Origin of the sequence: Spiroplasma floricola 23-6 (assembly GCF_002813555.1) — a bacterium.
Classification (GTDB): Bacteria; Bacillota_I; Bacilli_A; order Mycoplasmatales; family Mycoplasmataceae; genus Spiroplasma_A; species Spiroplasma_A floricola.
Map to the genome: position 1 here is coordinate 346,028 of NZ_CP025057.1, position 115,343 is coordinate 461,370.

Annotated in this window: 111 protein-coding genes, 2 tRNA genes, 1 other RNA gene, 2 pseudogenes and 1 riboswitch (2 of these 117 running past the window's edge); of the genes and pseudogenes, 104 read left to right on the plus strand and 12 right to left on the minus strand. The window is 25.0% G+C overall.

Annotated features, from left to right (window positions below; genetic code table 4):
• The 5 genes from scpB to SFLOR_RS01630 all read left to right on the plus strand — a co-directional run.
• Nucleotides 1-211, plus strand: the end of a protein-coding gene (scpB, locus tag SFLOR_RS01610) for an SMC-Scp complex subunit ScpB (protein WP_100916351.1). 347 nt of this gene lie to the left of the window's left edge; 211 of the gene's 558 nt are visible here — the last part of the coding sequence; the start codon falls outside the window, past its left edge; its stop codon occupies nt 209-211.
• Nucleotides 211-963, plus strand: coding sequence for a pseudouridine synthase (locus tag SFLOR_RS01615; protein ID WP_100916352.1), 753 nt, complete (start codon nt 211-213; stop codon nt 961-963). The genes scpB and SFLOR_RS01615 overlap by 1 nt, the downstream gene beginning before the upstream one ends.
• Nucleotides 964-1,581 carry a deoxynucleoside kinase gene (locus SFLOR_RS01620; protein WP_100916353.1) on the plus strand — a complete coding sequence of 206 codons (618 nt, stop codon included), beginning with the start codon at nt 964-966 and terminating at the stop codon, nt 1,579-1,581. It begins immediately after the preceding gene.
• Nucleotides 1,582-1,843: 262 nt separating this feature from the next.
• Complete coding sequence (locus SFLOR_RS01625; RefSeq protein ID WP_100916354.1) at nt 1,844-2,560, plus strand: YebC/PmpR family DNA-binding transcriptional regulator; 717 nt, start codon at nt 1,844-1,846, stop codon at nt 2,558-2,560.
• A 161-nt stretch (nt 2,561-2,721) separates the two neighbouring features.
• Nucleotides 2,722-2,943: a hypothetical protein gene (locus SFLOR_RS01630; protein WP_100916355.1), complete on the plus strand. Its 222-nt coding sequence runs from the start codon at nt 2,722-2,724 to the stop codon at nt 2,941-2,943.
• 176 nt (nt 2,944-3,119) lie between these two features.
• Here SFLOR_RS01630 and SFLOR_RS01635 read toward each other — a convergent pair whose 3' ends face one another.
• Nucleotides 3,120-5,021, minus strand: coding sequence for a M13 family metallopeptidase (locus SFLOR_RS01635; RefSeq protein ID WP_100916356.1), 1,902 nt, complete (start codon nt 5,019-5,021; stop codon nt 3,120-3,122).
• Between the two features lie 135 nt (nt 5,022-5,156).
• Here SFLOR_RS01635 and SFLOR_RS01640 point away from each other — a divergent pair, with 135 nt between their 5' ends.
• Both SFLOR_RS01640 and SFLOR_RS01645 read left to right on the plus strand, forming a co-directional pair.
• The gene (locus tag SFLOR_RS01640; protein WP_100916357.1) at nt 5,157-6,176 is read left to right on the plus strand and encodes a fructose-bisphosphatase class II family protein; all 1,020 of its coding nucleotides are present in this window, start codon (nt 5,157-5,159) and stop codon (nt 6,174-6,176) included.
• A gap of 41 nt (nt 6,177-6,217) precedes the next feature.
• Entirely contained in the window at nt 6,218-7,006 is a 789-nt protein-coding gene (locus SFLOR_RS01645) for a hypothetical protein (RefSeq protein WP_100916358.1), read from the plus strand.
• 112 nt (nt 7,007-7,118) lie between these two features.
• Here the strand turns inward: SFLOR_RS01645 and SFLOR_RS01650 are convergent, their stop codons facing one another.
• Nucleotides 7,119-7,682, minus strand: a complete 564-nt coding sequence (locus SFLOR_RS01650) for an inorganic diphosphatase (protein ID WP_100916359.1) — start codon at nt 7,680-7,682, stop codon at nt 7,119-7,121.
• A 61-nt stretch (nt 7,683-7,743) separates the two neighbouring features.
• Nucleotides 7,744-8,448 carry an ECF transporter S component gene (locus SFLOR_RS01655; RefSeq protein ID WP_100916360.1) on the minus strand — a complete coding sequence of 235 codons (705 nt, stop codon included), beginning with the start codon at nt 8,446-8,448 and terminating at the stop codon, nt 7,744-7,746.
• Between the two features lie 92 nt (nt 8,449-8,540).
• Nucleotides 8,541-8,661, minus strand: a riboswitch (FMN riboswitch).
• 126 nt (nt 8,662-8,787) lie between these two features.
• On the opposite strand from SFLOR_RS01655, the gene SFLOR_RS01660 reads away from it, so the two are divergent.
• Both SFLOR_RS01660 and mreB read left to right on the plus strand, forming a co-directional pair.
• Complete coding sequence (locus SFLOR_RS01660; RefSeq protein ID WP_100916361.1) at nt 8,788-9,630, plus strand: ECF transporter S component; 843 nt, start codon at nt 8,788-8,790, stop codon at nt 9,628-9,630.
• 90 nt (nt 9,631-9,720) lie between these two features.
• Nucleotides 9,721-10,743, plus strand: a complete 1,023-nt coding sequence (gene mreB, locus SFLOR_RS01665) for a rod shape-determining protein (protein WP_100916362.1) — start codon at nt 9,721-9,723, stop codon at nt 10,741-10,743.
• Between the two features lie 301 nt (nt 10,744-11,044).
• Here the strand turns inward: mreB and SFLOR_RS01670 are convergent, their stop codons facing one another.
• On the minus strand, nt 11,045-11,227 hold the full coding sequence (locus SFLOR_RS01670) for a ferredoxin (RefSeq protein WP_245858727.1): 183 nt from the start codon (nt 11,225-11,227) through the stop codon (nt 11,045-11,047).
• Between the two features lie 104 nt (nt 11,228-11,331).
• Here SFLOR_RS01670 and SFLOR_RS01675 point away from each other — a divergent pair, with 104 nt between their 5' ends.
• The 6 genes from SFLOR_RS01675 to SFLOR_RS01700 are packed head-to-tail and all read left to right on the plus strand — an operon-like array spanning nt 11,332 to nt 15,925.
• Complete coding sequence (locus tag SFLOR_RS01675) at nt 11,332-11,994, plus strand: hypothetical protein (RefSeq protein WP_100916364.1); 663 nt, start codon at nt 11,332-11,334, stop codon at nt 11,992-11,994.
• Between the two features lie 16 nt (nt 11,995-12,010).
• A complete protein-coding gene (cmk, locus tag SFLOR_RS01680; protein ID WP_100916365.1) occupies nt 12,011-12,673 on the plus strand; it encodes a (d)CMP kinase in 663 nt (220 codons plus the stop codon).
• Between the two features lie 28 nt (nt 12,674-12,701).
• Nucleotides 12,702-14,015, plus strand: a complete 1,314-nt coding sequence (der, locus tag SFLOR_RS01685; protein ID WP_100916366.1) for a ribosome biogenesis GTPase Der — start codon at nt 12,702-12,704, stop codon at nt 14,013-14,015.
• Nucleotides 14,016-14,019: 4 nt separating this feature from the next.
• Entirely contained in the window at nt 14,020-15,024 is a 1,005-nt protein-coding gene (locus SFLOR_RS01690) for an NAD(P)H-dependent glycerol-3-phosphate dehydrogenase (RefSeq protein ID WP_100916367.1), read from the plus strand.
• 19 nt (nt 15,025-15,043) lie between these two features.
• Complete coding sequence (locus tag SFLOR_RS01695) at nt 15,044-15,319, plus strand: HU family DNA-binding protein (RefSeq protein ID WP_100916368.1); 276 nt, start codon at nt 15,044-15,046, stop codon at nt 15,317-15,319.
• A gap of 54 nt (nt 15,320-15,373) precedes the next feature.
• On the plus strand, nt 15,374-15,925 hold the full coding sequence (locus SFLOR_RS01700) for a DnaD family protein (protein WP_100916369.1): 552 nt from the start codon (nt 15,374-15,376) through the stop codon (nt 15,923-15,925).
• Here the strand turns inward: SFLOR_RS01700 and SFLOR_RS01705 are convergent.
• Nucleotides 15,900-16,385: a Holliday junction resolvase RecU gene (locus SFLOR_RS01705; RefSeq protein WP_100916370.1), complete on the minus strand. Its 486-nt coding sequence runs from the start codon at nt 16,383-16,385 to the stop codon at nt 15,900-15,902. The two genes, SFLOR_RS01700 and SFLOR_RS01705, sit on opposite strands and share 26 nt — an antisense overlap.
• Before the next feature lie 84 nt (nt 16,386-16,469).
• Here SFLOR_RS01705 and SFLOR_RS01710 point away from each other — a divergent pair, with 84 nt between their 5' ends.
• The 4 genes from SFLOR_RS01710 to recA all read left to right on the plus strand — a co-directional run bounded on the left by SFLOR_RS01710 (nt 16,470) and on the right by recA (nt 18,752).
• Entirely contained in the window at nt 16,470-16,799 is a 330-nt protein-coding gene (locus SFLOR_RS01710; protein ID WP_100916371.1) for a DivIVA domain-containing protein, read from the plus strand.
• Nucleotides 16,800-16,826: 27 nt separating this feature from the next.
• Nucleotides 16,827-17,178: RNase P RNA component class B (gene rnpB / locus SFLOR_RS01715), an RNA gene on the plus strand.
• Nucleotides 17,179-17,212: 34 nt separating this feature from the next.
• Nucleotides 17,213-17,668 carry a CinA family protein gene (locus tag SFLOR_RS01720; protein WP_100916372.1) on the plus strand — a complete coding sequence of 152 codons (456 nt, stop codon included), beginning with the start codon at nt 17,213-17,215 and terminating at the stop codon, nt 17,666-17,668.
• A gap of 46 nt (nt 17,669-17,714) precedes the next feature.
• Nucleotides 17,715-18,752, plus strand: a complete 1,038-nt coding sequence (recA, locus tag SFLOR_RS01725; RefSeq protein ID WP_169919180.1) for a recombinase RecA — start codon at nt 17,715-17,717, stop codon at nt 18,750-18,752.
• A gap of 36 nt (nt 18,753-18,788) precedes the next feature.
• Here recA and SFLOR_RS01730 read toward each other — a convergent pair whose 3' ends face one another.
• A complete protein-coding gene (locus SFLOR_RS01730; protein WP_100916373.1) occupies nt 18,789-20,633 on the minus strand; it encodes an ABC-2 transporter permease in 1,845 nt (614 codons plus the stop codon).
• A gap of 147 nt (nt 20,634-20,780) precedes the next feature.
• Between SFLOR_RS01730 and rny the strand changes: the two genes are divergently transcribed.
• From rny to SFLOR_RS01745, 3 genes are all read left to right on the plus strand, one after another.
• A complete protein-coding gene (gene rny / locus SFLOR_RS01735) occupies nt 20,781-22,313 on the plus strand; it encodes a ribonuclease Y (protein ID WP_100916374.1) in 1,533 nt (510 codons plus the stop codon).
• A 56-nt stretch (nt 22,314-22,369) separates the two neighbouring features.
• Nucleotides 22,370-23,713 carry a signal recognition particle protein gene (gene ffh / locus SFLOR_RS01740; protein ID WP_100916375.1) on the plus strand — a complete coding sequence of 448 codons (1,344 nt, stop codon included), beginning with the start codon at nt 22,370-22,372 and terminating at the stop codon, nt 23,711-23,713.
• 65 nt (nt 23,714-23,778) lie between these two features.
• Entirely contained in the window at nt 23,779-24,501 is a 723-nt protein-coding gene (locus tag SFLOR_RS01745) for an SDR family oxidoreductase (RefSeq protein ID WP_100916376.1), read from the plus strand.
• 35 nt (nt 24,502-24,536) lie between these two features.
• On the opposite strand, the gene SFLOR_RS01750 is transcribed toward SFLOR_RS01745, so the two are convergent.
• Entirely contained in the window at nt 24,537-25,448 is a 912-nt protein-coding gene (locus tag SFLOR_RS01750; protein WP_100916377.1) for a hypothetical protein, read from the minus strand.
• 93 nt (nt 25,449-25,541) lie between these two features.
• Here SFLOR_RS01750 and SFLOR_RS01755 point away from each other — a divergent pair, with 93 nt between their 5' ends.
• The 57 genes and pseudogenes from SFLOR_RS01755 (at nt 25,542) to SFLOR_RS02030 (ending at nt 87,962) form a co-directional block, all read left to right on the plus strand.
• Nucleotides 25,542-26,006, plus strand: coding sequence for a 23S rRNA (pseudouridine(1915)-N(3))-methyltransferase RlmH (locus tag SFLOR_RS01755; RefSeq protein ID WP_100916378.1), 465 nt, complete (start codon nt 25,542-25,544; stop codon nt 26,004-26,006).
• Nucleotides 26,007-26,083: 77 nt separating this feature from the next.
• Nucleotides 26,084-27,043 carry a ribosome biogenesis GTPase YlqF gene (ylqF, locus tag SFLOR_RS01760; protein WP_100916379.1) on the plus strand — a complete coding sequence of 320 codons (960 nt, stop codon included), beginning with the start codon at nt 26,084-26,086 and terminating at the stop codon, nt 27,041-27,043.
• A complete protein-coding gene (locus tag SFLOR_RS01765) occupies nt 27,037-27,657 on the plus strand; it encodes a ribonuclease HII (protein WP_100916380.1) in 621 nt (206 codons plus the stop codon). The genes ylqF and SFLOR_RS01765 overlap by 7 nt, the downstream gene beginning before the upstream one ends.
• Nucleotide 27,658: 1 nt before the next feature.
• The gene (locus tag SFLOR_RS01770) at nt 27,659-29,338 is read left to right on the plus strand and encodes a phospho-sugar mutase (RefSeq protein WP_100916381.1); all 1,680 of its coding nucleotides are present in this window, start codon (nt 27,659-27,661) and stop codon (nt 29,336-29,338) included.
• A gap of 115 nt (nt 29,339-29,453) precedes the next feature.
• Nucleotides 29,454-30,785 (plus strand): CoA-disulfide reductase, encoded by a 1,332-nt coding sequence (locus SFLOR_RS01775; protein WP_100916382.1) that lies wholly within the window; start codon nt 29,454-29,456, stop codon nt 30,783-30,785.
• Nucleotides 30,786-30,805: 20 nt separating this feature from the next.
• A complete protein-coding gene (locus tag SFLOR_RS01780; RefSeq protein ID WP_100916383.1) occupies nt 30,806-32,497 on the plus strand; it encodes a dicarboxylate/amino acid:cation symporter in 1,692 nt (563 codons plus the stop codon).
• Nucleotides 32,497-33,141 carry a lipoprotein gene (locus SFLOR_RS01785; RefSeq protein WP_100916384.1) on the plus strand — a complete coding sequence of 215 codons (645 nt, stop codon included), beginning with the start codon at nt 32,497-32,499 and terminating at the stop codon, nt 33,139-33,141. The genes SFLOR_RS01780 and SFLOR_RS01785 overlap by 1 nt, the downstream gene beginning before the upstream one ends.
• A 72-nt stretch (nt 33,142-33,213) precedes the next feature.
• Nucleotides 33,214-33,519, plus strand: coding sequence for a single-stranded DNA-binding protein (locus tag SFLOR_RS01790; RefSeq protein ID WP_100916385.1), 306 nt, complete (start codon nt 33,214-33,216; stop codon nt 33,517-33,519).
• Nucleotides 33,519-34,274, plus strand: coding sequence for a DNA-processing protein DprA (locus tag SFLOR_RS01795; protein ID WP_100916386.1), 756 nt, complete (start codon nt 33,519-33,521; stop codon nt 34,272-34,274). Before SFLOR_RS01790 ends, SFLOR_RS01795 begins: the two co-directional genes overlap by 1 nt.
• 206 nt (nt 34,275-34,480) lie before the next feature.
• The gene (locus tag SFLOR_RS01800; protein ID WP_100916387.1) at nt 34,481-36,478 is read left to right on the plus strand and encodes an ABC transporter ATP-binding protein; all 1,998 of its coding nucleotides are present in this window, start codon (nt 34,481-34,483) and stop codon (nt 36,476-36,478) included.
• 132 nt (nt 36,479-36,610) lie between these two features.
• On the plus strand, nt 36,611-38,218 hold the full coding sequence (locus tag SFLOR_RS01805; protein WP_100916388.1) for an ABC transporter ATP-binding protein/permease: 1,608 nt from the start codon (nt 36,611-36,613) through the stop codon (nt 38,216-38,218).
• A gap of 80 nt (nt 38,219-38,298) precedes the next feature.
• Nucleotides 38,299-39,618, plus strand: a complete 1,320-nt coding sequence (trmFO, locus tag SFLOR_RS01810) for a methylenetetrahydrofolate--tRNA-(uracil(54)-C(5))-methyltransferase (FADH(2)-oxidizing) TrmFO (RefSeq protein WP_100916389.1) — start codon at nt 38,299-38,301, stop codon at nt 39,616-39,618.
• A 16-nt stretch (nt 39,619-39,634) separates the two neighbouring features.
• Nucleotides 39,635-41,233, plus strand: a complete 1,599-nt coding sequence (locus SFLOR_RS01815; protein ID WP_100916390.1) for a hypothetical protein — start codon at nt 39,635-39,637, stop codon at nt 41,231-41,233.
• A 52-nt stretch (nt 41,234-41,285) separates the two neighbouring features.
• Nucleotides 41,286-41,362: transfer RNA gene (locus SFLOR_RS01820), tRNA-Arg, on the plus strand.
• A 92-nt stretch (nt 41,363-41,454) separates the two neighbouring features.
• Nucleotides 41,455-42,222, plus strand: a complete 768-nt coding sequence (locus SFLOR_RS01825) for a GNAT family N-acetyltransferase (protein WP_100916391.1) — start codon at nt 41,455-41,457, stop codon at nt 42,220-42,222.
• A 29-nt stretch (nt 42,223-42,251) separates the two neighbouring features.
• The gene (locus SFLOR_RS01830; protein WP_100916392.1) at nt 42,252-43,502 is read left to right on the plus strand and encodes a hypothetical protein; all 1,251 of its coding nucleotides are present in this window, start codon (nt 42,252-42,254) and stop codon (nt 43,500-43,502) included.
• Nucleotides 43,503-43,819: 317 nt separating this feature from the next.
• Nucleotides 43,820-44,188, plus strand: coding sequence for a 30S ribosomal protein S16 (rpsP, locus tag SFLOR_RS06120; protein WP_100916393.1), 369 nt, complete (start codon nt 43,820-43,822; stop codon nt 44,186-44,188).
• Nucleotides 44,189-44,190: 2 nt separating this feature from the next.
• On the plus strand, nt 44,191-44,451 hold the full coding sequence (locus tag SFLOR_RS01840; protein ID WP_100916394.1) for a hypothetical protein: 261 nt from the start codon (nt 44,191-44,193) through the stop codon (nt 44,449-44,451).
• Nucleotides 44,444-44,938 (plus strand): ribosome maturation factor RimM, encoded by a 495-nt coding sequence (gene rimM, locus SFLOR_RS01845; RefSeq protein WP_100916395.1) that lies wholly within the window; start codon nt 44,444-44,446, stop codon nt 44,936-44,938. The genes SFLOR_RS01840 and rimM overlap by 8 nt, the downstream gene beginning before the upstream one ends.
• Nucleotides 44,938-45,669, plus strand: a complete 732-nt coding sequence (gene trmD / locus SFLOR_RS01850) for a tRNA (guanosine(37)-N1)-methyltransferase TrmD (RefSeq protein WP_100916396.1) — start codon at nt 44,938-44,940, stop codon at nt 45,667-45,669. The genes rimM and trmD overlap by 1 nt, the downstream gene beginning before the upstream one ends.
• 2 nt (nt 45,670-45,671) lie before the next feature.
• Complete coding sequence (rplS, locus tag SFLOR_RS01855) at nt 45,672-46,073, plus strand: 50S ribosomal protein L19 (RefSeq protein ID WP_169919181.1); 402 nt, start codon at nt 45,672-45,674, stop codon at nt 46,071-46,073.
• 201 nt (nt 46,074-46,274) lie between these two features.
• Nucleotides 46,275-47,018 (plus strand): DUF3196 family protein, encoded by a 744-nt coding sequence (locus SFLOR_RS01860; protein ID WP_100916398.1) that lies wholly within the window; start codon nt 46,275-46,277, stop codon nt 47,016-47,018.
• A 15-nt stretch (nt 47,019-47,033) separates the two neighbouring features.
• Entirely contained in the window at nt 47,034-47,381 is a 348-nt protein-coding gene (locus SFLOR_RS01865) for a hypothetical protein (RefSeq protein ID WP_100916399.1), read from the plus strand.
• Nucleotides 47,382-47,404: 23 nt separating this feature from the next.
• Entirely contained in the window at nt 47,405-48,697 is a 1,293-nt protein-coding gene (obgE, locus tag SFLOR_RS01870; protein ID WP_100916400.1) for a GTPase ObgE, read from the plus strand.
• Nucleotides 48,693-49,427 (plus strand): NAD(+) synthase, encoded by a 735-nt coding sequence (nadE, locus tag SFLOR_RS01875; RefSeq protein WP_342748159.1) that lies wholly within the window; start codon nt 48,693-48,695, stop codon nt 49,425-49,427. The genes obgE and nadE overlap by 5 nt, the downstream gene beginning before the upstream one ends.
• Nucleotides 49,428-49,505: 78 nt before the next feature.
• Nucleotides 49,506-49,997, plus strand: coding sequence for a hypothetical protein (locus SFLOR_RS01880; RefSeq protein ID WP_100916402.1), 492 nt, complete (start codon nt 49,506-49,508; stop codon nt 49,995-49,997).
• A gap of 114 nt (nt 49,998-50,111) precedes the next feature.
• On the plus strand, nt 50,112-50,384 hold the full coding sequence (locus SFLOR_RS01885) for a TIGR04561 family membrane protein (protein ID WP_100916403.1): 273 nt from the start codon (nt 50,112-50,114) through the stop codon (nt 50,382-50,384).
• 35 nt (nt 50,385-50,419) lie between these two features.
• Nucleotides 50,420-51,934: an MSC_0882 family membrane protein gene (locus tag SFLOR_RS01890; protein ID WP_100916404.1), complete on the plus strand. Its 1,515-nt coding sequence runs from the start codon at nt 50,420-50,422 to the stop codon at nt 51,932-51,934.
• Complete coding sequence (gene hemW / locus SFLOR_RS01895) at nt 51,927-53,021, plus strand: radical SAM family heme chaperone HemW (protein WP_100916405.1); 1,095 nt, start codon at nt 51,927-51,929, stop codon at nt 53,019-53,021. Before SFLOR_RS01890 ends, hemW begins: the two co-directional genes overlap by 8 nt.
• A gap of 1 nt (nt 53,022) precedes the next feature.
• Nucleotides 53,023-53,526 carry an isochorismatase family protein gene (locus SFLOR_RS01900; protein WP_100916406.1) on the plus strand — a complete coding sequence of 168 codons (504 nt, stop codon included), beginning with the start codon at nt 53,023-53,025 and terminating at the stop codon, nt 53,524-53,526.
• A gap of 62 nt (nt 53,527-53,588) precedes the next feature.
• Nucleotides 53,589-54,344: a hypothetical protein gene (locus tag SFLOR_RS01905; RefSeq protein ID WP_100916407.1), complete on the plus strand. Its 756-nt coding sequence runs from the start codon at nt 53,589-53,591 to the stop codon at nt 54,342-54,344.
• A 181-nt stretch (nt 54,345-54,525) separates the two neighbouring features.
• Complete coding sequence (locus SFLOR_RS01910) at nt 54,526-56,673, plus strand: ATP-dependent Clp protease ATP-binding subunit (protein ID WP_100916408.1); 2,148 nt, start codon at nt 54,526-54,528, stop codon at nt 56,671-56,673.
• A gap of 62 nt (nt 56,674-56,735) precedes the next feature.
• Nucleotides 56,736-57,755 carry a heat-inducible transcriptional repressor HrcA gene (gene hrcA / locus SFLOR_RS01915; RefSeq protein WP_100916409.1) on the plus strand — a complete coding sequence of 340 codons (1,020 nt, stop codon included), beginning with the start codon at nt 56,736-56,738 and terminating at the stop codon, nt 57,753-57,755.
• A 2-nt stretch (nt 57,756-57,757) separates the two neighbouring features.
• Nucleotides 57,758-58,342 carry a nucleotide exchange factor GrpE gene (locus SFLOR_RS01920; protein ID WP_100916410.1) on the plus strand — a complete coding sequence of 195 codons (585 nt, stop codon included), beginning with the start codon at nt 57,758-57,760 and terminating at the stop codon, nt 58,340-58,342.
• A 31-nt stretch (nt 58,343-58,373) separates the two neighbouring features.
• On the plus strand, nt 58,374-60,176 hold the full coding sequence (dnaK, locus tag SFLOR_RS01925; RefSeq protein WP_100916411.1) for a molecular chaperone DnaK: 1,803 nt from the start codon (nt 58,374-58,376) through the stop codon (nt 60,174-60,176).
• Nucleotides 60,177-60,230: 54 nt separating this feature from the next.
• Complete coding sequence (gene dnaJ / locus SFLOR_RS01930; RefSeq protein WP_100916412.1) at nt 60,231-61,358, plus strand: molecular chaperone DnaJ; 1,128 nt, start codon at nt 60,231-60,233, stop codon at nt 61,356-61,358.
• Nucleotides 61,359-61,436: 78 nt separating this feature from the next.
• Nucleotides 61,437-62,759, plus strand: a complete 1,323-nt coding sequence (locus SFLOR_RS01935) for a hypothetical protein (RefSeq protein WP_100916413.1) — start codon at nt 61,437-61,439, stop codon at nt 62,757-62,759.
• A 10-nt stretch (nt 62,760-62,769) separates the two neighbouring features.
• The gene (gene mnmA / locus SFLOR_RS01940) at nt 62,770-63,894 is read left to right on the plus strand and encodes a tRNA 2-thiouridine(34) synthase MnmA (RefSeq protein WP_100916414.1); all 1,125 of its coding nucleotides are present in this window, start codon (nt 62,770-62,772) and stop codon (nt 63,892-63,894) included.
• 52 nt (nt 63,895-63,946) lie between these two features.
• A complete protein-coding gene (locus tag SFLOR_RS01945) occupies nt 63,947-64,576 on the plus strand; it encodes a hypothetical protein (RefSeq protein WP_100916415.1) in 630 nt (209 codons plus the stop codon).
• Between the two features lie 41 nt (nt 64,577-64,617).
• The gene (locus SFLOR_RS01950; protein ID WP_100916416.1) at nt 64,618-66,705 is read left to right on the plus strand and encodes a DUF2779 domain-containing protein; all 2,088 of its coding nucleotides are present in this window, start codon (nt 64,618-64,620) and stop codon (nt 66,703-66,705) included.
• Nucleotides 66,698-67,645 carry a methionyl-tRNA formyltransferase gene (gene fmt, locus SFLOR_RS01955; protein WP_100916417.1) on the plus strand — a complete coding sequence of 316 codons (948 nt, stop codon included), beginning with the start codon at nt 66,698-66,700 and terminating at the stop codon, nt 67,643-67,645. The genes SFLOR_RS01950 and fmt overlap by 8 nt, the downstream gene beginning before the upstream one ends.
• A 706-nt stretch (nt 67,646-68,351) precedes the next feature.
• Nucleotides 68,352-69,749 (plus strand): type 1 periplasmic-binding domain-containing protein, encoded by a 1,398-nt coding sequence (locus SFLOR_RS01960; protein ID WP_157806923.1) that lies wholly within the window; start codon nt 68,352-68,354, stop codon nt 69,747-69,749.
• A gap of 126 nt (nt 69,750-69,875) precedes the next feature.
• Nucleotides 69,876-70,343: pseudogene (locus SFLOR_RS06145) on the plus strand (ATP-binding cassette domain-containing protein); the annotation flags it as partial.
• 339 nt (nt 70,344-70,682) lie between these two features.
• Nucleotides 70,683-71,369, plus strand: a pseudogene (locus SFLOR_RS06150) (ATP-binding cassette domain-containing protein); the annotation flags it as partial.
• A gap of 1 nt (nt 71,370) precedes the next feature.
• The gene (locus tag SFLOR_RS01970) at nt 71,371-73,473 is read left to right on the plus strand and encodes an ABC transporter permease (protein WP_100916420.1); all 2,103 of its coding nucleotides are present in this window, start codon (nt 71,371-71,373) and stop codon (nt 73,471-73,473) included.
• Entirely contained in the window at nt 73,463-74,365 is a 903-nt protein-coding gene (locus SFLOR_RS01975; RefSeq protein WP_100916421.1) for an ABC transporter permease, read from the plus strand. The genes SFLOR_RS01970 and SFLOR_RS01975 overlap by 11 nt, the downstream gene beginning before the upstream one ends.
• 265 nt (nt 74,366-74,630) lie before the next feature.
• On the plus strand, nt 74,631-75,188 hold the full coding sequence (efp, locus tag SFLOR_RS01980; protein ID WP_100916422.1) for an elongation factor P: 558 nt from the start codon (nt 74,631-74,633) through the stop codon (nt 75,186-75,188).
• Between the two features lie 24 nt (nt 75,189-75,212).
• On the plus strand, nt 75,213-75,503 hold the full coding sequence (locus SFLOR_RS01985; RefSeq protein WP_100916423.1) for an MMB_0454 family protein: 291 nt from the start codon (nt 75,213-75,215) through the stop codon (nt 75,501-75,503).
• Between the two features lie 108 nt (nt 75,504-75,611).
• Complete coding sequence (locus tag SFLOR_RS01990; protein ID WP_100916424.1) at nt 75,612-77,507, plus strand: hypothetical protein; 1,896 nt, start codon at nt 75,612-75,614, stop codon at nt 77,505-77,507.
• Between the two features lie 113 nt (nt 77,508-77,620).
• On the plus strand, nt 77,621-78,964 hold the full coding sequence (locus SFLOR_RS01995; protein WP_100916425.1) for a hypothetical protein: 1,344 nt from the start codon (nt 77,621-77,623) through the stop codon (nt 78,962-78,964).
• A 51-nt stretch (nt 78,965-79,015) separates the two neighbouring features.
• Nucleotides 79,016-79,963, plus strand: coding sequence for a hypothetical protein (locus SFLOR_RS02000; RefSeq protein WP_100916426.1), 948 nt, complete (start codon nt 79,016-79,018; stop codon nt 79,961-79,963).
• Nucleotides 79,964-80,136: 173 nt separating this feature from the next.
• Nucleotides 80,137-81,426, plus strand: a complete 1,290-nt coding sequence (gene tig / locus SFLOR_RS02005; protein ID WP_100916427.1) for a trigger factor — start codon at nt 80,137-80,139, stop codon at nt 81,424-81,426.
• Between the two features lie 98 nt (nt 81,427-81,524).
• A complete protein-coding gene (gene lon, locus SFLOR_RS02010; protein WP_100916428.1) occupies nt 81,525-83,900 on the plus strand; it encodes an endopeptidase La in 2,376 nt (791 codons plus the stop codon).
• A 90-nt stretch (nt 83,901-83,990) separates the two neighbouring features.
• Nucleotides 83,991-84,302, plus strand: coding sequence for a hypothetical protein (locus SFLOR_RS02015; protein ID WP_100916429.1), 312 nt, complete (start codon nt 83,991-83,993; stop codon nt 84,300-84,302).
• Nucleotides 84,293-85,849: an ABC transporter ATP-binding protein gene (locus tag SFLOR_RS02020; RefSeq protein WP_100916430.1), complete on the plus strand. Its 1,557-nt coding sequence runs from the start codon at nt 84,293-84,295 to the stop codon at nt 85,847-85,849. The genes SFLOR_RS02015 and SFLOR_RS02020 overlap by 10 nt, the downstream gene beginning before the upstream one ends.
• 58 nt (nt 85,850-85,907) lie before the next feature.
• Nucleotides 85,908-87,158: a replication-associated recombination protein A gene (locus tag SFLOR_RS02025; RefSeq protein WP_100916431.1), complete on the plus strand. Its 1,251-nt coding sequence runs from the start codon at nt 85,908-85,910 to the stop codon at nt 87,156-87,158.
• A 24-nt stretch (nt 87,159-87,182) separates the two neighbouring features.
• Entirely contained in the window at nt 87,183-87,962 is a 780-nt protein-coding gene (locus tag SFLOR_RS02030) for a hypothetical protein (protein ID WP_100916432.1), read from the plus strand.
• Between the two features lie 85 nt (nt 87,963-88,047).
• Here the strand turns inward: SFLOR_RS02030 and SFLOR_RS02035 are convergent, their stop codons facing one another.
• Nucleotides 88,048-90,480, minus strand: coding sequence for a hypothetical protein (locus SFLOR_RS02035; RefSeq protein WP_100916433.1), 2,433 nt, complete (start codon nt 90,478-90,480; stop codon nt 88,048-88,050).
• A 203-nt stretch (nt 90,481-90,683) separates the two neighbouring features.
• On the opposite strand from SFLOR_RS02035, the gene SFLOR_RS02040 reads away from it, so the two are divergent.
• From SFLOR_RS02040 to SFLOR_RS02055, 4 genes are all read left to right on the plus strand, one after another.
• Complete coding sequence (locus SFLOR_RS02040; protein WP_100916434.1) at nt 90,684-93,530, plus strand: ABC transporter permease; 2,847 nt, start codon at nt 90,684-90,686, stop codon at nt 93,528-93,530.
• Entirely contained in the window at nt 93,530-94,030 is a 501-nt protein-coding gene (locus SFLOR_RS02045) for a hypothetical protein (protein ID WP_100916435.1), read from the plus strand. The genes SFLOR_RS02040 and SFLOR_RS02045 overlap by 1 nt, the downstream gene beginning before the upstream one ends.
• 138 nt (nt 94,031-94,168) lie before the next feature.
• Nucleotides 94,169-96,010 (plus strand): ABC transporter permease, encoded by a 1,842-nt coding sequence (locus SFLOR_RS02050; protein ID WP_100916436.1) that lies wholly within the window; start codon nt 94,169-94,171, stop codon nt 96,008-96,010.
• Between the two features lie 51 nt (nt 96,011-96,061).
• Nucleotides 96,062-96,589: a hypothetical protein gene (locus tag SFLOR_RS02055; RefSeq protein ID WP_100916437.1), complete on the plus strand. Its 528-nt coding sequence runs from the start codon at nt 96,062-96,064 to the stop codon at nt 96,587-96,589.
• Between the two features lie 94 nt (nt 96,590-96,683).
• Here the strand turns inward: SFLOR_RS02055 and SFLOR_RS02060 are convergent, their stop codons facing one another.
• Nucleotides 96,684-97,106, minus strand: coding sequence for a hypothetical protein (locus tag SFLOR_RS02060; RefSeq protein WP_100916438.1), 423 nt, complete (start codon nt 97,104-97,106; stop codon nt 96,684-96,686).
• A 68-nt stretch (nt 97,107-97,174) separates the two neighbouring features.
• Between SFLOR_RS02060 and SFLOR_RS02065 the strand changes: the two genes are divergently transcribed.
• The 7 genes from SFLOR_RS02065 (at nt 97,175) to rbfA (ending at nt 103,328) form a co-directional block, all read left to right on the plus strand.
• The gene (locus SFLOR_RS02065; RefSeq protein WP_100916439.1) at nt 97,175-97,750 is read left to right on the plus strand and encodes a DJ-1 family glyoxalase III; all 576 of its coding nucleotides are present in this window, start codon (nt 97,175-97,177) and stop codon (nt 97,748-97,750) included.
• A 163-nt stretch (nt 97,751-97,913) separates the two neighbouring features.
• Entirely contained in the window at nt 97,914-98,972 is a 1,059-nt protein-coding gene (locus SFLOR_RS02070) for a glycosyl hydrolase family 18 protein (protein ID WP_245858733.1), read from the plus strand.
• Nucleotides 98,973-99,177: 205 nt separating this feature from the next.
• Nucleotides 99,178-100,518 (plus strand): transcription termination factor NusA, encoded by a 1,341-nt coding sequence (gene nusA, locus SFLOR_RS02075; protein ID WP_100916440.1) that lies wholly within the window; start codon nt 99,178-99,180, stop codon nt 100,516-100,518.
• A 9-nt stretch (nt 100,519-100,527) separates the two neighbouring features.
• Nucleotides 100,528-100,797, plus strand: a complete 270-nt coding sequence (gene rnpM, locus SFLOR_RS02080) for an RNase P modulator RnpM (RefSeq protein WP_100916441.1) — start codon at nt 100,528-100,530, stop codon at nt 100,795-100,797.
• A 2-nt stretch (nt 100,798-100,799) separates the two neighbouring features.
• Nucleotides 100,800-101,096 (plus strand): L7Ae/L30e/S12e/Gadd45 family ribosomal protein, encoded by a 297-nt coding sequence (locus tag SFLOR_RS02085; RefSeq protein WP_157806924.1) that lies wholly within the window; start codon nt 100,800-100,802, stop codon nt 101,094-101,096.
• A gap of 16 nt (nt 101,097-101,112) precedes the next feature.
• Complete coding sequence (infB, locus tag SFLOR_RS02090; RefSeq protein ID WP_100916443.1) at nt 101,113-102,981, plus strand: translation initiation factor IF-2; 1,869 nt, start codon at nt 101,113-101,115, stop codon at nt 102,979-102,981.
• A 2-nt stretch (nt 102,982-102,983) separates the two neighbouring features.
• A complete protein-coding gene (gene rbfA, locus SFLOR_RS02095) occupies nt 102,984-103,328 on the plus strand; it encodes a 30S ribosome-binding factor RbfA (RefSeq protein ID WP_100916444.1) in 345 nt (114 codons plus the stop codon).
• A 27-nt stretch (nt 103,329-103,355) separates the two neighbouring features.
• On the opposite strand, the gene SFLOR_RS02100 is transcribed toward rbfA, so the two are convergent.
• Nucleotides 103,356-103,874 carry a hypothetical protein gene (locus SFLOR_RS02100; protein ID WP_157806925.1) on the minus strand — a complete coding sequence of 173 codons (519 nt, stop codon included), beginning with the start codon at nt 103,872-103,874 and terminating at the stop codon, nt 103,356-103,358.
• A gap of 259 nt (nt 103,875-104,133) precedes the next feature.
• Between SFLOR_RS02100 and SFLOR_RS02105 the strand changes: the two genes are divergently transcribed.
• From SFLOR_RS02105 to SFLOR_RS02115, 3 genes are read left to right on the plus strand one after another with little or no spacing between them, the layout of a single operon-like run.
• Nucleotides 104,134-104,847, plus strand: coding sequence for an RsmE family RNA methyltransferase (locus SFLOR_RS02105; protein ID WP_100916446.1), 714 nt, complete (start codon nt 104,134-104,136; stop codon nt 104,845-104,847).
• A 3-nt stretch (nt 104,848-104,850) separates the two neighbouring features.
• The gene (locus tag SFLOR_RS02110; protein ID WP_100916447.1) at nt 104,851-106,026 is read left to right on the plus strand and encodes a hypothetical protein; all 1,176 of its coding nucleotides are present in this window, start codon (nt 104,851-104,853) and stop codon (nt 106,024-106,026) included.
• Between the two features lie 7 nt (nt 106,027-106,033).
• Nucleotides 106,034-107,368, plus strand: a complete 1,335-nt coding sequence (locus tag SFLOR_RS02115) for a hypothetical protein (RefSeq protein ID WP_100916448.1) — start codon at nt 106,034-106,036, stop codon at nt 107,366-107,368.
• Here the strand turns inward: SFLOR_RS02115 and SFLOR_RS02120 are convergent.
• Complete coding sequence (locus tag SFLOR_RS02120; RefSeq protein ID WP_100916449.1) at nt 107,365-107,898, minus strand: hypothetical protein; 534 nt, start codon at nt 107,896-107,898, stop codon at nt 107,365-107,367. The two genes, SFLOR_RS02115 and SFLOR_RS02120, sit on opposite strands and share 4 nt — an antisense overlap.
• A gap of 114 nt (nt 107,899-108,012) precedes the next feature.
• On the opposite strand from SFLOR_RS02120, the gene truB reads away from it, so the two are divergent.
• The 8 genes from truB to SFLOR_RS02160 all read left to right on the plus strand — a co-directional run bounded on the left by truB (nt 108,013) and on the right by SFLOR_RS02160 (nt 113,634).
• Nucleotides 108,013-108,936: a tRNA pseudouridine(55) synthase TruB gene (gene truB, locus SFLOR_RS02125; protein ID WP_211282857.1), complete on the plus strand. Its 924-nt coding sequence runs from the start codon at nt 108,013-108,015 to the stop codon at nt 108,934-108,936.
• Complete coding sequence (locus SFLOR_RS02130; protein WP_100916451.1) at nt 108,929-109,666, plus strand: nucleotidyl transferase family protein; 738 nt, start codon at nt 108,929-108,931, stop codon at nt 109,664-109,666. The genes truB and SFLOR_RS02130 overlap by 8 nt, the downstream gene beginning before the upstream one ends.
• Nucleotides 109,667-109,787: 121 nt before the next feature.
• Nucleotides 109,788-110,054, plus strand: a complete 267-nt coding sequence (rpsO, locus tag SFLOR_RS02135; protein ID WP_100916452.1) for a 30S ribosomal protein S15 — start codon at nt 109,788-109,790, stop codon at nt 110,052-110,054.
• A gap of 143 nt (nt 110,055-110,197) precedes the next feature.
• Nucleotides 110,198-110,782: a hypothetical protein gene (locus SFLOR_RS02140; RefSeq protein WP_100916453.1), complete on the plus strand. Its 585-nt coding sequence runs from the start codon at nt 110,198-110,200 to the stop codon at nt 110,780-110,782.
• Nucleotides 110,783-110,983: 201 nt separating this feature from the next.
• A complete protein-coding gene (gene miaA, locus SFLOR_RS02145) occupies nt 110,984-111,907 on the plus strand; it encodes a tRNA (adenosine(37)-N6)-dimethylallyltransferase MiaA (protein ID WP_100916454.1) in 924 nt (307 codons plus the stop codon).
• Between the two features lie 35 nt (nt 111,908-111,942).
• Nucleotides 111,943-112,695 carry a MurR/RpiR family transcriptional regulator gene (locus SFLOR_RS02150; protein WP_100916455.1) on the plus strand — a complete coding sequence of 251 codons (753 nt, stop codon included), beginning with the start codon at nt 111,943-111,945 and terminating at the stop codon, nt 112,693-112,695.
• An 88-nt stretch (nt 112,696-112,783) separates the two neighbouring features.
• Nucleotides 112,784-112,857 (plus strand) — tRNA-Gly (locus SFLOR_RS02155).
• Nucleotides 112,858-112,929: 72 nt separating this feature from the next.
• Nucleotides 112,930-113,634, plus strand: a complete 705-nt coding sequence (locus SFLOR_RS02160) for a DxFTY motif-containing membrane protein (RefSeq protein ID WP_100916456.1) — start codon at nt 112,930-112,932, stop codon at nt 113,632-113,634.
• Here the strand turns inward: SFLOR_RS02160 and SFLOR_RS02165 are convergent.
• A complete protein-coding gene (locus SFLOR_RS02165; RefSeq protein WP_100916457.1) occupies nt 113,631-114,422 on the minus strand; it encodes a phosphotransferase family protein in 792 nt (263 codons plus the stop codon). The genes SFLOR_RS02160 and SFLOR_RS02165 overlap by 4 nt on opposite strands.
• 63 nt (nt 114,423-114,485) lie before the next feature.
• Here SFLOR_RS02165 and SFLOR_RS02170 point away from each other — a divergent pair, with 63 nt between their 5' ends.
• The 3 genes in view from SFLOR_RS02170 to SFLOR_RS02180 are tightly spaced (at most 5 nt apart) and all read left to right on the plus strand, a layout consistent with a single transcriptional unit that may run on beyond the window.
• On the plus strand, nt 114,486-114,857 hold the full coding sequence (locus tag SFLOR_RS02170; protein ID WP_100916458.1) for a non-canonical purine NTP pyrophosphatase: 372 nt from the start codon (nt 114,486-114,488) through the stop codon (nt 114,855-114,857).
• The gene (locus SFLOR_RS06155; protein WP_157806926.1) at nt 114,764-115,090 is read left to right on the plus strand and encodes a non-canonical purine NTP pyrophosphatase; all 327 of its coding nucleotides are present in this window, start codon (nt 114,764-114,766) and stop codon (nt 115,088-115,090) included. The genes SFLOR_RS02170 and SFLOR_RS06155 overlap by 94 nt, the downstream gene beginning before the upstream one ends.
• Nucleotides 115,091-115,095: 5 nt before the next feature.
• On the plus strand, nt 115,096-115,343 hold the beginning of the coding sequence (locus SFLOR_RS02180) for a TrmH family RNA methyltransferase (RefSeq protein WP_169919217.1). The gene runs 277 nt beyond the window's last position; 248 of the gene's 525 nt are visible here — the first part of the coding sequence; its start codon is at nt 115,096-115,098; its stop codon lies beyond the right edge, outside the window.

Sequence of the window (115,343 nt, forward strand, 5' to 3'; positions counted from 1 at the left end):
AATTAGAGGAGTAAATTGTGAAGCAATTTTCTACAAACTTAAATTAAGAAATTTAATTAAAGAAGCTGGTAAGTCTGATGAAGTTGGAAAACCAATGTTATATAAAGTTACACAAGACTTTTTAAAGTATTTTAATTTAAATAGTTTAGATGAATTACCTAAACTAAAAGAAACAATAGAAGAAGAAAAAGAAATTTTCACTAGAGGTTAATAATGGAAGAAAGATTGCAAAAAATTATTGCCACTAGGGGATATTGCTCAAGAAGAAGAGCAGAAGAACTTATTGTGCAAGGTAAAGTAAAAGTTAATGGTAAAATTATAAAGGAGCTAGGTTCAAAATTTGATCCAAATGTTAAAATTGATATCAATAATAAAAGTGTAGAAGAAGTAAAAGAAAAAGTTTATTATTTATTTAATAAACCAAGATTAGTTTTAACAACAATGTATGATCCAAAAGATAGAAAAACTGTAGCAGAATTCTTTAAGGATTCAAAATTAAGAGTTTATCCTGTTGGAAGATTAGACTATGATGTTTCTGGAGCACTTATTATGACAAATGATGGTGAGTTTGCAAATTTTGTAATGCATCCAAAATATGAATTTAGAAAAACATATCAAGCTCTTTGTAAGGGTAAAGTACACAAATATCAAATTAAACAGCTTATTGATGGTGTTCTTATAGATGATAATTATAAGACAAAGGCAATTCAGTCAAGACTTTTAAAATATGATGAAGAATATGATGAGTCTGTAATAGAATTAACAATTGCTGAAGGTAGAAAACATCATGTTAAAAAAATGCTAATAGCAGCAGATATTTATTTGAAAAAATTAAAAAGAACTCAAATAGAGTTTTTAACAATAGAGGAACTACCAATTGGTAAATTTAGAGAATTAAAATCTCATGAAATTAAACAATTTTATGGAATTTACAATTCATTGAAAGTTAAAAGAGGTAAGTAAATGAGAATAGCTATTTTTGGTACAGTAGGTGCAGGTAAATCTACTGTAAGTGAAGAAATATCAAAAAAATTAGGATACAAGGTATTTCCAGAACCGATTGACAATAACCCATATTTTGATGATTATTATAAAGATAGAAAAGCAAATGTTTTTAAAATGCAAATATATATGCTAACAGCAAGAAGTCAACAATTAATGGAAGCTGAGGAACTAAAAAATGTAATTTTTGACAGAACAATATTGGAAGATCCAATTTTTGTGGCAACCAATCATGATACAGGTGCAATGAATGATATTGATTATAAAACATACACAGATTTTTATGAAAATGTTGTTGTTCCAAATTTATCTGATAGAGGAAAATTTGATTTAGTAATTTATTTAAAAGTTTCAACAGATAAAGCAATTCAAAGAATTAGAGAAAGAGGAAGATATCAAGAATTTGATTCTCCAAGAGAATATTGGGATGTTTTGAATAAAAATTATGATAATTTTTTTGAAAAAAGAAAACATATGTTTGATTTTTTAGTAGTTGATGCAGAAACTGATGATTTAGAAGAAAAAATGCAATTTATAATGAATAAAATTTATGAAAAAGATTCTACTTTAAAGAAATAATAATTAATGCAATAGCAAAATAAGACATTTAAATTATTAAAATTTTTTAATATAGTTTTTATTGATTAATTATTATAAATTATAGTTACTTTATAATTTGGTTATATATTTTTAGTGACTTTAATAATTTTGATAATTCTTGAAATAATTGGAAATATAAGTTAAAGGAATTTATCTTTTTTAAGATATTATTTTTTATGATTTTTATTTTTTATAAATAAAAAGTATAATATAAAAAGTTATTAAAATAGGAGAATTAAATATGGGAAGAGCACATGAAGTTAGAAAAGCAAGTATGGAAAAAACTGCTGCAATGAAATCAGCAATTTATGGAAGAGCTTCAAAAGAAATATATATGGCAGCAAAAGCTGGAAGTAAAGATCCAGAAGCAAATTTAGCACTTAGAAGTGCAATAGATAAAGCTAAATCAAAACAAGTACCAGCTGATGTTATTCAAAGAGCAATAAAAAAAGCTGAAGGTGGAGATGCAGATAACTATACTTCAAATAGATATGAAGGATATGGTCCTGGAAATTCAATGATAATAGTTGATTCACTTACAAATAATGTTAATAGAGCAATTGCAGAAATAAGAGATGCATTTAATAAAAATGGGGGAAAAATTGCAAATAGTGGTGCAGTTTCTCATTCATTTCAAGCAACAAGTATATTTGCATTTGAAAATAAAAGTGTTGAAGAAATCTTAGAGCTTTTAATGGAAACAGATTGTGAAGTAAATGATGTTCTTGAAGAAGAAGGTTTAACAGTTGTCTATGCACCATTTCAAGCATTTAATGCAATTAAAACAGCATTAGATAATGTAGGAATTAAAGATTATAAAATGGCTGAAACAACAATGTTAGCTGATGAAATGATTACAATTGTGAACTCTGAAGAAAAAGCAAAATTTGATAAATTAATGGATAAATTAAATGAGTTAGAAGATGTTCAAGATATTTATCATAACGTTGAAAATTAAATTATAGTAAAAAAAGAACTACAAATTTAAATTAAATAATAAAATAAATTAAAGAAAAATGGGCTTAAATAGGTCTATTTTTTATTTATATAGTTATTGTGCAATAAAAAAAGTTTTTTATTTTCTTATTTTATATTTAAAAAAACTATTTTGAGATTTTCTTGTTAAAAATCAACTTAGGAAAAACTCTATATACTAATGAGAAATTATTTAAAAATAGTAATTTATTAACTATCAAATTTTTCCCAAATACGAATAATATTCCTTTAAATATTACTTTAAAAACTTATTTGGAATATGTTGGATTTAGATTAGGAATAGAGTTAAAAACAATTGAAGATTCAAAGAAAAAATCCTGTAAAATGACTAAAATGAAAAAATAAGAAAAAATAAATTAAAGGAATTATCTGCTAGATTAAAGAAAAAGTAATTATGATAAACATTTTATTTAGAAGGTTCAAAAATAATAATTTTTGATGAGTCAAAAACAGATTTAAATAAGGTTTCAAAAAAAGAACTTAGAATATTTTTCTAAGCTCTTTTATTAATATATTTTTTACTATCAGATTTTAATTCTTTTTTCTTTTTCTAAATACATTTCATCACCAGGTTGAGTATTATAAACTTCGTGGAAATCATCAATGTTGATTAATACTCCATTACATCTAAATTCTTCTGGAGAATGTGGATCAATTAATAATCTAGTATTTTTCAATTCATCTGTAGATTTTCTCATTCAAATTTTTGCATAATTTTCAAAAAATAATTTAATATCTTCTTTACATTGTTCTTTGCAAATATCTAATGCTGCTGCAACTCCACTTAGATCCCCAATATTTTCTCCTAATGTTAATTTACCATTTACATTAGTTCCATTAATTTCATATTTATTGTATTGTTCTACTAATTTTTCTGTTCTCAAACTATATTGTTTATAATCTTCTTCTGTTCATCAATTTTCAAAGTTACCATTTTTATCAAATTTACTTCCTTCATCATCAAATCCATGGCTTACTTCATGACCAATTACTGCACCAATTCCACCAAGATTTCTAGCTTTTGGCTCTTTAATATCATAGAATGGTTTTTGCAATATTCCTGCAGGGAAACAAATTTCGTTTGAACTAGGGTTGTAATATGCGTTAACTGTTTGAGGATTCATATATCATTTTGTTTTATCTACTGGCAGATTAATTTCTTTTAATTCTTTTTCAAGAAAATGCTTTGATAGGTTTACTAGATTTTGATATAAACTTCCACCTTGTTCATAGCTTTTTATTTCAATTTTTGAATAATCTTCAAATTTATCTGGATAACCAATTTTTATTGTAAATGAATTTAATTTATCAATTGCTTTTTCTTTTGTTGTTTGACTCATTCATTCTAAATTATTAATTCTTTTTGAATAAACTTTAATTAGATCTTTTACTATTTTTAAAACATCTTCTTTTGCTTCTTCTGAGAAGTGCTTTTTAATGTATTCTTTTCCTAATAATTCTCCAAGAGTGGAACTTGTAAATTCTACAGCTCTATCTATTTCTGGTTTCATTTCTTTTACACCACTAAATACACTTGAGTATTTAAAATTTTCTTCATACAAGTCTAAACTTAATACTGAAGAAGAAGCCACTAGTGTTTTTATTTTCAAGAAATCTTTTAAATCTTCTAAACTTATATTATTTAGCATTTCATTTAATTTTTTCATAAATTTAGGTTCAAACAATATAAAGATTGCAGCTTTTGCATATCCTATTTCAGTTAAATATTCTTCTCAATTAATAAATGGACAATGATTAGTTAATTCTTTTAGTGTAACTACATTATAAATATTTTCAGGACTTCTAAGTTCTTCTTGTTTTAACATACTTTGTGATATTTCTTTTTCAAAGTTATAAATTAAATCAAAAATGCTTTTTGTATTGAATTTTAATTTTGAAATTTTTGCTACATTTTCTAAGTAAGTTTTATAACCAGCTTTAATGTCTTTATGTCTTGGATGATTTTCATCATAAAAATCTCTATCTGTCATTCCCAATCCCATTGATCCTATCATTAAAGCTCTCACATCACTGTTTTTAAAATCAGAATCTACTGATTTAGAATGAAAAAATGATATATTAAATTTTTTAAAACAATCTATTAAGAGACTAGTAAAATCTTCTTTTTTGTTTAATGAATCAATTTTAGAAATAATATCTTTAATTGGTTCAATTCCTTGTTTGTTTCTCATTTCTTGGTTTAAATAGTTTTTGAATAAATTGATAATTTTTTCTTGATCTGAGTTTAACTTTTTTTCATTATCTTTAAATTCTAGTATCATTTCTTTAATATCATCAATTGATTTTTTATGTAACATTTCAAAACTACCTCATGATGGATAACCACTTGGTAATTCTGTATTGTCAATTCATTCTTTGTTTATATGTTCAAAGAAATTATCTTGTTCTCTTATTTTTGACATAATTTTTCTCCTTTTATATATAAGATTATAAGACTAATATCAAAATAAACAATAGTAATGAAAATAATCTTATATTAACTATAATTAAGTGATTCAAATATTTTGCTATAATCATTATAAATAAGAGGTATTAAAATGAACAGAGATATAGTTTTGTTGAGAACTGTTGAAGTAGTTGCTATTGCTTCATATAAATATATTGGAAAAAAAGATAAAAATTTAGTTGATAAAGCTGCTGTTGAAGCATTTGAGGTTATGTTAAAAAATGAAAAAGGTTTTAGATTAAAAGTAGTCAATGGAGAAGGTGAATTAGATCAAGCTCCAATGTTATTTGTGGGACAACTACTTGGTGATTTAGAAGATCCAAGTGTTATGACCTATGATGTTAGTGTTGATCCAGTAGAAGGAACTCATCCTGCTGCTTACAATTTTGCAGGAAGTATTGCAACAATTGCATTTTCAAGAGAAAATACTATGTTACAACTACCAGAAATGTATATGGAAAAGTTATTTGTTAGTACAGAATTTATTAATGAAATTGATTTAAAAAAAGGAATAGTAGAATCAATTAAAAATATGCAAAAAAAAGTTAATCGAAAAGACTTAAAATGTATTATCTTAGATAAACCTCGACATAAAGAAATTATTAAAAAAATGAATGATCTAGGAATAATTATAAGACTTATTCAAGATGGAGATGTTCTAGCTGCAATTGATGTGGTAAATGGAGATGCTGATTTTGTTTATGGAATTGGGGGAGCTCCTGAAGGTTCTTTAATGGCAGCTCTTGCAATCTCTGCTGGATGTAAAATGCAATCAAAACTTGTAAAATATAAAGATATTTGACCAAATGAAAAAGAAAGTGAAGCAAGAATGAAAAAAGAAACAGCTTGACTTGAAAAACACAATTTAGATTTTGACTCAATTTTAGAAGATTTGGATTTAGTAGCAGATCATAGAACTAGATTTTTTGCAGCAGGTTTAACAGCTGGAGGAAGCTTAAAACCAGTTGATTATAAAAATGGTAAATTTTATGTAAATGCATTTATGTCTTCACATGGAATTGTAAGAAATTTTAATTCTGTTTATGATGTAAAAAAAGTAAATGATTTAAAACCTGAAATTAAATTTTTATTTGATAAATATAAAAGATAATTTTTAAAAAAATATAATATACTAAAAGAGAAGGTGAATTTATGGACTCTCTAACTAAAGTACTATTGATAGCTTTAGGATTGTCATTAATATCGTTAATAATAATAAGAATATTTAATACATTTAGTTTAAATAGAATAGCTATTCATGAAATTAATTCTGCAGATAGCAATATTTCAAGTAGTAAAATTGATTCAATCATTCAAAAATTTAAAGTATATTTAAAAATTGAAGAATTAAATATTAGTTATGGAGAAACAGAAAGTTATTATAGAATTAATCAAATGCTAAATAAAAGAAAGAAGCAAATTACAATTCCAAAATGAATTATGCCAAGTGTTGGTTATGAATTGGACTATATTTTAGCAAGTATTTGATTCAATGCTAAATTATTTCAAAAGGATAGAGATATAAAAAAAATGCAATTGATCTTAAAATGAATACCTTTATTTTTATATATAGTTTACTTCTCAACTTTTATATTATCTTTTGTAATTTATTTTTTAAATAAAGAAGCAATTATTCAAGCAACTTCTTCAAAATTTTTAATATTCATTTTTTCTAAACCTTTAATGGAGTTAATCTCTCTTACAGTTTTTTTATCTATAGTTATTTTAATTTTTAGCTCTAATATTTTAAAAATTAGATTAGAAGAAAAGTATGAAAATGAAATTATTGGTTTTGTAAAAAATGAATGTGAAAGTTATAAAATGGATATATCTGCAGCTAGAATATATGCAAAAGAATTTAATAAATTAGATTTTAAAATCTTTAGAATTAATGCAAAAACATCTAATTTAAAATTTGTAGGACCTTTCACATTGTTATAAAGATATCTATAATTCAAATTAAAAAATGCAAATAGAATCTTAATAAAAAAAGAAAGCCAATAAGAGCTTTCTTTTTTCTTTTTTTAGCAGTATTTTAAAAACCTACTTTTTATTATCCTTGACCAAGTCCTTTTTTCTTTCACTCAGCCATTATTTCTTCTTTACCATTTGGTTTAGAATATCTTTCTTTATATTCTTCATATCTTTCTTTACATTCTTTTAATTCATGCATTGCTTCTTCTGCAGTTCCTCAACCGTTAATTTTAACTTCTTTTTTTTGTAAAGATTTATATTGTAAAAAGAAATTTTCAATTTCATCTTTTAAATGTTGAGGTACATCTTCTAAAGTTTTATATGCATCAAATCTTCTATCATCTGCAAAAACACCAAATAGTTTTGTATCAATTTCTCCTGCATCAATCATTTTAATAGAACCTAAAATTCTTACATTGACTCCAACTCCTGGAAGAGTAGGGTAAGTTACAAGACTTATAACATCTAATGGATCTCCATCTCAATCAAGAGTGTTTGGTACAAAACCATATTCTCCTGGATAAAAATTAGCTCCATATAAAACTCTATCTAAGCTAATTTCATTAGTATTAATGTCATATTCATATTTATTTGAACTACCTTTTGGTATTTCAACTATCATTTTAATTACGTTATTTTCCATTATTAAAATCTCCTCTACAAAATTATTTTATATTAAAAAATAAAAACTATAAGATTTGTTTCTAAAATAAATGTTTATTTATAAGATTTACAAGAATTTTTACACTAATTACAAATAATAATAGATTACAAAAAAATTTAGCAATTGTAACTCCAAAACCCACAAACATTATTGAAAATCAAAGTGTACTATTTTTTTCTGGAATCAAAGCGGGATAGAGAGTTCTATATCATTCAAATATAAAAGTTTGATTGTATAGAAGTGATAAGCTAGCAGAAATTAAAGTAGCTAATATTCCACTAATTACTATCATTCATAAATAATATTTCATTTTATTGTTTTCTTTTACTCTAAATAATAGAGATCTTTTAAGAAAAAAGAATACAACAGCAAATGCTATTAAAAATGATAAATCTGATAATGTCATTGCAACAACTCCAATTGGATCACTTCCTAAGGGAAGAACAATTCTCATAGAGTTTACTAATATATTTATAATTGCTGAGTAAACAATATTTGAAGATAAGTATATAAACAAAATTCCAAAAAATGATACTTCTATTGAGTAAAAACCCATAATTAAAAGTCCACCTAGAACATATTTGCTAAAAATAGTTAACAAAACTTCAAATGCAAATAACATAGACAATAAAGTAATTTTTTTTATATTTAATTGAAAATTATCTTTTAAAACTAATCTTCAATTATATTTATTGATTTCTGCAAAATCATATTTGTGATTTCAAAAACCATATTCGTTTTCCATTTATAAACTCCTTTAATATAAAAAGCCCCTTTAAATATAAAATGGGGCTCTTATGTAAAACAAAAATCAATCCTTAGGATTTTAAATTTGTTAGGTACTTTCTCACATCCGGACTTTATACCGTCGGTTTCAGAATTTCACTGAATCATGCTTTTTAAAAGCTCATAGACTTTCACTATCGGTAAGGAATCACACCTTGCCCCGAAAGTACTCACAAAATTATTATAAACTAAAATTTATAGTTTTAATAAATTCTAATTTATAAAAATTATAATTTATATTTATAATTTTTATAAATTACTATATAATATTTAAGAACATATAAAAAGGAGAAAAAATATGGAAGATAAAAATCACAATATTCCAGAACATGATGATGTAAAAGAGGGTAAAAAAGATCATTATCATGATGAACACCATTTTGATGCTCTAGGTAACCATGATGATATCGATGAAGGAGATTTTCATTGAAAAAATAGTTTATATACAAGTAGAAGAAATCTAACTTTTAAAATAACTTTAACAGGAGTATTTCTAGCTTTGGCAATAGCAGTTTCTGCATTTGAAATGTCAATAGAAGCTGTTTTAGAGAAAATACAATTTCAAGGAGTTCCAATACCGTTTAGAATCTTTGACTTAATAGTTATAACACTATCATTGTCAGCTTTAGGACCAATATTTTCAGGTTTTATAGCTTTTGTGGCACCTTTTATTCACTTAGCAGATGGATTTCACAATCCTCTCTCTGTTGTTATAGATTGTGCTGGATACTTTGTGTCAGTTTGAGTAATATGATTTTTCTATTACTTTGTATTTAGAAATTCTAGTATACATAAACATCAAATAAAAAGTGTTGATAGATTTAAAAGGTGAACACCAATAGTTGCATATGTCTCTATTATGACAATAGTTTATACATTACTAGTTTTTGCAATTATGTATTTAAATACTTCATTTGCACATTCTCATGAAGAACATAAGGAAGTAATTGCAAATATCTCATCACTTCACTTAGAAGATGAACATAATCATGATCATGGACATTGAGAAGATATTGTAAAAAATTTAGGAGCATTTATTGGAATTATTTCAGCAATTGAGTTAGTTAGATTTTCAATTTGTTATTCATTATTTGCATTAATTGAACCACAAGTTAAAAAAATTAATCATTATTATAAGTAAAATAATTATTTGTTTAATAAAATACAGTCTTTTCATTAATATTTGATAAAATTAATATATCAGTTCAAATAGATTAGTGAGGAAAATAAAATGGCTGGAAAAAAACCAACATATGTTTCTATGGATTTAGGAACAGCTTATACTTTAGTATACATAGCAGGACAGGGAATAGTTTATAATGAACCATCAATAGTGGCTTATAAAATAAGAGAAAATAAAATAATCGCTGTTGGTTCTGAAGCATATAAAATGATAGGAAAAGGGAATAAAAATTTAAGAATTGTGAGACCTATGGTAGATGGTGTTATAACTGATATTAAAGCTACACAAGCACAACTAAATTATATTTTTGCAAGATTAAGATTGGAAAAAACTTTAAAGGGATGTGTAATGGTATTAGCTTGTCCATCAGTTATTACTGAATTAGAAAAATCAGCGCTTAAAAAAATAGCAATTAACTTAGGAGCTTCAAATGTATTTATTGAAGAAGAAGTTAAAATGGCTGCATTAGGCGGGGGAGTAAATATTTATGCTCCATCTGGAAACTTAATTATTGATATGGGTGGAGGAACAACTGATGTTGCTGTTATTGCATCAGGGGACATAGTTTTATCTAAATCAGTTAAAGTTGCTGGAAATTACTTAAATGAAGAGATCTTAAAATTTGTTAGAGCTCAATATGGAATGGAAATTGGAGTAAAAACAGCTGAAACAGTTAAAATTAATATTGGTTCATTAGCAAAACAAGCTGATGAAAAATCAATGAAAGTTTATGGAAGAGATGTTGTTTCTGGATTACCAAGAGAAATTACAATATCTCCTGAAGAATTAAGAGAAGTATTAAAAATTCCTTTGTCAAGAGTTATTGAATTAACAGTTCAAGTACTAGAATTAACTCCACCTGAATTAGCAGGGGATATCTTTAGAAATGGTATCACATTGTGTGGGGGAACAGCTTTAATTAAAGGTATAGCAAAATATTTTGGAGATACATTACAATTGCCAACTAAAGTAGGAGAATTCCCATTATTAGCAGTTATTAATGGAACAAAAAAATATGAAGCAGAAATTTATGCAAAATTAAGAGCTACAAAAACTGAATTAGATTATTAGAAAATGTCTTTGGACATTTTTTTTATATCTAAAATAATGGAAAAAATTCTAAAAAAAAATCTTTTTTCATAACTTTTTTTATTTGTATGCTATAATAAAAATGAAATTACAAGGAGTTGTAATTCTCATATTAATAATAAGGATATTAAAATTGTTCAAAAGAAATCTCTGATTATCTTTTTTAAAAAAAATTATTAATAAATTAAATAAATTTGCTTTTGAATGAGTGGCATTTTTATAATTTGAAAAGTTTTTAAAAAAGATAATAAAAAAATTCTTTAATAAGAATTTTTTTTGTTTTCTATTCGTCCCCAATTTTAACAGCACCAGTAGGACAAACCATTTGGCATTCAACTAATTCTAGATCATTTTCGTTTGCTTCTGCAAATCCATCATCATCCATGAAAAGAGTACCTGTTTCATCTATTTGTACACAAGCCATGCATCCAATACACATTGACTTATCTATCCAAGTTTTTTTCATAAAAAACATCTCCATTTCATTAATATAATAACAATAATTTACAATATTTCTATATTTAATTTATAATATAAATTAATGGGGTGAAAAAAGTGAACCTAACAAGAATGGAACGTAATAAACAAATTCACGATAAAGTTAGAAAAGAAATTTCATATAAGAAAAATATTCAAGATGAAAAATCAGTAATTCATTCTACTTTTGAAAAACTTAAAAAAATTGATATGGATTTTTTTAAGGAAAAACTAGCAATATTTGATGCTAAGCACGAATTTGAAAAACCATATCTTGACAGAGATAAGTCGTCTTGCTTATTTCCTGAAGAGATTAAATATGAAATGAAGTTAGAGATTTCAGAACTTAAAAAGCTTGGAAAAGCTGAAGTTGTAAATAACTCTAAAGTTGAAACAGAAGAAGAAACATTTACTTTAAAAAGTGAAAAATATATTAATTTATATAGAAGTTTACAAGCCAATGAAAAGAATTTTCAAAAGAATATAGATAAACTAAAAGAAAAACAAGCAGGGCTTAAAATTATTCCTCAAGATATCTCAATGACTACTGTACAACAAGTAAGAAGCAAAGATAATAGAAGTACTCAACAAATGATTCTTGAAGTTAATGATAAAAATGAAAAAGGTCAAAATAAGGTTATAAAAACTTGAAAACTTTATGAAAGAAAATATAGATTTAAATGATCATTACCTATTTTAATAATTTTAGCAATTTTAATGATTCTAACTATAATAATTCCAATTTTCATTGTTTAAAAGGGGTAAAATAAATATGAAAAATATCAATATTGCAGTAGATGGAACAGCAGGATCAGGAAAAAGTTCTGTAATGATTAAAGTGGCAGAAAAATTGAAAATGAATTTTATTGATACAGGAGTTATGTATCGTGCTTTTACAAAATTATGTATTAATAATGGTGTAAACTTTTCTTCTGACAATGAAATTCAAGCTCAAATAAAAAATTTTAATTTTAAGTATATAAATGAAAATTCAATAATAGTAAATGGTATTGATTTAGGAAAAAATATTTCTGATTATGATGTTGCAGAAAATATTAAATATGTTGCCAAAAACAATGATGTTAGAGCTTTTATGGTAGAAGCTCAAAGAAAAATGTCAGAAAGTAAAAATAATATAGTAATTGGAAGAGATATAACAACTGTTGTTTTACCTGATGCTGAGTTAAAAATTTATTTTGATTGTTCTATAGAATCAAGAGCAAAAAGAAGATACGAACAAAATAAAGCTAAAAATATTGTTCCAAATGTATACGAAGATATTTTGAGACAGATTGAACAAAGAGATGATTATGATAAAAATAGAGCAGTAGGAGCTTTAAAGATAACAAAAGATGCTTGATATATTGATACTAGTAATTTAAGTATTGAAGAAGTAATTAATATAGTTTTAAAAAAAATAGAAGAAATTAAATAATTTTTATAAATAAAAGAGGTGTAGAAATATGGCAAGAAAAGGAATTGTGGCAGTTGTTGGAAGACCAAATGTTGGTAAATCTACACTATTTAATAGAATAATAAGAGAAAAAAAAGCTATTGTTGAAGATAAACCTGGTGTAACAAGAGATAGAATGTATGGAAGAGCAGAGTGATTGACGATGCCTTTTATTGGTGTTGATACTGGAGGAATAACTTTACAAGATAGTCCTTTTTCAAAAGAAATAAGAATGCAAGCTGAAATAGCTATTAAAGAAGCTGATGTGATTGTTTTTGTAATTAATTTTAAAGATGGAATTACTCCAGAAGATGAAATGGTTGCAAAAATTCTTTATAAAACTCAAAAACCAATTATATTAGCTGTAAATAAATATGATAAAAAAGAGCAATTTGATGAGTCTTTTACTTTTATGACTTTAGGTTTTGGAGAACCTTGTTTAATTTCCTCAACACACGGTATTGGAGTTGGAGACTTATTAGATAAAGTAATTGAAAATATGCCTAAATTTAATGAAGATCACGAAAATGAAGAATTAAAATTAGCTATTGTTGGAAGACCAAATGTTGGTAAATCAAGTTTAGTAAATGCACTTGTTGGAGAAGAAAGAATGATAGTATCTGATGTAGCTGGAACAACAATTGATGCAGTTGACAGTAAAATTAAATATAATGGCAATGATTATATAATTATAGATACTGCTGGTATGAGAAAAAAAGGTAAAATTTATGAAAATCTTGAAAAATATAGTTATCTTAGATCTATTACCAGTATTAACAAAGCAGATATTGTTCTTTTAGTTCTAGATTCAAGTGAAAAAGTTGCAGATCATGACACAAATATTGGTGGTGTTGCTTTTGAAGAAAATAAACCTATAATAATTATTGGAAATAAGTGGGATTTAGTTTCAAATAAGGAAACTAATACAATGAAAAAGAAAGAAGAAGAAATAAAAGCTTATTTTAAATATTTAAATTATGCCAAAGTACTATTTTTGTCAGCAAAAGAAAATAAGAGAGTAAATAAAATTTTTGATGTTGTTGATTTAGTTCAAAAAAATATTAAAAAGAGAATTCGAACAAGTTTATTAAATGAAATTTTCAATAAAGCACAATTAATAAATCCAGCTCCAAATCATAATGGAGGTAGATTAAAAATATTTTATGCTTCACAAGTAGAAGCATATCTTCCAACTTTTGTTTTATTTGTAAATAATCCAGAATTTGTACATTTCTCATATAAAAGATTTTTGGAGAATCAAATTCGCTCACAATTTGATTTCAGTGGTGTGCCAATTACAATAATTTTTAGAGAAAGGAAATAATAAAATGATAAAAGAAAGAATATCAATAATAGGTACAGGAGCATATGGAACAGTATTGGCTAATGTTTTAGCTGATAATGGCCATGATGTATTAATGTATGGTATTGAAGAGTCACAAGTTGATGACATTAACAATAATCATTTAAACTCAATGTTTTTTAAAGATTTATTAATAAATTCAAACATAAAAGCAACAACAGATTTTGCAGTTGCTATGGAAAAAGCAAATATTGTAATTTTAAGTGTTCCCACATTTGCATTAGATAATGCAATTGAAAATATAATTAAATATGGTAAACATGAAATGCATATTATAAATGTTGCAAAAGGATTAGATGAAAAAAACTTGGATTTATTGAGTAAAAAAATCAAAAAGCAGTTTGAAGGTACAGGAATTATGAAATCTTATGGAGCAATTTATGGACCATCAGTAGCAATAGAAGTAATTATGAGAAAACCAACTTGCGTTATGAGTTGTAATGAAGATGAAGAAATAGCAACATATATGGCAAATATTTTTTCAAATGAATATTTTATTGTTAAAGTTTCAACAGATATTGTTGGATGTGAAATAGCAGCTGCTTTAAAAAATGCAGTAGCTATTGGAGTAGGAATTCTGCATGGTTTTTCAGCAGCAGATAATTCAAAAGCGTCATTAATTACTATTGGAAATGCAGAAATTTATAATGTTGCAAAACATTTTGGAGCTAAATTAGAAACATTTATGAATTTTGCTACACTTGGAGATCTTATTTTAACTGCTTCTTCTGTAAAATCAAGAAATTTTTCATTGGGTGTTCAAATTGCAGAAAACGATGACGCAAAAAAAATACTCACTTCACATAAACATACTGTTGAAGGGGTTTTATCTTGTAAATTAGCATATGAGATCTCTAAAAAATATCAAATTGATACTCCAATGTTTGAAATACTATACAAAATACTATACAATAATCATAAGCCTAGTGGGTTAGTTAATGATTTTTTCAAACACGCTAAGGTAGTATAGATATAAGGGGTCGAAAACCATGACAAAAAAAGAATTATCTGAAAAACTATCAACAGAATTTGGTAGCACAAGAGCTGAAGCTGAAAGAATGATTAATTTTGTATTTGATGAAATCTCAAATGCATTAGTTAAAAAAGAAGAAGTTGCTTTGGCAGGTTTTGGAAAATTTGTTACTTCTGAAAGAGCTGCACGTGAAGGTGTTAACCCAGCAACTGGAGCTAAAATCAAAATTGCAGCAACAACAGTTGCTAAATTTAAAGTAGCTAAACAATTAAAAGACGCAGTTGCTAAATAAAAAGGGTATTTTAAATAAAAAACTTGCTAAAAGCAAGTTTTAATTTTGAAGAAAATGTTTGAATTATTCAAAATAGGCTTAATAAGTAAAAAGGCTCTTTTAATATTAAATTACTCTAAAATTAAGATTAATGAAAACCAATTAGCTATTCTATTAATTATTATGGAGTTGTCAAACGATGATCAAAAAAACTTTACACCATCACAAATTGCACAGCACATGATGATATCTAAAGAAGAAATAGAAAAAGAAATATCAGAATTATTAAAGAATAGAATTATTAAACTTGAACAAAAAGGTAAAAAAACTATTCTTGATCTGACCCCATTATTTAATAGACTACTTGTGGAAGTGGAAGAAAAACACTCTAAACTAAGAAATGACAATACGTATAATTTTATTGAAAAAATTTTTAACTATGAACTTAATAAACAAGAAATAGAAAAAATAGAAAATTTCATTGAATTAGGTATTTCTAAACCAAAAATTATGTCAATAATTGATGAATATAAAATTAATAATATAAATGATTTATTCAAGAAATTAGAAGAACAAGCTAAAAAAACATCAGTAAAAATTACTATGTATAATTGATTAAATGATTAAAAATTTGATTAAAATCAAATTTAATACCTGAAAAACTTATTTCAAAGAAATTATCTTTGAAATAGTTATAGGGTATTTTTTTATTCTCCATTTTTTTTATTTCATTTATATGTAAAAAAAATAATTTTTCATATAAATGAAAATAAACTATGATAAAACCACTACCATTGTTTTTATTAACTAAATTCAATTTTTCTATTTGATGTTTTTTAATATTGTTCAAATTAAAAAAATCTTTTTCTGTTTCTTTTGCTTCAAATTCAATGTAAATTCCTTTTCAAAGCCCTATATAATCACAAAAATAGTTTTTGTTTAATCGTGCTGTTACTATATTGTTTTCAACAGAGATAATATTGTTATTTATAGGCATTTTATATATAAAACCTTTGGTTGGATCTAATGAATTAATACTGTTGTTTATAATCATTTCTAAGTACATTCCTTTATTTTTAATAATCACTTTTATCACCCAATTTATTAATCGCAATATATTTACAAAAAATTACAAAATAAGATACAATAAGACTAAATAGGGGGCTAAAAAATGGCAGATTATATTAAATTATCAAAGCAAGATATCTTAGATAAAGACTTCGAAGTAGAATATAAAGGTTATAAAGTAGAAGAAGTTGACTCTTTTTTAGATATGATTGCAGAAGATTACAAAACATTTACAGACAGAGAAATTAAAAAAGATGAAAAAATAGCTCTTTTAGAAGATGAAGTTAAGAGAGTAACCAATGACTTAAAACAAACAATTGCAAGTTTAAAACTTACAGAAAATCAAATTGATGAGTTAGCAAGAAAAGGACTTAACAGTTCAGATATTATTAAAAGAATCTCTAATTTAGAAAAAGATACATATAACAAATAATTTGGTATAAAATAAAGATTGAGATTAAATCTGAATCAACTGCTATATTTGAAAAATAATATAGAGGAAACTCCACGCTTGCACATTCTGAGATGAATGTAGTGATTGTGCTAGAGGAAAAAATAACTCTAGGTACCAATTTTATTTGGTAACGACTTAAGTATAGTCTAAGGGTATTTATACCTATGATAAGCTTTTTAAAGTGCCACAGAGACGATTAACTAGAAATAGTGAAATGGAACGGGTAAACTCCACAAGCAAGAAACTCAAATTTTGGTAGAGGAGCTTAAAGGTGAGGAATTCAACAAACCTTTAGGATTGCAGATGCAATAGATAGATAGTTGATGCACGAAAGTGTTACAAAACGTGGGTTATGATGATTTAATTTCACTATATTTTTTAAGGATTTGTATATGGAAAAATTATTTGAATATTTAAAATTGAATAATTTAACAATATCTAGTTGTGAGTCATTTACTGGTGGATATTTTGCAAATGAAATAACAAATTTATCAGGAGCTAGCAATTATTTTAAAGGAGGATTTGTTTGTTATACTGATGAATTTAAATCACAAATTTTGCAAATTGATATAGAAGTAATTAAAAAATATGGTGCAGTTTCTTTAGAAACTTTAAATTTAATGTTATCTAAAACACAAGAATTATTGAAAACAGATATAGTTTTTGCTTTTACAGGTTTTTCTACTCCAATTGATGATAATAATGTTTTATCAGGATTGAGTTATGTTGGTTTTAAAATGAAAGAAAAAATATATACATATGAATTTAAAGTTTTAGAAGATATTTCAAGAAAAGAATATAAAAAAAGAGCTTGTAATTTTGTTATAAATAAATTACTAGAATTGTAATTTTTTTTCTTATATTTGTCGATTATGACAAATGAGGAGGAAAATTATGATAGAAAAAACATTAGAAGAAAATAAAAATGAGGTGCTTTTAAATATGAATAATAACATTTATGATGATCCAGCTTTTAAAAGCGTCTTAAAAGATATTGAAAAAACTTTTGGAAAAGGTTCAATTATGAAACTTGGAGACTCTGTAAATTCAACAATTGATGTAATTCCAAGTGGAAGTTTTTTATTAGATAGAGCAATTGGAGTTGGAGGTTATCCAAAAGGTAGAATTATAGAAATATATGGTCCAGAATCAAGTGGTAAAACCACACTATCTTTGCATGCCATTTGTGAGGCACAAAAAAATAATGGAAGAGCTGCATTTATAGATGCAGAACATGCTTTAGATCCAAGATATGCCCAAAATATTGGTGTAGATATAAAAAATCTTGTTGTAGCCCAACCAGATTCAGGTGAACAAGCTTTAGATATTTTAGAAATGTTGGTTAAATCAAATACAATAGATATTGTAGTTATTGACTCAGTTGCAGCTCTTGTTCCAAAAGCAGAATTGGATGGAGAAATGTCAGATCAACAAATTGGTTTACAAGCAAGATTAATGTCTAAAGCTTTAAGAAAATTAAATGGAATTGTTTCAAAAACAAATACAACTGTTATATTTATTAATCAATTAAGAGAAAAAGTTGGAGTAATTTTTGGAAATCCAGAAACAACTCCTGGAGGTAGAGCTTTAAGATTTTATTCCTCATTAAGACTTGAAGTTAGAAAAGGTGAAACCATTTCTGTAAATGGAGAAGCAACTGCAAATAAAGTAAAAATTAAAATAGTTAAAAATAAAGTTTCTCCACCTTTTAAAACTTGTCAAATAACAATTGCTTATAATAAAGGTGTAGAAAAAGATATTGAAGTTATTGAAATGGCAACAATTTATAATGTTTTAACAAAAGCAGGAGTTTGATATTCTTATGGTGAAGAAAAAATAGGGCAGGGAAAAGAAGCTGTAAGAGAATGATTTACTAATAATCCTGATAAATATGAGGAAATTCAAAATAAATTAAAAGATTGTATAGAATAATAAAAAAATCGAAATTAGTTTCGATTTTTTTATTATTTAAACTTCTACTCGATCATTTCTACCAATTGTTTCTTCATCTGTAACACTTGGTTTTAAAACTTCATTTTTTTGCATTTTCTTATACCATTTAAATTGTCCTTCAAATGGATATAATTCTCTAACTTTTAAAATAACTTCGGGATAATAATTTTCCTGCATTTTATTTCAATTGTAGCCTTTTTTATTTTGTTTTTTAAATTGCTCTGCTTCTGTTTTCATGTTTAATTCTTCAAAAGCTCTTAAAACTTGTTTTCCTTTAAATGAACCAAATCTAATTTCTTTGTTTCTTTGAGTACTCAAGAATAAACCTAAACTAAACATAAATACTCCAAATATTGCTAAAATTCCAGCCTGTTTTAATAGATACAATGTATCTGAACTGTTAAATCCGTTTTCTCCAATTCCAAATATAATTGAGCCTATACCTTGAATTGAGAATCTATACTCTGATAAGAAACTTATTCCATAGAAAAAGTCAAATTGCATGAAACTTGGAAATGTCCCAGAACCTGCAGCAATATTTATAACTAGATAAATAATAACTAAAAATTTAGAAACCATTTCATCTGTGAATGCAAATCACAGAGCTTGAATTGTAACAGCAAATATTAACTCTATATAGAGTAATCATAATCATAGTGAGAATAAGGCAGCAGAACCAATTGCTGAATATCCAGTTAAAGATAAAACAGCAATAAGTAAACTAACTTGAATTATACCTGTTGTGTACATTAACATCGTCTTTGTAATAAATCATTTTTTGGCCGATAAGTTGTGATTTCGTTTTCCTCTATCATAGATAAAAGTTTGCATAAATGTTCCAACAAATAAACCTATACATATGAAAAATTCTCCAAGACCAATTCCATATATTCCATTTCTAGCACCTTGTTGGTCAAAATTAATCATATTTAGTTCTTCTTTTGAATTGCTATAAATATATTTAATAATTGCCAATATTAATTCTTCTCGTCATGTATTATCTAAGTAATTTCTTTGATCATTTTTTGTTTCTTTTATTTCATTTTTAATTGATTCAGCTGCTTTTTCATCAAATAATTTATCAATTATTTTTAAAACAATTGAAGCTCTATATTCATACATACTTTTCATATAGTAACCAAATATAAAGTTTCTTTCATAAGTTGTTCAAAGATCCATTTTTACTTTTGGAGAAGGTACTAAATCAGAATCAGATCTTAAAAAAGTTCCTATTTTATATACTAAATATTCTAATGTTCCAGTATTTAACTTTAAATCAACATAATATTTTTTTCCTTTTCATTGTTTATTAATCTCTTCTTTAGAAGAAATATAGTGAATATTTGTAAGTGACATTCCTTCTTTTATTTCATTTGAGCTAAATATATTTTTTTCATCTTCAACACCTTGTTTTTTAGCATTTAAATTTGATTTTAAAAGATCTCAAATATTTACTGGCATAATATAATTTTTAAGATCTTCACTAGGTTTTAAATAATTTCCTGTGTTTGTTCTTATTTTATTAGGTTCTCCAGATGGTTGTGCTTTTTGAATAGCTTCTTCTAAAGTAGAAGTATTGTCTGTAGTTAAAGCATCATTATTTTCATCTCTTAGAACACCAAGTTCATATTGTTTTACAATTGTTCCTGGCTTTTTATAAATTCAAACTGTATTATCTTCATTCATTATCGCAATAGGTGCTTTTCCTAGATTATCAATAGGATTTCAAAATCCTAAAATACAAGTAATAGCATAAATAATAGGTATTATTGCAATACCAAAAAATTTAATTAACCTTTTTTTTGATGAAAGAACTCTTGAAGATAACTCAATTCAATAACCTTTGAATATATCTTTCATGTTATTTACTTCTTTCTAATTTTATAAAATCTAAGTCAAGTTGTTACTAAGTTTATTTATAATAAATAGTATTTATAAATAAACCTAATTATTGTAAAATAATATTGTTGTAAATGCAACACCACGCTTTCTAGGATTGGAGAAACAATGCTAGTTACAAATTTAAAAGAAAACATATTTATTGCGTTTTTAACTATATTAATAGTATTTCTAAGTATTGCTATTGGATTTATAGTTTATTTAGTTAAATCTCGTCGACGCAAATATATTTTACAAAAAATAAAAGACGAAGCTAAAATAATTAAAATGAATATAATAGCAGAAGCAAAAGCAAAAGCGGATTTTATAAAATTAACTGCTGAAAATGAAACTAAGTATATTCAAGAAAAAATTCTTTTAGAAGAAAAAAATCTAAAATTAAAACAGGTAAAAATTGATGAAGAGTTAAGTTCTTTATCTAAAAAAGAAGAATTCATAATTGAAGATAGAATTAATCTTAATAAAAAAAGAAAAGAACTTGAAGTTGAATCAAAGAAAATCTTATTACTATTAGAAAATATTTCAAATTTAACTGAAGAGGAAGTCAAAAATGAAATATTTACTTTAATAGAAAACAAATATTTAAGTGATTTTACAAATAAAATTAAAAAACAGGAAGAAAATTTAGCTAGAAATGCTCAAAAAAAAGCTATTAAAATCTTAATAGAGGCAATGCAAAGTGTTCATATTGAAGTTACTTCAGAGAAAAATACAACTTTTTTTGAGTTAGAAAATGAGTCTTTAAAAGGAAAAATTATTGGTAAGGAAGGAAGAAATATTAAAACATTTCAATCTTATGGGGGTGTTGATATCATAATAGATGACACACCAAATAGAATAACTATTTCATCTTTTAATCCAATTAGAAGAGAAATTGCGTATTTAACATTACAAGAACTTTTGAAATCAGCAAGAATTCATCCTGCAGCAATTGAAGAACAATTAATTTTACAAGAAGAAAAATTAGAAAAACATTGTTATGATATTGGAATAAATATATTAGAAGATCTAAAAATTGATGATTTTCCATCTGAAATAGTTATAATGCTAGGTAAATTAAAATTTAGACATAGTTATGGTCAAAATGTTTTACAACATTCTATTGAAGTTGCTATTATTGCTAAAAATATTGCTAAACAATTAAATTTAGATGAAAAGATAGCGCTTAAATCAGGACTTTTACATGACATAGGGAAAGCTGTGGATTTCGAAAAAGAAGGAAGTCATGTTACATTGGGTGTAAATATACTTAGAAAGTATGATATGGATAATATAATTATTAATGCTGTAGAATCGCACCACAATGATGTAGAAAAAAATACCTATTATGCTGAAATTATAGCAATTGCTGATGCAATAAGTGCAGCAAGACCTGGAGCACGAAATAATGATTCAGAAGATTACTTTATAAGAATAAAAAATTTAGAAGATATTTGTTTAAAACAAAAAGGAGTATTAAAGGCCTATGTTTTAAAATCAGGAAGAGAAATAAGAGTAATGGTAAATCCAAATGCTGTAGATGATTACAATATGAAAAAACTATCTTTTAAAATAAAAGAAGAAATTCAAAAAATTAATAAAACTCCAGGGGATATCTATATTACAATTATTCGTGAAAAACGTGAAACTATTAAATTATAAAGCACCAAGAAAATGGTGTTTTTTGTTATAATAATTTGTGATTGGAGTGAAACAATATGGGATTTGGAGATTTTTTAGCTAATAAAATGAAAAAATCTATTGAAAAGAACTTGAAAAAAAGTACTTTAAATAGTGAAAATATAAAAGAAGTATTAAGAGAAATTAGATTAGCTCTTCTAGAAGCTGACGTTAACGTTGATGTTGCTAAAAGATTTATATCTAATGTAGAAAAAAAATCTGAAGGAGTTTTTATTGAACAAGGAGTTAGAGCAGATCAACAAATGATCAAAATAGTTCATGAAGAATTAGTTGACATTTTAGGAAAAACAAATAAGCCCTTAGAGATTGATAAAAAGCCTTCAATTATAATGATGGTTGGATTACAAGGTGCTGGTAAAACTACAACAGTAGGAAAACTATCTCATTTAATTACTAAAAAAAATAAAAAGAAAACTTTAATGGTTGGTTTAGATATTTACAGACCAGGAGCTATTGATCAATTAGTTGAATTGGGTCAAAAAAATAATTTAGATGTTTTTGAACAAGGAAAACAAGATCCAATTAAAACTGCAAAACAAGCAATTGATTATGGTCAAAAAAATGGTTATGAAGTAATAATTTTAGATACTGCTGGTCGTTTACAAATAGATAAAGAATTAATGAAAGAACTAAACAATATTAGAAAAGCTGTTTCTCCTCAAGAAATAATTCTTACAGTTGATGGTATGACAGGACAAGATATAATAAATGTTTCACAAGAATTTAATGATTTATTAAAATTAACTGGAGTAATTGTTACAAAACTTGATGGTGATGCTCGTGGGGGAGCAACTCTTTCAATTACAGATATAACAAAATTACCAATTAAATTTATTGGTGAAGGTGAGGGTATTTCTGCTCTTGCTGAATTTCATCCAAAAAGAATGGCAGATAGAATTCTTGGAATGGGTGATGTTGAGAGTCTATTTGAAAAAGCAGCAGATGTTATTGATCAAAGAACAATGGAAAAAACCATGAAAAGAATGTTTGCTGGTCAATTTGATTTAGAAGATTTAAAAAATCAAATGGAACAAGTTGCAAAAATGGGAAATCTTGGTGGAATAATGAAAATGATGCCAGGATTAAATGGAAAAGTAAGTGAAAATCAAATTAATCAAGCGCAACAAAAACTTTGAGTTGCAAATATTTTAATGAGTTCTATGACTTTAAAAGAAAGAAGAGAACCTAGACTTTTAAAAGCTATAACTAGAAAACAAAGAATTTTGAAAGGTTCAGGTAGAAGTGAAAAAGAATTTAATGAATTATTAAATCAATTTGATAAAGGAAAAAAACAAGTTCTTGAAATGTCAAAAGCATTAAAATCAGGAAAAATACCTAATATGGGTGGTTTAAAATTTTAAACTAGATATTATTCTAGTTTTTTTTATTTTTAAATATATAATTTTGATAAAGGACAATTGAAAAAATGAAAAAGAAATTAGTTGTAATAACAGGAGCATCAAGCGGAATAGGAAAAGAATTAGCTAAATTATTTATTAAAGATGGATATCCAGTTTTACTTTTAGCTAGAAGAGTAGAATTACTTAAAGAATTTGAATCAAAAAATGTAATTATTGCAAAAGTTGATGTTACAAATTTTGATCAATTTGAAAAAGCAGTTAGAAAAGCAGAAGATAAATTTGGATTAACAGATTTAATAATAAATAATGCTGGAGTTATGTATTTAGATAAAATCTACAACCTAGATTTAAAAATGCAAAATGAAATGTTTGATATAAATGTAAAAGGTGTGCTAAACGGAATGAACATTGTTATAAATGATATGAAAAATAGAAATGCAGGAACGATAATAAATGTTGGAAGTGTAGCAGGAAGATGAACAGGTGATGATAGAGCAATTTATAATGGTAGTAAATTTGCAATTAGAGCTATAACAGAACAAAGTAGAAAAGAGATGGCGAAATTTAATGTAAGAGTTCTTACAATTGAACCTGCATTAGTTGATACAAATCTTTCAACAGGAACTAGTAATTCAGAGGTAATTAAAAGTTATCAAGATTGAAAACAAAGTTTAGATAAAGGACTTGAAAGTTCACAAGTTGCTGAAGTTATTCTCTATATGTATAAAATGCCTCAAGAAATTTCTTTAAAAGAAATAGTAATTAGTAGTACAAAACAATCAATATAATAGTTTTGAATTTTAATATAAAAAAATGGATTTTCTTAAAAATCCATTTTTTTTGTTTCAATTTTTTTAATCTCTTTTTCTTGTTCAGAAATAGCTTGTAATTTTCTATTTGCCTCTTCAATAGTTTTTCTAGTAACTTCTTTTTCAATTCTTCTTTTTTCTGCTTCTTTAATTCTTTTTCAACATCCTTCTTTCATTGCATCTGACATTAGCAATATAGATAGGATAGAAATATCAAATATTTGTCCAATAACTTTTTCAACATGTTTTCTTTCTTTAGTAGATAAACTTTCAGATTTATATTTTTGTAATGTATTAATTTCTTTAAAATATCAATCAGTGAACTCTTTACCAAATCTTTCATAAATCACAGCACTACCTTCATTTACAAAGTAAGATATATTTTTAAATAAACTTAATCTTACTTCTGCATCTTTATATGATGTTGATCTGAATTGCTCAATAACATTATTTAACTTATCATCATGATATTGATTTCCTATATCTTCAACTATAACTCTTGTGGGTTGACTTACTAATTTTCAAAGCGGTTTTTTATTTGCAGATTCTGATTCCACAAATTTATAATTCATAGCCTTTGTATATTTTTTAATACGTAAAGGCAAGATATACATATCATATGAGATATATTCTGAATATCTTCACTTTCTTGCAACTATTTCTGAAATTATGTTATATACCATTTCTAAAATAGTTAAGTTTAATGTTCTTTCATTTAATTTAAATTCCAGTTTATTCATTCTTAATAATTGATAGTACTCATAACCGTAATGTTCAAGTGAAATCATATTAAAGTAAGTTTGAACTGTTGAATTATTCAAAATTGCAGAATATGAAAATTGAATATCGGGAACAAGAGCATCAACTATATTTTCAAATTGTGGTCTATAATCTAAAATAGATTGAAATTGTTTTTTTTCTGCCATAAAATCTTCTCCAAAATCTCATTTATATTTTATCATAAAATTATTTAAATAAATATTGTAAAGTATATAATAAGAGTGGCCTTAGGAGAAAAAATGAAGATAAAATTAATTTGTTTTAATAAAATAAATAAAGAATTTAAAGAACCTTATGAATTCTATATTAATAAAATACAAAAACACTGTGATTTAGAAATAATAGAAATTAATGAGTTTGATCATGGAGATATAAAATCTAATATGATTAAAAATGAACAAAATATACACTTAAGGCTTAAAGAACTAAAAAATTTTGAAATATTTTTATTAGATATTAATGCAAAACAATATAGTTCAAAGCAAATAGCTAAACTTTTAGAGGAAAATAAAAACTATAAAGGGGGCAATATTTGTTTGATAATCGGTCCAAGTGATGGATTTAGTAAAGAATTTAGAAATTTGTATCAAAATAAAATAAGTTTTGGTTTAATAACATTACCTTACAATTTAGTGAGAATAGTTTTGCTAGAACAAATTTATAGAGGTTTTAAAATATCAAAAAATCAAAAATATCATAAATAGATTATTTATTTTTTTTAAAAAAATAGACTTTTTTAGATTAATATATAAAATGATATTGTCACTAAGGAGGCAATCCTATGTTTAACGAAAAATCAACTTTTAATTGATTTCCAGGTCATATGAATAAGAGCATTAAAGAGATTGAAGAGAAAATCTCAATAGTTGACTTAGTTATGGAAATCGTAGATGCAAGAGCACCATTTTCTACACAAAATCCTTTGCTTAGAAAAATTCTAAATAAAAGGCCTAGATTAATTATTATGACAAAGTTTGATTTGTCAGATAATGAAATTACAAATCAATGAGCCGAATATTTTAAAAATTCTGGGCATAAAACATATATTGTAAAAGACAAACAAGCAAATATTTATAATGATGTATTAAAACTTATCAATGAGATGACAAGAGAAACTCAATTAAAACAAAAAAGTAGGGGTGTAGAAAACCCTCAATTAAACGTTCTTGTTGTAGGAATACCAAATGTTGGTAAATCAACAGTAATCTCAAAACTTTCAAAGGGAAAAAGTTTAAAAATAGGTAACAAACCTGGAGTAACTAGAGGTATGCAAAGAATTACTATGAATGATAATGTAACTTTAATTGATACTCCTGGAATTCTTCCAGCAAAATTTGAAAATGAAACTGTTGCTTGTAATTGTGCAGCAACAAATTCAATTCGCTTAGATATAGTTCCAAAAGAAAGAATGGCAACAAAATTAATGAGATATATTTATAACTCATATCCTTCATTAATTGAAAATACTTACAAAATCAATAAAAATGTATTAAGGCCAATAAATTATGATGACACATTTACTATTTTTGAAGAAATAGCTAAAAGAAGCAAATTTATAATTTTAGATGAAATACCAGATGTTGAAAGAGTTATTGAATTGTTTATTCATGATATTATCAACAATAATCTGGGAAAAATTTCTTTTGAAAAACCAATAGAAATAAAAGAAATATCAAAACAAGCAATTGATGAAAATGATCTGGATTCAACAGTAGTTAGTGATTTAACAGTAGAATGATAGAAAACATTAGATATTTATTTGATCAAAATATACGAGAGCAATACAAAGTTAGGTTAATAGCAGGAAGTGATGAAGTGGGAAGAGGTGCTATGGCAGGACCAATTGTTGTTGCGTCAGCTATTTTAAAACCAGATTATAATAATTCAAAAATAAAGGATTCAAAATTGCTAAATGAAAAACAAAGAGAAGAACTGTATGAGGAAATAAAAGAAAATTGCATCGCATATAGTATTTGTGAATATGATTCAAAATTTGTTGATCAATATAATCCAAAAAAAACAAGTCAAATAGGAATAATAGAATCTATTAAAAGTTTAAAAGTTAAACCAGACATTTGCTTAATTGATGGAGAAAGTATAGAATTAGCACGGTATAAATGCTTACAAATTATAAAAGGAGATAACTTGAGTATAAGTATAGGAGCTGCAAGTATTCTTGCAAAAGTGTACAGAGATAGAATAATGAATAATTTTCACTTAGAATATCCTCAGTATAATTTTATAAAAAATAAGGGTTATTGTACAAAAGAGCATCAAGAAAAAGTTAAAGAATATGGTGCCTTAAATATACACAGGTTTTCTTATAAACCAATTAAATTTCTAAAGGAGAAATAAAATGAGTTTTAATAAAAGTAATGAAATATATCAAGAATGAATTAATTCTACACACCTAGATGAAAGTTTAAAAGAAGAACTTTTAAATGCAACTGATGAAGAATTAAATGCTGCATTTAATATTCAATTAGAATTTGGTACTGCTGGAATAAGAGGTATACTTGGAGCAGGACCTGGAAGATTTAATTTATATACAATTAAAAAAGTAACTATGAGTTATGCAAAACTTTTAATATCAAAATATGGAGAAGAATTATCAAGAGGAGTTGTTATTGGTCATGACAATAGAAGATTTTCAAAAGAATTTTCACAATTGGCAGCTGAAATTTTAACAAGTTTTGGTATTAAAGCTTATCTATTTAAAAATAATACAATGAAACCAACTCCAGTTGTTTCTTATGCTACAAAAGATTTAAATGCAATAGGAGGAATTGTAATAACTGCAAGTCATAATCCAGCAATTTATAATGGTTATAAAATTTATGATGAGTTTGGATGCCAATTAATTGATGAAGATACAAAAATTATTGCTGAATATATGGAAGAAATTCAAGATATATTAAGTTGAAATTATAAAAGTGATGAAACACTTCTTAAAGTAGTTCCTCAAAAAGTTTTAAACAATTATAAGGATATGATTTCAAATTTACAATTTTATAAAGATAAGCCAAGAGATGGATTTAAAATGATTTACTCTGCTGTTAATGGAACAGGAACAGAATTTACACCTCCTTTATTAAGAAAATTTGGCTATGATGTAATTGAAGTAAAAGAACATGCATTTGAAGACTCTACATTTAAAAATGTTGGTAATCCAAATCCCGAATTTGAGCCAGCATGAAAAATACCATTTGAATATGGAACTAAAAATCAAGATGCATCAATTATTATAATTCAAGATCCAGATGCTGATAGAATTGGTTGTGCTGTTAATCACAATGGAAAGTGAATTAGAATTGATGGAAATCAAACAGGCCCTTTATTGATAGAGTGAAAATTAAGTCAAATGAAAAAATTTAACTTAACTCCATTAAATCCTGCAATGTATTCAAGTTTTGTTACAAGTGACTTAGGGGATAGAATTGCAAACGAAACTTATGGAGTAAAGGTAATTAAAACTTTAACAGGATTTAAATGAATGGGTTCAGAAATTTTAAAAGAGCCTGAAAGAGATTTAAATTTTGTATTTGCATATGAAGAAAGTTATGGTTATGTTTTAGATTCATCAACAAGAGATAAAGATGGTATTCAAGCAACAATAATGTTAGTTGAAGCTGCATGATATTATAAACAACAAGGTAAAACATTAATTGATGTTTTAAATGATCTATATACAAAATATGGTTATTATTACACATATACAGAAAATTTAAATTTTAAACCAGAAGAAATAAAATCTAAAGTAGAGCCAATTATGAAAAAGCTTAGAGAAGAGGAATTTACAACGCTAGGTGGATTAGAATTGAGTTATGTAGAAGATTATATTAATGGTCTGTTCAATATGCCAGGTCAAAACTTAATGAAATTTTACTTCAGTGATGGAAGTTGATTTGCAGTAAGACCTTCAGGAACTGAACCAAAAGTTAAGATCTATTTTATTTGTGTTGATAAAGATGAAAAAGTAGCTAAAAATAAATATGACTTAATATTTAAAGATTTAAAAGAGTTTTTAGAAATTTAATTTAAAAATAATACTTCTGTATTATTTTTTTTTACTTTTAAAATAAAAAAACTGTTTTACTGCAATATAATTATATTGGCAGTATATTTTTTGAAAATCAAATTAAGGAGTGGAAATGAAAACAATAATTATTGGAGGTAGTGCAACTGGAATGGGTGTAGCTGCTAAATTAAAAAGAAATGATCCTAATTGTGAAATAGTAGTTATACAAGATAAAAATTATGTATCTCTTGGAGCATGTGGACTTCCATATTTTGTAGTAAATAATTTTGATGATGAAAATAATTTAATTGCAAGAACAAAAGAACAATTTGAAAAACAAGGTATTAAAATAATTTCAAATTCAAAAGTAAAAACTGTAAATTTTAAAGAGAAAAAAGTTTTTTTCAATAATGAATTTGAAAACTATGACAATTTAGTTATAGCAGTTGGAGCAAAACCTATAGTGCCAAATATTAAGGGTGTTGAAGGAGAAAATGTCTTTACTCTTACAACATTAGAAGATGGAATAATGTTGAAGGAAAAGATGAATAAGGATGAAAAGATAAAGAAAGTTGCTATCATAGGAGCTGGTTTTATTGGTTTAGAAATGACAGAAACTCTTTATGAACTAAAAAAAGAAGTATATTTATTGGAAATGGAATCAAAAGTTATGAAAAGAACTTTTGATGAAGAAATATCTAATTTAATTCAAGAAAAGTTAGAAGAAAAAAAGATTAATAATTTATTTGGAGAACAATTAGTAGAAATTAAGCTAGAAAATAATAAAGTTAATTCAATTTTATTAAAAAGTGGTAAAGAAATTAAAGTGGATGCAGTTTTACTTTCTGTTGGATTTCAACCTAATACAGAATTTTTAAAAGATAGTGAATTAAAAATGAATGAAAGAGGAGCAATAATTGTAAACACAAAAGGTGAAACAAATATTGAAAACGTTTATTCTTCAGGAGACTGTGCTATTTCTAAAAATTTTATTAACAATCAAGATATTTATTCACCATTAGCAACAGTTGCTAGTAAGTTTGCAAAAATTATTGCAGATAATATTTCTGGAAAAGAAAAATATTATTTTGGTTCAATTCAAAGTGCAATTTTAAGATTATTTGATCTTGAAATTGCAAGAACAGGTTTAACTGAACAAATGGCAATAGCAAATAAAATAAATGTTAAATCAGTATTCATTAAAGATAAAGACCACACAAATTACACACCAAATCAAAAAGATTTATATCTGAAATTGATTATAAATGGTGATACAAAAGAAATCATAGGAGCTCAAATGGCGGGAAGTAATAACTCTATTTTAAGAATTTATGCTCTATCAGCTTTAATTTGACAAAAAGCTAAAGTAGATGATGCTTTAGAGCAAATTGATTTACCATATGCACCACCATTTTCAAGAAGTGTGGATATTATTCACATTGCTTTATCAAAATTAAATAAATAAAAAAAAAGGGGGAATTTAAAATGTTATTCTTGGCTGAAGATCAAGGACATAACTTGCTAAGAGATTTTTTGGCAATTAGTACATGACAATCACTTGTATCGATAACTTTGTTTATTTCATTACAAGTGGGTTTATGATTTTTTTTAAAAAAATATAAATTTGCTTTCATGTATAGAGTTATTTTAGGTATGGGAATTGGTTTATTATTCGGTATAATTTTACAATCTATTATAGGTTTTCCAAATTCAGATTCATTTGAAGAAATATCAAAACCTTGAAATGAACTATATTGAATATATGAACTAAATATTTGAGCATCATTCTTTAAAAATATATTTATTAATGGAGTTTACTTATTAACTGTACCTATTGTATTCATAGCAATTTTTAAAATTACTTCTAAACCTGGAGAAACAGGATTAGGAAGAATTACAGCAAAAGGAATTGCTTTATTATTATTTAATGTCGCTGTAATGTTTACAGTAACATTTTTTATTGGAATATTACTAAAAGTTGGGCAAGGATTTAATTTAGCTTCGGACAACTCAGTGTCTGGAAGAGATAATGTGCCATTACCTCAAATTATTTGAGAGTATATTCCAAACAATATTGTTGGAACATTAGCTAAAAACTCAATTATTCCTGTAATGGTTGTAGGTGCTTTAGCTGGTGGAAGTGTAAAAATTTTGTCAAAAAGAAAACAAGTTGAAATGGAAGCTATTAGAAAAGCTATGAATACAGGATGAGATGTAATGATGTCAATCCTAATGACATTTATGAAAATAATGCCATTGGCTGTAATGTCTATGATTACTGTTTCAATTACTTCAAGACCAATTGGTTCATTAGTTACAATTGGAAAAGTAATTGGTGTTGGATATTTAGGAGTAGTTATTGCTCTAGGTCTGTTAACACTAGAAGTTTTCTTAAGTGGAGTAAAAATAGGAGCTTGATGAAAAAAAGCATGAAGACCTTTAGTTCAAGGTTTTTCAACGCAGTCTTCAAATGCTTCATTGCCAATTGCGATGGAAACATTAACAGAAGATATGAAAATTAATGGAAAAGCAGCAAATACTATTCAACCAATATCTACAACAATGGGATTGATAGCTTGTGCTGGTGTACAATCTGGATTAGCAACAAGTATTTTATGAACTGGAGATACAGCTGGAGTAGTACAAGGAATGGGATTATTTACATTCTTTATTATTGCTTTATTTGTAACTGTTGTTGCTTCACTTGGAATTGCAGGAGTTCCTGGAACTGCTACTGTTGTTACAGTTGGAGTTTTAGGTGGAATGGGATTTGGAGGATTTGCAGGAAGTGTTCTTGCAGTTATTGCACCTTTAGATGGACTATTTGATATGGGAAGAACTGGTGCAAATGTTGTTGGAGGAGTTGCCACAGCAACAATTGTGGCTAAATCTGAAGGATTAATAGAAGAAGACTCTGATTTGTTAAATGAAAAGGGATTACAAACTCAAAGAAGAATTCTTGCAAAACATAAAGCAAAAGATGATTACATTCAATCAATTAATTCTATTAGATCTATTGCTTCAAAAGAACTCAAAAATAAGGAATTATCTTCTGACAATAAAAACAAAATATCTATCAAATTAAAAGAAGATATTAAAGAACAACAGGAAAAATATAAATTAGCAATAAAATCATTAAAAGAAGAAAAAAATAAATCTAAGGAGGCTAAAAAATAATGAAAAAAATATTATCTATTTTAGCAGCTGTTAGTATAACTGGAACAACTTCTAGTTTAGTTGTTGCTTGTTCTGAACCAGAAACTGTATTAAAAACTATTGAATTTGATAAAGAACAAGATAACGAAATAAAAGAATTTGATACTTTAACAATAAAAGTTAAAAATAGAAGTAAATTAACTGGTTTATCTATTACTACATCTGGAAATATTACAGCAACTCTTGGTGGAAAAAATAATGATGAAATTAGTGTTAAAGCTGGAAAATATCAAGAACCTTCAAAAAATGAAGGTAATAAAATTGATAATTCAAAAAATGAAGCGTCTTTAACATTAACAGCTAAAAATGCATATACAGAAATTATTAATTTTACAATTGCAAAAAATGATGAAGCTTATAAAGAAATTAAACTTTCTGAATATAACCCTGAATTCAAAGTTGGAGAAGAAAAAGAAATTATTATAGATAATTATTCAGAATTAGTAAATTTCAAAGTTACAGCTAATAGTACTAAAAACATTGCTTATAAACTAGTTAATAATAAGCTTAAGTTTAAAGCAAAGTCAGAGGGATCAATAAGCTTAATACTATCTGCAAATAATGCTAAGGAATCAAAAACCATTGAATTAAAATCAACAAAATAATTACTGAAAAGTAATTATTTTTTTATTTTTTTAAAACTATTAACGATATTAATATGTGGGAGGAATAAAAAAATGAATAATGTGACTATTATAGGACAAATTGAGGGAAATCCTCAAATTGTTTTTAACTCAAAAGATGGAGTAAAAAAACTGTATAAATTTATTTTGAAAGTACCAAGAAATTATAAAACTAAATCAGGAGAATTAATTGATGATTTTATTAATGTAAAAGTTTGGTCTAATGTATTGGGGGATGAATATGAATATTTTGATCAATCATATATTGGCATTGAGGGAAGATTAGTTTCATTTGGAAATACTGAAAATAACAATTATGGAAATGAATTAGTGGCAAGCAAAGTGATTCTTTTAAACTAATGGAAAATGTTTTATTATACTTTTCACTAAAATATAATGGTAATTGAGATAAAATTTATCATGCTTTAGATACTAAAGAAAAAATAACTCATAAGAATTTAGAAGATGTTAAAAATAAAATAGATAGTGACTTCATTACAATATTAAGTCCTTTATATCCAAATTATTTAAAAAATACTCATAAACCACCTTTTGTAATATTTTATAAAGGTGATATTTCATTACTTTCAAAATATCACAAAACTATTGCAATTGTGGGAGGCCAAGAAGTGGATGAATATGGTATTAAAAATATTGAATTTTTTATGCAAGATTTAAGTTTGGAAAATATAGTATTTTCAACTATTGAAAATGATGGAGTTAATAATGAAGTTTTAAATAACTCTTTTAAAAATAACTATAAAATAATTAAAATAATTGAAGAAAGTATGAAAGATTATCTTAAACGAACTGTTGATTTACCAGAAAAAAGTAATTTTTTAGCAATCACAGAAGTATATGAATCAGAATATTCAATTAATGATAAATTCATTGAATATTCTAATAGAATGCTTTGTGGAGTTTCCAAGGGAATTGTCTTTGTTCAATTTAAAAATAATGATCCAATAAATAAGCTATTTAATTTTGCAGTAAATGAGGGAAAAGATGTTTTTGCAATACCACATGCTCTTTTTTCTAAAGATGGAACTAACAAGTTGATAAAAAATGGAGCAAAATTAATAGAAAATGCAAAAGATATACTAAATGAAATTTAATAATGATATAATTTATTTGTGATAGAGATATCACGCTTGTAGGGCGAAAGCCTAAAAAACTAAGTATAAATTAACTAATCATTTTATTCCCGACACACAAATGATAAGAATAATTTTAATTTAAGAGATATTTTATATCTCTTTTTTTTGTTTTTTTAATGTATAATTTTTAAGATATTTATAAGAAAAAAGGTGAAAAAATATAAATGGCTAAAACAAAACAAAAGGATAATTTTCAAGAAGTGATTCCTCAAAATAAAGGTTCTATGCCTGAATTTAAAACAAAAAGAAGTGGTAAATCATTTTTTGCAATTATCTCTCATTACATAAAAAGACATCCAATGATAGGTGTATTTTTAGTAATACTTACTTTGGCTTCTTCAATTACTAGTGTACTAAGTCCGAAAATAATTGAAAATATAATGACTGTTTTAACAGCTCCAACTGGTTTAAATAAGGATTGACCAGGTCTAGAAAATGGATGAGAAAATGCAAATATTTCATCAATTCAAGAGGCACTTAATAGTATTCATAATGCTAGAAATACTCTTTTAGTAACTGTTAAAGGTGAACCAGGTAGTTACTTCTTTACAACAGGGCTTTTTGGTCTTGATTTGCGTTGACAAGATTGAATTTATGTTCAATTAGGTCTATTTGGTTCATTGGCAATATTTACATTTGCTTCAAACTTCCTTGCAGGAATTATGGGTAAAAATATTGAAATTGAATTAAGAAACAAAGCACTTGAAAAATTAGTTAAACAAGATATGAGTTATTACTCAGATAAAAAAATTGGTGAAATTTTAACAAAAATTGTATCTGATACACAAATTATTGGTGATCAAGCACAGCAAGTACCAGTTACAATGATGAGTGCAGCATTTACATTCTTTGGAGCATTAATTATGATGTTTACAATTAATGTTTATTTAACAGTAGTTGTAATAGTTACTATGGCAATTATTGTTACTTCAATTTTCTCTACATTTGGAGTGGTTAAAAAAGCTGCTTTAAAAACAAGAGATTCAATTACAAACATTAACGGAGATGTAACTGACAGAATTGCAACAGTTAGATTGATTAAAGCTTCAGGAACAGAAAACTATGAAACTGAAAGATTTAAAGAAATTCACAAAGATTACTTTAAAAAATCAAGTAGTTTAATAAAATTACAATCAACAGTTATTACAGTTTTAGTAGCAGGGGTAAGTTCAATTCAGATGATTATTGTTATAGCAGCAGCTATAAAATGACATAATGAACCAGGAACTCTTTCAATAGTTTTAACAGCATTTATTTCTTCAGTTGGGACAATGGTAGGTCCAATTATGCAAGTTGCTAGATTACAAGCTGGATTAATAATGGCATCAACTTCTGCTGTTAGAATAGAAGAAATTCTTGGAGCAAAATCAAGAATTGATCCTCACTATGATCCTAGTGAAGGAATTCATATTGAAAATATTGACAAAGATATTATTTTTAAAGATGTTGAATTTAGATATCCTGAAAAACCAGAAAAAGTAATTATTCCTAAATTTTCATTTACATTTGAACATGGTAAATCATATGCATTTGTTGGAGAAACTGGAGCAGGGAAATCAACAATTGCAAAACTTTTATTAAGATTTTATGACCCATATAAAGGTAATGTTTTAATTAATGAAAAATATGATTTAAAAGAAGTTAATTTGGCAAGTTACTTAGATAAAGTTGGTTATGTTGAACAAGAACCTCAAATTCTATTTGGAGATGTTTTAGATAACATTAAATATGGGAGATTTGATGCAACAGATGAAGAAGCAATTGAAGCTGCTAAGTTGGCTGAATTACATGATTTAGTTATGACTTGACCTGAAGGATATAAAACAATTCTTGGTGAAAGAGGATTTATGTTATCAGGGGGTCAAAAACAAAGACTTGTTATTGCAAGAATGTTCTTGAAAGATCCACAATTATTAATTTTAGATGAAGCAACAAGTGCTTTAGATAATATTGTAGAAAAAGAAATTCAAGCAAAATTAGATAGTTTAATGAAAGGTAGAACAACTGTTACTATCGCTCATAGATTAAGTACTATTAAAAATGTTGATCAAATTATTGTTCTTGCACCAGAAAAAGGTATTGCTCAGGTGGGAACTTTTAGTGAATTAAAAAATAAAGATGGACATTTTAAAAAACTATATGATGCAGGTCTTATGGGATAAAAAGTAAAGCTTTTAAAGTTTTACTTTTTTTATTAAAATATTTTTAACTTTTCTTTTATAGATTTACTAAAATTTTTTTAGTATATTATAGAAAAGTAGACAATTTTTAAAGTCATAGAAAGTGTAAATAAAATGATAAATGATGAAAAAATAATAGATAATAAAAAACCACAAATCGATGAAAATAGAGCATTAGTTGAAATTATAAATGTATCAAAAGTTTATAAAAATAAAAAAGCTCTAGATGATGTTAGCTTAATTATTAATCCAGGAGATAGAATTGGAGTAATTGGACCTAATGGTGGGGGTAAATCTACATTAAGTGAAATTATTGGTGGAATTAGAAAACCAACAACAGGGAAAGTTACTAGACAAGAAAATATGACTCTGGGTTTACAATTTCAAGAATCAAAATATCCAATTGGTATAACAGTTTTAGATATGATTAAGTATTATTTAGAGACTTTTAATATTCCAATGACAGAAGAAAATTTAAATGAAATTTTAAAAAAATTTCAAATAGATAGTTTTAAAAAGAAATTTTTAGAAGGATTAAGTGGAGGACAACAACAAAGAGTAAATATTCTTTTAAGTTTAATTCATAATCCCGATTTAGTTATTTTTGATGAAATTTCAACTGGTCTTGATATTGAAGTTAGAAGTGAAATCTTTGATGCAATTAAAGAGAATGTTATAAATAAAAATAAAGCAATGATTTTAGTTACTCATATGATGAGCGAAATTGAAGAACTTTGTGAGAAATATATTTATATTCATAATGGTGTGATTAAAGAAAGAGGTCTTGTAAAAGATTTAGTAGCAAAATACGGATCAGTTCATAATTTCACATGAAAAAAATTTAAAGAAGAAAAAGCCCATGATATGGAATCTATATCAGAGGTACCTAATAAAAAAAGTAAAAATAGACTTGATAGAATAATAAACAGTGAAAAAGATAAAGGTAAAAATATACCTTTAATAAAATTATTATTGAAATATTACTATAAAGGTTTTGCAGTTCCTTTTTTCTTATTTTTCTTTCCACTAATTTTATTATTCTTAGAGGGATTTGTCTTTAAAATGATGCCAGTGGTTGAAGGTCAAGCAAAATGAACTTTATTACATAATTTAATAGGTTCTCTAGCACTTATGCAAATAATATCAGTTGGTATTTTTATAGTTCCACAAACGATTTTAGAATTTAAAAATAGTGTTCTTATGAAAAGGATAGGAGCTACAAATATAAAACCAATTTTCTTTATATTGACTGTTGTTCTTATGGGGATATTCTTTATGATAATTGGTTTCTTATGAACTTTACTTTGAGCTGGAATAATGTTTGGAAATGAATTTGGTTGAGCTAATGTTGCTTTACCATATCAAATTGGTGAATCTTTACCTTTCTTATTGTTAACTTTAGTTCAATCAGTATCATTAGGAATGTTACTAGCAAGTATTTTTAAATCAACAACAACTTATATTGCTGTTTCAAATGTTCTTTATATGCCTATAGCATTTTTAAGTGGATCATTTATTCCAATTGATTTAATTATGGCAAGTAGTGTTTTAAAATATGCCACTTATTTGAATATATTTAAATATTGTATGGATCCATTTATAAGTGCTTGAGCAGGAAGATTTGTCTTCAATGTAACTACAGGAGTTTATCTTGGTGTTTCTCTTGCTATGGTTACTGCATTCACACTAGGAGCTTCATTCAAACTTAAATGAGAGTCATAATAGAGATAAATTTTTAAAATTAAATGAACTTAACAGTTCTTATTTAATTTTTTAAATTTATTTTTTGTTATAATCAATAAATGGAAAAAATAGTTAATATAATTGGAGCAGGTCTTTCAGGATGTGAAGCAGCTTATCAATTATCAAAAAGAAATATAAAAGTAAAATTATATGAAAAAAAATCTATTGAAAGGAATCCTGTTCAAAAATTAGATTATTTTGCAGAATTAGTTTGTTCAAATACTTTAAGATCTACAGATTTAAAAAATGCTGTAGGTACTCTTAAAGATGAAATGAGAATGTTTGATTCATTAATAATAAAGGCAGCAGAATTTGCTCAAATTCCAGCTGGAGGAAGTCTAGCAGTTGATAGAGATAAATTTTCAAAATATATTACTGATACAATGAAAAATGACAATAATATTGAAGTTATTGAAAAAGAATATACAAAAATTAATAAAAATGAAATAACTTTAATTGCATCAGGACCACTAACAAGTGAGAATTTGCAACTTGAAATTGCTTCGTTAATTGGTGAAGATTATTTTTATTTTTTTGACGCAGTGGCACCAATTATTACAAAAGATTCTATTGATATGAGTATTGCTTTTAGAAAAAACAGATATGAAAAAGGAGAGACACAAGATTATATAAATTGTCCTATGAATAAAGAACAATATGAGTTATTTTATAATGAACTTGTAAATGCACAATTAGCTCCAGTTCATTTAGAATCAGAAAAAAATTTAAAATATTTTGAAGGATGTATGCCTATTGAAGTTATGGCTAAAAGAGGTTTTGATACATTAACTTTTGGTCCTTTAAAACCTGCTGGACTTAGAAATTTAGATGGAAGCAATAATTTTGCAGTAGTTCAATTAAGACAAGATAATGCAGCAGATAATTTATATAACTTTGTTGGTTTTCAAACAAATTTAACATGATCTGAACAAAAAAGAGTATTTAGATTAATTCCTGGATTAGAAAAAGCTAATTTTGTAAGATATGGAGTTATGCATCAAAATAACTTTATTAATTCACCAAAACTTTTAAATGAATTTAATCAATTAAAATCAAATCCAAATATTTTCTTTGCGGGACAAATAACAGGAGTTGAAGGCTATGTTGAATCAACTTCTTCAGGAATAATTGCAGCAATTAATATAGCAAGAATGTTAAAAAATAAAGAACTTAAAAAATTTCCAAAAGATAGTGTAATGGGAGCATTACAAAATTATATAATTTCAACTGACTCTAAAAATTTTCAACCTATGAAAGCAAATTGAAGTATTGTTGAAAATTTAGAAATTAAGTTTAAAATTAAAAAAGAAGAAAAGAAAGAACTTTATTCAAATAGAGCAATAAATTCAATGAAAGAATTTATTAAAACTTTATTTTAACAAATGAAAGGCGAAAATGAAAGAAATTGATAAGCAAAGCATTTTTTGATTTGGATTACACAATTTAGTTCAAGAAAATGCTCAATTAAAATATTATATTACTACTCAAAAAGAACTTATTTATAACTTATATCCAGTAGTTTATTTAGGTGTTATTCAATATTCTCTATATAGAGGAATTGTTTTAGAAGAAATACCTCTAGAAGATAGTAATTCTTATACTGACTATATTTTAGAAAGATATGAAGAAATTTATAAAATAAGATATAGATTTGTTAAAGATAAACCTAAAAAGGCTAATTTGAAGGATATAGAAACATATCAACTATGTGAAGAAATAATTTCAGATTTATTGCTCCCTTATATAAATGAATATTGCTTTAGAACATATGATATGTGAAAAAACTTAGTTCAAGCATATATAAGAGAATGTACAATAAATTATGAATATGATATAAACCATAAATCAGATGATGGAAAAACAAAAACCTCAATGCTTTATCCTTTTTTCTTCACTTTAAGTTTAATTGCTATAGAAGAGAAACAAGGTTTATATCAAAGAATTGAAAAATGTTATAAAAAGGAAGTTCTTTTAAGAAAATTTAATTCAGGAAGAGAATGAAAAGAAAAGGAATTAGATTATTTATCTGAGACATATGAATTAATAAAAAATGATGAAGAGTGACTATTATTTTTAAGTAACTTTTCATCATCAAAATGAGATAATTTTGATTTAAAAGAGAGATTTAAAGCTTTATTTCAATTGACAAAACTAACAACAATACTAATGAAAGATGAAATTAGTGCAGTTACTATGCTTGATGATGGAGAAGAGTTATTTGATCAAGTTAAAAATTATTTACCATTGTTTATTTTTGAAGATAAGATATTCAAAAAGGAAAATGAGCTTAAAAGAGATTTAAAAAACTCAGAAATAAAAGTATTGTCACCTTTTGCAAATCAAAACATAAATATAGAGGTTTTAATTCCATATATTGAAACAAAAGGAGAAAGATTTGTAAATTATAATAAAGCTACTTTAGTAAGAACTTCAGAAATTATATATACTGTTCTTGCAAAATTAAGATTGATATTATTAATTCACGAATATTTACCTAGTTTGATTGATTCTAGAATATGGCCAAAGAAAAAATTATTTGTGGATGTTCTTAATTTATTTGAAGAGCAAAAAGAGGGTAAATTTAAAAGAATTTTGGATGTTGAAAATTTATTAGTATCAGATTTTTTGATTACAGAAGATAATATTAATGAAGTTTTGGAGTTGAAGTATACAAATATTGAAGATTTTTATAATAAAGCTTTTTTTTATAAAATAGGAAAGATTATGAGTTTAATGTTGGGTGTTGAAAGTACAACAGCATCTAAAATGAACTATGATTTAGGTGAACTATTTAAAAATATAATAATTTTAATGGGACCTCATCCTCTTGATCATACAGTTCAAACCAATGAAGTTATTGAAAAATTATACTCAAATTTTAAAAATATGTGTTTTGATTATGAAAAAATGTTTGAAAATAATATACAAAAATCAAAAAACTATATCTCTAATCTAGAATTACCTTTAAAATTATTAAGATGAAAAAAAGATTAAAAATAAATAGTATTATTTAAAAAAATTTGCTATTATTATTTTGTCTTATTTTGCCCACGTAGCTCAGTAGGATAGAGCATGCGCCTTCTAAGCGTAGGGTCAGAAGTTCGAATCTTCTCGTGGGCGCCATTAAGAAAAATAGATACTAGTTTGTGAACTAGTATTTTTTTTATAATTTTGTAATATAATAGAGAGTAGAATGAAAATCTAGGAGCAAAAATATGAAATTAAAATACAATCATAAAATTTCAAATAATAATAAATATGATTTGATAGCAACAACCTACTTAAGCTATTTTGTAGATCCAGTTTACAATCATTTCAACAGAATAAAATTAGATAATTTTGAAATATTAGAGTGTGATAATCATTCAAATGCAATTGTTACAAGTAATTGAAATTATAAAGAAAATTTTTCACGGGAACTAAAAAAATATGAACCAAAGTATTTAATTAATTTCACTGAAAAAGCTTATAACAATCAACCTCTAGAAAATATTAAATTTAAAGGTAATTACAAGTTTATGGAATTAAATTTAAATAAGATTAAAAGATTTAGTAATTATGAAATTAAAAATACTGAATTTCTAAAATTAGAAAATAAAAAAGAATTAGACTCGTTTGTAAAAATAATAGCAGAAGTATTTAGTGATGAAGTAAGTGACTCTAATAAGTTTTATGGAATTTTTGATGAATATCAGCAAATTAGTGAATTATTTGTTGTCAAATATAACAATGAAATTGTTGGTACAGGGCATTTAACTCATTTTGATAACAAGTGTACAATTGTTGATGATATTGCAATTAGTGAAAAAGCAAGAGGAAAAGGTATTGCAACATTTTTAATGAAATCGCTTATAAATTGGTCAATGGAAAAAAACCAAAATGAGCTTTATTTATTTGGAAGTGATGATGCTTTTAATATTTACAAAAAGTTGGGTTTCAAAGAAGATAAGTTTTGACTTGAACAATTTCAATTTAATTATTAATCCATAAAAGAAAAGTTAGGAATGAAGATATGAAAAAGTTTAGTATACAATTAGTATTTATATGTGTGTTATTTTTTATGTATTACTTTTATAATGCATGAGTAAATAGTTTGGATAAAACAGATTTGATGTTTCAATTATTTGATCCATTTAAGTTAATATTACTAGGTATGATTTTTACTGTAATTTATGGTGCTATTAAAAATCTATTATTTTCTAGATTTGTTAATTTAAAAAGTTATAGAAAAAATTTAAGAAATAATATATTGTTTGAATTTGAAAACACAATAACTTACATTCAAGGTTTGAAAAAAATTATTGATCATAATGATGTTTTAGAAGCAAAAAAAGCTTTAAAACATTTTAAAACAATTAGTTATAAACCCATTTATCTTTCAGATTTTATGGAGGTTTTAGCAAATGCACTATTAATGGAAAAAGATATTTCCGTATATAGTAATTCTGTTGAAGTAATTCTGGAAAATATTAATACCAATTTTAAATTGGAGAGAGAAAGAACTCTTAAAAATCAAAAGGGAATGATGGAAATCAAAATGTCTGAATCTTATTTTACAAATAGTAGTTGAGATTCAATCAAATATAATTTAGCTTTAAATAATCTGGACAATAGTAAATCAAGTAGATGAAAAATCTCAAGTTTATATATTTCTAAATTTAAAAACTCATTGTTTATATCATTTATGATAAATACTTTAATTTTTGCTTTTGTAGGAATTGGAATGTATTTAAATAAAACAGCTGTTAATAATTATGTATTTGTAGGTTTTATTGCCTCATTACTTATAATTGCTATGGTTCATTATAATGTTTCAATATTTATGTCTTCTAAAAAAATGGATATAAATATCTATTGAAGTCATTTACTTGTTTATTATTTAATAATTACAATAATATTTGCAAATATTATTTTAAATATAGTATTTTTCCCAAAAGTTTCACCTGATCAAGAAAGTAAAGAGGCTCCATGATATAATTCTGAATTACTTAATTTTTTAAAAAATTTACTTTATATTGTATTTTCAACAATGTTATTAACATATGTTTTTGGTGGTCTTTTAGAGTTACTTGAAAATAGTAAATTTAATTGAAAAAACTCTATTGAAGCTTTTATATTACCATTAGTTATATTTATAACTACTTTAGTTATAAATATATTGTCAATTAAAAGTGATGATAACAGCTTATATATTATAAATTTTGCTATATTAATATTATTTTGAGTTTTTATAGGTATATGAAATAAATTTTTCTCAAAATAATTAAAACTTAAAAATATTTTTAAAAAACTAAAATTTTATATTAAATAAAATCATTTAGCATAAAGTCTATAAAGACTTTAATATTAAAAGGTTATGAAAAGAAGTATACATACTAAAATTTGTTATAAGTGTAAATTAAAAATTGAAGAAAGAGAGGAATATAAATATTTTGAAGAGGAAGATATTTTTTCTAATAGAGTAATATTTTATGCTCACGAAGAATGTTTAAAATAAGTTTGTTAAGTAATTTAACTTGACAAACTTATTTTTTAATTTATTATTATTAATGTTATTAAATAGAAATAAAAGGAGGAAACATGGTTAAATTAAGATTAAAAAGAGCTGGTAAAAAAAGAGCCGCATTTTATAGAATTGTTGCTTCTGACGCTCGTGTTAAACGTGATGGAGAATATATAGAATTAATTGGAACTTATAATCCAATTAATGGTGAAGTAAATGTTCAAAAAGAAATAGCATTAAAATGATTGCAACAAGGTGCTCAACCAACAGATACTGTAAGAAATATTCTTTCAAAAGAAGGTGTTATGACTGATTTACACAATGTTAAATTAGCAAATAAAAACTCACAACCTAAAAAAGAAAAAGTTGCTAAAAAACCTGCAGCTAAAAAAGCAACTAGTGCAGCTAAAAAACCTGCAGCTAAAAAAGCGGTTTCTGCAGAATAATTATGAAAGATATTTTTAAAATATTAGATGAATTGTTAAAAAATATTATTCCTGTTGAAATTAAATATGTTTTCAAGGAAAAATATGAAACTGATCAAAAGTACGAATTCATATTATTAATTGAGAAAAGAGATTCTATTCTTTTTAAAGATAAAAAAACAGAAAATCTTGCTGAATCTATTACTAATATTTGCAATTCGCAAGCGTCAACTTTTTCTAAAAAGATAGCTATAGATTTAGAGGTATTAGAATCATATGCTTAATAATCTAAAAAAAATAGGAAAAATTGTTGGAACACATGGTTTAAAAGGTGAAATAAAATTTAAATTAGAAAATAATTTTATTCTTACTGGTGATTTTCTAAATCAACAAATATTTCTAGAAAATAGTTTGAAAAATTTAGATGTGTTTGAAGTTAAGAAATCTTATTTCTTAAATAAAAAGCATATAATTGCTCTTGAAAATATAACAAGTATTGATAGTGCTCAAAAATTAGTAAATAATATTGTTTATGTTAAAAAAGATTCTGAATTTATTGAAGAGGCATTTAGCTATATAGATTTTAAATGCTTTTACAATAATAAACTTTATGGAAAAGTTATTGATGAAATGTTTAATGGAGCACAAGATTTAATTAAATTAAAAACTGAAAATAAAGAATTTTGAATTCCTTGCGTTGATTTTTATCTGGAAAAAATTGATGTAGTCAATAAAGAAATATATTTAAAAGAAATTGAGGTTTTACTATAATTAAATTTTCAATTATTACTTTATTTCCAAATTTAATTAATTCATATATATCAGAGTCAATTATTAAAAAGGCAATTGAAAAAAATAGTATTGAAGTTGAAATTATCAATATTAGAGATTATACAAATTTTAAACACAATCAAGTTGATGACTATCAATTTGGTGGGGGCAAAGGTATGGTTCTAATGGTTGAACCAGTTGTAAATGCAATTGAAAGTTGTAAAAAAGAAAACAGTTTAGTTATTTTAACAAGTCCCCAAGGAAAAACTTGGAATCAAAATCTTGCAAGAGAGTATGCTTTAAACAAAGAACATATAATACTGATTTGTGGTCATTATGAAGGCTTTGATGAAAGAATTCTTGAATATGTAGATTTAGAATTATCAATTGGAGATTACGTTTTAACAGGGGGAGAAATTGCAAGTATAGTAATTTTAGATTCAATAACAAGACTAATTGATGGAGTTATTGCAAAAGATTCTCATTTAAATGACAGTTTTGAAAATAATTTATTGGACCATCCAGTTTATACTAAGCCTATTGAATTTAGAGGAAAAATTGTTCCAGAAGTTTTAACAAGTGGCCATCATGCAAATATTGAAAAATATCGTCAAGAAGGTAGATTAAAAAATACTTTAATAAAAAGACCAGATCTTTTAAAAAAAAGTAAATTATCAAAAGCAGACTTAGAATTTATTGAAAAATTAAGAAAAGTGAAAGGAGAAAATTAATTATGAATATGTTAACAAAGAACACAAAAGCTTTAATTGATGAACAATTAAATAATAATCTTCCAAATTTTACATCAGGAGATACTATTAAAGTTAATGTAAAAATTAAAGAGGGAGAAAAATATCGTATCCAAGCATTTGAAGGTGTAGTTATTAAAACTCAAGGAAGTGGAATTTCATACTCAGTATGTGTAAGAAAAAACTCAAATGGTGTTTTTGTTGAAAGAACATTTCCAGTTCATTCACCAATTATTGAATCAATTGAAATTATTAAACGTGGACGTGTAAGAAGAGCAAGAATTTATTATATAAGAAAATTATCAGGTAAAGCTGCACGTATTAAAGAAGTTATTAATAATAAAACAAAAGATACTAGTTCAATGAAAAAAGCAGTTAAAAAATAAGCAATAGCTTATTTTTTTTTATGCTTCTTAAAAAACTTATATGCTATAATTTTTTAGTTGTATAAGTTTTTTTGTTTTTTAATAATAATGGATTATCAATTATCTTCAATAAAATATTAAAAAACTTAATCGTAGTTTCCATCTTATTTAATGTAAAGGCTAATTAAAAAAGGTAAAATATAATATATCAAGAGGTGAAATATGAAAAATTATTATGATGAAACATTAGAAAAAATTGAAGAAGCTGAAGAGCAAAATAATTTGCAAGAAGCTTTTAGAATAATTTCAGAAGAATTAAATGCACCATATATACCTCAAGATTTTTTAGAAAAACTACAAAAAATAGAAATTAGATTAATAGAAAAAGCAAATCTAAATAAAAGTAATTCATTTAATTGAAACATTGATAAAGTTTTAGAAGCAATGTCTAAAAAACTGAATCAAGATGTTCAATTAATGGCTTTTGATGCTCTCAGAGGATTAAATGCAAGACTTATTATTAATGATATAAAAGAGTATTTGCAAAATACCGAAATCAAACCAGAATATAAAAGTTTTTTAATATTAGTTTTAATTGAACAAGCAATAGATGAAGAATTAATTGTGAAAAAAAACAATCAAAGTATTTTAATTAACCCTTTAAAATATGACTTATTAAAAGCGCAACAAGTTTTTAAAGATTTAGAATTAAAAATGGAACAAGTTGTATATTATAGTAATCCAAGTTTATTTAATATTTGCGAAAATATAGCAAATACTTATTTTTATCATGTTTTTCCAATATTTAATTTGGAAGAGAGTAATTTAAATGATTTAGCAATGGCTATAATTATGAAAGCATCAAATTCACTTGGTTTAGAATGAAATGAAAAACTAGAATTAAAATTAAATTTTAATAAAGAAAATACAATGTTATTATTAAATGAGTTGAATGAAATTATTTAAAAGAGGAAAATAACTATGAAAAAAACAGCTTTTACAGAAGAAGATTTTATAAAATATGAAGATCCAAAAAATGTTATGATGCAATTATTTGGAGTAACTTGCTCAGTTTGTGGAATTGATGAAATTGATTTTATTGATGAAAAGGCACCTAAAACTTTAGGCCAAATTGCACAAGAAATATTAGAGGAAAATCCCGAAATAGATGATGATGATTTAAATGAAATGATAGAACCTCAAATTGAAGCTTGACAAGAATTAGATGATTATAATGCTTCAATTGGTATGCCAACATTTTTATGTTACAACTGTCATGATCAGTTAATTAATGGAGAAATTTCAATTTCAATTAGCAATGAAGAATAATATTTTTTAAGGAGAGTTAGTTCATGAAATTTGTAGATTTAGCACATTTTAATATTAAATCAGGTAAAGGTGGAGATGGAGCTGTCTCTTTTCGTCATGAACTTTATGTAGCAAATGGAGGTCCAAACGGTGGAGATGGTGGTAAAGGTGGAGATGTTATCTTTATTGCAGATGAAGGAAAATCTTCACTATTAGACTTAAAATTACAAAAATTTTATAGTGCAGAAGATGGTCACAAAGGTGATATTAAAAATATGCACGGTAAAAATGGTAAAGATATTTATATCAAAGTTCCTGTAGGAACTATAATATACAATGCAGATAACAATGAATTATTGTATGACTTTATAAGTGATGGTCAAGAAGAAATAATTGCTTTTGGTGGTAAAGGTGGAAGAGGAAATGCAAGATTTGCAAATTCAAGAAATAAGGCACCAACTATCTTTGAAGCAGGAGATCCAGGACAAGAAATAAATATTAAAGCTGAATTAAAAGTTTTAGCAGATGTTGGTTTTGTGGGATTACCAAATGCGGGAAAATCTACATTATTAAGAACTATTTCAAACTCAAAACCACAAGTTGCAGATTATCCTTTTACAACTTTAAATCCACAATTAGGAGTTTCAAGAGATAAACAAGGAAGAACTTTTACTGTTGCAGATTTACCAGGATTAATTGAAGGAGCAAGTTTAGGAAAAGGATTAGGACATGAATTTTTAAGACATATTGAAAGATGCAAAATTATTTGTCATGTAATTGATATGTCAGGAAACTATGCAACAGAAGATGTTATAAAGAATTATGAATTGATTAGAAAAGAACTTATTGAATATAATTATAATTTAGAAAAAAGAGTAGAAATAATAGTTGCCAATAAAATGGATATTGATGAAGCTCAAATAAATGTTTTGTATTTTAAAGAAAAATATAAAGACAAAAAAATTATCGAAGTTTCAGGATTAAATAGAATGAACATAGATCAATTGCTATTAGAAATTGGCTCAACTTTAGAAAAAGTTAAAGATATTCCTCTTTGAGAAATCAAAGAAGAAACTGATCAAGATTACAAACTTTACACATTTGAATCTGATTTAAAAGATATACAAGTAAAAAATCTTGGTAATGGTAGATGAAAAATTGATGGAGAAGATGTTTATAAAATTTATCAAAAAACTCCAATTTCAACTTATGATAATTTATTACTATTTAATGAGAAATTAAAAAATTTAGGAGTTTATAATATTTTAAGAGAAAAAGGTGCACAACAAGGTGATATTGTTAAAATATTTGATATAGAATTGGAATGAATGGATTAATATGAAATTAAAAGATTATTTAGAATATTTAGTTGAATGAATAAGAGAAGAAGTAATAAAAGCAAATCAAAAAGGAGTTATTGTTGGAATAAGTGGAGGAATTGACTCTGCAGTTGTAGCTGCACTTGCAAAAAAAGCATTTCCAAATGATTACATTACATTATGAATGCCTTGCAAATCAAGTGAGTTAGATGAAAAATGCAAAGAAGAGTTAATTAGAGACTTAGATTTAAAAAATGTTACAGTTGATTTATCTAAGCCATTTGAAGCTATATCAGAATCATTAAATAATTCAGGTATCAATCAATCAAAATTAGCTCTTGCAAATACTAAAGCAAGATTAAGAATGTCTTCATTATATTCAATGGCTCAGACTCATAATTATTTAGTATTAGGAACAGATAATGCTGATGAATGACATATTGGTTATTTTACAAAATTTGGTGATGGAGGTGTAGATTTATTGCCAATAATTAAACTTTTAAAAAGAGAAGTGAAAGAAGCTGCAAAACTTTTAGGAGTTCCAGATTCTATTATAAATAGAGCACCAACTGCAAGTTTATGAGAAGATCAAACTGATGAATCAGAAATAGGATTTAGTTATGATTTAATTGACGATTATATAAGTGGAAAAGAGGTAAATAATTTAGTAAAAGAAAGAGTAGATTATTTGCATAAAATCTCAGAACATAAAAGAACTAGTGCACCAATGCCAAAAAATATAAGATAAAAATAAGGAAGTTATTTAAAATTTTATCAACTAATATCTTTTTTTAGTAGATAATTAAGTAAATAAGGAGAAATAATAATGACAGAAGTACAAGCAAATAAAATAAGTGAATTTATTGATAATTTACCAGAAGAAATAGCAGATAAAATGTTTGAAGAATTTGTAGCAAATATAAGCTTATATTTTGCAATAGTTTTATTTGGAGAAGAAATTGATAAAAACTATGAGGCTTTAAAATTAGATGGAAAATCATTAGAAGAAATAGCAAAAGTAGTTAAAGAATCAGAAATTGGAGAGGAAGAAATTTACTCTGCATTAATGGCATCTTTGCAAGAAGAATCTGATGCTGAATTATTTGCTGAAGACTGTGTTCAATCAATAGCATTTAGTCCAGAATTACCTGAGGAATTATTGGCTAAATTAAAGGAATTAGATATTGATATTAATGATTTTGCAATGAATTTAATTATTACATTAAAAGATGAATTTATAGATTTCTTTGTAAATGATCTTGATGTTGAAGAATGAAAAAATGATATTATTGAAGCTTTAGTAGCGAGTTGAGATTAAAAAATAAGAAAATCTAGATTAAAATTTAGATTTTTTTTATTAAATATTATGTTATTATAATTATAATTGTAGATAGGGTAATTTACAGTTGGGCTAAAATTAAAGGTGATTTTTATGAAAACATTATTATTCAGTAGAACACTTTTTAAAGTATTAGATTTTGAACTTTCTTTAACTGTTGTTTTGATTATTTTTACTATCATTGCTGCAGTTGCGTTAGGAATTTATTTGTTAATTCTTTTTCAAAAAAATAGAAAATTCTATTTTGAAAAGGAAGAAGTTTCAGGTGATGAATTCAAAAGACTTGAAAAATTTGAAGAACAAAGAAATTATTTTGAATTAGAGATTGCTAAAATCAAAAAAATTCAAAGAGAAAGAAAAAAATAATACATTTTAAGCTTATAAAAAAGGGGGCTTTTTTTATGAGTGGATTATTTAATCCTTTTAAAAAAGATAATTTAAATCAAAACGATCACCAACAAAATGTTGGAAATTTTGATTTTAATCAAAATCCTCATCAAAATCCAATTTATCAAAATGAAACAGCAATGTATCAAAAAAATCTGATTGAATCAAAAAATGAAGGTTATATAAGACCAAGACAAAGAAACTTTGAAAATAGCTATCATGAACAAGCACAAAATATTCCTCAGTATAGTAGAAGTGAAAATAATGGTAGAAATAGACCTGAATTAGTCAATAACCAATATTTGCAAAATAATCAAATGCAATATCAAAATCAACAGATGTATCAAAAACCCCAGCAATATCAACCAATGAACAATTACAATAATTACCCAAATCAATATAATAATAGTTTAAAACAAGAATATTTAGATTTTGATAATAATGCAAGAATCGATTATGGAAACTTTAGAGATGAAAATCAATATAATAGAATGGTTTATTCTCCAAATAATAATATGAACAGTATTCAAAGAAATGAAAATTATAATAATAGACCTTTATATGAAAATTATAATGTACCTAATAATAATATGTATTATGGTTATAATGATTTTTCAAATAACAATCAATTTTATAATCAAAATTCTCCATATGGTTATAATCCAGAAATAGATTATGCACCAGTAAGTTCAAACAATTATAATCCATATGATAAAAGCACTTATACTCAAAGATACAAATCAGCAAGAATGATGCCAAAAGAAATTGGAAAAGAAGTAAGAAGTGAAAAATTAAGAATCTTTTTAATATTTTTAATTGGTGTAGTTGGAATAATTACTTCATCAATAATGCTATCTATTTTTTATAAAGCAGGAAATGATGGAACTTATATGGGAGTTAAACGTGATCAAGTAATGTATCCATTTTTCTCAATTACATTATTAATATTTTCATTAGGTTTTTTTGCTATAAGTCTTACAGATTTTGGATTTATTTATTCAAATGTCAAAAAATATGAAAGAGATTTATATTATGGAAAAGAATCAGTTCCTTATTTTATAACAAGAAACTATAGAAGTTTAATATCAAGAACAGTATATTTAAATTGAATTGCATTTTGTATATACATTTTTGGAGCCATTTCTCTTGGTATTATGTATGGGCTTCAAAGTCAAGTTGAAACAGGAAATACTTCTTTTTATTTTCTATTTTGAAAAATTGGACAATTAAAACCATTAAATTCAGAAATTCAAACTAATATAATAGTCTTATTTGTGACTTTAATAATTCATATCTTAAATATTGTTACAACAAGAACTAGAAAAAATAATATTATAGGTTATTATGGTTATGAAATAATTCCTCAGCAAGAAATTAAAGAGATTAGAAAAAGAGCAAATAAAATATGTATGATTATTTTCTTTACAACATTGGCAATCATATTATTTTTAATTGTTATTCCTTGATTAATTATTAGAAAAAAAAGAGGTCTTTCACTTAAACCATGAGGAACAGTAGCCAATGGATAGAAAAATTAATAGTTTATATGTTCACATTCCTTTTTGTGAACATATTTGTTTTTATTGTGATTTTGTTAAAGTTAAAAAACCCCAAGATCCAAAAATTATTGAAAAGTATCTTGACAGAATTCAAGAGGAATTAAATTCCTATGAAAATAGATTAGATGATATTCAAAGTATTTATATTGGTGGTGGAACTCCAAGCTGTTTAAATAGTGAGCAAACTATTAGAATGTGTGTAATTTTATCAAAATACACTAATAAAGAAAATTTTGAATATTCAATAGAGTTGAATCCTGAATCAGTAACTGAAGAAAAGTTAGAGATTTATAAAAAATATAATATAAATAGAGTTAGTATGGGAGTTCAGACTTTTGATAATGAATTATTGAAAAAAATTGGAAGAATTCATGATAACTCAATTGCAATTGAAGCATATAAATTAATAAGAAAAGTAGGCTTTAAAAATGTAAGTATTGATTTAATGTATAACTTATATGATCAAACAAGAAAAAATATTTACACTGATTTAGATTATATTGATAAATTGAAACCAGATCATATTTCTTGATATTCATTAATAATGAAAGAAAACTCAGTTTGAGGTAGAAAAAAAATGAAAGTTCCAGAAAATGATGAATTATTTGATGAAATAGTAAATAAAGGATTAGAAAAGTTAGGCTATATTAGATATGAAATATCTAATTATGCTTTAAAACAAAAAAATAAATCTTTTCATAATATGACTTATTGAAATAATTCTATTTTTGCAGGTGTTGGAATTGGAGCAACTGGTTTTGAACAAAAAGATGAGAAATATTATTTAACTAAAAATGAAGGAAATATTCTGAATTATGAAAAACAATTTGAACTTTTAACAAAAGAAGATTATTATTTTCAAGTAATCATGATGGGATTAAGGTTAGTTGAAGGAATAGATTTAACATTAGATATTAATAAAGAAGTTTATAAATTTTATGAACAAAAAATTACAGAAAAAATTAATAGTAATTTATTAGAAATATCTAATAATAGAGTAAAGTGTACAGAAAGGGGATTTAATATCTTGAATGAGATATTAATAGATTTTTTATAATATGAAAAAAGCTTTAATAGTAGTAGATTATCAATATGATTTTGCAGATCCCAAAGGAAAATTATATGTTCCAGAAGGAGAAGATATTAAAAAAAATATTGAAAAAAGAATTAAAGAATATAAAAAGAATAATGATTTAGTAATTTTTTCAGGAGATTTTCACCCACAAAATCATGTTTCTTTTTCTAAGTGAGGAGAACATTGTCTTGTTAATTCAAAGGGAACAGAATTTTATGTAGATGATTCAGAAGTTGACTTGTTTATTAAAAAAGGTACTGAACTAAAATATGATAGCTTATCAGCATTTTATATTGCCAAGGATGTAGATAGAAATATTGAGTTAGAATCTGAACTTGATCAATGACTAAAGAAAAATAATATAAGCGAATTAGAAATTTGTGGACTTGCATTAGATATATGTGTTCAAGCAACTTATGATGATGCAATAAAAAAAGGATATAGAGCATTTATTAACTTAAATCTTTCAAAAAGACTAAATTTTTAGTTTTTTTTTTTTTTTTTATTAAAAAAAAAAAAAAAACGATTAATTATTATGGAGGAGAATTTATGCTTAAAGAAATAATTAATAAAGATGAGAATAATCTAGTTTTCTCAAAAATTGTAAATGAAAAGGAGATAGTGAACTTTAAAGATATAATTTATAATTTTTTAAATCAACCTCAAATAAAAATTGAACAGAAATATGACTTACTATTTTCTAAAGCAATTAAAAAAAACTGTTTTAAAGATTTAGTAAAAGAGCTTGAATCTGATTTTAAAACAAATTTTGTTTTATGAAAATTAACAGAAAAAATATCTTATTGAACAACAATGTTTTTTTCTAGTAAGTTTAAAAATGGAAATGGTTTCAAATTACTTCAAAAAATATTTATTTTAAAACAGGTTTTTTTAGCTCAGTTAAGATATAACTCAAATATTTGATTAAAATTGAGCCCTAATCAAACTTTAAAAATAAAATCAAAAAAGAAAGAAACAGAAATAAACTATAAACTTTTACTTCTAATGTATGATTTTAATGAATCTGAAGAAGATTTCTTTATATTATTAAATGAAAATCAAAAAGAAATTTTAAATTTAGTTTTGAAATCTAATAATATAGAGGATTTTCTTAAATTAAGAACAAAAATTGAAATAGATTTATTTAAGTATTTACCAATAAATATGATGCTTTTACAAGCACAACTTATTAAAAATAGCTCAAAGTTAAATTTAAAAGAAAAAGCCAAATTATCATATTCAACATTTATGCAATTATTTTGTATATTTGTTGAAGAAAATTTATCTAGAAATAAAATGAATTAATAAAAAAATATTATTCTCTAAAACATAGAAAAGAAATTCTACACTATTAAAAAGGTGTAGTTTTTATTATATTTTTTTATTAAATTAGCACTTTAATATTGACATTGCTAAAACAAAATGTATTATATTATTGATTAGCAAATAAGGTTATAGAGTGCTAATAAAAAAAGGAGGAAATTTTATGGATTTTACACAAAAACCAGATCCTTTAAATGATCCAGAAATATTAAGTAAATATACAAGAGATTTAACTAAGGATGCAAAAGAAGGAAAAATAGATCCAATCATTGGTAGAGATGATGAAATTATGAGAGTAATTAGAATTTTAAGTAGAAAAACAAAAAATAATCCAGTTCTTATAGGTGAACCTGGAGTTGGTAAGACAGCTATAGCTGAAGGTTTAGCTCAACGAATAAATAAAGGAGATGTTCCTAGTGTATTGAAAGATAAAAAAATTCTTGAACTTGATATGGGAAGTGTTATGGCAGGTGCAAGTTTTTTAGGAGATTATGAGGCAAGAATTAAAGGCATTGTAAATGCAATTCAAAAGCAAGAAGGTCAAGTAATTTTATTTATTGATGAACTTCATTTGATAGTTGGAGCAGGAAAAACTGGAAATGGTGGGGGAATGGACGTTTCTAACTTGTTAAAACCTTCCCTTGCTAGAGGTGGAATTAAAGTTATTGGAGCTACAACTTTAAAAGAATATAGAGAATATATTGAAAAAGATGCAGCTCTTGAAAGAAGATTTCAAAAAGTTATTGTTAGAGAACCAACAATTGAAGAGACTATATCAATTTTAAGAGGTTTAAAGGAAAGATTTGAAACTTATCATGGAGTTAGAATTCATGATAATGCATTAGTTGCTGCTGCACAATTGAGTGATAGATATATTTCAGATAGATTTTTACCTGATAAAGCAATTGACTTAGTTGATGAAGCAAGTGCGACAATAAAAACAGAACTTGCATCAGTTCCTACAGAGTTATATCAAATTGATAGAAAAGTTATGCAATTAGAAATTGAAAAAGCTGCTCTTTCAAAAGAAAAAGATGAAAAATCTCATGAAAGATTAGAACAAGCACAAAAAGAATTAAGTTTATTAAAAGAAAAGCAAACAGAATTCAATGATAAATGAAATGCTGAAAAAAAATCTTTAGAGAAAATTAATCAATTTAGGTCAACAATAGATTCTTTAAAAATTGAATTAGAACAAGCGCAAAGTGAAGCAAATTATCAAAGAGCTGGAGAAATACAATATTCTTTACTTCCAGCTTTAGAAAAACAGTTAGAAGCTGCTTTAGATACTAATAAAGAAAAATTAATTTCAGAAGAGGTAAATGAAAGTGAAATTGCATCAATTGTATCTAGATGAACTGGAATTGAAATGGAAAATTTAATAGAGAGCGAAAAACAAAAGCTTTTAGGATTGAATACACAATTAAAGAAAATGGTTAAAGGTCAAAATCAAGCAATTGAATTAGTATCTGATGCAATTATTAGAAGCAGAAGTGGTATTAAAGATCCAAATAAACCAATTGGTAGTTTCTTATTTTTAGGTCCAACAGGAGTTGGTAAAACTGAAGTTGCAAAATCACTTGCAAGAAATTTATTTGGAAGTGAAAAGAAAATGTTGCGTTTTGATATGTCTGAATACATGGAAAAACATTCAGTTTCTAAATTACTAGGATCTCCTCCAGGATATGTGGGATATGAAGAAGGAGGTAAATTAACTGAAGCAGTTAGAAGAGCACCTTATTCAATATTACTATTTGATGAAGTAGAAAAAGCTCATCCTGATGTATTTAATATATTTTTACAAATTTTAGATGATGGTAGAGTTACTGATTCACTTGGAAAAACAATAGACTTTAAAAATACAATTATTATTATGACTTCAAATATTGGTTCTGATTATTTAATTTCTACTCCTTCAGAATTAATTGATCAAGATGTTTTAAACGAGAAATTAAAGCAATTTTTCAGACCTGAATTCTTAAATAGAATTGACAATATTGTAAACTTTAATCCATTATCAAAAGAAGTAGTTAAAGAAATAATTTTAAAAACACTTGATGAGTTAAAAGAAAGAGTTTTTTTAACTCATGAATATATTTTAAATTTTACAGAACAAACAATTCAAAAAATTTTAGATGAAGGATATGATCAACTTTATGGTGCGCGACCAATTAAGAGATATATTGAAAGAAATATAGAAACTTTAATTGCAAGAGCAATTGTTGGTGGAGAAATTGAAGAAAAAAGAAATTATGTAATTGATGTAAATGAAGGAAAGTTTATTATAACAACTTCAAATAAATTAAATTAGCACTTGATTATTAAGAGTGCTATTGATAAACTAGATATGTATTGTTATGGAGGTGTTTTTAAGTGTTAACAGAACGTCAAGAATTGATATTAAAATCAATTATTGAAGAGTATATTAAAATGGCTTTGCCAGTTGGATCTAAAAGAATTCAAGAGGTGTTAACAATTGAAGTTTCTTCTGCAACAATTAGAAATGAATCAGCATTTTTGGAAGAAAAGGGATTTTTGGAAAAAGCTCATACTTCTTCAGGAAGAGTTCCATCAACAAAAGGTTATAGATATTATGTTGATAATTTAATGGAATCAAATAATATTGATGATATTAAACTACAAATTGATGAAATTTTTAAAAAAAGAGGATCAACAATTGATGAAATTTTAGAACAAACTTCATTAATTCTAAGTGAAATGACAAAGTTAGCAACTGTTGTGGCAACCTCTGAACAAAATGATGAGTTGCTATTGTCAAAAGTTGAACTTGTACCCATTTCTTCTAAAACTGCTATAGTAATCTTTATTATTTCTAATGGAACAATTCAAAATAAAACAATAAATTTAGAATCAGTTTCATTAGAAGAATTAAAGTTATCAATTGATTTATTTAATGAAAGATTAATTAATTCAAAAATATCTGAAATTCAAACGAAATCACAAGCAATTATACCTGTATTGAAACAACAAGTTAAAAAATATGAATTTATTTTACAAACATTAGTAGGTGCTTTGATTCATACAGACTCTAATAAATCAAAAACAAGGGGAGTTAAATATTTATTGGAAAATCCAGAGTTTAATGATCCAAACAAAATTAAAAATATTATTGAATTTATTGAAAATGCTTCTCCTTTTGCTTGATTTAATTATCAAAGCAAAACAAATAAACCTGTTGTAGCTATAGGTTTAGAAACAGGCAATGAAAATGATGATATAGCTGTTATTGGTACTAACTTCCCCACTAAAGGTGGGGGAAAAGGTGCGTTGGCACTAGTTGGTCCTAAAAGAATTGAATACGATAAGGTATCAAAACTTTTAGAATGAATCAGCAATAAAATTGAAGAAAAATTTTTATTGGAAGGAGAATAATAATGGAAAAACAAAAGCAAAAAGAAATTTTGAATTTATTTGAAAATGTTAAAAAAGAACTTAAAATAAAATCAAAACATACAAAAGAAAGTAAAGAAGAAAAAGAAGAAGAACTTTCTGCAATCGAAAAATTGGAATTAGAATTTGTTGCTTTAAATGAAGAAATTGAACAATTAAAAGAAGCAAAATTAATAGCAATTGCTGATAATCAAAATACAGTTAGAAGATTTCAAAATGAAAGTATTTTAGTTAGAAAATATGGTGGAGAAAAATTAGCTTCAGAGTTAATACCAGCTATTGATATGTTTAGAGGAGTTTTAAAATCAACTCCAGATAATCCTGAAATTAAAAATTATTTAATGGGATTTGAAATGATCATTAATCAAATAGATCAAGGTTTAACAAATGCTGGTGTTTCAATGATTAATGTAAAATCAGGAGATGATTTTAATCCAGAATTGCATTCAGCAATTGAACAAATAAAATCAGAAGAATTTGAAACAGGAAAAATTGTAACTGTTGTTTCAAATGGATATAAATTACATGATAGAGTTATAAAACATGCTGCTGTTAAAGTAGCAGAATAATTAAAACAAAATAAAAAAAGGAGAGAAAATTATGGCAAAAGAAAGAATTATAGGAATAGATTTAGGAACTACAAACTCATGTGTAGCTATTATGGAGGGTGGTCAACCAATGGTTCTTGAAAATCCAGAAGGACAAAGAACTACACCATCTGTTGTTGCTTTTAAAAATAGCGATATTATTGTTGGAGGGGCTGCTAAAAGACAATCAGTTACTAATCCAAATACTGCAATATCAATAAAAAGAGATATGGGAACAACTAAAAAAAGAAATTTAGAGGGAAAAGATTATACTCCTGAACAAATTTCTGCTGAAATTTTAAGATATTTAAAAAAATACGCTGAAGATAAAATAGGATCAAAAATTACAAAAGCTGTAATTACTGTTCCTGCTTATTTTAACGATGCTCAAAGAAAAGCTACAAAAGATGCTGGTAAAATTGCTGGTTTAGAAGTGGAAAGAATTATTAATGAACCTACAGCAGCAGCATTAGCATATGGAATTGATAAACAAGATAAAGAAATGAAAGTTTTAGTTTATGATTTGGGTGGAGGAACATTTGACGTTTCATTACTAGAATTAGCTGATGGAACTTATGATGTATTAGCAACATCAGGAGATAATGAATTAGGTGGAGATGATTTTGACCAAAAAATTATGGACTGAATAAGTGCAGAAATTAAAAAAGAGCACAATATAGATCTATCTAAAGATAAAATGGCTTTACAAAGATTTAAAGAAGAAGCTGAAAAAGCAAAAATAAATTTATCAAGTCAAGTTGAAACTGAAATTAATTTACCATTTATTGCAATGAATCAAAATGGACCTGTTAACTTCTCAACTAAGTTATCAAGAGCTGAATTTGAAAAAATGTCTAAAGACTTAGTTGAAAGAACAAGAAAACCAGTTGAAGATGCTTTAAAAGAAGCAAAATTAAAAGCAACTGAAATTGATCAAGTTCTTTTAGTTGGAGGATCAACTAGAATTCCAGCCGTTCAAGAATTAGTTAAATCATTATTAGGAAAAGAACCAAATAGAACTATTAATCCAGATGAAGTTGTTGCTATGGGTGCAGCAATTCAAGGTGGAGTTTTAGCAGGAGATGTAACAGATGTTTTATTATTAGATGTTACACCATTAACTTTAGGTATTGAAACAATGGGTGGAGTTATGACACCATTAATTCAAAGAAATACAACAATTCCAACAGAAAAATCTCAAATTTTCTCAACAGCAGTTGATAATCAACCAGCAGTTGATATTAATGTTTTACAAGGTGAAAGACCAATGGCAGCTGATAATAAATCATTAGGACAATTTCAATTAACAGGAATTAAACCAGCTCCTAAAGGAACACCACAAATTGAAGTTACTTTTAAAATTGACGTTAATGGAATTGTGTCTGTTACTGCAAAAGATAAAGCAACTAACGAAGAAAAAACTATTACAATTTCAAATTCAGGAAGCTTATCAGATGCAGAAATTGAAAAAATGGTAAAAGAAGCTGAAGAAAATCAAGAAGCAGATAATAAAAAACGCAAAAATATAGAACTAAAAAATAAAGCTGAAAGTTACTTAAATATTATTGAATCTTCAACTACTGAAGCAGGTGCTTCAATGAATGAAGAACAAAAAAAACAATCAGAAGACATGGCAAAAGAAATTCGTGAACTAATTGCTAAAGAAGATTATGAAACTTTAGAGAAGAAAATGAATGAATTAGAACAAGCAATGAAAATGGCTTCAGAGATGGCAGCACAACAAGCACAACAAGCGCAATCTGAACCTAAAAAAGAAGATTCAATAGAAGAAAACAAAGATAAAGAATCTAAATAATTTTAAAAAACAACTGTTAATAGTTGTTTTTTAAAGATAGAAATGAGGTACGTTATGGCTAAAAAAGATTATTATGAAATCTTAGGTATTGCAAAATCAGCATCAGAAGATGAAATAAAAAAAGCCTATCGTAAATTAGCTAAAAAATACCACCCCGATATTTGCAAAGAACCAAACGCTGAAGAAAAATTTAAAGAAGCTACTGAAGCAGCTGAAGTACTATTAGATGCAAATAAACGTCAAGCATATGATCAATTTGGTCATGAAGGTTTAAGTGGTATGGGTTCTGGTTTTGGTGGTTTTAATGGTGGAGGATTTGGAGACTTTTTCTCAAATATGGGGGGAGCAAGCGACTTTTTCTCAGATATTTTCTCTAATTTTTTTGGAGGAAGAGGGGGAAATTCTTCTAGAAAACGATCATCAAGAGGTAAAGATATTGTAATAAATGTTAGTCTATCACTTAAAGAGTTATTGTTTGGAGTAGATAAAGAAATCACCTTAGATTTAATCTCTAAATGTGACGATTGTGATGGAGTGGGAGCAAAAAACAAATCTGATATAGTAGATTGTGAAGTATGTAATGGTCATGGAGTAGTTACAATATTACAGGATATGGGTATTGCTAAATTTCAAACTCAACAACCTTGCCCAAAATGTAAAGGACATGGAAAAGAAAATAAAAATCCATGTAAGAGTTGTAGAGGTGAAGGAACTGTAATAAAAAAAGAAAAAGTTACAATGCCAATACCAAAAGGTTTAACACCAGATCAACAAATTGTTTTAAGAAATGCTGGTAATTATTCTGTTGAAGGAGGAGAACGTGGTCATTTATATGCAGACGTTCATTTAAAAGCTTCAAAAAATGTTACTATAGTTAATGACTTTGATATTAAATTTAAATTTGATATAAGTTATTTAGATGCTCTTCTAGCAAATGAAATTTCAATTAAAACATTAGATGGAGATATTAGTATAAAAATACCAAAAGGAATTAAGAACGGTGAAATTATTAATGTCAAAAATCATGGTCTGTACAAAGGTATTAAATCATCACATAGAGGTAATTTATTATTAGAAGTAAATATAGTTATTCCAAAAGAACTTGATAAAAATGAAAAACAAAAAATAGAAAGTATTTTAAAGTCAACTGATTTTAAAGTTACAAATAATTTAGAAGAATAACCTTAGGGTTATTTTTTTGTCAAAAGTATTTATTTTGATTTAAATTAATTATTGTATAATCAATTAGTGGGGGTTTCTATGTCTGAAAAAATTAAAGTTTTAAAAATTAAAAAAAGTTTACAAGATGAAATTGAAGAAACTACATTAGATTTTCCTTCTAAGGGTATTTGATATGAAGAAAACTCAAATGAATCTATATCTTTAGACTTTGATAAAACAATCTCATTTAAAGAAAATAAAACCTCAAAAATTGATCTAGTTCAAAATGCTAATTCTCATTTCTTTACTCCAAATAATCAAACTAACTTAAATTTTAATAAAAGTGATATTGAAAATAAAACATTTGAATCAATTAATTTAGTTGATAAAATGATTAAACCCAAAAATTCAAATATAAGAAAAGAAATTATAAATATGAGAATATTAAGCTATGAAAAAGAGCAAAAGGATAAGGAATTTTTACTTAATAAACTTAATGTAGATTTAAAACCCCATAATAATTTTAAAAATTATAATCTTGCTAAAAAGGAAAATAATTTTAAATATATAGATTCAAAAATAGTGAATAACTCTCTTGAAGCAAAAATAAATAATCTTGAAAAACAAATATTTTCTATTAATAAACAATTATTAAAAAATTCAGAAAATAAAAATGAATTTGAAGTATCAAAAATTTTAAAGCAATTAAAAAATCAAAGTTCAACAAACTCAAATTTAAACTCAAGTTCAGATTCTAAGGAAAAATTTGAAAAAAAAGGTTTTAACAAATCAGTTTTAGAACCAGTAATTAAAATAGGATCTCAAAAAACTAATGAGCCTAGATTTAATAGCAACTATGTAAAAACTTTTGAGAAAGTCAAAGAAATAAAAAGTAATGATAAAAATCTAATTAATGCAAAAGAAAAAAATCAAAATAAAGAATTGGAGAATAAAGAAAAAAACATTAATATGGAAAAAAATATTACAGTAAAATTTAATGATAAGAGTCATAAGCAAAATAATGATAAATCATTAATGAATCAAATTAATAAAAAAACTTTATATAATGAAATGAATACAGAAGAACTTAAAACATTCATTAAAAAAGAAAATAATAATTACTCAATTCCTGTAGTAAATAATTTGGATTATACTTTAGCAAATACTATAGATGATCTTGAAAAAGCTATAAGAAATCTAGAATTAGAAAAGAAAAAAATAAAAGAAATATTCTTTGATGAAACTGGAGAAACAACAGAGTTATTGGAAAGCTTACAAAGAAATGCAAAAAGGAATAAAAAATCTTCTTCACTAAATACTTCTATTGATTTTGACTCTTTTGAAAATTGATATGACAATTCTAATGATGTTAAAAAGTTAGCAAAATTAGCAAAAAAAGAAAACAAGAAAATGAAGAAATAAGGCGAAAATTATGAAAAAGCAAAAGGTTATTGTTGGTCTTAGTGGAGGAGTAGATTCTTCTGTTACTGCAGCTATATTATTAGAACAAGGTTATGAAGTCGAAGGACTATTTATGAGAAATTGAGATAGTAATCTGAATAATGATATTCTTGGAAATAATTTACAAGGAAATATTTGCCCTCAGGAACAAGATTATTTAGATGCTAAAAAAGTAGCAGAAAAGTTAAAAATAAAAATTCATAGAATAGATTTTATTAAAGAATATTGAGACTCTGTTTTTGAATATTTTGTTAAAGAATATAAAAAAGGCAGAACACCAAATCCTGATATTTTATGTAATAAATATATTAAATTTGATAAATTCTTAGATTATGCAATTAATGAATTAAATGCAAATTATATAGCAATGGGTCATTATGCAGGAGTTAGATTAAATGAAGAAACAAAAGAATTTGAACTAATAAGAGGTATTGATGAAAATAAAGATCAAAGCTATTTTTTGTCTGAATTAAATCAAAATCAACTTTCTAAAACTTTATTTCCTTTACAAACTTATGAAAAAAGTCAAATAAGAGAAATAGCTAAAAAGTATAAATTAATTACAGCTGAAAAAAAAGACTCTACAGGAATTTGTTTTATTGGTGAAAGAAATTTTACAAAATTTTTACAAAATTATATTCCAAATCAACCTGGAGATATTCTTGATATAAAAACGAATAAGAAAATATCAGAACATATTGGTGTAATGTATTATACAATAGGCCAAAGAAAAGGTTTAAATCTGGGTGGTCAAAAAGAACCATACTATGTAGCTGAAAAAGACATAGAAAATAAAATACTGTATGTAGCACCTTTAAGCGATGAAAGTTATTTAGAATCTAAAAGTTGCATAATTGAAAATTTTAATTTTATATCAAATTATAAGAATTATTTTAAAGAGGATAAATTTGAATGCACTGCTAAATTTAGATATAGACAAAGAGATATAAAAGTTGAAGTAGAAGTATTAAAAGAAGATAAAATATTAATAACTTATAAAGAACCAGTAAGAGCTGTAACAGAAGGACAACAAGCTGTTCTTTATTTAAATGAATTATGTCTTGGTGGTGGAGTTATTGGTAAAATTTTTAAATAATTAGTAAAAAATAAGTTAAAATTAATATTGTTTGAAGAAAGAGGAGTTTTGCATGTTATTAAGTAGTAGTATAAGTACAATAGTTATTGGAGTTGTGGTACTAGTTGTTTTAGTATTTGTTATTGTTTCATCAATAACAAGTAAAAAAGCACAAAAAGTTGAGCAACAAAAAAGAAAAAAAGTTGTTAAAGAAGAAATTAAAAATTATCTTGCAAAAACTCAAAATATTAAAAATATTAAAGTTGAATATGAAAAGGTTTATGCAAGAAAAGGACCAGAATATAAATATAGAGATGTGTTTGACGTTGTAGTTCAAATGTATGAACCAAAAACAAATAAATTAATCTCTACTAATGCATATGAAGTAGAAGGTATAACTACAAAATCTGGAAAAAATAATTATGTGACTGCATGACAAGTAAATGGTGAAATAGATCTTGAAAATACAAAACGAAGAATAGCTATAGCTGAAAAAAAAGTAAAACTTACAAAACAAGAAAAAGTTGTACTAAAAAAAGAAGAAAAAGAAAAGGCTATTGAACATAAGATTCAAATTAAAGAAGAAATGAAAAATATTAAAGAAGAGAAGAAAAATCAAAAAGAAAATAAGGATGCTAATCTTCAAATGGATAAAGCAATCAAAGCAACAGCAGTTAAATTCATACCAAGAAGAAATAAATAACATATTTTTAATATGTTTTTTTCTTTAAAAGAGGTGAAAATATGGCAAATAATATAAAAGTCTCAAAAGAAGACTTTAAAAGATATATGAACGAGTGTCCCAAAATTGCTTGAATTTTTCATAGTATTAATAATTTTAAACATGTAATTGAATTAAAAAATAAAAAAATAATAGAAACTCATTATAAAGTATCACTTGATAATGAAGAAGATTGAGATACCTCGTCTGGTTTTAATGCTATTGATTTATATTCAGATCTTTTGGAAAAAAGTGATAATGAATTAACAAAATCAGAACTTGCTCAAAAAGAAATACTTATAAAGCAAATGGAAGATATAAATGGTTTTGAAATTTCTGGACTTCCAGCAGAAACTATTGTTGATGGTAATGCTGTTGGAGAGGCTGCAAGAGAATATTTTATAGAAGAACTTTATAAAGAAAATATAAAAAATAAAACTAATTATGAATATTTAGACTTTCAAGAAAAAAGTTATCAGGAAAGTATTGAAGAAACTAAAGAAGCATTAAGAGACAATAAGATTAAATATTTATTTGAACCTTCATTTGAGTATATGAATGAAATGTTAAAAGTAAGATGTGATATTCTTATTAATCATGGAAATAGACATGTTACAATAGTAGAATTCAAAGCTTCAACTACTTCTAAAGCAGTTCATTTTTTTGATGTAATGTATCAAAAAAAAGTTCTTGAAAAAAATGGATATATCATTGATGATGTAAAAATTGGTTTAATAAATAAAAATTATGTAAGAGGAATTGGCATAGATGAAAATAGATCAAATTTCTCTATAATTTGAAGAAAACTGGATTTTGAAAAAGATATAAAACCATTTTTAAATAATTTATTTATTCCAAAAAGTGATGAGTCAGATTTAAATTATAAACAATTAATAAGAATCACAACAAAATTGGAAACTTCTAAAAAAGATGTAGGTATTAATGAAATGATAATTGGTATGGAAGAAAACGGTTTTGATTTCGATGAAAAAATCTTAGAAATTTCAAAGTATTTTCAAAACTCAGAAAATATTTTTAGTAAAGAATGTGAAAAAGTGGCTTTTGAATATGCCAAAAAATCTTATAAAATGAAAAAAGCAATCTGTCATCATGTTGTTCCTTACTATGATAAAGAAAAATTTAATTTATATGAATTAACAAGTTTTAAACCAAAGGCAGCAATTATTCATTCTAGAAAATCAGATAATGTTTACATTGAAAATATTTCTAATTTTAAAGATGAATTATTCTTTGACAAGAATAAGCTTTTATTTGGTCAAGATGAATTAAGAATTTTACAGAATGTTAAAAGTTATTTAAAAAATGGATCACTTTCCCCTGCAGAAATTATTAAGGAAAACTCTTATGATACATTGATTAATTTATTAAAAGATTATTATAAATATCCCGTTTATATGTATGATTTTGAAACAGTTAAATGAGCTGTTCCTAAATATGATAATTCATGATCTTATGAACAAATACCTTTTCAATACTCTATTCATGTAATAAATAATCCAGATTATGATTTTAATGATCCTAAAAATACAATGGAGCATTTAAATTTTATTGCAAATAAACAAGAGGATCCAAGACCAGAATTTTTATTTAATTTTGTAAAGAATTGTTTTGCTTACGGCCCTGGAATATATGTTGCTTATAATAAATCATTTGAGAGAAGTGTTATAAAAAATTTGATCTATTCTTATCCCGAGTTTTCAGCACCTTTAGAATTTATTTACAATAATACGATAGATTTGATGGAATTTTTTAAGAAAGCAAAAAATAATTGAATTATTTATCATCCTAATTTTAGAGGTTCATATTCAATTAAAAAAACTCAACCAGCTCTAGATCACTCATTGAGTTATAAAGACTTAAAAATAAATAAAGGAGATAAAGCAAGTCAAACTTTTAGGCAATTTTTAGATAATGTAATCGATCAACAAGAATATGAAATTATTTTAAAAGAAGATATGCTTAAATATTGTGATAGGGATACTCTAGCTATGATTGTAGTGCTACAAAGAGTTGTAGATATTGTAAAACAATATAATCCTGACTTTATTAAAGATATTAATAGACTATTGGAGGAAGAAAAAAATGTATAAAGTAGTATTTTGTGGAACGCCTCAAATCTCTGTTGAAATTTTAAAGGCTTTAGAAAAACTAAATGTAGAAATTGTTGGTGTAATTACTCAACCAGATAAGCAAGTTGGAAGGAAAAAAGAAATAAAATTTTCAGAGGTTAAAGAGTATTGTTTAATAAAAAAATATAAATTATTTCAGCCTTATAAAATATCTGATATTGAAGAAGAACTGAAAATTTTAAAACCTGATTTCATGTTAACTTGTGCGTATGGACAAATTATTAGTGATTCAATTTTAAAATTATTTAAAAATTGTATAAACACTCATGCAAGCATTTTGCCAAAATATCGTGGAGGAAGCCCAATTCAATTTGCAATTATGAATGGAGAAAAAAAGACTGGTATTTCTCTAATGAAAATGGTTAAAAAAATGGATGCTGGAGAAGTTTATTATCAAGAAGAAATAGATATTGATGAAACTGACGATTCAGCTACTTTATTTGCAAAAATGGCAGTTCTTGGTAAAAAAATGATTAAAGAAAAATTAATGGATATATTTGATGGTAAAATAGTTGGACAAAAACAAGATGAAAGTAAAGTTACTTTTGCATATAATTTAAAAAATGAAGAAGAAAAAATAAATTGAAATAAATCTGCAAATGAAATTAATAATTTTATAAGAGCTTTAAGTCCAAAACCAATAGCTTTTACTTTCTTCAATAGGGAAAGAATAAAAATTAAAAAGGCTAGAGTTATTAAGAATGAAGAAAATTTAGTAACAATTGATAAAATATTTTTAAATGGTGAAGTTATTTTAATAGACAAAGAAGGTATTGTAGTAAATACAGGAAATGGCTATTTAAAAATTTTAGAGTTACAAAGACAAGGAAAAAATATGGTTAAAGCTTCTACTTTTTATGATCCTAATTCAGCAATAAAAATAGGAACAAAATTTGAATAATTAAATAAAAATATTAGAATCTTTTTATTTAAAATTAATCTATTATTAGTAACATATTATACGTTGAAAAACGAAACAAAAATAAGTAAGAATACTTAAAAACTAAGGAGAATAAATTAATAATTTAATTTATTTTTTTATATTCTTTTATTGTTGTATTCATTTATATAGGATTCAGTCTTTTATGCATTTAAGAAAAGTAATGTAATTTTCTAAATTCTTTATTTTTTCTTCAATTTCTGTTAATTTATCAATAATATTATTTCTCTCAGTCAATAACATTAATTATATGATATTCAAAAGATTTATATTTGATATTATTAATTGCAGTTTTTATTATATTTAAAAATATTTTTCTCATAATTGGACTGTATTTAGTTTTTATAAAAAAAGATATAATTATTTATTTTTAATAAATTCTTATTAAAAATAATAAAAAAGTATCTTTTTTTTATTAATATACCTTATAATAAATTTGTAAATAAAGTAAGTGCTTTTATAAATCAACATATTGGGTTGATGTTTCTACAATGTACCTATACATTTCTAAAGGCAAAAAAATGAAAGGAGTAAATTTTTTAATAGGAATTTTAAAAAATTTACTCCTTTTTTTAACAAATATAATAGCAAGTAGCTTATTTACACATAATCATTATGAAATATGTTCAAAAAAAACTTAAAGGAAGTTTTGAAAGGAAAAACAAAAATGAAAAAATTATTATCAGGATTAATGGCAGCAGCAGTTGTAGCATCAAGCTCATCAACTGTTATTGCATGTGGAAGTGGATCAAAAACTTGAAACGATATTTATTTAGTAACAGATGCAGGAAAAATAAATGATAAATCATTTAATGAATCTGGATTTGAAGCAGGAAATAAAATTATGGAAATGCTTAAAATAAATGAGGCTCGTGAAGCTGAAGGAAAATCTAAATATGATAGTATTGGTTATTATCAACCACCAACTGTAGATGATATTAGTAAAGGTTACAAAAATGCTAAAAAAGTTGGAGCTAAAACTTTAATTTTACCAGGATTTCACCATGCAGGTGATAATTTAGATCAAGCGTCAAAATTAATTAAAGAAAACAATGGAAATGCAATATTTTTAGATGGATCTCCAGTTGATTCAAAGGGACAAAAAATTTCAAACTCAGTTGGTTTCTTATTTAGAGCAGATATATCTGCATTTTATGCAGGAATGTCTTCAATTATTTGATCAATAGCAAATGATAATTATAACTCAGATAATAACTTAATTCTTGCAACATTTGGAGGTACTCCAAATGGGTTAGCTGTTCAAAGTTTTATGCATGGTTATTTAGCTTCTATTCAAGTATATAATCAGTTAAAAAGTGAAGATGCTGGTAAAACAACAATCAAAAATCTCTTGAGAATTGCTAATTCAAAATTAACTGATGAAGAAGCTACAAATAAAATGGATGCTGTAAATGTAAAAAGAGCAAATTCACAATCAAATGTAAATAGTGGATCAGCTCAAACTGACTATTTTACAGGAACATTTAATGCTGGAGAAGGTAAAGACATTTCAACAAAATTGATAAATACTGATAAAGCAAATGTAGTAATGGGTGTTGCTGGTCCTCAAACAGGAGATTTACTTGGTGTAATAAAAGCAAATCCATCACAAAAAACAATGGTTGTTGGTGTTGATTCAGATCAAGTGAACGCTTACACAGACAGTAGTGATAAATTTATTACCTCTGCTGAAAAAGATTTAGTTGCTGCAACTATTGCTGGAGCTGCAAAAACAACATATCTAAATAATACTGATTTTGGAAAAAGTGCAAAAGATTATATTGATAAAGCTATTATAAATGATGACCAACAAAAAGAAATTGAAGCAAACAATGGTAGTTGAGCTGGTCAAGAAATTTACTTAAATGGAAAATTCTCATATAGTGAAAAAAATAAAGTAAACAAAAACTTACATGATGCTATTGAAGCAGCATTTAATGGAAATAATTTAATTGAAGCTTCAACTCATTATTTCACAAAATTAGCAAGCTCAGCAGATTGAAAAGTTACACTTGCAGATGCTGAAATTACTAAATATGTAAATACTGTTTTGAAAACAAATTAGTTACTTTATAAAATAAAATAATTTAATATTAATTAAAATGTACAGGATTAATTTTAAATTAGTCTTGTGCATTTTTAAGGAGTAGATAATATGAATAAATATGCTGTGGAAATGGAAAATATATCAATGATTTTTAATAATACAATCATTGCAAATAAAGATGTTAATTTCAGAGTTAAAAAAAATGAAATTCATGCCCTTGTTGGTGAAAATGGAGCGGGAAAATCAACTTTAATGTCAATATTGTTTGGTATTTATGAACCAACAGCTGGTCAAATAAAAATTAATGGAAAAGTGGAAATGATTTCAAATCCAATTAAAGCTTCCAAATTAGGAATAGGTATGGTACATCAACATTTTAAACTTGTTGATATTTTTCCTTTATGAAAAAATATTTCTTTGGGTTCAGAAGAATTATTAGCAAAAACTATAATAAATTCAAAAAAAATTAAAGAAGATATAAAAGAAATAATGGAGAAATATAACTTTAATGTAGATTTAAATCAAAAAGCAAGCTCAGCAACTGTTGGTGCTCAACAAAGAACAGAGATTTTAAAAATACTTTATAGGAATGCAGATATATTAGTTTTTGATGAACCAACTGCTGTTTTAACACCAGATGAAATTGATGGTCTATTACAAGTTATGAAAGAATTTCAAGCTGCAGGTAAAACTATTATTTTTATAACTCATAAAATGGCAGAAATTTGAAAAGTTGCAGACTCTGCTACAGTAATTAGAAAAGGGCAAGTTATTGATACTTTTGATATATCAAAAACCTCTCCTGAAGAATTAGCAGAAGCAATGGTTGGAAGAAAATTGGTGGACATAAAAAATGATTATTCTCAACCAAAAGAGGAAGTTGTTTTAAAAGTTGATAATATAAGTGTAAAAAAATCAAGTAATCATAAAATTATGGGGTTAAAAAATTTTAGTTTAAAAATTAGAGCTGGGGAAATTGTGGCTATAGCTGGTGTTGAAGGAAATGGTCAACAAGAGTTAGTTAATGCAATTACAGGTTTATCAAAATTAGAAGAGGGAAACATTTTTATAAAAGATAATAATATCTCAAAAGAGTCAATTGCAAATAGATATAAAAAATATAAAATGAGTCATATACCAGAAGATAGACATAAACATGGATTAGTTTTAGATCAAAACCTTTTAGAAAATATGGTTTTGCAAGATATCTCTACTAAAAAATTTAGTAAATATGGAATATTAAACTTTTCTGCAATTCAAACATATGGACAAAAAATTTTACTAAATTATGATGTAAGAAATGCACAATCAGGTTTTGCAATTGCAAGACAACTTTCAGGAGGAAATCAACAAAAAGCTATTGTAGGAAGAGAAATGACTCGTGAAAGTGATTTAATAATTATTTTTCAACCTACAAGAGGTTTAGATGTAGGATCAATAGAGTTTATTCATTCACAAATTTTAGAAGCTAAAAAAGAAGGTAAAGCAATTCTATTAGTCTCGTATGAATTATCTGAAGTAATGGCACTTGCAGATAGAATATTGGTAATTAACTCAGGTGAATTAGTGGGAGAATTACCTGGTAAAAATGTTAAAAAAGAAGAAATAGGTAAATTAATGTTAGGAAAGGGAGGTTAATATGGATTTTAAATTAAATAGATGATTAAGAAATCAGAAAATTAAAAGTAATTTAATAAATGAAAAAAATTTAGTAAAACTTAATTACTTTAAATCCTCTGTTATTGCTATTTTAATAGGTTTATTTATGGGAGCAATTATTGTTTTTGCTCAAAATTTTAATGGATTAAGTTTCATATTTACTTCTTTTGGTTATTCATTTGATTCAGATACAATTGATGAGACATTAAATTATTTTACAGTATTTATTTTTATGGGTCTTGGTCTTGCACTTGGTTTTAAAGTTGGACTATTTAATATGGGAGGTTCTGGACAAGCAATTTTGGGAATGGCTTTGGCTATAGCAATTATAGGTGCAAAAGCAAAAGCAGAAGGTCTAACTGATATTAAATATATTGATAAAAACTTTATAATAGTAATATTTTTAGTATTTATACTAAGTGGTGTTCTTATATCAACAATGGCTGGTCTATTTAAAGTATTTTTCAATATTCATGAAGTTGTAACTACTGTTATGCTAAATTGAATTGTTTGATATTTAGCAAGATGAATGTTGTTGGATACAAAATTAGGATGACCTGAATATTCCAAAGAACCAAATCATGCTTCACCTTCATTAAATCCAGACTGATTATCAATTGGTGATAATAATTGAATTCTTGGAATTATTTTGTCCTTATTATCAGTATCTATAATTTATTTATTACTTAAATTTACTACATTTGGTTATAAATTTAAAGTAGTTGGTAAACAACCTCAAGCAGCAATGTATGCAGGAATTAAAAATAGACAATATTTAATTTTAACAACTGCTTTACAAGGTTTATTTATTGGTTTAGGAGCTGTTTTTTATTGAGTTAATATAAAAAAAAGAATGACAGTTAACACAACTGATTTACCATCAATAGGTTTTGACGCAATACCAGTGGCTTTGGTTGCTTTTAACAATGTGCTTGCAATTGTTCCAATAGCATTAATTTGAGCAACATTAAAAGCAGGTTCAGATAGAGCAATTGGAGTTGACTTTATTGGATTATCTACTGAAACACCAAGTCTTATTTTTGGAATAATTATTTATTCATCAGCAATTTATATTTTATTTTTAAAATTTAGTCCTATAGAAAAAATAAAAACATATTTATTTGAACTTAAATGTTCTATATATCAAGATTTAAAATTGGAATCTAATATAAAAATAAGTGCTATTAAAAAAGAGATGAGAACTATTTTTAGTAGAAATGACATATTAGAAATTAAAGAACAAATTGAAAAACAAAAATCTGAGTTAAGATCTCTTAAAGAAAAAAATAAAAAATCCTTAAAAAATGAAACTGAAATAAATTCTAATAGTAAAGAACAAATTTTAGTTAAAGAAGAGTTTATTAAGAAATTAGAACTTCAACTAAAAGAAGAAATAAATAATTATGTTGGTATTTATAAGTCAAAAACTAAAATGATAAAAGGAGAACTTCTTTTAAATAGAAAATCTTTATTAGAAGAGTATGAAAATAATTCATATAAAGGTTTAAATAAAAAAGTTAAAAATGAATTGAGTTTAAAATATTTCTCTATTATGGATCAATTTGTTTTAATGCAAATTGAAAGAAATGAATTAGTTAAAAATTTAAAAAGAGAACTTAAATTAACTAAGGAACTTGATTCAAGAAATAATATAAAAGAACAAATTAAAGAGACTAGAGTTAGTTATGATAAAAAAGCTAAAGATATTATTAATGAATATAATAAATTAAAAAAATCTAAATTTGAAAAGTTAAAAGAAGCACAAAGAGAGGCTAAATTATATTTAAATGAAATTAATATTAAATTTGAAGATGTATTAAAAAATTCAAAATTAGATAACAAAACTGAATCATTAGAAATTAGTAAAATAAAAGATAATATAAATATTGTGGAAAATAAACTAAAATCTATAAACTTAGATAAAGAACAAAAAGAAACTCTAAACTCTGAACTGAGTCATTTAAAATTAGATTTAAAATCAGAAGTTTACAAAAACTCTATGAACAATAAAAGAAATAATCTAAAATTAAAAATAGAAAAATATAAACAAGAACTGGAGGTAGTTGATAAGTATGGCTGCTAGTTTGATGGAAAATTTCTCACTATATTTTGCAGTATTTGCATTAGCCGCAACGTCTGGTTTAATTGCTGAAAGATCTGGTGTTGTTAATGTTGGTATTGAAGGTTTTATGATTATTGGTGGATTATTAGCAAGTTTAGTTGGTTCTTCATTAGAGCCAATAGCAGGTAATGGATCACAAATAATTGCATTATTAGTTGGAGCATTATTCGGAGGATTATTATCTCTATTACATTCATTTGCTTCTATAAAATTAAAAGCAGATCAAATTGTTTCTGGTACAGCTATAAATCTACTTGCTCAAGGATTTGGATTATATATAGCAACTACTGGTTCAACATTTATTAATGGAAAATACACAATAATAGCGTTGGATTCATTAAATATTATTTCAATATATCTAATAATTACAATAATAATTACATTAAGTGCAGGTTTATATTTTACATTTACTAAGCCAGGAATGAGACATATAGCTGCTGGAGAAAATCCAAATGCTTTGGAAGCAGCAGGGGTTAATGTTATTAAGTATAGAGTACTAGCTGTATTTGTATCAGGTTGTATTGCAGCATTAGCTGGTGGAATTTATATAATAACAGTAAAAGGATCATACTTCCGTGGAACAGCTGATGGCTTTGGTTTCTTAGCATTAGCAATTATGATTGTTGGTCAATGAAGAATTAAATTTGTTGCAATTGCATCAGCAGCATTTGCTTTCTTCTTTGCTTTATCAAAGGTTTTACCATTATATACAAATTCTGGTTGACTAACACAAAATAAAAATTTATTTTTAGTTCTTCCTTTTGTATTATCTCTGGGGACAATGATTGTACTTTCTAAATGATCAAAACCACCAGCAGCAGTTGGTATACCATATGATAAATCGAAAAGATAACCTAAATTTAAATGGAGAAAATAAATCTTATATTTTTATAAATTAAAAGCACTAGTAAAAACTAGTGTTTTTAATTTATTATTTTTTTACTTTTTTAATGTTATGTCATTATAGTTCATCAATTTCACAATATATTTTTATTTAATTTTAATTTATATCAAAAAATAATTACTTTCATATAACTTAAAATTAATTAAGTTAATATCTACTAAATATTTACTTTTTTAGATATAATTTATTTATAAATACTAAAAGGAGATTAATAATGTCAGTAAACGATTTAAGACCTGGAAGCACATTCTTATATGATGGAAATATTTTTGTAGTTTTAGAAAACTCATTTTCTAAAACAGGAAGACAACAAGGAAAAGTAACAGTTAAAGTTAAAAATCTTAGAACTGGTGCTCGAGTTGAAATTACATTCACTGGTGGAGAAAAAGTAGAAAAAGCCTTAATTGAAAAAAAAGATATGCAATTTTTGTATAATGATGGAACAAATTGTGTATTAATGAATATTGAAACTTATGAACAAGTTGAAATTGCATCATCAAAATTAGACTGAGAACTTAAGTTTATTACTGATGGAATTATGGTTAAAATGACAGAATATAATGGTGAAATTTTAGGTATTACAATTCCTGAAAAAATTGAACTTACAATAGTTGAAGCAGAACCTGCAGTAAAAGGTGATACAACTAGTGGTGCTCAAAAAAAAGCAAAAGTTGAAACAGGATTAGAAATTACAGTTCCTTTATTTATTAAAGAGGGAGAAAAAGTTCTAATTAATACAACAGATGGTAAATATTCTGGAAGAGCAAATTAAAAATAGAATGGGAGAGATAATTAAATGTACATTTCTATAGAAAGAAACTCTAGAGGTTCTTTAGAGATTGATGAAAAATTACTAAGCAAAATAATTGAATTTGATGTTCGCTCAAATGCTAAGGGATTTAAAGATATCCAAGCCTCAGTAAGTATTCATCAAGAAACTAGTTTATTTATTGTTGTGAGAATTTATACTATGGAAAAGGGGTTATTTTTAATGGATGGTGTAAAAGTAACTTCAATAATTAATGATTCTATTCATAAAACTTTAGGAATTAAACCAAAAAATATAGCATTTGCATTTATAAAATAGGTCTAAAATGAGCCTATTTTTTTAGTACTATCTATTATAGTCTCTTATGCTATTAAAACGTTTAAAAATAGTGTATAATCATTTTGTATTTAAATGGAGGTACTTGGTATGGCGGCAGCTAAAAAAAATACTACAGGTAAAGAAACAATTAATAATAAAAAGCCTGCTACTAGTGAATATAAAAACCAAAAGTTTGGTCCAAAAGCATTAGCATTAATTAATAAATATAATTTACAAACAGATGATAATTATAAAAAATTAATTTCTTCATATGAAAGAATTAATTTATTACCAAAAAATGATCCAAGAAGACCTAATTTAGTTAGTTTATGAGAAGGAGAATTTAACAGAATTTTTAAAAATTTTTGAAATAATTTTGCAAATGGTCAAAAAAAGCAAGATGTTGGTGTTGCAGGTTGAAAAGATAGATTAAATATTAGAACAGTTGCAATGTCTCCAGATGAAAAAAGAAAAGATTTATTGTTAAAATTATCTCCTGGTGTTATTTCTACAAATAGAAATACTAAAGAAGATATTCTTTCAAGAGCAGGATATGTTAATCAAAATAGAACAGATCAATTTAATTTTACAGCAGTATCAAAAAGTGGACAAAATATTTATGAAATTGAAAACTTATTAAGTAGTACTGTAGAAGAAAAAACTATAAGTCAACCTACAAGCATTTTACAAAATGCTTTTACTGTTCCTCCAAAAAAAGAGATAATAGAAGAAGAAATTTCAAATTCTGCTTCTATTTCAACACCTTTTGTTGATGAAGAAACTGAAATAATGACTTCAAAAGTTGTACCAGATCCAAATTTATTAGAATTCATTAATGAAGGAAAAGCTTCATCTAAAATAAGTACAGAAGAAATAAAAAATTTGAAATTAGAAGAACAACAAAAAGAAGAAAAAAGCTTAAATTTAAAAAATGATTCTAAAGATGATAGCATGGAAGAATATGTTGCAAGAGAAAATATGACAAGAGAAGAGTTTAATAGAGAAAATAATATTCAAATAGATGAAAAACAAATTGAAATGGAGAATCAAAATTTAGCACCTATTGAATTAGGAAGCGATTTTTTTGAAAAACATTTAGTACAAAATCTAAACTCAAAAAAATATACTAAAGCTGATAAAGTACTTGCAAAAAGAGAATATACTATTAAAGATGAAGGAATTGATCCAGAAAAAAGAAATATTCTTTCAAAAGAAGGTTTTGAAATTAATATTGATGAAGATAAAACAGATTTATCAGGAAATAGATCATATGAATATAAAAACAATGTCTCTAGATCAAAACCATATCATGAAGAAAATCCAATAGGTTATTATCCAATGACTTATGATTTGACAAAAAGACCTATAATGCAAGAGTTAATTGATTCTCATGAAAGAGAAGGTCAAGTCTTCGATGAAATGAAAGAAAAAATTGAATTTTTAAGAGAATTAAGAAACGAACGTCGTCATAGAATTAATATGATGAAAATTGAACGTGCAAACAGTTATATTGTTGTGCGAGCAAGAAGGTTAGCAGAAGCTAGAGAATTAAGAAGATTAAAAAGACGTGAAGACTTTAATCTAAAATCAATGGAAAAAGCAGAAAGATTAAGAAGATTACAAGAACGTCAAAAATTAATTGAATTAATGAAAGAAAGACAGTTAAAAAGGTCTGAAGAAAAACGCGTAGCTGCAGTTTTAAAATTAGAACGTGAAAGACGTCTTGAAAGAGATGCGAAATATAGAACAGAAATTGCATCAATTGATGCTCAAATTAGATATGAACAAGAAATGATAAAGCGCACTGAATTAAAAATGAAAGCTTACTTCACAAAAGTTCATGATGACGAATTATTTGATAAATCATTAAAAGTTGCAAAATCAACTACTCCAAATTACAAGTCAATTGAAGATAAAGCAGAAATTATTCATCAATTAGAAGAGAAAAAACGTAAAGAAAGAGTAGAAAAAATAACTAAAAAATTTATAAAAAATATTAAATAGTTAAAATCATGGACAAGAATTTATTTAAACTTGTCCATTTTTTGCATAATCTCAATTAAATTTATATAAATAAAATGCAATTGATAGCATTTGAAAAGAAAGGAAGATAAATAATGACAAAAAAAAATCAGATAAAATCAGAGCAAGATTTTCAATTGTTATCACCAAAAGTAAAAAATAGAATTAAAAGCTTAATTGAAAAAAGATTAAATAGTCAAACTATAATGCTATTTGCAAAGGAATACGAAGGTTACGATTTTGAATTTAGAGAAACTTTAATTGAATACATTAATTATTTGATGAAAATTGAAAGAGAAAAATGATTAATTGAATCAAATTATTTATATGGGAAACATACTGGAAATGCGCTGCCAAATCCAAAACAAATTCACTTTAATGAAACTCAAGAAAATCTTAAGAAATTTCAAAATTATCTAAAAACTGATATAAATTCTGCTTTAAAAAAAGCAAATGATTTGGAAAAGCAAAAAAAAGTTATTCAGAGATCTGAAATTCTTAAATCATTTGAAGTTTCAAATTTAAATAAAGCTGAAACTCAGGAACCAAAAATACAACAAAAAAAAGAAGTTAAAAAAGAAAAAATAATTAATAAAGAATTAAAATCTGAAAATATAGCAAAAAAAGAAAAGAAAAATCAGAAAAAAGAATTAAGTTTATTAGATAAAATGCTTTTAGAAGCTAAAGCAAGAGAAGAAAAAGAGGCAAAAGAAGCAAAGGAATTAATAGAAAAGGAATTAAAAGCCAAAAAGCTTGAAGAAGAGAAAAAACTTGCAGAAGAAAGAAGGCTTGCTGAAGAGAAAAAACAAGAAGCTATTCGTAAAGCGGAATTAAAAAAGCAAAAGCTTTTGGAAAAAGAACAAAAAATTAAAGAACAAAAAATTAAGCAAAAAGATGAAAACTCTAAACAAATGAAATCAAAAACTATTAATCTAGCTGATATAAAACCAACTAATATAAAAAGAGATTATGAAAAAGAACAAGCTGAAAAAGAAAAACTATGAAGAGAATTATATGGAAAAGCGAGAAGCGAGTCATTAAAAAATAGGGAAAATGATAGTTTAAAAACAGAAAAATTTGTTGAATTTGATAAAAAACCAAATTTTGATCCGGAATTAGATATGCAAGAAACTTTTACAATCTTAGGTAATACTTTTTCAATGCAAGAAATTACAGATCCTAAAAATAAGTATTTTAATTTTTGATATAATTTGAAAAAAAGAACAGGAACATCAAATATAACTGTTTGATTGAATACTTATCCAAATAAACAAAAATTTATTCTTAGAAAAAGATTGAAATATCAAGAAAATAAGGGATTATGAGAAAAAATTAAATTAATTTTTGGTAATAATTCATCAAAATTAAAAGTAGCACAAAAACAAAGAACATTAAAAGAAGAAGCAAAAAAGAAAACCGAAATTAATAAAACTAAATAACTAAAACTTAAATATAGATAATATTTCTATAAATAAAAAAAGGGGTAAAATATGTATTATATATTTACAGTTTTAGGTTCTTTATTTTTGCTTTGATTAATAATAGTTTTAGTGATTCTTAAATTTTTAAAAATTAATAAAACAAAAAAAATTAGAGAAGATAAAAATCATTTTTTTTATATAAGTAAATCACATATTAAAGGAAAGTGATGAGCTTCAAATGATGGTAAATTGGAAAAAAAATGAATGGAAATTCAAGAATGTGATTTTGAAATTACTAATTTTGATTATAAGGAGAATTTCTCTAAAAGTTTTTTAAACTCTAATTTTAAAAAAACGAGACTTTTTTTATATAAAAAAATATCAAAAAAATTAGAGAATAAAGTTATAAAGAAAATTAAGTTCTATACAAATTGTCTTGAAAATATATGATTCAAAAAATACAAAATTATGTTCACAAATTTATTTAATGAAATATCTGGAATTACTGAAGCTCCAGAATATTTCTTTTATAAATATTATTTTAGATTTATTTCAGAAATTAGAAATAAAATGATTGAGAAACTTTGTCAAATAATAATACCTAGTATAATTGCAAATAATTTAACTGATGAGAATATAAAAAAAGAGCCAACATCAAATGAGTATGAGAAAAATATTTTTATTACTTTAGAAAAAATTTCATTATTTGCAGAAGAATTTTGAAATTTAATGAATAAAAAAAGAAAAGAAGAAATCAAAGAAAAAGGTCATGACTGAAAAGTTAATTATTCCTCTAAAAATGATTTTTTAAACTCTTTTTTACCAAAAGAAATGATAAAAAAGAAGATGCTAAGAGAAAATATAATTATTTTAGCAAAAAAATATAAAATTCCATTTGATGGTAATGTAATAGAAACTATTAAATTGTTAGAAAAGTATTCTAATAGTGTTGAAAAAGATGTAATTAATTCAATCAAATTATTGATATTTGCATATATAGATGAAATTAATTTTTAAAAGCACTTCACAAAAGTGTTTTTTTAATTTTTTTAAAGAATAATAGAGATTTCTAGTTTTGAATAAAATAATCTAATAATAAAATTAAGTAGTGTAATAAGCACTAAAATACTTAACAATATATAAATATTTGTTATAATTAAAAAGTTATATATAAAAGAGGAGAAATTTATATGAAATTTAGTGCAAAAAAGATTGCTGATAAAGGGCAAGGAATATGAATAGTTACAATAGAGGGAAAAGAATGGGAAGAAGCAATTAAAAAGGGAAAAAACAAAGTGTCTGCAAATATGGAAATACCAGGTTTTAGAAAAGGTAAAATACCAAAAGAAAAAATTGAGCAATATTTAACTCCTGTTAAATATTTAAATGCAGCTGTTCAATCAGTAATTGAAAAAGCTTGAAGCTTTGCAAAAGAGCAAAAAACTGATGTTGAACCATTTAACTCACCAGTACCCACACCAGCTAAAGTTAGTGAAAAAGAATGTGAATTGCATTTTGTATTTGATTTAAAGCCTGAAATCAAAATAGGAAATTATAAAGGAATAAAATCTAAGGATTTAGTTAAAGAAGAAATTAAAGTAGAAAAAGAAGATTTAGATAAAGCAATTGACCAATACAGAGAAAGATTTGTAATGGAGAAAGAAAAAGAAAAGGATCAAAAAATAGCAAAAGGTGACTCTGTTATTTTTGATTTTGAAGGATTTATTGATAATGTTGCTTTTAAGGGTGGAAAAGGTATTGACTTTAAATTAGTTATTGGAAGTGGACAAATGATTCCTGGCTTTGAAGATAAAATGATTGGTAAAACATTAGGAAAATCTTCAATTAATGTTACTTTTCCAGAAGATTACACTCCTGAATTAAGTGGAAAAAAAGCAGAATTTAAATTAGATATAAAAGAAATTAAAGAGAGAGTTTTACCTGCAAAAGATGATGAATTAGTAAAAGATTTAAATTTACCAGGAATTAAAACTTTTAAAGAGTTAGAAGCTAGTCTAAAAAAACAAATTCTTGAACAAAAATTAAGTCAAACTAAAAATATTTTTGTAAATAATGTAATAGATATAATAAGAAATGATTCAAAAATTGAAATTCCAAAATCTGCAATTAATAAGGAAATTGATAATTTATATAAAGAATTTGAAGCAAAAGTACAAAGCCAAAAACTTACTATAAAAGAATATAAAAAACAAACAGGTCTAAGCGATCAAGATATCAGAAATGAATTATTTCAAGATGCAAAAAAACGAATTGAAAGTTATTTAATTACAGATAAAGTAAGAAATACAGAAAAATTCGAAGTTTCAAAAGAGGATATGGAAGAAAAATATAACTCTCTAGCTAAAACTTTTGGAGTAGAACCAGATTTTATTAAAAACTCTTTAATACCTGAAGTACAAATTAAAGAAGAAATAATTAGAGAAAAAATAGTTGACTTTTTATATTCAAATAATGGTTAAAAAATACAAAGAATTGTATTTTTTTATTTTTTTAGCACTTAACATTTGCAAGTGCTAATAATTGTGTTATCATATTTTTGTACCTAAGGAGGAATAATATGAATAAAAAATTACCAATGCTAATAACACGTGGGAGTTATATTTATCCAACATTTGATCAAGTATTAGAAATTGGAAGAGATAAAACAACACTTGCTGTTAAAGAATCTGTGGAAAAATATGAAGGGAAAATTCTGATGGTTTCACAAAAAAAACCATTAGAAGATGAACCTAAAATTGAAGATTTATTTAAATTTGGAGTATTAGCAGAAATAAAAATAAAAAAAGAATGAAAAGATGGTACATTAACTGTAAATATAAAATCAATTTCACGTGCTGAAATCAGTGACATTGAATTAAAGGATTTTTATATTGCAAATTATAAAGTAAAAGATAGCTTAAAAAGCTCAAATAAAGAGGCATTAGATAAAATTACAAAATATATAAAAGCAATGATAAGTTCACAAGATGAATTTCCATCAGAAGTTGAAGAAATTATTAATTCAGCTCCAAAAGAAGTTGATCCAAACTTTATTGTTGATAGTGCAGCGAATTTAATGCCATTTATGCCTATTGAAAAAAAACAAGCAGTTCTTGAAGAATTAGATCCTGTTAAAAGAATTGAAATAATTAATGACTTTTTAGATGAAAAACGTCAATCAGCTGATATTGAATCATCAATTAGTAAAAAAATTAAATCAAGAGTTGATGAACAACAAAGAGAATTCTATTTAAGAGAAAAATTAAAAGCTATTAAAGAAGAATTAGGAGACATGGATGGTGAAGGAGATGACTTGGCAAAATACAAGAAACGCCTTGAAACAGAACCATTCCCAGAAAATATTAAAAAAAGAATATTATCAGAAATAGATAAATGTGAAGGTATGCCAGCAGCTTCATCAGAAGCAAATATTACAAGAACATATATTGATTGAATGATGCAAACTCCTTGATGACAAAAAACTGAAGAAAAAACTGATTTGAAGTTTGCAAAAAATATTTTAGACAAACATCATTATGGTTTGGAAAAAGTTAAAGAAAGAATAATTGAATATTTAGCTGTTAAACAAAATACTAACAAGGTTAAAGGACAAATAATTACTCTAGTAGGTCCTCCAGGAGTTGGTAAAACAAGTTTAGCAAAATCAATAGCTGAGTCAATGGGAAGAGAATTTATAAAAATGGCTCTTGGTGGAGTTAAAGATGAATCAGAAATTAGAGGTCACAGAAAAACTTATATAGGAGCTATGCCAGGTAGAGTAATACAAGGAATGAAAAAAGCAGGAGTTAAAAATCCAGTTTTCCTACTTGATGAAATTGATAAAATGGCAAGTGATTATAGAGGAGATCCGGCTTCAGCAATGTTAGAAGTATTAGATCCAGAACAAAACTCAAAATTTTCAGATCACTATTTAGAAGAAGAATATGATTTAAGTGATGTTGTATTTATTGCAACAGCAAACTATCCAGAAAATATTCCTGAAGCATTATATGATAGAATGGAAATTATTGAGCTTTCAAGTTATACTGAAATTGAAAAAATGAAAATTGCAGAAGAATATTTAATTCCAAAAGTATTAGATGATCATGCAGTTTCAAAAGATCAAGTAATTTTCACAAAAGACTCAATTAATGAAATTATTAAACATTATACTAGAGAAGCTGGGGTAAGGCAATTAGAAAGATGAATTGCATCAATTGTTAGAAAATTTGTTGTAAAAATGTTAAACAAGGAAATTGAAACTTTAAAAGTAACTCCAAAAGTAGTTAATGAATTATTGAAAAAACGTATTTTTGAACATACTGAAAAAGAAAATGAAGCACAAGTTGGAGTGGTTACAGGTCTTGCATATACTCAATTTGGTGGAGACATTTTACCAATAGAGGTTAATCATTTTCCAGGAAAAGGTGGTTTAGTACTAACTGGTAAACTTGGAGATGTTATGAAAGAATCTGCAACTATTGCTTATGACTTTGTTAAATCAAATTACAAAGCGTTTGGAATACCTAAAGAAGTATTCAATGAAAATGATATACATATTCACGTTCCTGAAGGAGCTGTTCCAAAAGATGGACCAAGTGCTGGAGTAACAATTACTACTGCAATTGTATCTGCTCTAACAAATAAACCAGTTCCAAAAGAAATTGGTATGACAGGTGAAATTACACTAAGAGGTTTAGTGTTTCCAATTGGGGGATTAAGAGAAAAATCAATATCAGCTCATAGAAGTGGATTGAAAAAAATCTTAATACCATTTAAAAATACAAAAGATATAGAAGATATTCCTGAAGAAGTTAGAAAAGAACTAGAAGTTGTTCCTGTTCAAAAATATTCAGAAGTATATAAAAATGTATTTGGAATAAAATTAAATGATTTAGTAAGAGAATTGCCTATATCAACTTCTTCAAAAGAAGAAACAAAAAAAACTCATTAATAATTTAAAAACAACTCTTTTTTAGGAGTTGTTTTTAAATTATTTGTGATAATATTTCAATATCAAAAAAATATGAAAGGAAAAAATAATATGGATCAATCGTTTAGTACAACAAATATGCCACTAAGTGATGCTAACATAACAAATCCCAAAGAAGATTCAAACGAATATATTCCAGATGATAAAGTTTATAAACTTGTTAAAGAAAAAAATAAACTTAAGTTTTCTTGAATTGTATTAATTTATGGATGAAAGTATAAAGCATTATTTCTAAGCGTTGTATTTGTAGTTACATTTAGTGCCTTTTTGGTAAGTTTAAATACTTTATTTTTAAGTTTGTACTTCAAGCAACAAGACAAGACAAAGTACATGGTCTTACTTGATACTGATGAATGGCTATAACAGCATCAGATCTTGTTTTACTTTATATATGTACTTATATTAGGAACTCTTGTTCAATTATGTTAGCTGTAAGAATAGAAGTTGAATTAAGAAATTTAACAATTAAAAGACTATTAGAACAAGATATTAGTTATTATTCAGATAAAAAAATTGGTAAATTAATGACAAAACTTGTTGGAGATACTAATGTAATAGGAAATGAAATTTCAGGTATGATAGCTTGAGTTATACAAGCACCTCTTGTAATTATAATGGGAACTGCAACTTTATTTATATTGCATTGACAAATGGCTTTAATTGCAAGTTTATGTGTTTATTCATTAGCTCTTTTAGTTATACTATTTTCATTAAGATACCAAAAAAAAGTTAAAACCGTAAGAGAAATAATTTCAGATGTTAATGGAGATGTTATTGACAGAATTGGAGCAATTAAATTAGTAAAAGCAACAGGAACTAGAAGATATGAAGAATCAAGACTTAATGCTTTGCATGAACCTTATATAAAAGCTTTTAAACCAATTTCAAGAATTGATGGAACCTTATTAGCTATGTTAATTGCATCTGATGTTCTTATAAATTTAATAATGATAACAGTTGCAATTTCATTTTTTAATAATTCAGATATGATGAATGTGACTTTACCAGCATTTATTTCCGCAATGGTTGGATTAACTCGTCCGTTATGACAAATATCTGCTATTATTCCTGGTCTTTCAAGAGTTGCTGCTTCTTCAAGACAAATCTATGAAGTAATTGAAAAGGAACCAATTTTAGATGACAAAGATAAAACAGGAATATTGTTCGATGAAAATATTGTAAAAATAGAGTTTAGACAAGTAAAATTTAATTATCCTGAAAAACCAGAAGTAAATATTGTTCCAGAATTAAATATTACTCTCGAAAAGGGAAAATCTTATGCTTTTGTTGGAGAAACTGGAAGTGGTAAATCAACTATTTCTAAACTGCTTTTAAGATTTTATGATCCAACAGAAGGATGCGTATTGGTAAATGACAAAAATATTAAAGATTTTAATTTAAAAAGTTATTTAAGTCATGTGGGTTATGTTGAACAAGAACCTTCAATAATTTTTGGAGATGTTTATGATAATGTAAGATATGGTCATTTTCAAGCAACAGATGAAGAAGTTCATGAAGCGTGTAAGAAAGCTCAAATAGATCAAATAATCAATAGTTGACCTTATGGATATCAAACAATTTTAGGAGAACGTGGATTGTTGTTGAGTGGTGGACAAAAACAAAGACTTGTTATTGCAAGAATTCTATTAAGAAATCCTGAATTGCTAATTTTGGATGAAGCAACAAGTGCTTTAGACAATATTGTTGAAAAAGAAATTCAAGCTCAATTAAATGAACTAATGAAAGAAAAAACATCAGTTATTATTGCTCACAGATTGAGTACAATTAAAGATGTAGATCAAATATTTGTTTTAGCTCCTGGTAAAGAAATTGTACAACAAGGAACTTACAAAGAGCTAATTAAAACAGCAGGTAAATTTAAAGATTTACACGATGCAGGAAATGCATAAAAAAACTAATCAAAATGATTAGTTTTTTTATGCTATTATTCAATTAGGAGTTGAAAAAATGAATAAACCTTTAAGTTTTCTATTAAGACCAAACTCTTTAAAAGATATAGTTGGACAATCTCATTTAATTAATAATAAATATGGAATAATCTCAAAAATGGTAGAAAAAAAATTCCTTACAAATTTAATTTTTTATGGCGCTCCTGGTGTGGGCAAAACTTCAATGGCAATATCAATTGCAAATGATTTAAATACTAAATATGAATTGTTTAATGCATCAAATGATAAAAAAGAAAAACTTCAAAAGTTGATTGATTCTTCAAATCATGAAGAACAATTAATATTAATAATTGATGAAATTCATAGAATGAATAGAAATATTCAAGATTATTTACTTGAATATATTGAATCTAAAAAAGTAATAGTTTTTTTAACAACCACTGAAAATCCTTATTTTGTAATAAATCCTGCTATTAGAAGTAGATGTACTATTTTAAAATTAAAAGAGATTAACTCAATAGAAATGAATGAAGGAATTAAAAGAATTTTAAAAAATAATAATATTTCTCTAAATATAGAAGAAAATGCATTTGAAAATCTTTGTGAACTTGCTAATGGAGATTTAAGAGTTGCTTTAAATGCTGTTGAGATTTTAACTACTCTTTATTCAGAACAAATAATAAATAGAGAGATTATATCTTCAATTTTTGATCAAGCAGTTACAAAAGGAACTGGAGAAGGAGATGAATATCATGATCTTAAATCTGCTCTTCAAAAATCAATAAGAGGAAGTGATGTTGATGCAGCACTTCATTATTGAGCTAGATTAATGCAAATAGGAGATTATGAAGTATTAATGAGAAGAATGACTATAATGGCCTATGAAGATATTGGATTGGCAAATCCAACGATTCCATTAAGAGTTTTTCAAGCCTGTCAAATTTTTAGACAAATTGGAATGCCTGAAGGAAGAATTATATTAGGATTGGCAATTATTGAAATGGCCTTAAGTGAGAAGTCTAATTCTTCATATATGGCGTTAGAAAAAGCTTTAGAAGATGTTCAACAGGGATTGGCACCTCCAATTCCTATGTATTTGAGAGATAATCACTATAAAAATGCTCATAAGCTTGGTAGTGGAATAGGGTATAAATATCCTCATAATTATGAAAATGATTGAGTAAATCAACAATATTTACCTGATGAAATAAAAGACATTAAATATTTCAACTTTAAACCACATAGTGCTTATGAAAAAAAATTAATGGAGATATACACAAGATTTACAAATAAAAATAAGTTAAAATAGTAAAAAGAAAGTGGGTTTTTAAATATGAAAACAAGTACACAATTAAGAGAAGAACTTGCAAGTCAAGGCTATATTTGAATGCCCAATTACAAAGATATATTAGAAAAAGTTTGATCCCAAACAGAAACTTATTTTGATGAAGATGAACAAGTTTTATCAGCACTTTGAGCCAGTTTTAAAAGATACGATGATGAAATGGTTGGAATTGTTTTTATTACAACAAAAAGAACATTTACTTTAGAAATTTTGGACAATGACACAAGTACACAAATAAGATATTTACCATTTGATTCATATTCACTTCAAAAAATTCAATTACAATTTTCTAAAAACTCTGGAGGATTACATTATGTTTCACTTCAAAATGACAGTTTTGGAAATGGAGTAACTTTTGCAACTCCAAGTAGGGAAGTTGCTCAACATTTTGTTGATACTTTATCTGGAAGAACAAATGGTGAAATTGAAATTCTTCCAGAATCAGATAATCCATTATTAGCAGAAAATGAAAAAAAACAAGTAATAGATGAAGATTTAAATAAGGCAAAAGAAAAAGTTCCTCATAAATTTGAAGAAAAACATGAAGAAATTAAACCTATGAAAGAACAAGATGGTTGAAAAAAAGCACCACCTGAAGCTAAAGATAAGATTGTTGAAATAAAAGTAGTTCCTCCTAAGAAAATTAAGCCGAAAAAAAATAAAAAAGGAGATTATGGATCAAAATGAAATTCTAATGTATGATTATTGTGATTTCTACTTCCTATATCTATTTTAGGATCCACTCTTGCTATTATTTTCTTAATTTAATAAAATAGATAATAATTTAGTGATATTTAAATATCATTTTTTTTTTTTTTTTTAAAAAAAAAAAAAAAACTAAACTATTAGTTTTTTAAAGTCTTCTAATGGAATTAATTTGTCATGAGTCTTGATTAATTTTTAAAATTAAATTAATTTCATAGCTAGTTTTTGTTTCATTAAAAGGATTAGTATAAACTGTTTTATAAGTTATCGATTGTTCTTTATCTGTATCAATATTTGAACTGCTTATTATTTTAGTTTCAAAGTTTGCATTTTCAATTAATTTTTTATAAATACTGTTAGATATATTATTATTTATTTTTATAATTTCTTGAAAGCCTCTTGTAAGGTCATCTAAAATCCCAATAGTTACTTGATCATCAAATATATTTTCCAATCCTAGTAATAAACTTTTATCTCTAAATAATGGTTTTTGATTTCCTTTTTCATCATAGTCTGTTCCTAAAGCATACATAGCTGCTTTTGTTCCCTTAATATTTTCATTAATGGGAGTAGAATTATCTAATTTTAAATACATTCCATTTTTAGAAGAAGAGATTATCATAGCCTGTAAAGCATTATAATTTCCTTGTTTATTTATACTACTTTCTTTATATTGAACAAAGTTATTTGAATTCTTATATCAAAGTGTATAATTATCTTTAACTAATTCATTAGATAAAATATTTAATCCATTTTTTAATTTATCTGTATTTATTTTTTGTTCATTTCCATTTGAAGCAATGTTTTTATATATTAAATCAATAATATCTGAAATTTTCATAGAGAGAACAATATTTTGATTAAAAATAGAGTATAAACTCATTTGCTTTCCAATTAAATCTTTAAAAATAGTTGAGTCTTCATCGTAAATTGCATTAAATAAATGCTTTAATTGTAATGTTGTTTTTTCACTTACTTTTAAATTAATTTCAATTCCTAAACTTTTTAAAATATTTAATACATTGTTTAATCCACTAAAATCTGAATTATATCCTAATCCATCTCCAATTACTCATCTAATTAAATTTCCTACTTGATCTGCTCCAAGACCTACAAAAGATCAACCTTGTCAAATGGCAATTCCTTTTCCTATACCATATAATAAAGAAGAATAATTATTTTTTGAGTTTGAACCAAATATAGGTGAACTTAATTTGTTTATTAAAGTCAATAAGTTAATATTTTCATCAATTTCAGTGACTTTTTTCCCAGAATTAAATAACATATAAAATAATTTCTGAAGTTGTTTTCCATTTGCATTAGTTTTTACGTTTGTTATCAATGACAGATTTTTAAAAAGCATTTTAATTTTAAACGAGTTATCTTTTAAAGTTTTGTTATTTAATTCTTTTAAAAAATTATCATTTGACTTAGTATAGTCAAATAATTTATCATCATTTTCTGGAATAAAATCTGAAAAATCTAAGGAAGATACATATTTTAAAAGTCCTGAGATTATAAATAAAATATCGCTAATATTTTCAGGAGACTTTATTATAGATAATAATAATGCTTTAAAATCAAAAGCTTTTAAATTTAGATTTAAACCCTTTAGAAAATCTCCCATTAAATCTCCTAAATCTTTATCAAAATTTTTACTTAAAGTATCATAAAGCTTTGAAGAATTAATAACTTTATTCTCTTGTTTTGTAACTCTTGCTAAAATATTATGAAAGCGATTTAATGAAGAGTTAATAATCATCTGTCCTGTTAAAACATCTTCACTTTTATCTTGTGTAAGTATTTTATTAACGAGTTCTTCCAATAATGTATCTAAACCGTTTAACTTTACTTCACTTATAAATTGTTTAACTCATTTTTCAATATTTTCTGTATCATTTTCTTTTCTTGAATTTTCAAAGTCAGAATTAAAGAAATTTTTTAATACTGCATAGAAAATATTTGATTGTTGTAGAAAACCAAGAGTTTCTGATAACGGTTCATTAGTTTTTTGAATTAAATTTGCAATTGATTTTAATGATTCACTATTTAGTGTTTCTGCTAGAGTATTTTTTAGATTTAATGTAGGCAATAAACCTTGTATTAAACCTGAAATACTTGGATGAATTCCACCATTTGTTTTCAACACACTAGAAAATAATATAAAATTGGAAGAGAAACTATCTAATGAACTTGTAGGTGATTTAACATTATTTGTTAAAAAATCTTTATTTAAATTATTTATTGAATCTCTATTTAAATCTTGGCTTCCAAAATATGTCTCATTTAAATTTTTCATTGTTGTTTGAGCATCTGTTTTGAAATTCGGTATAAGGTTATTAGATTTTGAATTAAGAATAAGTGAGTTTAAGTAATTTGAATCATAAGCAAGACCACTATTTGAATTTTGACTTGCATTTTGTATTATACTTCCTCTTAAAAGAGTTGAAGAAACTTGAACTAAATTATTAACCTTATTTTTTATTGATTGAACTTTATAATTTACCATACTACAAGATGCAACAGTAAAAGTTGATCCTGTTATACTCAAAATTGAAAATAGACTTAATAATTTTTTCATTTTATCCCCCAATATAACTATTATATTCTTATTTTTAATAAAAACTTTTTTAGACACTAAAATGTTTTTACTTTTCTAGTTTACTAAAATGTTTTTACTTTTCTAGGTTACTAAAATGTTTTTACTTTTCTTTTCAAAAAGATTTAGTCTTGAAAAAAAAAAAAAAAACAATAATATATTTAAATTAGTTGGTGGATAAAATAATGAAAAAATCTATATTTTTATATTTAAAACAAGGAATAAAAGGTATTATGAAAGTTAAAATACAATTCATTGTTATTATTATTTTAACTTTTTTAGCTACTTTTATTTTAAGTGCTACTTTATCATCAACAAAAAGAATTAGTGATGACTATAATAATACCATGTCAAAAATGGAGTCATTTAATTATGTTAATCAAAAAGTAGTGGATATTAATTCATCAGATGATATGACAACAGATATCATTGCTCCTATGGATATAATGAATAGTCAATTTATATACTCAATAGATTCAAATGATTTATCTAGTTTAAATAATAGAGCTCTTGAAATAAATTATAATTTAAGTTTCTTTCCAGAAAGTAATTTAAGTAATTATAATCAAGAGACTTTTTTAACCAAAACTTTTAAAGATCCTAAAGTTCAAGAAGCATTTCTTCTAATGATTTTAGACTCTGAATATTGATTTAGCATTTTTGAATACAACTATGATCCAATAAAAGATTTAATTCTTTGAGATCCTTATAGTGATATTAACTTTTTATCAGATGCTACTTCTTCTTCCTATTTAAAAAACAGTGTGGCTAATCAAAATAAAAAGGTTATTAGTACTTTTTATACTTATACTATTGAGACACTGAAACAAAATTATTTGGAAGATTTATTTTTAGATAACGAAAAAACTCCAAATTATATTAAAAATACTTTATTTTATGAACTTAAAAATAAAGGTTTTATAACTAGAGAAAATTTTAAAATGAATATGGCAAAATATGAATATGATCAAAATAATGAAAATATAATAAATATATCTGATAATGGAGACAATGATATTTATAATAGATATTTATATTTTTCTCTTGAATCATATTTGAGACAAATAATTAGAGCTACAACAGAATATCCAGCATATTGAATTAATCAAGCAATTATTGAATCAAATAAGTCAGAAAGAAAAGAAAGAGAAGATGTAGTTAAATCTTTTAATGAATTAAATAAGGATAATAAGATAGGTTTTAATTTTATCGAAAAAGAAAATATTGAACCAGGACCAAATGGAAAACCAAAATTAACTCAGAATTTAAAAAGTTTTGGAGTTACTATTTTTACATGAATATTTGGTTTTAACCCTGAAGTTGAAGAATTTGGAGATATCGAAACTAAAAAAGAATTTATAGTAAATAAAAATAATACACCTTGAAATAATAGTATTGATTTTTCTTTAAAATATAGTGATAATGAATATTTAAAAACTAAAAATGAAGTTTATGAAAAAGGAATGAGAGGAAGTCTTACTCAACTTGTTGTTACTAAAAAAAATAATAAAGTCATTAATGTGGACAAAACTTTTAGTACAAATTATTTAAAACATGTTGAATTTACAAGTATTGAAAAAGAACTTGGTGATTCATCTAATTTTGATGATCTAGATTATTATGAAAACTATACTTATGATCAAATAAATAGGATAAAAGGGTACTTTATAAAAAAAGAATTACTTGCAAAAATAACAAGTTTTGATTACAAAGTTAGAGCTGAAATTGAATATACTGATAATATCTCTGAAATTACTTACAGAATTGTTGATGTAGAAAATCAATGAAAAGATTTAATTACTTTATATGAAGGTAATTTACCTAGAACCACAAGTGAGATTCTTATCAATACACAATTTGCAAAGGCAAATAAATACAAAATAGGGGAAAATATAAAAATTGGGGGAAGTGACTTTGTTATTTCTGGTTTTGCATCAGATCCACTAACATATTATCCAATTGCAAATATTACAAACCCACTTCCAAATAGTAAAAAAAATGCGATTGTTTATGCCAATCAAAATAACTTAGCTAAAATAGTAACATCAAATTTAAACAAATCTACAACAAAAACTGTTTATTCTTTTTTGACTTATGAAAATCAATGAGATATACAAAATATGGAAAATGATCTTAATAAGTTTAAAGCATATTCATTTTCAAATACCATTGAAGTATATAATTCTTACTCATTTTTATCTGGAAAAACTAAATTCAATGATATTAATATAATAGATAATTACAAAGTTTTTTCTTCAAGTAATTTAAAATTGAATTGACTTATAGCACCTCAGATAATTTATGGTTTTAAAATTTTTTCTATAATTTTTTGTATTGTAATTTGTTTAATAGTAATATCAGCTACAGTTATTGCTATTAAAAAAACTGTAGAGCTAAATTCTGGAGAAATTGGTATACTAAAGGCAATGGGAGCAAGAACTTCAGATATTTCTTGATCATACTTATCATATGGAATAATTGTTACTTTATTTGTAATTCCTTTTGCTTGAATTATGGGTTCAATTGTTCAAGAAGTTATAGCAAAAGTATTTATAGAATTTGTTGGTGGTCGCTCCAGTATAGTCTTTTTTAGTCCAATAGCAATTGTTATTTCTATTTTAATTTTTGGAATACTATTATGTGTAGTTTCTTTTTTAACAGCTTTTATATTAATAAAAAAACCAACATTAGAGATAATTAATAAGTTAGAAAAAAATAAAAAGAATAATTGATTAAATCAATTAAAAAACTCAGCTGTTAAAAATAGATCTTTTTCAACAAGATTTAGTCTTGAACTTGCAGTTTCAGGATTTTCCAAAACTATTCTTTCAGCAACAACTGTGTATGTAGCTGGATTCTTAGTTTCTTTTGGTTTAACTATTCCAGGGCTTGTTCAAAATATTGTAGGTAGTTATTATAAAAATGTTCTTTATTCAAATTATTATGAAAATAGGGAGTTAATTGGTAATGCACCTTTGGCAAAAACTTCTTTATCTCCTACTAAGAAATTGGAGAATATGAAAAAAACTTAATGGATAGTAAATCTATTTTTGGCTCTGGAATTAACAGTATATCTAAAAATATAACAGATTTTGCACCTATACCAGATGCTTCAGCTATTCCTCAAATTCTACTTTCAGAAAATTCTAATCAACAATTAAGTGCAAAATGAGTTTATGATTCAATTTATGATTCAACAGAAGAACAATATAATGATTTATATCAAGAACAAAATTCAGTAATTTCAATTATTGCAAGTATACTTGGAAATAATATAAATCAATTAGTTGGTAAAGGAATTTCAATTGCAGACATACAGAAAATATTGGAGTGATTAATTCATTCTAATTTACCTGAATTTAAGGATCCAATAGGAAGTAATGAAGGAACTTTAAAGAGAATTAAAAAAATTGATAATCTATCAGAACTTTTAACAAATGGATTACCTCAATTATTGTCTAGTTTTATTAATGGCTCTGCAACAACTGAGGGTGAGTGAAAAGAACAAATTATAGAGATTATTATTTCTTAAACTCCAGCTTATATTAAACAATATGTTACAAAATCAGAAAATAGACTTAATAATTTTTTATTTGGATGACAGATAAATAAATATATACCAGGTGTTGATAATTTATTTACAAATCTCCAACTATTAACAAAAGATAATTTGGAATTAAATATTACAGGCTTACAAAAAACCCAAAATGCATATAAGATTTCTGATAAAATAAATGACAAATTATTTATTGATGATTATCAAGCTGAAATTTTAGAAAAAGTTTTAAATGATAAGCATATTTCAAGTGAAGAAGAATTAGATATTAAAACAATTTATAATTCGCAAAATAAAGAAATTACTATACCAGTTGTAGCAAATGATCAAACTGATTTCATTTTAAAAAATAATTGAGATAATTTATCAAATCCTTTAATTAATAAAACTAGATTAGTTTTAAGAAATGGTATGTTAAATATACCAAACCAAGCGTGAATGTACGATGATGGTGATTGAATGAGATACAATAAAATTCAAAAAAAAGATAGTGAAAATAGAGGTTATATAGAAATTGATTCTTTATCAACAAGTAAATTTACGTATGCTCCAATATTTGATCAAACTGGATTTAATTTAATCAATGAGCAAGAATATGGAGATAATATAAAACTTATGGATAATTCCTATGGTTTTTATAATTTAACTTCAGTTATTAGAGAAAATAAAGAAGAGTTAAATTTAGAAATAAGACCATATTATTCTTTTGACAATATTGTAATGTTTATTCCTAATTTCTATAAAAGTGATTTTGAAAATTTAAAACAAAATGGTAATGTAGATTCATCTAAGTGATGAAAAGATAATATTGCAGAAAAAGACGTTCCAAAAGTTACTAAAGAAGCTTGAAAAAAAGTAAATCCAAATATAACAGATGAGTATTTTGCAATAAAACCTTATTCTCTTTACTTTGATAATTCTGGGAAATATGAAAGAGAGTTAAGAAATTTATCTGGCTCTCCTGTTCAAAATATTACAAGTGGATATGATAATTATTTTTCAAGAAGCTTAAGAGATAATAATGGTCCAATAACTTTTGGAATTGTAAATATGAATTGATTACAAGGAAATAATATTAAATCTATTAAATTTAATAAAATTGATTCAATTGGTGTATATGGAAGTTCAATTATAATTGCAGATCAAGATATTGTTAATATCTTGAGTGGTTATAATATCTCTAAATATATTCCATTTAATTTGCAATATGAAGATTTAACAAAACCTATTGACAATTATACATACAATGATGTAAAAATTAATACTTATGATTATATTAATCCTATTGAATACTATAGTAGAGCTGAAAATCTAACAAAAAATGAATTAGTTTATGGAAGCAACGATTTTGAAAAAAGTATTCGTCCTAATATTTGATATACTGGTGTTCTTTCAAATTCTGAAGAACCTCATTTTATAACAACACAAGCTTCATTTAGTAGAAGTCAAAAATATGGTTCAGATACATTAAATGGAGCAAATTATGGTGCAAGTACTTTGGAAATTCAAAGTACAAAATTATTAAGTCAACAAAAGGCACTTATAAATCAATTATCCGTAATAATTTTGAGTATGACAACAGTTGCAATTACGTTACTCATAATTATTATGATTTTAACTGTTACTTTAATTAATGATTTATATGTAAATCAATATAAAAAATTTATGATTGTTATGAAATCCTTGGGATATTCAAATTGAAAAATTATTAACTATACATTTGGAACTGTAACAATTCTTTCTTTTATATTCTATATTTTAGGAGTATTTACTAATTTTGCTGTAATAGCAATTGGATTTAATATTATAAGTCGTCAATTAGGTTCAATTCCTTTTGGATTAACATGGTGAACTCCAATTGTTGCTATTTTACTTGTATTTGGTGCATTTTTTATCTCAATTGCAATTACAACAAGAAAAATAAGAAGCGAATCACCATCAGTATTAATGAAATAAAAATTTTTACAAATATGTTATAATTTATTTAATTATGAAGGAAGTCTTAAAATGAGTGAAAAAGTATATCAGTTAAGTTCTGATCAAATAGGAGTAGTAAATTTTCCTGAACCTTGATTATTAGCTCACTTTGAAATAGAAGGAGAACTAGAACCTTTTCAAATATTTTTCCCTTCTTTAACAGAAGGTGTACAAAATTTCTCATCTTTTTTTGAAAAAAAAATTATTAATTATTGACTAACACAAGGTGACAAGGGCAAAATAAAAATCGATAGACTAAGAAATTATTTATTAACTACATGAATGAATCCAGGAATTGAAACAATAAAAGAGTTAATGTATCAAAATTATGGTAATTCAGAATTTAAAGATAAAACTGCTAAAGAATTAATTGAAAATGGCTATGATTTTATGGGGATAACTATTGGTCATATATGTCTAAAATATAATAAAAATCATTTTTATTATGATAAATTGCATGTTTCAATTAGAGCTGTAGATAAAATATTAGCTGTTAATTTCTGAACAAAAATTAAAGAAGAGGCAGTTAAGAATGCTAGTAATTTAGAAACAAAATAAAAATTCTCCAAGCATATAAAGTGCTATAAAGAGAATTTTTTAAATTCTTAAATTTTATATAAATAATAAAAAAATTATATTTTTAAAGGTGAGTTTATTTTATTGTTTTTAAAATATCTTTTTGTTTTATATTTAAAAATTTATTCATATTATTTGCTAAAACATAAATTGCAATTGCCTTATTGTGATATTTTGTCATTTTATTAGGACTAAAGTTAGAATAAGTTTCTATTACTTTATTTTTAATATCACAAAATACTACATCAACTTGCTCTTTGAAACCAAAAGAGTTAAAACCCTTAGAATAAACAAGCTTAAAACCATTTTCGCTAGAAAATTTTTCTTTAAATATTAAAGAACTAAATTTATTTGAAGGATTTCTAATTGTTCTTATGTTCATATCCAATATTTTTTGATTATGTATTAATTTTGAAGAATAATTTTCTTTAAAAATATCTTTATTTTTATCTTTTCTAAATATTCGTGAAAAACTTATTATTTCTTTAATTGAAAGCATTAAAATCACCTAAATTTATTATAACTAAAAAATAGGAGTATAATAATAAAAAGAAAAGAGGGATAAATATGGCAAATGTAGCTATTTTTGTTGCTAATGGTTTTGAAGATACAGAAGTTGTAGCAACAGTTGATGTTTTAAGGAGAGCAGAAAAATTATTTAATGGAAGCTTTCCAATTGTAGATATTGTTTCAATAAGTGACTCTAAACAAGTAAAGGGATCTTGAAATATAGAAATAAAAGCTGATAAATTAATTAGTGAAATTGATTTTTCAAAATATGATTGTTTAATATTACCTGGTGGATTAGTTGGAGTAGAACATTTAAAAGAAAATGATGTATTAATGAGTGCAATTGAAAAACATGCTAAAGAAAATAAAGTTGTTGCAGCTATTTGTGCAGCACCTCAAATTTTAGGTAAATTAGAACTTGTAAATGGAATTGAAGTTACTCATTACCCAGGATGTACACAATATTTAGATAAAGCTATTAAAAAACCTCACATGTCAGCAATTGCTGATAAAAATATCATTACAGGAAGTTCAATTGGAGGAGCATTACAGTTTGCCTTACAAATTGTTGATCATTTCACTTCAACAGAGCAAATGTTAAAATTACATGAATCGTTAGTATTTAATTATTAATAACAATAATAACAAATTATATTATTAATTTTTAAAGTATTTCCGAGACAACTATTTGTTAATAGCAAAAGGCAAACTTTAAAAAGTTTGCTTTTTATTTAAAAAAATTAAATATATATTAAGTTTGGAGGTTGGGTGGGCTTGCGAAAGAAAGGATAAAATAATGAAAATATTATTATCACTTATAGCATCTGCTGGAATGACAGGAACTAGTGCGTCTGTTTTTGTTGAAAAAGCAAATTCATATACTCAAATGAAAGATAATCAAATTTTGATTGGTTATTGACATAACTTTGATGACGCAACAGGATATCAAGGAGGCAATGCGAAATATATTGATTTAACACAAGTTCCAGATCAATATGATGTTATTCAAGTATCATTTTTTAAATCTTATGGAGATGGACAAATTCCTACTTTTATTCCCTTAGTAGCCACACACCCAGAAATGAATCAAGACCAAAAAGATGATTTTTTTGCAAATGAAATAGAACAATTACATAAAAAAGGAAAAAAAGTTGTTCTTTCTCTTGGTGGAGCAGATGCTCATATAAATTTATATGAAAATCAAAAAGACGAATTTGTAGCTGAAATTTTAAGATTGGTTGATAGATTTGGTTTTGATGGAGTAGATATTGATTTAGAACAAAGTGCAATTGATGCAGCAGATAATCAAAATGTTATTCCCCAAGCTTTAATTGAGGTTAAAGAAACCTTAGCCAAAAAAAATAGAGAATTCATTATTTCAATGGCTCCAGAATTCCCATATTTAAAAGTAAATAAAATTGGAGCAAGTTATATTACATATTTAGAGAAATTAGAAGGATACTATGATTACATAAATCCACAGTTTTATAATCAAGCAGGTGATGGAATTAATGTTCAAGAAGAAGATAGACAAGAACTTGGATTAAATATTTATTGATTACCTCAAAATAATAATGAATTAAAATCAGAATTTTTATATCTTATTGCAAAATATATTGTAGAAGGTAAAGATAATTTTTATCAAATAGATGCAGATAAATTATTATGAGGTTTACCATCAAATGAAGATGCAGCAGCAAATGGTCAAATTCAAAAAGATGATATTAAAGATGCAACTCAATATTTAGTTGATAAAGATATCTATTTAAAAGGTCTTATGACTTGATCAATTAATTGAGATAAAAATTCAAATTGAATTTTTGCAAATTATTATATAAATGAATTTTATAAGTAATAAATAAAAAAATATTAATTTTTTAAATTTAACAGTATTAATAGTTTACTTAAAGTTTTGATTAATTTTAAATAAATCTCATATTTTATTAAAAATTAGTTATAATTAAATTGTCATATTTAATTAAAAGAAGGCGCAAGTCTTCTTTTCTATTTATTAAATAAAATTGACATGTTATTAAAGTTAAACAGGAGGATAAAAAACCATGATAGATGGTGCACAATTATTAGATGCTATTTATGAAATCGTACAAGATAAAAAAATTGATAAAGAAATTATTTTAGAAGGAATTAGAGAAGGTTTTCAAAAAGCTTATGAAAAATTCTTTGATCCAGAAGCTATTGTTAGAGTAGATATTGATCAAAATACAGGACAAATTAAAGTATTTAAAGAATTATCAGTTGTTCAAAAAATTGAAGATGAATGATTAGAAATAGGTTTAAATGCAGCGAAAGAAAAATATGGAGACAACGTTTCTATTGGAGATAATGTTTATGAACCAGTAGAATTTACAATGGAATTTTCTAAATTAGCAGTAATGCAAGTTGGACAAATTATTAAACAAAAAATTCGTGAAGGTGAAAAAAATAAAATTTATCAAGAATTCTTGTCAAAAAATCATGAAATTGTTGGTGGATTTGTAAAAGATATTACTGAAACTAGTTATTTAGTTGATGTTAACGGTTCAATTATTCCAATTTGAAATAAAAAAATGATTCCAGGAGAAAATTTTGAAATTGATCAAAGAATCTGCTTTTATATTGAAGAGGTTTCAAAAGATAATAAACACTCACAAATTCAAGCTTCAAGAATTCATCCTGAATTTTTATCAAGATTAATGGAAACAGAAGTTCCTGAAATTTTGGAAGGAATAGTTGAAGTTAAATCAGTTGCACGAGAGCCAGGACATAGAGCTAAAATAGCTGTTTTCTCACATGAAGAAGGAATCGATCCAATTGGAAGTTGTGTTGGAGCTTTAGGAAGTAGAATTAAAAATATTACTAAAGAATTAAATGGTGAAAAAATAGATGTAGTTTTATGAAATGAAGATACAAAAACTTTTGTAATGAATTCGTTAGCACCTGTTAAAGTAATTAGTATTGATATTAATGAAAGCAATAATGAATGTTTTATAGTTGTTCCAAATGAGCAATTATCATTGGCAATTGGGAAAAAAGGAATGGCAGCTAGATTAGTTGCAAATCTTGTAAATATGAAAATAAATATTTTCTCACTTGACAGTGCGAAAGAAAAAGAAATTGAAATTTTATGAAATGGAAATATTAGTGAAAAAGAACTAAATAATCCAGAATTTTTAAGTAAAGTTAATAAAAGAAGAGAAAAAACTTTAAAAAATAATGTAAAAGAAGATATTGTTCCTAAAAAAGAATCAGAAGAAGAAATTGTATTTGTAGAACAAGACAAATCAATTGATGAAATTCAAGCATCAATTGCAGCATTTGAAAGTCTAAATGATGATAATACTTTTGAATATGAAGAGAGTATTGGAAATGATGAAGATTATGATTCATATTACCAAAATTAATTTTTAAAAATGGCAAAAGACATAAATCTTAGAAAAGATGCTGCATCTAATAAGATGTATCCTAAAATAGAATTAATAAGAATTGTTAAAAATAAGAATGGTGAAGTTTTTATTGATAATACTAAAAAAGCTAATGGTAGAGGAGCTTATATAAGACCAACATTAGAAGCTGTTGAAAGAGTTAAAAAAACTAAAGCTTTAGAAAGAAATTTAAAAACCACTTTAAATAATGAATTTTATGAAAAACTTATAGATGAGGTAAAATTAAATTGGGATTAGATTTGGATAAAATATTAGGTTCATTAGGAATAATTTCATCTACTGGTAAATTGATATATGGAAGTAAACTTTTTGATCAAATTAAAAGTCAAAAAGTTAAAATTATATTTACAACTTCTGATATGGGAAAATCTCAATTAAAAAAAATTAATGATAAAGCTAATTTCTATAATGTAAAAATTATTAATAACTTATTTGACTCTGAAAAGTTAAGTAAGGCAATTGGAAAAACTAATATCAAAAGTGTTGGTGTTAGTGATGAAAATTTTGTAAAGTTACTTCTAAATAAAATTGAATAAGAAGGGAGATGTAGTTATGGCAAAAAAAATTAAAGCAGATAGTAATAACAATAAAATACAAGCCAAAAACAAATCCAAAGCACATAGTGCTAATTTAAAAAATCAATTAAAACAAACGACTGAAACAGGGTTGATTGATGGAGTTTTTGTTTACACAGAACCATTATCTATAGCAGATTTTGCTAAAAAATTAAATAAAGGTCCTGCAGAAATTGTAAAGTGATTTTTCATAAATGGCTCAATGGTGACACAAAATCAAATTCTTTCAGAAGAACAAATGGGGGAATTGTGTATAGAGTTTGGTTATGACTTTAAAAAAGAAACATCAGTTACAAAAGAAAATATTTTTGAAACTTTTAATGAAAAAGATGATCCAAAGGATTTAAAAGAAAAACCCCCAATTGTTACAATTATGGGACATGTTGATCATGGTAAAACTACTTTATTAGATTCAATAAGAAATGCAAATGTTACAGATGGTGAATTTGGTGGGATCACTCAACATATTGGAGCTTATCAAACAACAATTAAAAATAATAAAATAACTTTTATTGATACTCCTGGTCACGAAGCATTTACAGAAATGAGAGCAAGAGGAAGTGAAGTAACAGATATTGTAATTTTAGTTGTTGCAGCAGATGATGGAGTTATGCCTCAAACAGAAGAAGCTATTGACCATGCAAAAGCAGCAGATGTGCCAATTATAGTATTTGTAAACAAAACAGATAAACCTGGAGCAGATCCAAGTAAAGTAAAAATGGAATTAATGAATTATGGTATTGTAGCAGAAGAGTATGGTGGAGATATTCCATTTATTGAAGGTTCTGCAAAATCAAAAATTGGTTTAGATAACTTATTAGAAACAATTTTATTGATCTCAGAACTTAAAGATCTAAAAGCAAATCCTAATAAATTTGCTCGTGGAACAGTTATTGAAGCAAAACTAGACAAAAATAGAGGTCCAATATCTACAATTCTTGTTCAAGAAGGAACTTTAAGAATGAGAGATATACTTATTGCTGGGGGAACTTTTGGGACTGTTAAAGATTTAGAAAATGAAAATAAAACTAAATTAAAAGAAGTTTTACCAGGACAGCCAGCTGTTGTTATAGGTTTAAATGAAGTTCCAAAAGCAGGAGATAAATTTATTGTTGTTGTTGAAGAAAAAATGGCAAGAGATATTGCTAAAGCTCAATTTGAAAAGCAACAAAATGAAGCAAGACAAAAAAATCAAACATTTACTTTAGATTCAATTAAACATAAAATTGAGTCTGGTGAACTAAAATCAATTAATATTATTTTAAAAGCAGATACACAAGGAACTGTTGAAGCTGTTAGAAACTCAATGCTAAAAATTAATATTGAAGGTGTAAAAATTAATGTTATTAGAGCAACTGTGGGTGCAATTTCAATAAGTGATGTTACATTAGCGTTAGCATCTGATGCTTTAATTTATGGATTCAATGTTAGACCAACTGCACAAGTTAGACAAAAAGCAGAAGAGGATGGAGTTGATATAAGACTTCACAATATCATTTATAAATTAATTGAAGAAATTGCAGAAGCTGCAACAGGTATGCTTGATCCTGTTTTTGAAGAAAAATCACTTGGAGAAGCTGAAGTAAGACAATTATTTAAACATTCACAAGTGGGAACAATTGCAGGATGTAGAGTCATGAGTGGAGTAATACCGCGTGCTTCTAAAGTACATGTTTTACGTGATGGAATAGTTGTTTATACTGGAGAATTATCATCATTAAAAAATAAAAAAGATGATATTAAAGAAGCAAAAGAAGGCGCAGAGTGCGGACTTACAATTAAAAACTTTAATGATTTGAAAGAAAATGATATTATAGAAGCATATAGGATAGAAGAGGTGAAATAGTTATGGCAAAGGATATTAAAATTGAAAGAAATCAGTCAACTATTTTAAGAGAGTTAAATCTAATTTTACAAAGAGAATTTCCTGATTGTGAATATTTAAATTCATTAACAATTCATGAAGTAAGATTAACAAATGATATGAGTCATGCTAAAGTGTTTTATTCATTTTTGGATTCATCAGCAGACCAAAAAGCTGTTCAAGCTGAAATTAATGAAAATTTAAAAGAAATTAGAATGATTTTAGCAAGTAAAGTTGAAATGAGAAATGTTCCTGAATTAACATTTGAATATGATAAAACTTTAGAAAATGCTAATAAAATTGAAGAAATTTTAAAAGAAATTAAATAAAAAAATCTGCAAAATATGCAGATTTTTTTATTTAATTAGCAATTTTTCAGTTAATAATTGAATTCTATTAGTTGTGAGAGTGAATAAAACAATTGCAAATAAATCAAACACCATAAAGGCCAGTCAAGAATTTATAAATTGTATAAATCCGTATACTGTTCCAAATTCAATATACATTCTTATAAAACTTAGAAATGCTGAACTTAATGGTCCAAAAATAAATACTAAGAGTCCTGAGAATATAAGAGATAAATTTCTATTTAAAGAACGCTCTTTACTATAAACTCGAAAAATCTTATCGTACATTAATCAAAACAGTACTACTCAAATTGCTAATCCTATTCCAGATGTGAATCTAAATAATGGACTCATACCTCAGATTAGAAATTGTAGTAAACCATCTAACAAACCTATTATCATACCCCAGTATATACCTACCACTTGAAAGCTTATAGCAATAACAAAGTATTTTAAGACAAATCCCACGTTTACTCCAGTTATCACTAGAGGAATAATGACATTTATCATACTAACAGCTGTGGACATACTTAGTAACAAACTGACAAGAGTTATTTTTAGAGTCTCACTCTTAAACCTTGCGCGTTTGTTTGTTTTGTTAAGTTTGCTGATTTCATAGTCAATATCTATTTGATCAAAGTTAGTGATCAAATTAGATTCCTGACTATTCTCATCAGTTTTCTTCATCGGTTAATTTCTCCTTCTAAACAAACATTTGTGTAGAATTCAATATATATTCACCTCATCTAATATTATATTATAATATATAAAGAATTGGAGAATATTTATGAATAGTTTCTTTTTAAAAAAAATTAATTCTAATGTTTTTGAAATTGAAAATGAAGATTTTCATCACATCAAAAATGTAATAAAGTTAAAAATTAACGAACAAATTATATGTGTATATGAAAATCAAAAGTATTTATGTACTATTAGTGATATTTTAGAAAACTCATGTTTAGCTAAAATAATTTCAAAAATTAACTTCTCACAAAAAAAATATAAAGTAAATTTAATTATTGGTTTAATTCGAGAACAAAAATGAGATTTTGTTCTTCAAAAAGCCACTGAATTGGGAGTGGACACTATTATTCCTGTTGAGTTTAAAAGAAATGTAGTGAAAATTGATCCTAAAAAACAAGAAAGTAAAATTAATAGATGAGAGTCAATTTGTTCTAGTGCTGCAAAACAATCAAAAAGAAATAGTATTCCCGAAATAATGAATATAGTTAAAGATTTATCTCAGTTAACTAAATATAAAGCAGATTTAAATTTAGTTTGTTGAGAAGAGGAAAAAAATAATTTTATTAAAAATGAATTTAAAAAGAAATTTAAAACAGTAAATATAGTAATTGGCCCAGAAGGAGGAATATCCTCTGATGAGATAGTTAAACTAAAATCTATGGGATATATTATGGTTAATTTGGGTGATAATATAATGAGAGCAGAAACAGTTCCATTGTTTCTATTAAGTTGTCTAAATTATGAAAAAGAGGTTTAAATTATGAAAGAAAATTTTAGTAAAATGATTACATCTGATTTAAAAAAAATTAATAATCAAATTCAGACCAATTCCATTGATAAAGATTTAAAAATCTTTATTAATAAAAATATAAATTTTATTAAAAGAAAACTCAAAGATTTGGTTCAAATTAAAACCCATGGTTCATATGCTACAGGACAAATATATAAATTTGAAAAAATATTAAATATTGATTTATTAGCAGTTAAATATGTTAAAAATAGTACTTATAATCTATATGAAAATGAGATTGAAACAGAAAATCATATAGATAACTGTTTAATTTGTAAAACAAATGAAAAAATTTATAACATTCTTGTAGAACTTTATAACATTTCTGAGGATGTGAAAATTATATGAAATGAAAAGAAAACTATAAATTCTAGTTTAACAGAACCAACTATTTTTAAAGACTCATTAAAAATTGAATTTTACAAAGAAGAACAGTTAGGGTTTTCTATATTAATTAGAACTGTTATTAAACATAGTGAATATCCATTATTAATTTGTAGTAAAAAAATGTACAAAAGAAGTTTTACTTTAGAATATTTAAAAAAATTTAGAACCTTAAATAATCTTTTAATAAAAAAGCTTCAAATTCTATTTTATAATATATCAAAAAAATTTAGAAAAACTCTAACAAAAAAAGAGTTACTTATTTTAAAATTATTTATAATGTCAGATATTCAATATAGTTTGATAAAAAATATTAATCTACAAAAATGACTTGATTTCTCATTTAATTATTATTTTTTAAATAAAAAAAGTGTTGATAATATTTTGGATTCAAAAAACTTATATTATAAAAGACCTAAAAAGATATCAAAATTTTATAACTCCTTTAAACTGAAGAACTTAAAATGGGTTTTTGCTAAAAGTTATTCAAGTACAAAAGATTTTTTAAGTCAATATTTAGAATATTCAAAGAATTTTATTGCAAATAAAAGTGAATATCTAAAGGAAAATATCTATTTTTGATATGATTCTATTGCATATTTAAAAAATACAATAGGATCTTCAAATATTTCAATCAAAAAAGAAAATCAAAAATATGATAATTTAGATATTCAAATTTATTCAAAAACTATATATCCAACTGATAAAGAGAATGGATTATTCTTAATATTTTTACAATATTTTAATTTTGAAGTAGAATAGGATTATTATGAAATTAAATAAAGATATATGAAAATTTAATATTACTGTGAAAAAATTAACTTCTGAAAATAAAGAAATTTTTAAGAAAATAAATTTTTATTTTAATGAGCTAAAAACTCTATTTTCTGAAAATAGAATTTATTTAAAAAAAGTAGGGGATTTTTCATATAATTCTTATAAGGAAACACATAACAATTTCAATTTAGAAATTTGTGCCATAAAATTTATTACAAAATCAACATTTGATTTTAATAAATTTAATAATTTAATACTAGAAATTTCTAAAAAGTATAAAGAAATTCCTGAAATTCATATAAATAAAAACTATTTGAATTTAATTTTTAACTTTAGAAATAAAACTATAAATTTTAGAATTATTCCTATTAGTGCAAAAAAAACAAAAGAAAAATTAATTTGTAAGGTTAATAGAAATGGTAGAATTCAAGAAGATTTAATTTTAAATTTAACTTCAGATTTTAAAAATGCAAATAAACTAAGCTCTGGACTATTAATTTCATTAAAAAGAATTATAAATTACATAATGAATGGAGAATTTAATTATTCTTATGATATTGATTATCTATTATTAAGATGATTTTATGAATATATATCAAAAACATTAGAAAAATTCATTTTAAAAAAATATAATGAAAAAGAAATAGATTTAAATATTGAACAATTTATGAAAACTGAAAACTTTAGAAAATGAATTAAAAAAAATGTAAGCTTTTTAGATCTTACAAATTTTATCTTTTTAAAATTAGAATCAAAAAATACATATTATTTTAGTGAATTTGATTTCAAATATGAAGAAATATTTGAAGGAATATCTAGATATTCTATAAATACCAATTCAAATTTTAAACTACCTGTAAATTATTTATCAGAAATTAAACTATTTGATACAAATTTACTTGATCATAAAACTTATATTCAAAATAATCTATCTAATGAAAATGGCTTATCATTAGTATCGTGAGAAAAATTCAAAAATGAAAGACAAAGATACATAATATCTCCTGTAATAAAAACTGGAATTTCTAATTGACCAATGTTTCAAAAATGATTAACTGTGAAATCAAATGAACTATATGTAAAATTAAATTCAGATTTGAAATCAGAAATTAAAACTACAAAACAAAGAGAAGCAATGAGTGAATTAAATCAAATTGCAAATGAATGGTTGACCAAATATAGTTTAAAATTAAAATATTTGCAACCCTATTTTGATAAAAAATATCCATTTGTATCAAATTATAAAATTGAAGAATTAGTTTTATTAATTATCCAAACAATTGATAAAATTGATTCAAAGCAATGAATAATAAAAAATGATAATTAATAGTAATTATCATTATTGTATTTATTATTTAATAGAACATCAGTTCTCTTTTTAATGTAGTCTTTTTCAATTTTTCCAATTTCATGATATTTATCACGACTTGCTTTAATTCTTAATTTTTTAAGTTCTTCATCACAATAAACTCATGTTAGTCAAACTATATGGAAATGTCTTAAATATTTAATTTCTTTTTCACTGTACATTTCAAAACTTAATGCTTGAGCTTCTTTTTGAGCATAATCTATTCATTTTTGAGGATCAATATTTTCATTATATGCTTCTTTGGCAAGTGCTTGATATGATAATGCCTTTTTTACAATTATATCTTCTAAAGACTGAAGTGTATTTGCAATCTCTGTAACAACAGCTTGATCAAATTCATCATAAGATTTGAATTGATGTTTTGTTAAATAAAACATTTTAATGCTTAAATTACTTGCAGGATTAGCTCCACCACCTAAATTTTCTTTTTCTAAAATAATTTTAAATTCCGCTTCTATTTCTTTAACGAAATCTGATTTAATTCGCATAACTTCACCAATCTTCTCTCATAGTATTTATATTATAACACATTTTTTAAAAAAATTACTAGGTAAGAGTTAAAGCAGTTGTATAATATTATAAGCAAGAAACTGGAGGTTGTTATGATGGCAAATAAGTCAGGAATTTTCTTAATTAATAAACCACAAAACATAACATCAAATGACTTAATTCAAAAAATTAAAAAAAAATTAGGTATAGATAAAATAGGTCATGCAGGAACTTTAGATCCATTAGCAACGGGCTTAATGGTTATTTTAGTAAATCAAGCGACTAAGATTTCCAATTATCTTTTAAGCAGCGATAAAAGCTATGTTGTAACAATGAAGTTATTTGTTCAAACTGACTCACAAGATATTACTGGAAATATTGTTGAAGAAGAAACTTATAAAAAAATTTCAAAATCATTAGTTAAAGAAATTATAAAAAAATATAACGGATATATATATGATCAATATCCACCAGTGTATTCAGCTGTCAAAGTTGATGGTAAAAAACTATATGAATATGCAAGAAAAAATCAAGAAGTAGTTATAAAACCAAGAAAAGTTACGATAAAGGAATGCGAATTAATAGAATTCAATCAAAAACTTGGAACAATAAAGTTGAAAGTTAGATCAAGCAAAGGAACTTATATTAGAAGTTTAGTTTCTGATATTGCAAAAGATTTAGAAACTATTGCAACTGTTTCACAACTTGAACGAGTTAGTTCTGGAGGTTTTTTACTTGAAAATGCAAAAACTATTGAGGAAATTGAGTTCTCAGATTTAATTAATATGTATGATTCTTTAATGATAAATGAACATCCTATTGTTGAATACCATAGAGTAAGAGATATTAAGCAAGGAAAGACTATTACATTAACAGGAATTAATTATCCTATAGTTTTTATCATAGATGATCAAAAAACTGTTATTGCAATTTATAAACATATTGCACATGATCTATATAAATGTCAAAGGGGATTGTGAGATGAAATTCCTTTAGAACAATTAACAGAAGCTGAAAGGAACGGCTATTATGATTAAAATTAAAACATTTCTAAATAAGGAAGAGATGTTTGATTTTAATATTACCAATAATATAATATGTATTGGGTTTTTTGAAGGAATTCATAAAATGCATAAAAAAATTATTTTAGAGACTAAAAATATTTCAAAATTAGAAAAATCAACTTCATCAATAATTACTTTTTCAGAAAAAATATCAGATTTTCTTAATAAAAAGTCAAATAACTTTCAATCAAAAGAACATAAGTATAATTTAATTGAAAAGAAATATAATCCAGATTTTTTATTTGAAATTCAAGTAAATAATGAAATTATTAAAAAATCACCAGAAGAGTTTTGTGATTTTTTAAAAACTAAATTAAGTGTAAAGAAAATAGTTGTTGGTAGTGATTTTAGATTTGGCTTTAAAAATGAGGGAGATATAAATTTTCTTCAAAATTATTTTGGAAAATCAAATATTATAGTATTTGAAAGAGTTGTGGGAATTTCATCAACATTAATTAGAGAAAACATATCATTAGGAAATATTGATAAAGTCAAACAAATTTTAGGTGAGAATTTAACTGTTAGTTTAAAAAAAGTTGGAAAAAACAAGTATTTAATTCAAGATTTTAATATAACTTTAGCAAAAGGAGTATATTTAATTAAAATTCAAAAAGAGCTTCGAAAAGTTAAAATAATAGAAAATATAGTTCATTTTAATTATTTGAATGAGTTTTTAGAAATTGAAATTTTAGAAAAATTATAGTAATAGTAATTTTTTTTTGCTATAATTCTCTAGTATTGATGTTTTTACGTTGAAATGATTTACCCTAAATTATTTCTTTGTTTTAACAAATTCAATCAAGATTAAAAGGGGGATTTTAGACATGGTTTCTAAAACACAAATTGAAAATATAGTAAAAGAATATGGTTCAAATCAAAATGATACTGGTAAAGCAGAAGTTCAAATTGCAATTTTAACTAAAGATATTCAAAATTTAACTGAACATTTAAATATACATAAAAAAGATATTACTTCAAGAAGAAGTTTATTGAAAAAAGTGGCTCAAAGAAGACATTTATTGAACTTTTTATTTAAAAAAGATGTTGAAAGATACAAAACTATAATTGAAAAATTAAAAATTAGAAAATAAAATATAATTTTTAATTTTTTTAAGTTACATAAATATAAGTAGATAAGTTTTTAAAAATAATGTATAATAAAGGCATATTTTGATATAAAAAATAAATTTTTATCAAAATTTAATATTTTTTATTAGAAAGACGGTGTTACTACATGGCAACTGCAACAAAAAAACCAGCAGCTAAAAAAACTACTACTAAAAAACCAAATAAAACTGCTGTTAAAAAAGCTGCTTCAAATAAAAAAAGAGCAGAACACATTCAAACTAGAAAGAAACCTAGTGATCCAAAACCAGAAAGAATTATTAATAAAACTATCAAATTAACTGATGGTCAAGAAAAATTCATATGAGAAAAAGCAGATCCAGTTTCAGCAACAAATGCTTCTATTTATAGACAAGATGTAGCTGGAGCTATTTTGAGAGTTAGTGAACATGGACAAGCCTCAGAATTTGGTTGAGTTTTCAGTTTAATTGATCCAGAAGGAGAAACAGATGATGTAAATAACGTTGTTGCTATGCATTGAATGAATGCAAAAGTTAAACGTAAAGCATTAGAAAACTGAACAGCTGTAGTTACAGGTGGAAGAGATATAACAGGATTATTTAATCAGAAAAAAGAAGTTAAAATTCCTGGTATTCAATTAACAAAATCAAGAAAAACAGTTTTATTCCAATCATCAAGAGTGGAACCTAGAAAAGTTAATATTCAAATTAGAACAACAACTGGAAAAAAATAATAAAAAAACTCTATCTTATACATAGAGTTTTTTTATTATATAATAAATTTGTCCTTAGGGACACCAAGAATATTTGTTATTCTTTAAGTTTGCGTGAGATTTTAAAAACCGCTCAATAAATAAGTATTTCCTTTCTCATGCAATTTATAGCGGGTGGGAATATTTTTTTTTTTTTTTTGTTTATAGAAAGGTTGGAAAATTATGAATAAAATAATAGTAATAGTTGGACCAACCGCAAGTGGTAAAACAGACTTATCAATTAAATTAGCAAAAAAATTTAATGGAGAATGTATTAATTCAGATTCAACACAAATTTTTAAAGGAACAGATATAGCAACAAATAAGATAACAGAAGAAGAAATGCAAGGAATAAAACATCATTTAATTTCGATAAGAGAGGTCAATGAAAAATACTCAGTAGCAGACTTTCAAAAAGATGCTAGAGAAAAAATTGATGAAATATTGAAAAAAGGTAAGACTCCAATAATTGTTGGAGGAACTGGACTATATGTTAATGCTGTTTTAATGAACTACAATTTTGCAAATGAAGATCACATTGAGAATTTTGAAAAGAAGTATGATAATTTTTCAAATCAAGAGATTTGAAAAATTCTAAATTCAAAAGATAACAATGAAGCACAAAAAATTCATCCTAACAATAGAAATAGAGTAATTAGAGCATTAGAAATAATTGAAATTAATAAAGGTATTGAAAAAACAAAAATTATTAAAGATAATAAAAAATATTTTTACAATAATTTACTATTTATTGGATTATTTCCCCAAAGAGACAAATTATATAGTAAAATAAACAATAGGGTATTTATCTTGTCAAAAAAAGGACTTTTTAAAGAAATTGAAAATGCTTATAAAGCAAATAATTTCAATAAAAAAGCTCAAGCTCTTAAATGTATCGGGGGTCCAGAAATTATAAGATATCTTGAAAAAGAAATTACTTATGATGAATGTATAGAATTGATGCAGAAAAATAATAGGCATTATGCAAGAAGGCAATTAACTTGATTTAGAAATCAACTAGAAAATATCAAATGATTTGAACATGATTATGAAAATTATGATCAAATCACAGATGAAATAGTTGACTATATCGAACTAAATATTTAGTTTTTAAAATTAAATACAAGTTAGGAGACTTACTTATGTTATCTGTATACGAGCGTGTAGAGAACTTAATTAAGGACAATAAAAATACTACTTTTAAATTAATAGGAAAACAAATTCTTGCTGACTGATCAGTTGGAATTTTTAAAAGTCAAAATGAGATTAGTGAATCTTGTTTCGTATCTTTAGCAACAGTTACACAATTTGCAAAAGCATGTTTGTGTGAAGGTTATAAAGAACTTTCTATTAGATTAAAAGTTGAGTATGAAAATGTTATGCAAAATCAGGCAAAAAGTGTTATTGGAAATGAAACAGAACAAGTGGGAATGAGATCGGTCATTTGTCATTGAGTGAATGAAAATGAAAATTTTTTATTTGATTTAGCTAATAAAATTAATGAAAAAAGAAAAGTTTGAATTTGCCCATCATATCAATCAATGTATCCAGCTAAATTTTTAGAAGATGTGTTGATAAACATTGGAATTCAAACAAAAATAATTGATATGTCTGTTAACTTAGAAGTAGGAAAACATTTGGAATTTAATAATGAACTAATAATTATTTTACTAACAGGAAGAGATACTGAAACAGTTGTAATTGCTTTAGATTATCTTCTAAAAGGTAATAATGATATTTACATTATAACTACTCCAAGTAATATATCAGAACTTCCTCAAATAAGAGAATTAAAACATATGCTTGTAAATTTTCAAGATAATAACTTTTTTTATAAGTATAGATGTTATGCATTAATTACATTGTTCTTTGCATTAAGTGAAAAAATAAATTAAAAATATATAAATCTAAAAAAACAAAAAATGTTGTAAAAGTATTGACATCTGTAAAGCAATTATATATATTTATTAATGTAATTAATTTGCGGGTGTAGTTTAATGGTAGAACTTCAGCCTTCCAAGCTGACTGTGAGGGTTCGATTCCCTTCACCCGCTCCATTATGAAAATTCAAATCCCATATGGGATTTTTTTTATTTATAATTATAAATAGAATTTAAATAGGTGAGTAAATGAAAAATACTATTTTAAGAGATTTCAATGAGCAAAGAACTACTTTTTTTAGAAGTTTACTTTTTTTACTTATTGAATCAATATTGCCAGGTTTAACTATTTGACTAACTGTTGGATTTGATTTTAATTTTACATTAAACAATAAATTACCATCTCCAAATGTAGGTTATGTTGCATTGATTTGTACTATATATTTCATATATACATTTTTGTTAACTTATGTTTTTTATAAATTAAAATGACATGAAATAGATCATTTTACATTTGCTCCCTTAATTACTTTAGTTCTTATTTGTATTACTATGTTTGGCAGTTTCATGGGAAATAAAGGTTTGTGAATATTGGCAAAATTTATTTCTATATTATTAATTGTTGTTTTATTAACTCCTTTATTTGTATTTATAACAACTCTTGTTAGAAATAATGGACTTAAAAAAATTGAAGAGTTTGAAAAAGTATATGAAGCATATAAAAATGGTGAAATAATACCAAATAATAAACTTTTAAAAGCTCAAAGATATCAAGCATATTTAATAAAAAAACAAGCAAAAACTGAAGAACTTGAAAGATTTAAAATGGATCTTGATCAAAAAATAAAAGAAGAACTAGAAAATCAAGAAAGAAAATTAGAATTGAAAAAGCAAAAAATTATAAACAAACTGGATGAAAAAGAAAGAAAACAAAGAGAAAAACAGAAAGACTAATAGTTCTTTCTGTTTTTCAATCTATTTAATTTATTTTCATATATTGTTTTAAATTCTATATTATTTTGCTTTTCAAACATGAAATGAGCTCAAAAAGTTCATAATAAATCTTGATACTTAATCATTTTATTTAATGTATCTAATTCAATTGATGAAATTATTTTTTTTTCAATGCATTTATTTATAAAATATCTTATTAAATTCTCATCATCATTTAAAGTTTCAGTTATAAAACTTGCAAGATCAAAAAACTTATTATTCAACATTACATAATCATAATCAATAAAAATTAATTTATCTTTTTTTATTAAAATATTTCCTGGAACCAAATCGTTATGACTTAAAACTAAATTCAATTTATTAAATATTGATTCATATTGTTTTATTTCATTAATATAGTAATCATAAATTTCTAATTTATTTATTGTATTATTTTGAAAACTATTTAAAAAATTTATATATTCAAATTTTTTAATTTTATCTGAATTTATATTTAAATTATGCATTTCAATAATATTGTCAATAACCATATCTATTATTTTTTCATTTAATTTAACTTTCTCAAGTGACTTGTAATCTTTTAAAAAATTATATTGAGATATTAATTTATTTTTATGTCATCAGAAATTAATAGGCTTTAATAAACAATTTTGTTCTAGACTTTTTAATTGCTCTAAAAAATTGAATTCATTTTGTTTATCTAAATAAATATCATGAAAGGAAATAGATTCCTTTGTTAAAATATTATCTTTAACAGTAATATAATTTGTATATCCTTTAAATTCCATTTTATTCACCTCTTATTGCAATATTATTATAATATTAATTAGAACCTAAAAGGAGATAATTAAATGAAGGTTATATGATTTGCATCACAAAATGAAAATAAAATAAAAGAGGTTAAAGAAATGATTCCAGAAATGGAAGTTAAGTCTTTAAATGATCTAAATGATACTTTAGATATTCCTGAAAATGAACCAACTTTTGAAGAGAATGCAAGGTTTAAGGCAAAGACTTTATCAAAAATAGTTGATGGAATTATAATTGCAGATGACTCGGGATTAAGTATTTCAAATCTTAATAACTTTCCTGGAATTTATTCAGCACGTTGAGCAAATCCTGAAAAAGATTGAAATATTATAAATGAAATGCTTTTAGAAAAATTATTACAAAATGGACTTGTAAATGAAAAACAAAGAAAGGCATTTTTACATCTACTATAGTTTTTATTGATAAAGAGAAAGAAATTGAGAAAGTATTTACAGGAATTATTGATGGTACAATTGTATCTAAACAAATTGGAGAAAATGGTTTTGCCTATGATAAAATTTTTAAACCTGATAATTATGATAAAACTTTTGCACAAATGTCAAAAGAGGAGAAAAACTCAATCTCACATAGAAATATATCAATTGAAAAATTAAGAAATTATTTAAAAAATAATAATTATTTTTAAAGGAGTTAAATATGAGAAAAATTAATATAATTTTATTTGAACCAGAAATTGCAGATAATGTTGGAGCTATTATGAGAACTTGTGCTTTAACAAATTCAAAACTTCATTTAATTGAACCTTTTGGATTTATTTTTGATAAAAGAAACTTTGCAAGAAGTAGTGCAAATAATTTTGAAGGCTGTGAGTACTTTAGATATGATAACTGAGATCATTTTCTTGAATTAAATCAAAATCCTAATTTATTTTGTATGAC